A 114036-nucleotide genomic window follows, 5' to 3' on the forward strand; every position below is an offset into this window, starting at 1 on the left:
GCAGAAGGCCTTGGTGGCGCGGTTGCCTTCCAGGCAGAAGCGCGCCTTGAGGCTGCCCGGGGTGTAATAGACGCCGGCGTGGATCACGCCGCTGTTGTGGCCGGTCTGGTGGCGGGCCGGGCCGTCCTCCTTCTCGACCAGCAGCATCTTCCTGTCGGGGTAGGCCCGGATGAGCTGCATGGCGGTGGACAGGCCCAGGATGCCGCCGCCGATGATGATGAAGTCGTACACGTGCGTCCCTCGCAGCATTATTTTTTCTACAATGACGCCGGCCATGGCTGGACGCGACGCCGCTCGACTTAGCCCTTGATGTCATGCCAGCTTACCCTAATCAAGGACATCCGGCTTTTTCGCCCTCCCTTGATGTTGGGTATCATGGCACCCCATCGCATTTCGCCGTTCTGGAGTTCGCCATGTCCTCGCGCGACCCCTCTGCCGACACGTCCGACGCTGCTGGCGTCGATGTGCCCCTCGCCGACCCCGAGCGCACCCGTGCGCCGAGCGTGGCCCCCTACGCCGGTCCGGCCGGTGGCTGGGGCGCGCTGCATAGCGTCGGCCGGCATGTCGCGCACAGCCGCGCACCGCTCAAGGGGGTACGCTCGCTGCTCGCCACCAACCAGCCGCACGGCTTCGACTGCCCGGGCTGCGCGTGGGGCGATGCCAGTGCCGACTCATCGTTCGCGTTCTGCGAGAACGGCGCCAAGGCGGTGGCCTGGGAAGTCACCGCCAAGCGCGTCACCCGTGACTTCTTCGCCCGGCATAGCGTCAGCGAACTGCTTACCTGGGACGATTATCGCCTCGAGGACCAGGGTCGGCTTACCGAGCCGATGCGTTACGATGCCACCCGCGACCGCTACGTACCGATCGGCTGGGATGACGCCTTTGCCTTGATTGCCGAGCACCTGGCGGCGCTCGACGACCCTAACCGGGCGCTGTTCTACACCTCCGGGCGAGCCAGCAACGAGGCGGCCTACCTCTATCAGTTGTTCGTACGCCTGTACGGCACCAACAATTTTCCCGACTGCTCGAACATGTGCCACGAGGCCAGCGGCGTGGGCATGCAGGTTAGCCTGGGAGTCAGCAAGGGCACGGTACGCCTGGAGGACTTCGAGCAGGCCGATGCGATCTTCGTGTTCGGCCAGAATCCCGGCACCAACCACCCACGCATGCTCGGCGACCTGGCGCACGCCGCCAAGCGGGGAGCTGCGATCGTCACCTTCAACCCGCTGAAGGAACGTGGCCTGGAGCGCTTCGCCGATCCGCAGGACAAGCGCGAGATGCTCACCGGTGCCAGCCAGCCGATCTCCTCGCGCTATTTTCAACCAAAGATGGGCGGTGACATGGCGGCGGTACGTGGCATCTCCAAGGCACTGTTCGCGCTGGAAACGGCCGGCCGCTTCACGCCGGATCGGGAATTCATCGCTGCCTATACCCAGGGCCTCGAGGCCTGGCGCACGGCCATTGACGCGACATCCTGGGAAAGCCTCGAGGCGCAGTCGGGCCTGACCCGTGCCGACATGGAAGCCGCCGCCGAGGTCTACGCCGGCGCCGAGCGAGTGATCGCCACCTGGGCGATGGGTATCACCCAGCACCTGCATGCCGTGGGCAGCGTTCGCGAGATCGTCAACTTGCTGCTGTTGGGTGGCCATATCGGACGGCCGGGCGCCGGAGCCTGCCCGGTCCGTGGCCACTCCAACGTGCAGGGCGATCGCACCATGGGCATCGACGAGAGGGCCCCGGCCTGGTTGATCGACGCGCTGGAATCGCGCTACGGCGTACCCATGCCGCGCCAGCCCGGCCACAATACGGTCAACGCCTTGCATGCTCTGGAAGCCGGCCAGGCCGAGGTATTCATCGCCCTGGGCGGCAATTTTACCCGTGCCACGCCGGACAGCCTGCGCACCGAAGCCGCCATGCGCCGCACCCGGCTCAACGTGCAGATCAGTACCAAGCTCAATCGCAGCCATCTGGTGATCGGCGAGGACGCGCTGATCCTGCCCTGCCTTGGGCGCAGCGAGATCGACCGCCAGGGGCCGCAGGCTCTGCCCCAGGCGATCAGCGTCGAGGACTCGATGTCGATGGTGCACGGCAGTGCCGGACGCGTTGAGCCGGCCTCTGCCCACCTGCGCTCCGAGCCGGCAATCGTTGCCGGCATCGCCGAGGCCACCCTGGCCCGCGTATTGCCAAGCCGCGGTATCGACCCCGGCGTGGTCGACTGGCAGGCCATGATCGCTGATTACGACCGCATCCGCGACGAGATCGCGGCGGTCATCCCCGGCTTCGACGACTTCAATGCCCGCCTGCACCGCCCGCGCGGTTTCTGGCTGGCCAATGCCGCCAGTGAGCGTCGCTTCGCGACACTCTCCGGCAGGGCCGAATTCGCCGCCGAGCCGCTGCCCGAGGCAGTGCTTCACCAGCAGTTGGCAGCGCGTCGCGACGACGGCTGGCTGACCCTGCAAAGCCTGCGCAGCCACGACCAGTACAACACCACCGTCTACGGCTATGACGACCGCTATCGCGGAGTGAAGGGCCAGCGCCGGGTGCTGTTCGTCAACCCGCAGGACCTGGCACGGCTGGGACTGGCCGATGGCGAGTGGGTCGATCTCGTCGGGCTGGATCATCAGGGCACGCCGCGTCGCGCCCCGGCCTTCCGCCTGGTCAGTTATGACATCCCCGCCGGCTGTTGTGCGGCCTACTACCCCGAGACCAACGCCCTGGTACCGCTGGAGAGCGCCGGGGCGGATACCGGCACCCCGTCGAGCAAGGCCGTGGCCGTCAGGCTGGAGCGGTCGACTCGCATCGTCTAGGCCAAGTTCAGCCATTCGCCTGGAAGGGCCTGCGTCCACCCGCTGCGCCCCTTGGCCGAGGCACACTCGGAGGCGATGACCGTTGCCACTATCACAACGAAGCTATCGTCACCGGGTTCCAGACCAATGCATTGACAGTGAGGCCAATGACCTAGCTCGTGCGATTTCGAAGTTGCAGTTCTAAACCATGTCTGTAATTCTGGACATATGGACAATACTACTGCAATCGAAGCGTTCGCTGCACTCTCGCAGGCGACTCGCCTGGAGACCTTCCGGCTGCTTGTGCGCCATGAGCCGGCGGGCCTGCCAGCAGGGGAGATCGCACGCCTTCTGGACGTGCCTCACAACACCATGTCGACGCACCTGGGTGTCCTGGCACGTGCGGGGCTGGTCGTCTCTCAACGGCATAGCCGCTCGGTGATCTATCGCGCCAACCTGGAACGTGTCCGGGAAACGGTGAACTTCCTGGTACGCGATTGTTGCGCGGGGCATCCCGACCTGTGCGAGCCCCTCCTGCAGGATTTACGCCCATGCAACCCATCCACAGAGGACGCCCCTTCATGATCAGCGTGATCTATCACAACCCCGATTGCGGCACGTCGCGCAATACCCTGGCGATGATGCGCCAGTCCGGCGAGGAGCCGCATGTCATCGAGTACCTGAAAACGCCACCCTCACGCGAGAAACTGATCGAGATGCTATTTGCCATGGCCATGCCGCCCCGAGAGCTGTTGCGCCGCAAGGGGACGCCCTACGATGAGCTGGGCCTGGACAACCCAGCGCTCAGCGACGATCAACTGATCGATGCCATGCTGGCCCACCCTATCCTGATCAACCGCCCCATCGTGATCACCGAGAAAGGCACGCGTCTATGCCGGCCCTCCGAGACGGTGCTGTCCCTGCTGCCAAAACCAATAGCCGAATTCACCAAGGAAAATGGCGAGGTCGTCCGTCTTGGAGACACCGACTCGTGACTCTGGACCAGTTGCCCAACATCGACCCTGAATGCCTGCACCCCATTGATGTCGACGCCTTGGTCGGCCCCGACCAATCCCGGCATCCGCCACGTATCCTGGTGCTGTATGGCTCACTGCGGGAGCGCTCCTACTCGCGCCTCGTATCGGAAGAAGCCGGCCGTCTACTTCGCTGGTACGGTTGCGACGTCTGCACGTTCAACCCCTCCGGACTGCCGTTGCCAGACGATGCCGAAGCCAGCCACCCGAAGGTGCAGGAGCTGCGCGAACTGGCCGAATGGAGCGAGGGCATGGTGTGGGTCAGTCCCGAACGACACGGCGCCATGACAGGCATCATGAAGACCCAAATCGACTGGATTCCCTTAGCCCTTGGCGGCATGCGTCCGACCCAGGGCAAGACGCTGGCCATAATGCAGGTGTCCGGTGGCAGCCAGAGCTTCAATGCCGTCAACCAGCTGCGCATTCTCGGGCGCTGGATGCGCATGCTGACCATCCCCAACCAGTCCTCGGTGCCAAAAGCCTTCAATGAATTCGATGAAGCCGGGCGAATGCGGCTATCTCCGCTCTATCTGCGTATCGTCGATGTCTGCGAAGAGCTGGTGAAGTTCACTTGGCTGACCCGGGGCCGGGCCGCCTACCTCACCGACCGCTACTCGGAGCGTGTCGAAAGCGCCGAAGCCGTCTCCAGGCGAGTCAACCAGAAAACGCACTGATAGGGAATGTAGACATGCTGGCCTTTGCGATCTTTCTGGTCACGTTGATACTGGTCATTTGGCAGCCCAAGGGGCTCGGGATCGGCTGGAGCGCCCTGGGCGGCGCTGCAGTGGCTTTGTTGACGGGTGTCGTCAATTGGCATGACGTGGATGTGGTCTGGGATATCGTCTGGGATGCCACCTTCACCTTCGTGGCATTGATCATCATTTCCCTGATCCTGGACGAGGCGGGCTTCTTTGCCTGGGCCGCCCTGCATATCGCCCGGTGGGGCAACGGACGGGGGCGGTTGCTGTTTCCGCTGATCGTCATATTGGGCGCACTTATTGCCGCGGTGTTCGCCAACGATGGCGCGGCACTTCTGCTGACCCCCATCGTGGTAGCCATCCTGGCGCGGCTGGAGTTCAGCCCCGGCGCGTCACTGGCCTTCATCATCGCGACGGGGTTCGTGGCCGACTCGACCAGCCTGCCGTTGGTGATCTCGAACCTGGTCAACATCGTCAGCGCCAACTACTTCGAGATTGGCTTCGGTCGTTACGCCCAGGTGATGGTGCCGGTCGACCTGGTGTCGCTGGCCGCCACCCTGCTGGTTCTGGGCGTGTACTTTCGCAAGCAGATTCCACTCTCCTATCAGGTCGAACGGCTAGAGGCGCCGGCAACGGCCATTCGCGATCACCAGGTCTTCCGAGCAGCCTTTCCGCTGTTGACCGTGCTGTTGATTGCCCTGTTCGCGACCGGCCAGTGGGATATTCCTTTCGCCTTCATCATGGGCACCGCGGCGTTCATCCTGATGGCCATCGCCGGACGGTGGTGTTCACCTGGGCACGTGCATGTCGTCTCGCTCACGAAGGTGCTGAAGAACGCCCCGTGGCAGATCGTGCTCTTTTCCGTGGGCATGTACTTGGTGGTATACGGGCTGGGCAATGCCTGGCTCACGGCCTGGGCGGCAGATTTCCTGATATGGCTGAGCCAGCAGGGAGACTTCGTCGCCACCCTCGGCACGGGCTTTGCCTCTGCCATTCTGGCCTCGCTGATGAACAACATGCCGTCGACCCTGGTAGGCGCGCTGGCCATCGACCAGGCGCAGGTATCGAATCAGACCCAGCAACTCATGGTCTATGCCAACGTCATCGGTAACGATCTGGGCCCCAAGTTCACACCCATCGGCAGCCTCGCCACGTTACTCTGGCTGCATGTACTGGCTGGCAAGGGCTACCGGATCAGTTGGGGGCAGTACATGAAGGTCGGGCTGGTGATTACGCCACCGGTGCTGCTGGCCACGCTAGTCGCTCTCGCGCTCTGGCTACCGGCAATAACGCCGCAATGATACTGCCTAAACCAGATTGCGCATCAACAGGGCGAATTCCACCTGCGCCCGTTCGATGGGTTCGCCCGGCACCGGCAGACGCACGACGTGCCCTGAGCCCAGCGCAGCGCTAACGGCCTCGCCGCGCCGGGTTTCCAGAGTCTCGAGCGTAAAGCGCCGGTTGCCGCCGGGTAACATCAGTTCCAGCGTGTCGCCTACGACGAAGCGGTTCTTGACGGCGACTTCCAGCCAGCCGCGTTCGGCATCATAGCTGACCGCCTCGCCGACGAACTGCTGGTGCACGCCAATCGAGTGGCCTCGCTCGTAGTTCTGATACTCATCATGCACATGGCGGCGATAGAAGCCTTCCGTGTAGCCGCGGTTGGCGAGGTTCTCGAGTTCGTCCATCAGGCGCATGTCGAACGGTCGCCCGGCCACGGCATCGTCGATGGCGCGCCGATAGACCTGGGCGGTGCGCGCCACGTAGTAGGCGGACTTGGTGCGCCCCTCGATCTTCAGCGAGGTCACGCCCATCGCCGCCAGGCGCTCCACGTGCTGCACGGCACGCAGGTCCTTGGAGTTCATGATGTAGGTGCCATGCTCATCCTCGTGGATCGGCATCAGCTCGCCGGGGCGCGAGGCGTCCTCGATCAGCGCAGCCCTATCGCCCTGCCCTGCCGTGGCATCCACTGCGATCAGGTCACCGCAGTCATCGCTGGCTGCCGCCAGGGTGTTGTACTGCCAGCGGCAGGCGTTGGTGCAGGTACCCTGGTTGGGATCGCGGCGGTTGAAGTAGCCCGACAGCAGGCAGCGTCCCGAGTAGGCGATGCAAAGCGCGCCATGCACGAAGGTCTCGATCTCGAGGTCGGGGCAGGCGGCGCGGATCTCGCCGATTTCCTCCAGCGACAGTTCGCGCGAGAGGATAATGCGGCGAATGCCCTGCTGCTGCCAGAAGCGCGCAGCGGCATGGTTGACCACGTTGGCCTGCACGGAAAGGTGAATCACCTGCTCCGGCCAGCGCTCGCGCACCATCAGGATCAGGCCGGGGTCCGACATGATCAGCGCATCCGGCCCCGCCTCGATGACCGGCGCCATGTCGCGCAGGTAGGTCTTGAGCTTGGCATTGTGCGGGGCAATGTTGGAGGCCACGTAGAAGGCCTTGCCGCGCGAGTGCGCATAGTCGATGCCGCGGTGCAGATGGTCGAGGTCGAAGTCGTTGTTGCGTACGCGTAGCGAATAGCGTGGCTGGCCGGCATAGACGGCGTCGGCGCCATAGGCGAAGGCATAGCGCATGTGCCGGTAGGTACCGGCGGGCGAGAGCAGTTCGGGAGCGTTGATGGGGCGAGTCATTCCGGGTCGGGCTTGCGTTCTGGAAAGCGCTCCATGATACCGGCGGCCAGGCCGCCGGTATGCCTCAACCTTCTGACCCGAATCAATGAATCACGGATTTCCTGGCCGCTCAGCGGCTGACCTGGACGACGACCTTGCCGCGGACGTGGCCACTCTGGTTGCGCTGGAAGGCCTCCGCCGCGCGCTCCAGCGGAAAGGTCTCGGCCACGTTGACGGTAAGTTCGCCCCGCTCGGCCATCTCGCCCAGCTTCTGCAGGTCGCCCCCACTGGGACGCACCCAGGCCCACAGGCCGCCGGCCTCGGTCACTGACGGGTCGACGATGGAGCCATGACGGCCGCCGTCGCGCAGCACCGCGCGCGTCACGTCGAGCACGCCACCCACGAAGTCCACGACCAGGTCGATGCCCTCGGGCGCCAGCTCGCGAACGCGGTCGACCAGGCCATCGCCGTAGGTCACCGGCTCGGCGCCCAGTTCGCGCAGGTAGTCATGGTTGCCTTCGGAGGCCGTACCGATGACCCGGGCTCCCTGGCTGCGAGCGATCTGCACCGCGAAGCTGCCGACCCCGCCCGCGGCGGCGTGCACCAGCACGGTGTCGTTGGCAGAAAGGTGCAGTCGGTTGAGAAGCTGGTAGGCGGTGAGCCCTGCCAGCGGCAACCCGGCAGCCTGGTCCCAGTCGAGCGCGGCCGGCCTGGGGGCCACGGCGCGAGCAGGGACGGAGGTGAACTCGGCGAACGTGCCACCGTGCACGAAATCCTTGCGCGCGTAGGCGAAGACCTCGTCGCCGGGCTGGAACTCCGGCGTGTCGAAGCCCACCGATTCGACGACCCCGGCCACGTCCCAGCCGGGAATGACGGGAAAGAAGGTTGGCATGGCCTGGTCGAGGTGGCCACCCATGATCTTCCAGTCGACGGGGTTGACCGACACGCTGCGTACACGGATACACACCTCGCCCGGCGGCACCTTGGGCATGGGCTGATCTGTCACATCGAGAATATCGCCTGGCTCGCCGTAGCGGTCATAGGTAATGGCTTTCATGACACCTCCTTGCATTCCTTGCATGGTTACACTGGTTCGCCGGACATGATGTCCGGCTCTCGAGGCCAGTGTAGTCGGCCGAGGCAGTATGCCCCGGTGGCTCATGTATCGGGGCCAACGGATACAGGTCGGTCAGGCCGGGGACAGGGTCAGGTGCGGGCGGCGCTGGAGGCGGTTGCGCAGCAGGACTTCGTCGCTGGCTTCGAGAAAGGTGGCGTAGGCACCCGCCGCTTCGCCGGTGCGCTGATTGTAGACTTCGTAGTACTGGCCTTCGGGTGCGGCAGGATGCCGAACCATCCGGACCCGGTAGGTCGACTTGGGCATGAGCAGACTCCCTTGGCATCTGACTGCATTATCGGCGTCACTGGCGCGATACTTGAGTCAGTCCTCTTCCTTGCTGGTGTTTTCGCCTTCGTTGAGCTTTTCGGCTTCCGCTTCGGCCTCTTCGGCAAAGCTGTGCCGCGTCACGATCCACTCGTCGCTGGGATCGTCATCATAGCGTTCGTCCACCACAAACCACTCGGGCAGCGGTGCATCGGCTTCATAATTCGCCTGGCAGTGGCGTACGACATACTGGGGCATGATTCATCCTTGACTCGCTGTTGCGCCTTCCTGGCCTGAGCCGTTGACACGTCGGAATGCACATCGATGTGAGTGCGGCCACACAAAGATTAGCGCGTTCATGAAGTGTTCGTGTCGGGATTTTGTGTAAAAAAACGTCACAGTACAACCTCCCGTGTCGATTCATTCCGCCACGCCAGGCAGTCTCGACGCGCTTCTTCATGCAGGTAGCCGATCAGCTCACGAGCCGCGGGTGCCAGGGTGTCTCCGCGTCGGCTGACGATGCCGTAGTAGTCGAGCGGTTTACCGATCACTCGGTCCAGGATCACGAACTGCCCCCCTTCCAGCGGACGGCGCAACACCGACCGCGGCAGCACCGCCAGCGAGTCCGAAGTTTGAAGCAGTTGCAGGGTTGCCTGGATGGATGTCGTCTCGACGACATTGGTCGGCGTGGAGACGCTCTCTTCAGCCAGTGCCGCCTCGAACACACCCCGCATGGGACTGCTCAAGGGGTGCAATACCCAGGGCCAACGGCTGAGCTCGGCCAGCCCCGGCACCGTCTCCCCCAACGCCAAGGGGTGGTCCCGCCGCACCACGACCCGCAGGGGCTCATCCAGCAGCGGCTCGAAGTCGAACAGGTTGTGCTGGCTGACATGAGTCAGACGCCCAATGACCAGGTCGAGGCGCTTGTATTCCAGATCGAGCAGCAGCCGGTCGCTGGTCTGCTCCTGCAGGCTGACCGCCAGGCGAGGCCGGCGCTGTTTCAACCGAGCAATGGCGGCCGGCAGAATTTCCGGTGCCGCCGCGGCGATCGCTCCCACCAGCAGGTGCCCATACCCGCCCTCACGCAGGTCGTTGATGTCGTCGACCAGCCGCTCGGTGTCGTTGAGCAGGATCCGGGCATGGCGCACGACCTGCTCGCCCAATTCCGTCGGCTGCATGGCCCGTGGCAAGCGCTCGAACAGGGCAAAGCCGAAATAGTCCTCGAGATCCCTGAGCATCTTGCTGGCCGCCGGCTGGCTGAGATGCATGGCCCGTGCCGCAACATGCATGTTGCGGCTTTCGGCCAGATGCGTGAGCAACAGCAGGTGCTTGAACCGCAACCAGTTGCACAGATGCAACGATGAAAGCTTGTCCATGAGGGATTCCGAAACGCCCGTCGGCTAACGATAACCAAGAAGAATCACAATGCCACAAACTTCGATTGGATTGTAATTGCAGTCCCGCCATAGCCTTGATCCAAGCAGGCTTACTCAGCACTTGCCGAGAAGCCGCAGAACAAAAACACAACGCCCTGACCGGGCGACGGAGTCATGCATGCCAGCCGTTATCAATTACCTGACCAAGATCGTGTTCGGCGAAGGCGCTCTCGACAGCCTTGACGATGAGCTCACCCAGCTGGGCGTCAGCGCCCCTCTGCTCGTGACCGACAAGGGGCTGGTCCAGAGCGGCCTCATTGAACGCGTCAGGCAAGCCATTTCCCGTCCGAGTCCGTTACCCGTCTATGACGAGACCCCACCCAACCCGACCGAGGACGCCGTGGAGGCGGCCCTGGCACTGTTCCACCAGCATGGTTGCGATGGCATCGTGGCAGTGGGCGGCGGATCGAGCATCGACCTGGCCAAGGGAGTATCGCTGCTGGCCTCCCATGCCGCCCCCCTGCGCCAATATGCGCTGATCGAAGGCGGCGCGTCCCGCATCACGGCCGATACGCTACCTCTTGTCGCCATCCCTACCACGGCGGGCACCGGCAGCGAGGTAGGCCGAGGTGCACTGATTTCCATGCGCGACCAGCGCAAGCTCGGCTTCATTTCGCCGCACCTGATTCCCTCGGTCGCCATCTGTGATCCTGGCATGACGCTATCGCTGCCTCCCTGGTTGACCGCAGCGACAGGCATGGATGCGATTGCGCATTGCGTCGAGACCTACCTTAGCCCGCGCATCAATCCCCCTGCCGAGGCCATCGCTCTGGACGGGCTGCGGCGTGCCATGGGCAATCTACACACCGCTTTCCGCCACGGAGATGACCTCCAGGCACGCAGCGAGATGATGATGGCAGCCGTCGAAGGGGCTCTCGCCTTCCAGAAGGGCCTGGGGGCCGTGCATTCCCTGTCGCATGCCCTTGGCGGCTTTCACTCGCTCAAGCTGCACCACGGCACGCTCAATTCGTTGCTGCTGCCAGCCGTACTGCGCTACAACGCGCCCGTCTGTGAGGAGAAATACGTCCAGCTTCGCGCCGCCATGGGACTTGCCCCGGATGCGGATGTCGCCGCTGCCTTCGAAGCCCTTCACCAGGAACTGGAGCTACCGGGCAGCCTGGCCGAATTGGGCGTGACCCGGGAACAGCTCGATCAAGCCGCACAATGGGCCGTCGAGGATCACTCCACTGCGACCAACCCGCGACCTGCAACTCGGGACGATTTCCTGTCCATGCTGCAGGAAGCCTACGAAGCCAGATAGCCCCATTTAGGCATTCTTCACGCAAGACGGCCCGGACAGGACGTAGCGGGCCGAATAACTGCGGCAGGGACGCTGCACCCTTCGTCATTCGGGTGCAGCAAGTCATGTCCCGTGCTGCCTGGCTGTAGACCAATGTCTACCAATAATGAATATTGCGCGCAATATTCATTTTAAACTACGGTGAAAACGCTCACCGCTTCATTTCTACAACAATGAGGAAGCTTCCATGACCGCCAGCAACAAAAAGACCGCACTCAAGGGCACGGCCGCCGCTCTACTTCTGGCACTATCCGGCGCCGCCTTTGCCGAGTACCCCGAAAAACCAATCACCATCATTGTGCCCTGGGCTGCAGGCGGAGGTACCGATGCCACGGCACGCACCATTGCCAGCGCGCTCGAGGAGGAACTCGGCCAGACGATCAACGTCGTCAACCGCACCGGCGGCAGTGGCGTGGTCGGCCACACCGCGATCTCCACGGCCAAGCCCGACGGCTACACCCTCGGCCTGATCACCGGCGAGACCAACATGATGCACTGGCTGGGCCTGACCGACCTGACCTACAAGGATTTCACACCGATCGGCCAGATCAATTTCGACTATTCCGGCGTTCAGGTCGCCGAAGATGCCCCCTTCGATTCGCTGGATCAGTTGCTCAGCTCGATCAAGGAACAGCCGGCCGGCACCTATAACGCTTCCGGTACCGGTCTCGGCGGCGTCTGGCACCTGGCCTTCGCCGGTTTCCTGCTCGATCAAGGCATCGAGCCCAACAAGGTGACATGGATTCCCAGTCAGGGCGCAGCCCCGGCCATGACCGAACTCGTCTCCGGCGGTATCGACATCGTGCCCAGTTCGGTCCCCGAGGCCCGTTCAATGATCGAGGCCGGCAAGGCGCAAAGCCTGGGCATCATGGCGCCTGAACGACTGGATAGCTTCCCCGACGTGCCCACCGTCAAGGAAGCCATCGGCAGCGACTACACCATCGGTGAGTGGCGCGGCATCGCCGGACCCAAGGGGATGGACCAGGCAATCGTCGACAAGCTCGAGAGCGCGCTGGAAGCGGCCTACAACAGCGAGACCTATCAGGGCTTCATGGCCAAGCAGGGCTTCGGCACGGAGTGGCGCAACGCCGAGGACTTCGAAACGATGATGGGCGAGATGGACCAGGAATACGGCAACATCATCGAAAGCATCGGTCTGAAAAAATAATAGGGCTTCCCCATGAAAGACATGATCCTGGGGCTGTGTTTCATGGTGGCAGGCATCGTCACGATCTATGTCGCCCGACAGTATCCCACTATGCCCAGCCTGCAATTCGGCCCGTCTCTGTTTCCCTCCCTCATCGGGGGAGGGTTTTTTCTGGGTGGCCTGGTACTGGCTGCGACGCAATTCCCGACACTGCGCCAGCGCGCCAGTGAAGGCCGCGTCGCCTGGCGTATCGACTATCAGGCCCTTCTGATTGCCCTGCTCCCCTGTGCCCTGATCGTTTTCTACATCCTGGCCAGTGACTATCTGGGCACGGCCATTTGCCTGACCGCGATGATGTTCGTGCTGATGCTGGTGCGAAAAACCCCATGGCTTCTGGCGCTGGGCGTCTCCGTGGCCGCCTCGCTGGTCATCTATTTCGTCTTTTCACGCTACCTGCTGATACCCCTTCCCGAAGGGCTGCTGAGCGTTGGGGGTTAACTCATGGATGCATTGCTCCAAGGGCTTCAGCTCGTCTTCAACGGCCAGACGCTGCTGGTCATCCTCGCCGCGGCGGCGTTCGGCATCTTCGTCGGAGCCGTTCCCGGGCTGACGGCAACCATGGCCGTGGCGCTGCTGGTACCGATCACGTTCTACATGGACCCGACGCCGGCGATCGCAGCCATCGTCACCACCTCGGCCATGGCCATCTTCGCCGGTGACATTCCCGGCACCTATCTGAATATCCCCGGCACTCCGGCATCGGCCGCGTACGTCGGTGAATCCTCGCTGCTGGCCAAGAAAGGTCGCGCCCGGGAAACGCTGGGCACCAACCTGGTCTGCTCGGTCTTCGGCGGCCTGTTCGGCACCATCATCCTGGTCTTCGTCTCGCCGTCACTGGCCGAAGTCGCGCTGAAGTTCAGTTCCTATGAGTACTTCTGGCTGGCGCTGCTGGGGTTGAGCAGCTCGATCTTCATCTCCATCGGCTCGAAGACCAAGGCCTTTCTCTCGCTGATGATCGGCCTGCTGCTGTCCACGGTGGGCCTGGACATGATGAGCGGGGCGCCACGCTTCACCTTCGGGATTCCCGACCTGATGGCGGGCATCAACTTCATCCCGGTAATGATCGGCATGTTCGCGCTCAACGAGATCATGAGCTTCTACGGCTCTCGCGTCGAAGCCAGGACCCCGCCTGCGCTCAGCAAGGACAAGGTGTTCGGGCAGGTGCCCAGCCATGTGAAGCGCTACTGGCGCAATATGCTGCGCGGCAGTTCCCTGGGCACGTTGATCGGCGCGCTGCCCGGTGCCGGTGCGGACATCGCCGCCTGGATCGCCTACGCCGCCGGCAAGAGCCGCTCGAAGGACAAGGCGGCCTACGGCACGGGACACATCGAAGGTATCGTGGATGCCAGCTCCGCCAACAATTCGGGCATCAGCGGCGCCTGGGTACCGGCTCTGGTATTTGGCATTCCCGGCGACTCGATCACCGCCATCGTGATCGGCGTACTGTACATGAAAGGCATGAACCCCGGGCCGACGATCTTCATGGAAGGCAGCGGCCTGGTGTACTCGCTATTCGTGGTGTTCTTCGTCGCCAACCTGATCATGCTCCCCATCGGCTACCTGGCCATCAAGTCATCCAAGGTCTTTATCCTGACACCGCGCAAGATCCTGATGCCGATCATCCTGTGCTTCTGCATCGTCGGCGCCTTCTCGATCAACAACTCGATCACCGATGTCTGGATCATGCTGCTCGTCGGCATCGTGGCCTTCATCCTGGCGCGCTGCGACTTTCCCATGGCGCCGGCGATTCTCGGGCTGGTGCTGGGCACCACCCTGGAAAACAGCTTCATGAGCTCGATGCTCAAGTCTAATGGCGACCTGCTGAGCTTCTTCTCTCGCCCGATCAGTGCCTCACTGGGCGCCCTGGTCATCCTGATCTGGTGCTCACCACTGCTGGTGCGCCTCTATCAGCGCTACAGGGCGCCTCACACCAACCACACGCCGAGGTCATCATGACACGCTACCCCGCCGACCAACTCACTGCGTGGCTGGTCACGCTGTTCGAGGAGAATGGCGCCGCCCGCGACGTGGCCGAGACGACGGCACGCATCCTGGTTGAAGGCGACTTGCTCGGTCACCATACGCATGGCGTGAAGCTGGCCAATGGCTACCTGAGCGACCTCAAGGCCGGCCATGCCAGCGGCGATCCGCAGCGCCTGGTCATCGAACAAGGCAGCCCGGTGGCCGCCCTGTTCGACGGCAACTATGTGCTCGGCCCCTATCTGGTCCAGCGTGCCCTCGATCAGTGCCGCAAAGCAGCCAAGGACTACGGTATAGGGATCGTCAGTCTCAAGCGCTCGCACCACATCGCCTGCCTGGCGTCCTACCTGGCTCCCTTGGTCGAGGACAACCTGGTCCCGATCATCATGACTTCGGACCCGGCCGTGGCCTCGGTCGCCCCGTTCGGCGGCACCGAGCGGGTCTATACGCCCAACCCGCTGGCCATCGGCATCCCTGGACGCGAGCAGCCGATCCTGATCGATGTCAGCATGTCGACCGTCACCAATGGCAGCGTCAACAAGGCGCGTGCAGCAGGACAGAAGCTCGATCATCCTGCGCTGCTCACCGCACAAGGCACGCCCAGCAACGATCCGGAAGCCTTCTTCGCTGCGCCGGGGGGCAGTATCCTTCCCTTGGGAGGCCTTGAGTTCGGCCACAAGGGGTTCGCGCTCGGGCTGATGGTCGAGGCGCTGACCTCCGCGCTCAGCGGCTTCGGTCGCAAGGATGCCCCCAGCGGTTGGGGGGCATCGGTCATGATCATGGTCATCGACCCTGCGCGCTTCGGCGGCACCGAGGCCTTTCTCGACGAAACCGACCATCTCGTGCGCCGCTGCCTGAATGCCGGCCAGATCGACCCGCAGCAGCCGGTTCGCCTGCCTGGCCAGTCGGGCCTGCGCAGACGCGCCACGTACCTGAAGGAAGGCATTCCTCTGCCTGAGGACGTGGTCGCGGAACTGCACAAAGCCATTGGTGATTCGTCCCTGCGAGATAGCGTCTCGCTGGGCTGACGGCGCGACTAATCAGGAGACCGCCCATGACATCCACGCTCACCCTCGGCCTGCTCGGCACCGGCATCATGGGCGCGCCCATGGCCGTCCGGCTCGCCCGTGCCGGCTATTTCGTAAAAGTCTGGAATCGTAGCCGCGACAAGGCGGCCCCGCTCGAGGCTGAAGGCATCACGGTATGCGACAGTCCCGCCCAAGCCGGGCAGGAAGCCGATGCAGTCATCGTCATGCTGAGCTCGGGCCAGGTCTGCGATGACATCCTGCTCGGCGAGGGGGCGCTGCTCGATACCATGCACGAGCAGAGCACGCTGGTCGTGATGAGTTCGATTCCGGTGGAAACGGCGCGCCGCCAGGCCGAAGAGGCAAAGAAGCGCAATGTTCGCTATCTGGACGCGCCGGTCTCGGGGGGCGAGAAAGGCGCCATCGACGGCACACTGGCTATCATGGCCGGGGGCGAGCCGGCCACCTTCGAGGCATTGCGTCCCGTGCTGGCTCACCTGGGCAATCCGGTGCACGTGGGCCCGGCAGGTAGCGGCGAATTGGCCAAGCTCGCCAATCAGATGATCGTCGGTAACACCATCGCCACGGTGGCGGAAGCGCTTCTGCTGGCCGAACGCGGTGGGGCCGACCCTGCCAAGGTCCGCGAGGCCTTGATGGGAGGATTCGCCGACTCGACGATTCTGCGCCTGCATGGCCAACGCATGCTGGACAACGACTTCCGTCCCGGCGGCCCCGCCAAATGGCAATACAAGGACTCTTCCACGGCGGTGGCCCTGCTAGACTCCCTGCAGCTCGACCTACCGGTAACCCGCCTGGTCGATGCGCTGTTCCAGTCCATGGTCGAGCATGGCGATGGCGATCTCGATCACAGTGCTCTTATTCGCGAGCTGCGCCGACGCAACGCCTTGCCAGTGTAAGGCCCGGCATGGCAGGGCGGGACAGCCGTCAATCCTTGTCGTCCCAGCGCAGGTAGGCAGGAAGGTCGACCTGGGCTGTCTCGCGAAACGCTGCCAGCCGCGCCTGGACCTTGCCTTCCGAGCGCACCAGGTGGGCATGCAGTGACCGGGCAGCCTGTTCGGGCCGTCGGGCAAGCAGCTTCTCGAAGACGTCGCGATGCTCGTCGAAGAAGGGGTCCTCCGCGGGCATGTCGAACAGTGCGCCAAGTAGGTGCTTGCTTACCAGCAGGATGGGGCGCGTACGGCTCAGCATACCCAGGATTTCGGGATTGCCACCTCGAGCGATCGCCTCGATATGCAGGTCGTTCTCGAGCGCATCCAGGGTGGTCCCCGGAACGTCGGGATAGTGTCGCGCCGCGTCATCGAGGCGCTCGATGAAACGCGCGATTTCCGGCTCGGTCATGGCCTGGCAGGCCTGGGAAATCATGAACGGTTCGAGCTGCAGGCGCGCTTCGTAGAGATGATGAAGACGCGACTCATCGAGGGGAACCACATTCCAACTGGTGTACTTGGTCTTCTCCACGACGCCCAGCGATTGCAGATGCAGCAGAATGCGGTGCGTCACGCTGCGGCTGACTCCGAGTGTCTTGGCCAATTGCAGCTCGTTGAGTTCTAGCCGCCCCTTCATCGAGCACAGCACGATATCCCGCTCTACCGTTTCCGCCATCTGACGCCAGGCATCCTGTCGCTCGATGGCGGCCCGGCCTCCTACCTTGCGGAAATCCCCCGCTGTCAGCGTGCGCCGCACGATATCCGCAGGGTGTCGCCCGACCAGATAGCCCCGCCCCTCGAAACGACTGATCGTGCCTTCCTCGTACAGACGCCAAAGAGTCTGGCGCACCGGCGAACGGCTCATGCCGAACACCTTGGCGATGTTACCCTCGAGCAATACCAGGCCGGGCTCCAGATGCCCCTGCTCGATGCTGTGCATCATTGCCTGGTAGAGCTGTTCCTGCAAGGTCTTGCCCATGAAACTCCCGTTCGGCTGCTGCTCGGGCTGGAAGGCGTGCTCAGGTCACCGCCCCTACCATCCACGGCACGTACTCGTTGCTGCCGTATCCCAGCGCCTCGCTGGCACTCCTGTCGCCGGATGCCACGGCCAGGATCCGCTCGAAGATGTCGACGCCCATCTGCTCGACGCTGGCCTGGCCGTCGGCGATGAGGCCGCAATTGATATCCATGTCTTCCTGCATCGTCTCGTACATGCGCGTGTTGGTGGCAAGCTTGAGACAAGGTGCTGGCTTGAAGCCGGATACCGAGCCCCGACCGGTGGTGAAGCAGACGACATTGGCGCCCGAGGCGATCTGCCCGGTCACCGACACCGGATCATAGCCCGGGCTGTCCATGAAGTTGAAGCCAGCGACCCGGCGCGGTTCGGCATATTCCAGCACGTCATTGAGGCTGCTGGTTCCCCCCTTGGCCACCGCCCCCAGGGATTTCTCGAGAATCGTGGTCAGCCCACCCGCCTTGTTACCGGGCGAAGGATTGTTGTTCAGTTCGGCGCCATTGATCTCGGTGTAGTGTTTCCACCAAGCAATGCGCTCTAGCAGCTTGGCAGCCACCCGCTCGTCGATGGCCCGGTCGAGCAATAGATGCTCGGCCCCGTAGATTTCGGGGGTCTCGCTGAGAATGACGCTGCCACCATGCCTTACGATCAGGTCGGCCGCATGGCCCAGCGCCGGATTCGCCGTGATGCCCGAATAACCGTCGGACCCACCGCACTGCAGGGCCACACTTAGATGACTCAGGGGGGCCGGCTTGCGCTTCGTGCCGCCATGCTCACGCGCCATGGCCAGTATCCTGTCGCAGGCCAGGCTGACGCTGGCCCGGGTTCCTCCCGCCTCCTGAATGTTGAAATAATAGATCCGCGAGCTGCCAGCGAGGCCTGACTTCTCCACCAGTTGCTTGACCTGATTGGTCTCGCAGCCGAGACCGATGATCAGCACGAAGGCAAAGTTGGGGTGCCGGGCATAGCCGGCGATGACCCGCTCCAGAAAGGCGAAACCCTCTGATTCGGTGTTCATGGCGCACCCCGAGCCATGCGTGGCCGGCACCACGCCATCAAAGCCCAGCCGCTGCAGTTCATCGGAGCCATTGAGCGATTCGGCAGCCATTTTCGCCACGGTAGCGGAACAGTTCACGGTGGAGAGGATGCCGATATAGTTGCGCGTGCCTACCTGGCCATCGGCGCGATGGTAGCCCTCGAAAGTGCTGCCCTTCTCGATCACCGGTGTCGGCGACGCGGGCCGAAAGCCCGCCAGTGAAGTCTCTCGCTCCTGCATCGCCACGTTGTGCGTATGGACGTGCTCGCCGCAGGCGATATCGTGGCTGGCCCGGCCGATGACCTGGCCATACTTGACGATCGTATCGCCGCCGGCAATGTTGACCAGGGCGACCTTGTGGCCGGCATCGATGTTACGTCGGCACACATTGCCTCGATCGTCGATCGGCGTCGCTTCGGCCAAAGCCCGTGTGGCAACCCCTACATTGTCATTGTCATGCAGGCGAAGAACGGCAGGTGTGTGGTGAATGAGCTCCATGGTTACCTCGTCACGGTCAGAGTGCACAGAGCCATATAATGACTTTTGCGTGCAAAGTTCAATAGAGCTCATAACAATAGGCTTTTTAAAATTGATAACCAATTCAAATCGAGACAACAAAATATGGATTGGCAGGTTATCAAAAGGCTCGGCTAGGCTTTCTCTGTTCCTATCATTACGACAAGAGCCATCGGATATGCCCATCATCACTCACCTGGAGGCGCGCGACACGCGCTTTCCCACGTCGCGTCACCTGGACGGCTCGGATGCCATGAATGCCGCGCCGGACTACTCGGCGACCTACGTGATCCTCTCCACCGATGCCGGCGACAGCCTTGCCGGCCACGGCCTGACCTTTACCATCGGGCGCGGCAACGAGGTGTGCGTGGCTGCCGTGGAAGCGCTGGCGTCACGCATCGTGGGGCAGGAACTGGATACCATCACCGCGAATATGGGGCGTTTCTGGCGAGACCTGACCAGCGGCGACAGTCAGTTGCGCTGGCTGGGCCCCGAAAAGGGGGTCATCCACCTGGCGGCGGCAGCGATTATCAATGCGGTCTGGGACCTGTGGGCCAAGCGCGAAGGCAAGCCGGTCTGGAAACTGCTTGCCGACATGTCGCCGGAGGAGTTGGTCAACTGCCTCGATTTCCGCTTCGTCACGGACGTACTTACACCGGAGGAGGCCATCGCCCTGCTGCGGCGACACGCCGATACCCGTGACGAGCGCGAACGGGAGATGCGCGAGGTCGGCTACCCGGGCTATACCACCTCGGCGGGCTGGCTCGGCTACAGCGAAGAGAAGATGCGCCAGTTGGCCCGTGACGCGCTGGCGGAAGGCTGGGAACACTTCAAGCAGAAGGTCGGTGGCGACCTGGAGGAAGACCGGCGCCGCGCCCGGATCCTGCGCGAGGAGATTGGCTGGCAGCGCTCGTTGATGATCGACGCCAATCAGGTCTGGGATGTCGACGAGGCGATTGCCAACGTACGCAACATGGCCGAGTTCGCCCCATTGTGGATCGAGGAGCCCACCAGCCCCGACGATATCCTGGGTCATGCCGAGATTCGTCGTCGCGTCGCGCCGGTCGGGGTGGCCACCGGCGAACACTGCCACAACCGGGTCATGTTCAAGCAGTTGTTCCAGGCCGGGGCCATCGATTACTGCCAACTCGACGCCGCCCGCCTGGGTGGATTGAACGAGGTCCTGCTGGTGGTGCTGATGGCAGCCAAGTTCGGCGTTCCGATCTGCCCACACGGTGGCGGGGTCGGGCTCTGCGAATACACGCAGCATATCTCGCTGTTCGACTATATCTGCGTATCGGCCTCGCTGGAGGGCCGCCTGCTCGAGTACGTCGACCACCTGCACGAGCATTTCGTCGACCCGGTACGTATTCATCGCGGACGCTATCAAGTGCCCGAAGCGCCCGGCTACAGCATCACCATGCACGCCGATTCACTGGAGGCTCATCAGTACCCCCACGGCGACGCTTGGCGCTGATACTGCAAAGTGCGGCGCCTCGACGGCGCCGCTATCGCTTCGCTACACCAATCCTGGCACGCCCCTAGAACGTGCCGGGGTAGCTGCCCCCATCCAGCAGGATGTTCTGTCCGGTCATGTACCCGGCATGCACGCTGCATAGGAATGCACAGAATGCGCCGAACTCGTCGGCACTCCCGAAGCGCTGCGCCGGAATGCCCTGGCGGCGTTGATCACGAATCGCCTCGACATCCTGACCGGAGGCCTGCGCAGCACCTTCCAGCGTCTTGTGCAGGCGTTCGGTATCGAATGGCCCCGGCAACAGATTGTTGATCGTCACGTTGTTGCCGGCCAGTCGCGGCTGGCGGGCCAGCCCGGCAATGAAGCCCGTCAGCCCGCTGCGTGCGCCATTGGACAGTCCCAGCACGTCGATGGGCGCTTTCACCGCACCGGAGGTGATGTTGATGACCCGGCCATAGCCGCGCGAAGCCATGTCATCAACCGTCGCCTTGATCAGCTCGATCGGCGTGATCATATTGGCGTCTACCGCGCTCACCCAGTCGTCGCGCGTCCAGTCCCTGAAATCGCCCGGCGGCGGCCCACCATTGTTGTTGACCAGGATATCGACCTGCGGACAGGCAGCCAGAATATCGGCACGCACCTCAGGCGTACCGATGTCTCCCGCCACGGTGTGAACCACGATACGAGGATTCTCTGCACGCAACTGGTCAGCCGTCGCTTCCAGCGCCTCGACGCCCCGGGCATTGAGCACCAGATTGACGCCCTCCTTTGCCAAGGCACTGGCGCAGCCCTTGCCCAACCCACGGCTAGCCGCCCCGATCACGGCCCAGCGGCCGGCGATACCTAAATCCATGGAACGCTCCTGACTGTGGTTATCGATGGATCAAGTACAGACCCTACCCCGAAACCGTGCTCTGGTCATGGGCGATGGCTCCCCGGATCGCTTCCAGACGCTGACGGGGCCCCGAAAGGCCCCGTCGGCAACACCGGCTCGTTTCACTCGCCGAAGTATTCTTCGTGCAGCGTGTCGTAGGTCCCGTTCGCCTTGACCTTGGCCATCGCTGCATTGAACTCTTCAACCAGCGCCGTATCGCGCTGGCGGAAGGCAGCACCGATACCGGGGCCATAGATCGACTCGGGACCTGTCACGAGCTCGCCGACGCGGGAGACGTTCGGGTCACCGAGTAGCGTTTCCTGGGCCAGCGGAAATGCAGTGAACACCAGATCCAGGCGCTGCGCTTTCATGTCGTTGACCACGGCGCCGGAGTCACCGTAACGGCGAATATCCGCCTGGGGATAGAACTGCGTGACGTACTCGTCCTGGATGGTGCCCTGCTGGACGCCGATTGCCGCGCCAGCCAGGTCGCCTTCGACAGGGTCCCACGACGCTCCTCCCTGACCGACCCATACCGACGGCACCTGAAAATAGGGAGCAGAGAACAGCACCTGCCGGGCCCGGTCTTGGGTAATGTTCATCGAGGACGCAATCAGATCGTACTTGCGCGCCAGCAGGCCGGGGATGATGCCGTCCCAGGCCTGCTCGACCCACTCGCACGGGCGCTGCATCTGCTCGCAGGCCGCACCGACCAGCTCGACCTCGAAACCGGTGATGGTGCCATCAGGCAGTTTGTACTGGTAAGGCGCGTAGGGAATGTCCACGCCGATACGCAAGGGCTCGGCAGCTTGAGCGGTATTACCCAGCAGGGCGGCCAGGGACAGGGTGGTGGTGACCAGTATCTTTCGCATTGTCGTTTCCTCACATCTTGTTGTGGTTCGTGAGCGTGTCGCGGCATCCGTGCGTGGTTCTGGTTATGTCTCCTGCTGTGCCGCCAGTTCGCCGAGGGTGACCGAGTGAACGGGCGGGCGGATATGGTAGTAGCCGATGGCGTCCATAGACTGGGCCGTGCGATGCGCCAGCAGGCGGGCCACGCTCTCTCCGCACTGGCGGCCCTGGCAGGGCCCCATGCCGCAACGCGTGAACGCCTTCAACTGGTTGGGTCCGGCCGCGCCTTGGGTAATGGCACGTTCGACCTCGCCGCGCGAAACGCTTTCGCAGCGGCACACCAGCGTGTCTTCGGGCTGGACCTCGAGCCAGTCACCGGGCAGACGGAACAGGGTTTCCAGCAGGCGACGCGCCTCCAGGTCGCGGCGGCGCGCACGCTGAAGCGCGGCGCGCTCCCGAGCCAATCCGTCCTGTGCCTTGCCAGCCAGCGACTGCAGCACTTCCAGTGCCGCCAGGCGTCCCTCGCGCTCGGCATTGATCGCACCGCCAATACCGCCGCCGTCGCCGGCGACCCACAACCGCTCCTCGACGGCCAGCACCTCACTGCGCTCGGGCAGAAAGGCTTGCTGTCCGGTTTCCCAGCGATGAGGGATGGCCAGGCTGCGGGCCAGTTGCGGCTCGGGGACCACACCGAAGTGAGTCAATAGCAGTGCGGCCGGTAACGTTTTCCAGTGCCCACGATGGCGATAGCGAACACGCTCCACCGCCTCGCGGCCTTCGGCCTGGATTCCGTCGACCCCCAGCAACACGGGGACACCGGCACGCCGGAGCGCGGCAATCATGCGCACTCCCTTGAGCAGATAGTTGCGTCCGTGCCAGGCCCGCCGCGGTTGACGCAGCAAAGCGCGATAACGTGACGCCGACGCCAGGTCGAGCACCAGTGCAGGCGGCTGACCTGCCTGCAGGTACTGCCAGGCCAGCAGGTAGAGCAGCGGGCCGCTGCCGGCCAGTACCGGTGACACGCCGGGCAGGAGTGCTCCCTGCTTGAGCAGAATCTGCGCCGCGCCGGCGGTCATCACGCCGGGCAACTGCCAACCGGGAAACGGCCAGCCACGCTCCATCGCGCCACTGGCCAGGATCAGTCGCTCGGCATGCCAGGATTGCGCCCGATGCTGCACCACGCCCAGGTCGTAACCGGTGCCCTTCCGCCCGATCCACCAGACACGGCTCAGCGGCCGGTAGTCGATATCGGCGCGAGCGAAGGCCTCAACCAGGGAGCGACCGTGCTGGTACTCCTCACCCATCACCCCGGCGCCGACCTGGGGGTTACCAAGCTGTCGGTAAATCTGGCCGCCCGGTGTGGCATTGAGATCGAACAGCACGGGATGCACGCCAGCTTCCGCCAGACGCACGGCGGCAGCCATACCCGCCGGGCCGGCGCCGATAATGGCGATGTCGGCATGGCGTGACTCAATCATGACGCCCGCCTCCCTGGCGCTCGACCTGCATGCCTTCAGCCACCGGCACCAGGCAGCCCTGTCGGTTGGGTTGGCCGTCGACGGTGATCAGACAATCGTGACAGCTCCCCATCAGGCACAACGGGGCACGTGGGCTGCCGTCATGGTGACGCCGATATCCCTGCCAGCCGTGAACCTGAAGCACGGCGGCCGCCACGCTCAGCGTGTCGGGCACCGATACGGCTATGCCATCCACCCGGATTTGTACCTGGCTTGCCGTCTGACAGGCATGTGGGCTACGCCGGAACATGGAAACGCTCCCCTGAGAATTGCGGGAAATCCTGGCTCAGGCAGTCATCGAGAATCGCGCGGGCTAGATCGCCGGCATGGAAGGCAGCCAGGGTAATTCCGCTGTGGCAGTTGATGTTGTAGGCCCCCGGGCAGGCCTTGGAGGCCTCGTAGAGCGGATTGCCATCTGGGGTCATGACGCGTAGCGCCCCCCAGGCACGAACCAGGCGCGCCTGGGACAGGCGCGGAAAGATGCGTACCGCCTTGGCCGCCAGGGCATTCACCATGTTCAAAGTGACGCCCTTGTCGAAGCCGGCATCCTCGTGGGTATCACCGATCAGATAGCCGCCGCTGGCCGTCTGGCGAATCTGCGGGGTAGGTAGCTGGTCGATCAATGGCAGACGTTCGGTGACGATGATCTGGCCGCGTAGCGGGCGAACCGCGCCCGATAGCCCCAGCATGGGCGCCAGCGTTTGTGCGCCAAGGCCGGCCGCAATGACGATGCGCTCCGCCTCGATGTCACCCCGCGGCGTCGTCGCCACGAAGCGGCCTGCACGACGCGCCACGCTCTGGACCGGCGTTGCCGGGTGGAGCGTGACGCCCAGGTCCAGGCTCGCGGCGTAAAGTGCGCGCAGCAGGTAGAGCGGATTGCAATGGCCGTCGTGGGGCGACCAGGTGCCGCCATGGACGCGCTCGCCAAGCCCCGGCAGGTGCTCGAGCAGTTCGTCGCGGTGCAGGTACTGCCACTCGAACTCCCGAGCCAGACGTGGCGAGACGGTTTGCAGCGTTCGGTATTCGGCCTGGCGGGTTTCCGCCTCGTCCGCATCGAGACAAAGATCGACACCGCCACGCCGCTCGTATTGCAGATCGACGCCGGTCCGCGCCTGCAGCTCTTCGGCAAAGGCGGGCCAGGCCTGAACGGCATCCAGGCTCAGTTCGGCGTAGCGCGGCATGCCAATCCCCTTGCCCTGAACCCAGGTCAGGCCGGCATTGCCACGCGAGGCACGCAGCGCGTCATCGCGTTCGTCGAGTACGGTGACACGTTGCCCGGCCCGCGCCAGCCCGTAGGCCACCGCCATGCCGACCACCCCGCCACCTACGATGAGAAAATCCTGCCGCATGCCAAGCCCTGTTCCGTGAAACGTCACTCGACGATACCCAGCCCAGGGCTATAAGCTCCAATACCATTGTTTCGCCACTCGATGCCTTGATGTTATGACTACATCACGACTTAGCGACCGTCAGGTCCAGGCCTTCAAGCACGTCATGGAAAGCGGCACCGTTACTGGCGCCGCCCAGCGGATGCTCACTGCACAGCCCGGCGTCACCCGCTTGCTCAAGCAACTCGAGCACGATGTCGGTTTCGTTCTGTTCGAGCGGGTACGCGGACGTCTGGTGCCCACGCCCGAGGCGCGCATTTTCTACCGCGAGGTGGCCCGGGTGTGGACCGGCATCGATCACCTGCGGGAGACAGCGCGTCGCATCCGCGAACGTGAGATGGGTGGGCTGCGCATCAGTGCCATGCCGCTGCTGGGCATGACCTTTCTTCCCGACCTGCTGGCCGAGTTCGGCGCCGAGCACCCCGATGCCAGTCTGGAGCTGAGCACCTACCGTTCCGCCCAGGTGATCGACGAGGTGATTACCCAGCGCTGCGACGTGGGTTTTGCCATTGGCGTCGAGGGCGATGAGCGGGTTGCGCAGGAGACCTTCCGCCTCGAAAGCCTATGCGTCATGCCGTCCTGGCATCCCATGGCCAGCAAGCCGGTCATCGACTTGCAGGACTTTCATGACCAGACGCTGATTCGCTTCGAGAGGCACGATCCGCTGCGAGCGAGGCTCGACCACATGCTGGAACGTGAAGGCGTGCAGGCCCGACAACGCCTCGAGGTGTCGCTGGCCCTGCAGGCGACGCGCCTGGTGAGACATGGGCTGGGCATCGCCGTGCTCGATCCGATCAATGCCCGCGCCTTTGGCAGCGAGGGACTCGTACTGCGACCGCTGGCTTTCGCGCTCGGCGAGGACGTGGCCTTGCTGACGCCTCGCGATCAGCCGTGCTCGCAACTGACCCAGGATTTCATTGCCCTGTTTCGCCAACGCCTGGGCGAGCACGGCCAGACATCCCATAACATTCCGGCATGACCCGGGCCTGAACCGGCATTATTCCCGTTGGGCAACGCCTGCTAGCGTACGCCTTCCACCATGACGAGGCGTTTCCCATGACCCGACGCTACCTCAAGACCCCCATCATGCACCGTGCCGTCGAAGCCAATGGCCTGGTGTTCTTCGGCGGTATCGCGGCCGACGACATGTCACTGGACATGGCCGGCCAGACGCGCCAGGTGCTGGACAAGCTCGACACCTACTTGGAAGAAGTTGGTCTCGACCGTACCCGGGTCGTCTCGGCGACCGTCTACGTGTCTGACCTGGGCCTCAAGAAGGCGATGAACGACGTATGGACGGCCTGGCTCGGTCCCGAGCACCTGCCTGCGCGCGCTACCGTGGGCGTGGCCGACCTGGGCGAAGGCACCCTGCTGGAAGTCGTCGTCACGGCTGCTAACGTCGTTTCCTGAAGCGCCACGCTACGCGCTGTTTTTCTTCTGCAAGAGCGTCATCGTCCGATAAGATAGGCTGCTATCGAAGATAACACGGCGGCCCCGCCGCCTTGCGGAGGAGTACCATGATGCATCGGGCAGAACAGCGCTGCCGGCTCCCGGGCTGGCGTGATCGGATCATGTCGGCGGACGAGGCCGCGGCGCTGATCCAGGATGGCATGACCGTGGGCATGAGCGGTTTCACCCGTGCCGGCGAGGCCAAGGACGTACCGCTGGCGCTGGCACGACGCGCCGAGAGCGACCCGCTCAAGATCAACCTGATGACCGGGGCTTCGCTGGGCAACGATATCGACAAGCGCCTGACGGAGACGCACGTGCTGGCCCGGCGCATGCCGTTCCAGGTCGATGCCACGCTGCGCCGCGCTATCAATGCCGGCGAAGTCATGTTCATCGACCAGCACCTGTCCGAGACGGTGGAACTGCTGCGCAACAAGCAACTCGGCAAGCTGGACGTGGCGATCATCGAGGCCAGTGCCATCACCGAGGATGGTGGCATCGTGCCGACCTCGTCGGTAGGCAACTCGGCGAGCTTCGCCATCCTCGCCGACAAGGTGATCATCGAGCTTAACCTGGCCACGCCCGAGGCGATGATCGGACTGCACGACATCTATATTCCCCAGATGCGTCCGCGCCGTCAGCCAATCCCGGTGACAGCGCCCGATACGCGTATCGGCACTCACTACATTCCCATCGCCCCGGAAAAGATCGCGGCGATCGTGCTCACCGAGGGCAAGGACAGCCCATCCACCGTTCAGCCGCCCAGCGCGGACACGCAGCGCATTGCCAACCATCTCATCCGCTTCTTCGAGGGCGAGGTCGAGGCCGGGCGTTTGACGTCGTCACTGCTGCCCTTGCAAGCCGGTATCGGTACCGTAGCCAATGCGGTCATGAACGGCCTGATCGAGGGGCCTTTCGAGGACCTGACCATGTACTCGGAAGTGCTGCAGGACAGCACCTTCGACCTGCTCGACAGCGGCAAGATGACCTTCGCTTCGGGCAGCTCGATCACCTTGTCCGAGGCGTGTGGCCAGCGGGTCTGGAACGATCTCGAGCGCTACAAGGAGCGCATCGTGCTGCGTCCGCAGGAAATGTCGAATCACCCGGGCATCGTCCGCCGCCTGGGCATCATCGCCATCAATACCGCGCTCGAAGCCGATATCTATGGCAACGTCAACTCCACCCACGTCAATGGCACGCACATGATGAATGGCATCGGCGGCTCGGGAGACTTCGCCCGCAACGGTCAGCTGTCGATCTTCGTCACCTCATCGACGGCCAAGCGGGGCGATCTGTCGAGCTTCGTGCCCTTTGTCAGTCACGTCGACCATAACGAGCACGACGTCGATATTCTGGTTTCCGAGCACGGCCTGGCGGATCTGCGCGGCCTGGCGCCCCGCGAGCGCGCCGTGGAAATCATCGAGAACTGCGCCGATCCCTACTATCGCCCCGCACTGCGCACCTATTTCGAGGACGCCTGCCGACGCGGCGGACATACCCCTCATTGTCTGGAGAAGGCACTGTCATGGCATCAGGCGGCCATCGAGCATGGTTCGATGCGCTCTGTCGCTCTCTGATATCCCAGTTCCGAGGACGGTAATACCTTCACCCGCTCCGCCGACAGGAGCGGGTTTTTCATCAATAAATGCAGGCTAACAGCAAATTAGACTGAGACTATTTGCACTAATGGCGGTTTCAGCCAATAATTCCTCCACATTGTTAGCAAGCTAAAATTTAGCAAGCTTCAAAGGAGAACGATTGATGAAACAGCGACTCGCACTCAATGCATTTGCAACCGCCACTCTGGCCATCGCTTTGCCGCTGACTGCAAACGCCAACAGCGAGGCTCAGGAACAGGCCTTCGAACGCCTCAACCAGCCGACGACTTCTCAGTCGGCGCAAGCAACCAACGCCGAGACTCTGCAGACTACCGCCAATGTCGGAGGCGGACACAGTGCTGCCATGAGCGATGCACTGAAACGCACCAACGCTACCGATACGTCCGATAGATCCCAGCGCGAGACTGCATCAGCCAATCTGGACTGGTCCGGCGACAGCGAGGCAGCAACCGATGCACTGCGTCGCGTCAACCAGTCGGACGCTTCCTGAGGTAGCCTGACCTGAACGAAGGTCATCGCACGTCCGTAAGCATGACCCACCCGAGCCGGGTGGGTTTTTTCGCTTCCCGCCCGGTCGACGCTTCGCGCTCACACCTGAAAGACCGGTGCGAAGCCGCCACCCGGTGTGCGAAAGTTGGTGGCCTGGCCCTGGTAGACGCGTGCCGCAACCAGCAGTACCTCGTCGGCGTAGGTATACAGGCGAACGTCTACCTTGCGCTCGACGGGTGTGCCGTCGACGTTGATCAGGCGCTCGCTGGGAGGCACATAGGCCTGGGCGATGTATCCCCCCTGTACGATCTGGGAGAACGTGCCCCGGGTCAGCTTGCTGCCTCGGTAGACGCCCTTGCTACCATGCCCCGTGGCCGGCTTGAAGAACAGTTCGCGACGCGCCTGCCACAGACTCTCCGCATTCGCCTCGGTGACGTCCCGAGTCAGCGGCACGGCATGCTCCAATGCCTGGATATCAGGCTCTTCCAGCCCCCAGTCGCGTAGTCGTGCCGCATCGGACAGCAGCGTCAGGTTGCGTTTATCGGCGAACAGGGCATGCACGTGCGGATTGGGCGACACTACTACGGCCCCATCACGATAGGCTTCGCGCAGTGCGGCATGCGCCGGCGCCTCCAGCGCAAAGTCGACCAGCCGGTTATAGACCAGATCGACCGGCGCGCCATTAGAGTACAGTCGCACCTGCGTGTACGTCAGCTCACCGGGGTCGGCAATCAGCGTCTCGATGCCATGGGATTCCAGCAGCGCCTGGGCCAGAAGGAATTCGGGATACAGGTACTGCGACTCGGGGCGATCGTCGACAATGGCCAGGCGTACAGGCCGTCCCCTGCCCCGCTGGTGCTGCCATTCGCGCTCGAACATGCGCACCACGTTGGCATCGAACACTTCGAGCTGTGCCGTGGTGTGCTCTCGCTGGGCCGCCGGCCCGCAGCAAGTTCGCTGGGCGCGTCCCAGCCTGGCGTTGAGGAAAGCGCCTCCGGCGTTGGTGTTGACCTCGATCAGTTGCGGTCCCGCCTCTCCGAGATGGAAGTCGTACCCCATGAATGCCCCCACCGGTCCCGGGTCGATCCCGGCGATCTCCGGGGCCCAGTTCAGGGCAGCGCGACGATAACCCGACAATAGCGCAGCACGATTGATAGCCCGGACCACGCGCTGCATCGCCAGAATGTCTTCACGTGGCACGAATACCGGTGTATCCGAGAACAGGTGAGAGTGCGTGTCGCTTAACAGGCTGGCGGCCTCGGGGATGGCTGAGGCATCGTCGTGCAGTTGCCGGGTGAGGCTGCGCTCGAGCTCATGGCGGTCCAGGGTAAGGCAGAAACATTGCCGATTTAGCCGCTTTGCCGCCTGGCGAGATTGGTCATTGAATGCCGGCATTTCGCATCTCCTTCCTTGGTAGACGTTGCTTGCCAGTGTAGCGTCCTCCGCCTGGGCACAAATCACGCGACACCCAGCCGCATTGACGCCCCCATGCCGCATTGCTAGCTTATGCCCCCCTCAGGTGCCCTGCGTGTCGGCGGGGTTAAACGGGAAGTCGGTGCCACTCCGACGCTGCTCCCGCAACGGTGATCGAGTCAAGGCAGCCATGACGCCACTGTGTCGACGAGACATGGGAAGGCGGCCTGCCCGGAACGCTCCTTGGGTTCGCTCCGCTCGTCAGCCCGGATACCGGCCTGGGATAGCACGCCGGTGTTGCGGAGAGCGCCCGGGCAGGGCCGGATCGCTATTGTTCCTTTCCCTCCCCGCTCATGGTGTCCCTCCTTTCACGGCCCCACCCATCCTCGCCGTGCGGGAGCGCTCGGCAGGCAGGAACACACCATGAAAAGCAAGAACACCACCACGCAGGGGCTGGTCGCCCTGAGTCTTTGCTGGCTACCGCTGGGCGCCAATGCGCAGGACACCTCGACCGAGACCGAAGAATCACTGACCCTCAACCCGCTTACTGTCACTGCCACGCTGACGCCACGCACCGCCAATGAGACCCTCTCTTCGGTAACCGTGATCGAAAAGGAGGAGCTCGAGCGCCAGGCACCGACCAGCCTGACCGAGGTCCTGCGTGGCCAGCCGGGTGTCGATGTCACCACGAACGGTGCCTATGGCAAGGCCAGCAGCGTTTATATCCGGGGCCTGAGCAACGATGCCACCCTGTTGATGATCGATGGCATTCGCCTGCGCTCGGCCACGGCCGGTGGCGCTTCCTGGCAGTACCTTGATCCCAATCTGTTCGAGCGCGCCGAAATCGTGCGCGGCCCGACAAGCAGCCTGTACGGTGCCGACGCCATGGGCGGCGTGGTGCAACTGTTCACGCCCGAAGGCGACACGGGCGGTCCCCAGCCGAGCTTTTCGGTGGGCACCGGTTCCTTTGACACCCAACGCTACTCCGCCAGTCTCTCCGGCAGCCAGGACGGCACCCGCTATAGCGTTGCCGGCAGCCGCTTCACTACCGATGGCACCGCGATCAAGGAAGGCGGCGAAGACAAAGGCTTCGACAACACCACTAGCTTCGCCCGCCTGTCGCATACCTTCGACAATGGAGTCGAGATCGGCGCGCTGGGACTGCGAGCCCGGGGCAACACCGAGTATAGCGGTGGCGACATGGACTTTATCCAGCAGGTCGCCGGCGTGTATGGCGAGATTCCGGTGGCCGGCAACTGGCGCAGCCGGTTGACGCTGAGCGAATCCCGGGATGAACTGGACGACTTTTCCTCGTATGGCGCCACTGCCTTCAACACTCGCACACAGGCTGCACGCTGGCAGAACACTGTCGCTTTGGGCGAGCACGAACTGATCGCCGGTGTCGAACACAGCGAGGACAAGGTCAGTGGCACGACGGACTACGCCGAGGACAGCCGAGACAACACCGCGGTATTCACCCAGGCACTGCTCGATTTCGCACCCTTCGCCATCCAGGCCGGCCTGCGTTACGACGACAACGAAGCCTTCGGCGAAGAGCTGACCGGCAACCTGGCACTGGGCTACGCCCTGGACGATGCCCATACGCTGCGCGCCAGCTACGCCACCGCGTTCAAGGCACCGACGTTCAACGACTTGTATTACCCGCAGGATAGCTGGGGGTATGTCGGCAATCCCGATCTCGAGGCCGAGACGTCCGAGACGCTGGAGATCGGTATCCGCGGGCAGTATTCACGTTACTATTGGGATCTGGCGGCCTACCAGACTGACGTCGATAATCTTATCGCCTGGGCGCCCTCACCGTCAGATACCTCATTGACCATGCCGCAGAACATCGAAAAAGCACGTATCCGTGGCGTCGAACTCGCTTCGGGTACCGAAGTCGGTGACTGGTCCTTGGAACTGGCCCTGACCTATACCGACCCGGAAAGCCGTGGTGGTGACTACGAAGGCAACACCTTGCCACGCCGCGCCACCCAGAGTCTGCGCTTCGACGTCGACCGCGAACTGGGCGACTGGGTGCTGGGCGGCTCGTGGATTGCGCAGAACCATCGTTATGACGATGCGGAAAACGAAGAGCGCCTGGCAGGTTACGGCCAGCTCAACCTGCGCGCCGGCTGGGAGTTCGCCCCGCTGTGGACCGCCCGCCTGACCGTGGACAACGTGTTCGACAAGCAGTACGAGACGGCGGCAAGCTACATCAATGCCGGACGTGCCGCTTTCGTCAGTATCAACTTCAATCAATGAACGACATGCAACGCGACGCCTTAGTCACCGCCAGGGCCTGCCTGGCGGTACTCGGCCTGGTGCTGCCGATGCTAATGTCGGCGCCGGCCCGGGCCGATGTTTGTGCCGCCGATGACAGCGGCCAAAAAGTCTGCCTGGACAAACCCGCCAGGCGCATCGCCGCACTCTCGCCCGGCGCCACCGAGCTGGTCTATGCGGCAGGTGCCGGGGACCAGGTGGTCGCGGTAGTTTCCTACAGCGACTACCCGCCCGAAGCCAGGCAGGTGCCTTCGGTGGGCAGCCATACCCGCCTCGACCTGGAGCGCCTGGTCTCGCTCGCGCCCGACCTGGCCATCGGCTGGTCCACCGGCAATCCTGGCGAACAGCTTACCAAGCTCGACGCGCTGGGCATCCCCGTGTTCATGATCGAACCGCGCAGCGTCGAAGGCGTCTCCAGCGCCATCGAGCGCCTGGCCACCCTGGCCGGTAGCGAGGCCGAGGGTCATGCCGCGGCCCAAGGTTTCCGCGACGGCATGGCCGAGCTGGCCGCACAGTATGCCGATGCCGACCCTATGCCAGTGTTCTATCAGGTATGGGACGAGCCGCTGATGACGGTCAACGATGACCACCTGATCGGCGAAGTCATTGCCCTGTGCGGCGGCAGGAACGTGTTCGGTAAACTGGAGCGACTGGTCCCGCGCATCGGCACCGAGGCCGTGCTGGCCGCCGATCCCGAGGCCATCGTCGCCGGCGGCATGGGCGAGGAGAACCGCGACTGGCTGGACGCCTGGAAGCGCTACCCTGAGCTGCAGGCCGTCGAACGCGACAACCTGTTCTTCGTCCCGCCGTCATTGATCCAGCGCCCCACGCCGCGCTTGCTCGAGGGCAGCCGGATCTTCTGCGAAAAGCTTGACGAGGCACGCTCCCGGCGCTGATTTTCCGCTTGTCCCGCTAACCCGAGGCCACCAATGCGCTCACTCGCCCTGCCCCTGACTGTTCTCGCCTTGCTTGGAGCGCTCGCCCTGGGATTGGCGGTTGCCCTCGGCAGTGCCCCGGTCGGCCCATCGCAGCTCGGAGCGGTACTGGTCGGCCAAGGCGATGACCTGGCGCGCACGCTGGTACTCGAACTGCGCTTGCCGCGCGCCCTGGCGGCCTTCGCCACCGGCGGCCTGCTGGCCGTGGCCGGCGCATTGATGCAGGTACTGCTGCGCAATCCGCTGGCCGACCCCTACGTGCTGGGCCTGTCCGGCGGCGCGGCGGTGGGCGCCCTGCTGGCCATGCTCGCCGGGCTGGGCAGCGTACTGGTCTCGGGCTCGGCGTTTGCCGGGGCGCTGCTGTCGACCCTGCTGGTGTCCGGGCTGGCGCATGGCACCGGTAGCTGGACGCCCTCGCGCCTGTTGCTCACCGGGGTGGTCGTCGCTGCCGGCTGGGGCGCGGTGGTCACGTTGATGCTGGCGATCAGCCCGGCCCGGGCCCTGCCCGGCATGCTTTACTGGCTGATGGGCGATCTCGCCTACGCGCGCAGCCCGCTACCCTCCCTGGTCGTGCTGTCGGCCGCCTGCCTGCTGGCGATTCCGCTGGGCAGAAGCCTCAACGTACTGGCGCGCGGGTCGCTGCAGGCCGCCGCCCTCGGCGTGGCGGTGCGCCCCTTGGAATGGGGCATCTACATTGCCGCCAGCCTGCTTACCGCCATCGCCGTGACCATGGCCGGCAGCATCGGCTTCGTCGGCCTGGTGATCCCGCATATGCTGCGCCTGGTGCTGGGAAACGACCAGCGCCTGATCCTGCCGGCCAGTGCGCTGGCCGGCGGCACGCTGCTGACACTGGCCGACACCTTGGCGCGCACCGTGATCGCCCCCGAGCAACTGCCGGTGGGTGTGATCACTGCGCTGCTCGGCGTGCCCACCTTTCTCTACCTGCTGCACCGGAGCCGCTGATGGGCCGCCTGGCATTGAATGACCTGATCGTCGACGTGCCGGGACGGGGCAGCGGACGACCGCTGGCGCTTGCCATCGAGCCCGGCCAGATCTGGGGCGTGCTCGGGCCCAACGGCGCCGGCAAGACCACACTGCTGCACACGCTGGCCGGCCTGCGCGCACCGCGTGCCGGCCAGGTGCAACTGGCAGGTCGTCCACTGGGCGACCTGGGCCGACGCGAGGTGGCCCGGCGCCTGGGGCTGGTCTTTCAGGAGCGCAGCGACGGCTTTCCCGCCACGGTGCTGGAAACCGCACTGATCGGGCGTCACCCGCATCTCTCGCCCTGGCAGATGGAGCGCGACGATGACATTGCGTTGGCCCGCGACGCCCTGGCCCGGCTCGATGTCGCCCATCTCGAGCAGCGCCTGGTCGGCACGCTATCCGGCGGCGAGCGCCAGCGCGTGGCGATTGCCACGGTGCTCACCCAGGCCCCGCAGCTGTGGCTGGCCGACGAGCCGACCAACCACCTCGACCTGCATCACCAGACGTCGGTCATGGCCCTGCTTGCCGAGCAGGCATGCAGCGGGCGGGCCGTGGTGCTGTGCCTGCATGACCTCAACCTGGCGGCCCAGTGGTGCAGCCACCTGCTACTGCTCTATCCAGGCGGCGAGGCCTGCTGGGGCCCTGCCCGGCAGATGCTGGTGCCAGCGGCACTGGAGCGCCTCTATGGTCAACCACTTTCCACTGCCATGATCGACGGCATCCCCGTTTTCGTGCCGACGAGGTAACGAGACGCAGCGCAATCGACGCTCATCGATTGCGCTCATTGCAGCGCTTGCCTTAGGATGACCCACTTACGGACAGGTGCCCCTGTATTGCAGCCAGGGGATAATCGGGAAGTATGGTAAGGCCTCGGCCAATCCCATCGCTGCCCCCGCAACGGTAAAGAAAGAGTCGCCTGCGACAGCCACTGGCATCCGCCGGGAAGGTGCAGGCAATGGCGCAGTTTCTGTGAAATGCGCCCTCTTCGAGCCCGGAGACCGGCCTGTCATGTCATGCCATCCCTCAATGGTGCGGTGGGCACCGAAAGGATCCAACATGTCTACGACTCCTGTCTCTTCCTCCCGGCGAGCGGCTCGCTCCGCCTCTCGTGTTTCATCGGCCTGGCAACAGGTCGCCGTGGTGCTCTTCGGCGCACTGGTTCTCTATGCCGTCGGCTTTCTGCCGATGAGCGCAGCGCATAACACGGCTCACGATACCCGACACTCCTTCGTGTTTCCCTGCCACTGAAACACCCGAAGGAGACAAGCGATGTTTCGCAAGCTGGTGCTGAGCGCCTGCCTGATAGGCGTTGTCCTGGGCATGGCCATGACGGCCATGCAATCCGCGGGGGTCACTCCGCTTCTACTTGCCGCCGAACGCCATGAGGTCAGCGCTACTCCTCATGCCGCTGCGGTCCCCCATCACGGCCATTCACACGCTGGCCAGGCCGGCCATCACCATGACGATTCGGCCTGGGCTCCAGCCGATGGTGCCGAGCGCCTGGGCTACACTGCCGTCTCCAATACGCTAGCCGGTATCGGTTTCACTGCCCTCCTGCTGGTCGTCATGAACCAGTTGCGCGAGCGCGGCCGGCTGAAGATGACGGCAGGACATGGCCTGATGATGGGCGGGCTCTGCTATCTTGCCGTGTTCGTGGCACCGTCCCTCGGCCTGCCGCCCGAGATCCCCGGAGCAGCAGCGGCGGCCCTCGAGTCACGGCAACTGTGGTGGCTCGCCACTGTCGTCCTGGCCGCGGCCGGCCTGGGGCTGCTTGTCTTGACGCGGGGCTGGAAACGCGGACTCGGTTTGCCCCTGCTCCTGGTACCCCATGCCTGGGTGCCTGCCCACCAAGGGCCGCGCTTCTCGCACCCCGACCCTCAGGCCGTAGCGGCACTGACCGAACTACAGCATGAGTTCATCCTGGCGTCAGGGCTCACCAACCTGGCGTTCTGGCTGTTGGCCGGGCTGCTTTCCATCCTCGCCTTGCGGCGCCTTACCGATACAGCGCATGGCCATGACGACGTTCCCGGCTGAGTTCCCCTTCGTCGCCGTCGTCGGCCAGGAGGCGCTCAAGACCGCCCTGCTGCTCAATGCCATCAATCCGCGTATCGGTGGCGTTCTGATCAGCGGTCCCAAGGGCAGCGCCAAGTCCACCCTGGCGCGGGCCTTGGCGGCGATCCTGCCCGATGATGCCGAGGGCCGGCGGCCACCGTTCGTCACCCTGCCGCTGGGCGCCAGCGAGGAGCGTCTGACCGGCAGCCTGGATCTGCAGCGGGTGCTGACCGAGCGCGAGGCGAGTTTCCAAGAAGGCCTGCTGGCCAAGGCCCATGGTGGCGTGCTGTATGTCGACGAGGTCAACCTGCTGCCGGACCCGCTGGTGGATCTGCTGCTCGATGTCGCGGCCAGCGGCGTCAATGCCGTCGAGCGTGACGGCATCAGCCATTCGCATCCCGCGCGCTTCAGCCTGATCGGCACTATGAACCCGGACGAGGGGGAACTGCGCCCGCAGTTGCTCGATCGTTTCGGGTTGTGTCTCGAACAGGAGGCAGCGTCGAGTGTGCGCGAGCGGGTGGCCATCGTGCAGCAACGCGAGGCCTTCGATCGTGACCCTGGCGGCTTCGTCGCCCGATACCACGCCGATCAGGAGACGCTGACCCGACGCCTTCGCCAGGCGCAGCAACGGCTTCCCGATACCCTCGCCGAGCCCTGGGTCTACGAGCACATTGCGACGCGCTGCGCGGCTGCGGGCGTAGAGGGACTGCGTGCCGATGTGACCTGGCATCGCGCAGCACTGGCACATGCCGCCTGGCGAGGAGAAACGACGGTGGGCCGGCAGGACCTGGATACCGTCGAGCCCTGGGTGCTGGCGCATCGCCGCACGACGCCCCCTTCGACCCGCGGCACGCCGCCTCCCCCACCCTCGGGGCCAGGCGAGACCGGTAGCGGCCAGAGCACGCCGCTGGGCGATGCCGAGCCGTCGCCGCCCCAGGGCCAATGGGGCGCCATGCCGCCGGTATCACAGCCGAGCGTTAGCGTGCCGGTACCCGATTTCCCGACGATCGAACCCGGCACTCGCGCAACAGTCACCGCATCGGCATCATCCACGCGGGTCCGCCGCGGGCAGCAACCTGGCCCGCGCCGTGCGCACGGCGAAGGCCATCGTCCTGACTGGTTCGCCACGCTGGCCGACAGCCGGGGGCAGTGGCCCTGGCGCCGGCTGCGCTACCGTCGGGCGCGTACCGGCCAGCCGGTGCTACATCTCATCCTGCTGGACACCTCGGCCTCGACCCTGGGCCAGCACCTGCTGGGCTGGGCCAAGGGCCTGGTTGACGGCCTGGTGCGCCAGGCCTACGCCGCTCGGGAACAGATTGCGGTCCTGGGCTTTGGCAATGATGACATCACCGTGATCCTGCCACGGCGACGTGCGCCCAAGGAGGCACTCGAGCGGCTCGATGCCACGGGCGCAGGCGGCGGCACCCCGATCCGTGCAGCCATCCTGCGCGCAGCGCAGCTGATTCGCCGCTGGCAGCGCCAGGACGCCGCCCTGCACATCCGCACCTACCTCATCACCGACGGCCGTACCCGGCAATCCCTGGCGGGCCTGCCGCCCCTCGGCGATTGCGTCGTGGTCGATACCGAGCAGGCCGCCGTCAGGCGTGGCCGGGGGCGCCAGCTCGCCGAACAGCTCGGAGCAGTCTACCGCCCGTTGTCCCGCCTGGAGACCACATGAACGAGCCCGCCGCCATTCACGCCCCTCACCGCACCAACCTTCCCGGGGATGGTGAATCGGCGAATGCAGTTTGCCCCGCCGTGTTCATCGCCGCGCCGGCCTCCGGCCAGGGCAAGACCACGGTGACCGCGGCGCTGGCCAGGATGTTGCGCAATCAGGGCAAGGTAGTGCGGGTCTTCAAGACTGGTCCGGACTATCTGGATCCTCAGGTACTGGCCCAGGCCTCGGGCCAGCCGGTCGATCAGCTCGACCTGTGGATGGCCGGCGAGACCTATTGCCGCCAGCGCCTTTACGAGGCGGCACGACAGGCGGATCTCATCCTGGTGGAAGGTGCCATGGGCCTGTTCGATGGCGAACCGTCCAGTGCCGACCTGGCTGCCTTGTTCGATCTGCCGCTGGTCATCGTCATGGACGTGAAAGGCATGGCGCAGACCGCCGCGGCGCTGATGACGGGCCTGGCGGGCTTTCGCGATGACATCCGCATCGCCGGGATGATCGCCAATGCCTGCGGCTCGGCACGCCATCGCGAACTGATCGACGCCGCACTGCCGAAGACCCTTCCGCTGCTGGCGACCATGGCGCGCAATCCCGACCTGGCCCTGCCCGAGCGTCACCTGGGGCTGGTCCAGGCCGAGGAAATTCGCGAGGATCTGGAATGCCGCTTCGAGGCCGGCGCCAAGGTGTTGCTGGCCGAGGAATTGGCGGAGGCCCTGCTGCAACTGCCGCCGGTCACGTTTGTACCACCCCAGCCAGTAGTGGCCGCCCCGTTACCGTCGCTGCAAGACCGCGCTATCGGTGTGGCGCGGGATGCCGCATTCAGCTTCATCTATCAGGCCAACCTGGACCTGCTGGAACGCATGGGGGCGACGCTGCGTTTCTTCTCGCCGCTGACCGACACCCGCCTGCCCGACTGTGACGCGCTATGGCTTCCCGGGGGCTACCCCGAACTGCACGCCGCGCGGCTGGCGGCGAACACCACCATACGGGACGACATTCGCAGTTTCTTTGTCGCCGACAGGCCCATCCTCGCCGAATGCGGCGGCATGCTCTATGCCCTGGAGTCCCTCACGGACCATGCCGGGCAGACCCATGCCATGCTGGGCCTGCTGCCAGGGCATGGCGCCATGCGCGGACGTCGGGGTTGCCAGGGAATGCAGACCGCCGAGCTTCCCGAAGGCGAGGTGCGCGGCCACGCTCATCATCGTTCCCAGGCCAGCGGTACGCCCGAGCCTATCGCCCACGGGCGGCGTCAGCGTCATCCCGCGCCGGGCGAGGCCATCTATCGCCAGCAGCAATTGACCGCCACCTACCTGCACCTGTTTTTCCCCGACAACCCGACTGCCGTGGCCCGCCTGTTCGGACAGGGCGTGGCGCAGACCATCGAGACAAAGGAATCCCAAGGATGCAACTGAACAAGATCCCCGCCACGGTCGTCACCGGCTTTCTGGGCAGCGGAAAAACCACGCTATTGGCCAGCATCCTGCGCCAGGTCACCGGCAAGCGTATCGCCGTCATCGTCAACGAGTTCGGCGAGCAGGACATCGACTCCAGCCTGCTGCGCGGCTGCGCCGTGGGGTGCGAGGAGGACGGCGGGAACGCCCGTCCGCTGGGAGACGAGGACAGCGGCATCTACGAACTGGCGAATGGCTGCATCTGCTGCACGGTGGAAGAGGAGTTCCTGCCGGTGATGAAAACGCTGGTGGCCCGCCGCGACGACATCGACCACATCCTGATCGAGACCAGCGGCCTGGCCCTGCCCAAGCCCCTGGTCCAGGCTTTCAACTGGCCGGAGGTGCGCCAGCATTGCACCGTCGATGCCATCATCACCGTGGTCGACGGGCCCGCCGTCGCTGCAGGCCGCTACGCCAGCGACGTCGACAAGGTCGAGGCCCAGCGCCGGGCCGATGACAGCCTGGACCACGACCCCAGCCTGCGCGAATTGCTGGACGACCAGTTGAGCGCGGCCGACCTGGTGCTGGTCAGCAAGACCGACCTGCTCGCACCGGCCGACAAGGCACGGGTCGAGGCCATGATCCAGGCGCGCGTTCCCGAATCGGTCAAGACCCTGTTCATCGACCAGACCCTGGCCACCGAGACGGCCCAACTGGAGGCCCTCATGGGCATCGGGGCGGCGAGCGAGGAAGGCATCGAGGGCATCGCAAACCACCACGACCGCCACCATGCCGAAGGCGTGCACCACGACCACGCGCACGACCACTTCGATTCCTGCGTGATCCGGTTGGGCGACGTCGATGGCGAGATCCTGGCGGACCGGCTCCAGCACCTGCTGAAAACCCAGGAGATCTATCGGGCCAAGGGCTTCGCGGCCATCCCGGGCAAGCCCATGCGCCGCGTCGTGCAGGCCGTGGGCGAGCGCCTGGATGGCTATTACGACCGGCTATGGGGACAGGACGAGCCGCGCCACACCCAACTCGTCATCATCGGCAAGTCACTGGATAGCGAGGCGTTGCACCAGGCCCTGGCGAGCGCCGAGATCGCGACGACCGCCTGATGCATCTTTTCGCCGCCAAGCCCGGGGGCTTCGTCGACGATGAAGGCATCGTCGACCTGCAGCAGAGCCCTGCCGAGATCGTCATCCTGTCCGCCGCCGACAGCAGCCTGTCGGCACTGGCGCAGGCCGTCGAGCGACTGGCCTCGACGACCGGCAATGCGTACCCGTCGGTACGGCTCGCCAACTGGATGAACCTGGTCAAGCCCGCCGCCTACGATCTCTACGAGGATCGTGTTCTCGAGCGGGCACGCCTGGTGATCGTCTCGCTGCTGGGCGGCAGCGCCTACTGGCGTTATGGTCACGAGCGGTTGCTCGCCTGGGCCACTGCCGGCCAGGGGCGTCATCTGGTGCTGGCGCCGGGCTGCGACGAGCCGGACGACGCCTTGCTGAACGAGTCCAGTGTGCCCTTCGCGTCGGCCCAACGGGTCTGGCGCTATCTCCGCGAGGGCGGCGTGGCCAATGCCGAGCAACTGCTGCGCTTCGTCGCCGCCGATTGTCTGGGAGTGGGCCTCGACTGGCAGGAGCCCAGGGCGGTGCCGGCGGCGCTGCTCCATTCGCCACAGTCAGCGGCGCGTGACGAGGCGGCGCTGAGCGAATGGCAGGCCAGCAGGATCCCCGACCGTCCGGTATGCCTGCTGCTGTTCTATCGCAGCCACCTGCAAGGCGCCAATACCACCGTCGTGGACGGCCTGATCGAGGCGCTGAAGACCCAGGGGCTCGAGCCGCTGGCAGTGGCCGTGACATCGCTCAAGGAGGCCTCATGCATCGACTTCGTCAATCACCTGATCGAGCAGACGGGTGCCATGCTGGTGATCAACACCACCGGCTTTTCCATCAACCGCAACCCGGACGATCTGGGTGCCCTGAGCGACGAGATTCCCGACTGCCTCTTCGTCGGGCGTCCGGTGGTGCTTCAAGCCATTCTGGCGAGCAGCACTGAGGAAGACTGGCAGTCCATGGCCGCAGGGCTGCATAGCCGCGACATGGCCATGCAAGTGGTGCTGCCCGAGATGGACGGCCGCATCATCACGCGGGCGGTGGGTTTCAAGTCGCAGGCCCACTACAACGAACGCTGCCAACTGGCGGTGACCCGGCATACCCTGCATGCGGAACGCGCCGCCTTCGTCGCCCGGCTGGCGTGGCGATTCTGCCGGTTGCGCCAGTTGCCCAACACCGCCAAGCGCCTGGCCCTGGTGCTGGCCAATTATCCCAACCGCGACGGTCGCATCGGCAATGGTGTCGGCCTGGATACCCCGGCATCGACGGTGCGGCTCCTCCAGGCCCTGGCCGCGGCGGGCTACCCGGTAAGCGACGTCCCGGACGACGGCGATGCATTGATCCGACAACTGCAGGGTGCCATCACCAACGATCGCCATGGGCTGCACCAACGCCTGTGCTGGCAGAGCATCAGCCTCGACGAGTACATGGCGGGGTTCCGGCGCCTGCCGGTCTCGCTGCAGGAAGCGGTATGGACGCGCTGGGGTGCCCCGTCGGACGACCCCAAGTGCCGCCAGGGCCGATTGATGATCGCCGGCATCCGCCTGGGGGAGACTTTCGTCGGGATTCAGCCCGAGCGTGACTTCAGCGATGGCCTGACGCAGAGCTACCACGATACCGAGCTGGTGCCGCCCCACAGCTACCTGGCGTTCTATCTCTGGCTGCGCGATCACTACCGCGTGGATGCGGTGGTTCACGTCGGCAAGCACGGCAATCTCGAGTGGCTGCCGGGCAAGAGCACGGCCCTGAGCGCCGACTGCTGGCCGGACGTCGTCCTGGGGCCGCTGCCGCACTTCTATCCGTTCATCGTCAACGACCCGGGCGAAGGCGCCCAGGCCAAGCGCCGCAGCCAGGCCGTGATCATCGATCATCTGATGCCCCCGCTGGCCCGGGCCGAACTCTACGGTGACATGGCGGAACTCGAAGCCCTGACCGATGAGTATTACCAGGCCCTGGGCATGGACCCGCGGCGTGAAGCGTTGTTGCGCGAGCGAATCCTGGCGCACCTGCACCGTACCGGCATTGACCGGGAGCTCTCCCAGGCAGCGGGTGGCGAGGATGACGAACGCCTGCTCAACGAGCTGGATGCCTACCTGTGCGATATCAAGGAAGCCCAGATTCGCCATGGCCTGCACGTGCTGGGCAACCTGCCGCCCCAGGACAAGCTGGCGGGAACCCTGGTCGCCATCCTCAGGCTGCCCCGCGGCGAAGGCCCGGCGCAGCGTGGCTTGCTGCACAACCTGGCGCATGACCTGGGCCTGCAGGTGGGGAGCGAGGGCTTCGACCCATTGACGGCGGGCACCGAGCCATGGACCGGCCCGAGACCGCCGGCCCTGGCCGGGCTGGCGACGTCTACCTGGCGTACCGCCGCCGATACCCGTGAGCGCCTGGAGCAGCTTGCCCATCGACTGATCACCGATTACGTCCTGGCACGGGGATGCTTAAACGAGCTGGCCCGTGACTATCCGGCGACCGCAGAGCAATGCCGCTATGCCCGCGAGCGGCTCTGGGCCGCCATGCAGCGTGGCGCCGAGATGGAGATCCAGTCGCTGCTGGACGGGCTCGGCGGCCACTTCGTGCCCCCGGGACCAAGTGGCGCCCCCAGCCGCGGGCGGCTGGACACGCTGCCCACCGGACGCAATTTCTTCAGTGTCGATAACCGCTCGATTCCGTCACCCGCTGCCTGGGCCCTGGGCGAGAAGTCGGCACAGGCATTCGTCGAGCGCTACCTGCAGGACAACGGGGATTACCCGCGCCGGCTGGGGCTGTCGGTCTGGGGCACCGCGACCATGCGCACCGGAGGCGACGACATCGCCCAGGCGTTCGCGCTGATGGGGGTGCGCCCGGTCTGGTCGCTCGGCTCGCAGCGAGTGATCGACATCGAGGTGATTCCCGCCATGCTGCTGCAACGGCCGCGCGTGGACGTCACCCTGCGCGTGTCCGGCTTCTTCCGCGATGCCTTTCCCAATGTCATGCGCCTGTTCGATGCCGCGGTACAGGCGATCGTCGATTATGAAGAGCCAGGCAACGGCAACACCATCCGCGCGGCGGTCCTCGAGCGCCGCCAGGCCCTCGAACGCCAGGGCCTCTTGCCCGACGCGGCCGCCCGGGAGGCTCGCTATCGCGTGTTCGGCAGCCAGCCCGGCCACTATGGCACCGGCCTGAATCGGCTCATCGACAGCCGCGCCTGGAAAAGCGCGGACGATCTGGCGGAGGCCTACCTGGTTGCCGGCGCCTATGCCTACGGGCAGTTTGCCGAGTCCGGCATCGCCGCGCACCGGGCCTTCGAACGCCAGCTCGAGGGCCTGGAGGCGGTGATGCAGAACCAGGACAACCGCGAGCACGACATTCTCGACTCGAACAGCTACTACGCCTTTCAGGGCGGCATGGCCAACGCCAGCCGCGCCCTGGGCGGTCAGGCACCGGCCATCTACCACGCCGATCACGCCAACCCGGCACAGCCGCGGATTCGTTCCCTCCAGGAGGAGCTGGCCCGCGTGATTCGCTCCCGGGTACTCAACCCCAAATGGATCGAGGCCATGCGCGAGCACGGCTACAAGGGCGCCTTCGAGATGGCCGCCACGGTGGACACCCTGTTTGCCTACGACGCCACCACCGATCTGGTGGCCGATTACCAGTATGCCCAGGTGACCGACGCGCTGGTGCTGGACGAGGCCAACCAGCAGTTTTTACGCGCGCATAACCCCGCTGCATTGGAAGAGATGGCCGAACGGCTGCTGGAAGCCGCCCAGCGGGGCATGTGGCAGAGCCCGGCCGAGCAGGGCGCGGCCCTGCAGGACCTGCTGCTGGAGATCGACGAGTCACGGGAGGCCGGAGGATGACGCATGAGGTGCGCATCAAGGGCTGGTGCCCCGGTGCATGGCATCCCATGGCGACCGGCGATGGCCTGCTGGTTCGGGTGCGCCCGCGCCTGGGGCGACTCTCGCGGGCCCAGGTGCTGGCGCTGTGCGACGCGGCCGAGACCTTCGGTAGCGGCCTGCTCGAACTCACCAGCCGTGCCAATCTGCAGTTGCGTGGCGTGTCCGAGGCTGGCTGGCTCAAGCTGATGGCGTTTCTTGTCGAGCATCGGCTGGTTGCCGCAGAGCCGCACGACGAGCGTCACCCGCCATTGCTGCTGGCACCCGAGTGGCAGGCGGGCGACGCGACCCAGCAGGCGGCCCACCGACTGCAGGCCCGCCTCGCCGAAATGCCGCCGTTGCCTGCCAAGATGGGCTTTGCCCTCGATGCCGGCGACGCACCGGTGCTGGGCGAGGCCTCGGCAGACTTTCGCCTCGAGCGAGCGGCATCGGGCGGCCTGCTCGTCCGGGCCGACGGGCGAGCGCGGGGTACCCCGGTGGCGTCGGTGGATGTCGCCGTTGCCCTTCTGGTTCGCCTGACGCACTGGTTCGTCGACAGCGGAGGCCGAGACGCCGGACGCATGGCTCGTCATGCCGTCGCGTTGCCGGACTGGGCTCCGGCCACGGTGCGCCCTGCCGCACCCGGCGCCTGGCTGGCGTTGGGACAGCATCCGCGGGGTCGGGTGTTCGGCCTGCCATTCGGACGCGTCCCGGCAAGGGTGCTACGTGACGCCATTGCCCCTGCTGGCGTCACTGCGGTGCGGGTAACGCCCTGGCGCCGCCTGCTGGTGGAAGGCGCGGAAAAAGGCGACACGCCCCCGGCCGATGATCTGCCGGACGACGAGCGGGACACGCGCCTGCGCATGGATGCGTGTCCTGGCGCGCCCCATTGCGCTCAGGCCAGCGTGCCGACCCTGGCGCTCGCCGACCGCTTGAGCGGCCTGATCGAGGGCACCGTACATGTGTCCGGCTGCGCCAAGGGCTGCGCCCGACAGCAGCCGGCCACACTCTGCCTCACGGGACGCGCCGGCCGCTATGACCTGATACTGGGCGGACGCGCCGACGACACGCCGGCCGCGACCGGCCTTGGCGAATCCGACCTGTTAGCTTACCTGGAGACCCTGGATGCCTCACGTCTATGAAACGGAAGGACCGGCTATCTACCGCGAGTCCTTTGCCATCATCCGGCGCGAGGCCGAGCTGGAGCGCTTCTCGGAAGAGGAAGAGCCGGTGGCGGTGCGCATGATCCATGCTGCAGGGTTGGTGGAACTTGCCGCGCACATTCATTTCCGTGGCGACGCCGTGAACCGGGCACGAGAGGCGCTGCAGCAGGGCGCGCCGATCCTGTGCGATGCACGCATGGTTTCCGAGGGCATCACCCGCAAGCGCCTGCCGGCAGGCAACGCCATTATCTGTACCCTGCACGATGACCGGGTGCCCGACCTGGCCCGGGACATGGCCAACACGCGCTCGGCGGCGGCCGTGGAACTCTGGCGGCCCTACCTGGACGGCGCGGTGGTGGCGATCGGCAATGCCCCCACGGCGCTGTTTCACCTGCTTAACATGCTGGAGGAGCCCGGCTGCCCCCGGCCGGCGGCTATCGTCGGCTGCCCGGTAGGCTTCGTCGGCGCCGCCGAATCCAAGCAGGCCTTGTGGGAGAGCGCTTCGGTGCCCTCTTGTATCGTGCGTGGCCGACTCGGCGGTAGCGCGGTGACAGTCGCGGCCATCAATGCCATGGCGGACCGCACGGAATGAGTACCATGCAACCGAGAACCATCCATGGGGTCGGCCTCGGGCCCGGCAGCCAGGACCTGATGAGCGTGCGTGCGGATCGACTGATTCGCCAGGCATCGCACGTCGCGTATTTCCGCAAGAAGGGCCGGACCGGGCATGCCCGCAGCATCGTGGACGGCATGCTGGCGCCCGATGTCATCGAACTGCCCATGGAATACCCGGTCACTACCGAGATCCCGTTCCACGATCCCCGCTACAACGCCTTGCTGGCGGATTTCTATGCCACGAGCGTCGCACGGCTGGCCGAGATCGCCGAGACGGGAGGCGATGTGGTGGTGCTGTGCGAGGGCGACCCGTTCTTCTACGGCTCCTTCATGCACCTGTACGCACGCCTGCAAGGGCGAGTGCCGGTCGCGGTGGTGCCCGGCATCACCGGCATGTCGGCGGCCTGGACCGCCACCGGCCAGCCGGTGACCTGGGGCGACGATATCATGACCGTGCTGATGGGCACGCTGCCGGAAGCCACCCTGGCCGAGCACATGACCAAGACCGATGCCCTGGTGGTGATGAAGATCGGCCGCAACCTGGACAAGGTCGGGCGGGCGCTGGCCCGGGCCGGCCGGGTGGACGAGGCCTGGCTGATCGAGTACGCCGCCATGCCGCAGGAGCGTGTGCTGCCGTTCCGCGATGCCGGCGATAGTGCGCCGTACTTTTCCATTTTGCTGGTACATGGCCAGGGGAGGCGCCCATGAGGGATCACGGCAAGGACACGCGCGGCTGGCTGAACGTCGTTGGCCTCGGCCCCGGCGCGGAAGCGATGATCACCCCGGAAGTCTCCGCCGTCCTGGCCGAAGCCACCGATGTGGTGGGGTACGTCCCCTATGTCGAGCGCATACCGCCGCGGCCTGGCTTGACGCGCCACGGCTCGGACAACCGCGAGGAAATCCGGCGGGCTGAACAGGCGCTGCGGATGGCCGCCGACGGTCGCCGGGTGGTGATCGTCTCCTCGGGCGATCCCGGGGTGTTCGCCATGGGCGCGGCCGTCTTCGAGGCCGTGGAGTCAGGAGAGCCGGCATGGCGTGAGCTGGACATTCGAGTCATGCCCGGCATTTCCGCCATGCTGGCCGCCAGTGCACGCCTGGGAGCGCCGCTGGGCCATGATTTCTGCTGTATCAACCTGTCGGACAACCTCAAGACCCGGGCCCTGATCGAGAAACGCCTGCGCCTGGCCGCCGAGGCCGACTTCGCCATGGCCTTCTACAACCCCCGCTCCAGGGCTCGGCCGGACGGCTTCGCGCGCGCCCTGGACGTGCTGCGAGAGACCTGCGGACCGCAGCGCCTGATCATGTTCGCGCGCGCCGTCTCCACCCCGGAGGAGTCCCTTCGGGTCACGACCCTGGCCGACGCCACGCCGGACATGGCCGACATGCGCACCCTGGTGATAGTGGGCTCCAGCCTGACACGGCGTATCGCGCGCAATGGAGCGCCGTGGGTCTATACGCCGCGCTCGACGCCAGGGGCAGCGCCATGAGCCAGCCACGCCAGCACCGCCTCGACGGAGTGCACCTCTCGACGCCGCGGCAGGGCCGGACGCTCGATCATCACCACCGGCAGGCCCAGTTGGCGCGCGGCAGTGAGCTTGGATACCGCCCCCTGGCCACCGGCGTTCTTGGCCACGATGCGCTCGATGCCATGCGCCCGGAGCAGGGCCAGGTCGCCCTCCAGCGTGAAAGGGCCCCGATCGATGGTCAGGCTGTGCTGCGGCAGGGGCGGTGGCGCCTCGGGGCGGTCGACCAGCCGCAGTACGTAATGATGCTGAGGACGTGCCGCGAAGGCGGCCAGGTGCATGCGCCCAATCGCCAGCAGTATCCGCTGCGAGGGGCCGGACAGGGCCGCTACCGCCGCCTCGATACCGGAGACCCGCTGCCAGCGGTCACCGGGTGCCGGGGCCCAGGGCGGCCGGCTCAGGGCAATAATCGCCACACCGCAGCGTTCGGCCGCTGCCAGGGCGTGGCGACTCATCTGCTCGGCAAAGGGGTGTGTGGCATCGACCAGGTGAGTAATGCGCTGTTCCATCAGAAAGGCGGCCAACCCCGCCACGCCACCGAAGCCGCCGACGCGCGTGGGCAGCGGTTGCGGCTTGGGCGCGGCCACCCGTCCGGCATAGCTGAACACGGCCGGCATGTCGTGCTCGGCCAAGGCCTTGGCCAGGGCGCTGGCTTCGCTGGTACCGCCCAGAATCAGGACTTTCATGATGACCGACGTTGACGACGCTCCCTGGCTGACGTTGCTGGGCTGGGGCGAGAGTGGCACAGCAGGGCTGACAGCGGCAAGCCGCGACGCGCTGGAGAATGCCGAGGTGGTCTTCGGCGCGCGCCGCCACCTGCGCCTGTTGCCTCGCTTGCCCGCCGAAGTTCGGGAATGGCCGGTCCCCTTCGCGGACGGCCTGCCACTGCTGTTGGCCGAGCGCGGCCGCCGGGTCGTCATGCTGGTCTCGGGCGACCCTTTCTGGTTCGGGGCCGGTACCACCCTGACGAGCCAGCTGAACGCCGGGGAGTGGCGGGCCGTGCCGAGCCCCTCCACTTTCAGCCTGGCAGCGTCGCGGCTGGGCTGGTCGCTGGAAGGCTGTGTGTGCCTGGGGCTGCATGCCAAGCCACTGACGCGCATGCGTCCCTACCTGCATCAGGGAAGACGCCTGCTGGTGCTGCTGCGCGATGGTGATGCAGTGACCGAACTGGCCGCTCTGCTGGTGCGCTTCGGCTTCGGGGCGACACGGTTGCATGTGCTGGAAGCCTTGGGCGGAGACGACGAGCGGTGTCGTGCCCTGCCGGTCGACGCCGCCCTGCCGGACGATATCGCCCATCCGGTCGCGGTAGGGCTGGAAATCGCCGGAGACGGGCCGGCCCTGCCGCGGGCCCCTGGCCTGCCGGATACGTGGTTCGAGCATGATGGCCAGATCACCAAGCAGGTGGTTCGCGCCATGACCCTCGCGGCCCTGGCGCCGATGCCGGGCGAGCGCTTGTGGGATATCGGCACCGGCTCGGGCTCGATCGCCATCGAGTGGCTGCTGGCCTACCCGGACACCCAGGCCCTGGCCTTCGAGCCCCACCGCGAGCGTGCCGCGCGCGCACGTCGCAATGCTCACCGGCTGGGCGTCGACTGGCTGGAGGTAATCGAGGGAAGCGCCCCCGCTGTGCTCGACGATGCGCCACTGCCCGACGCGGTGTTCATCGGCGGCGGCCTGTCGCAGGCCTTGCTGGAAACGCTGTGGCAGCGTCTGCCGGCAGGCGTGCGCCTCGTGGCCAATGCAGTCACCCTGGAATCCGAAGCGCTGCTGGCACACTGGCAACAACAGATGGGCGGGGAACTGCTGCGTCTCGAGCTGGCGAGTGCCGTTCCCCTCGGTACGCGGCGGGGCTGGCAGGCCAGTTATCCCATCGTGCAGTGGCGGGTCAGGCGGTAATGGCAGGTAACGCATTGACCGTGGCCGGATTCGGCTTTCGCCGGGGCGCACGGCTGGCTTCGCTGGAGGACGCGCTGGCAATGCTCGAGGCATGTCACGGCTCCATCGATCGGCTGGCCGCGACACAATCGATGTGGCCACTGGTTCGTGAGCTGGGATGGGCGCGACGTATCGCGGTGATTACCGTGCCCGACGCCACCCTGCCATCGGCCACCACACTCACCCGTTCCGCACACAGCTTGCGGGCACGAGGCACGGGCAGCGTCGCCGAGGCCGTTGCGCTGCTGGCGGCGGGCCCCGGGGCGACCCTGCTTGGTCCGCGCCTGGTGTCGGCGGACCGTCGGGCGACCGCTGCGCTGGCACGACGCAGGCTAGGAGGCTGCACATGACGATACACTTCATTGGTGCCGGTCCCGGAGCACCGGACCTTTTGACCTTACGCGGGCGCGACCTCATCGCTGCCTGCCCGGTCTGCCTGTACGCAGGGTCGCTGGTGCCTGAGCAAGTCCTCGAGCATTGCCCGGAAGGCGCCCGTATCGTCAACACCGCGCCGCTGTCCCTGGACGACATCATCGACGAGATGCGCCGCGCCCACGCCTCGGGCCTGGATGTGGCCCGCCTGCATTCCGGCGACCTGTCGGTATGGTCCGCCATGGGGGAGCAGTTGCGCCGGCTGCGTGAGCTGGACATTTCCTATGCCATCACCCCCGGCGTGCCCGCTTTCGCCGCCGCCGCGGCGACCCTGGGCCAGGAGCTGACCTTGCCCGGGGTTGCCCAGTCCGTGGTGCTGACGCGGACACCGGGCCGCGCCAGCGCCATGCCGCCCGGCGAAACCCTGGCCAACTTCGCCAGCAGCGGCGCCACCCTGGCAATCCATCTTTCCATCCATAACCTGGCCCAGGTGGTTGACGATCTGATGCCGTTCTACGGTGCCGACTGCCCGGTCGCCATCGTCTGGCGGGCCACTTGGCCCGATGAGCGAGTGGTTCGCGGGCGTCTGGCAACGATCCTCTCCCGAGCGGACGGCGGCATGCAGCGCACGGCCCTGATCCTGGTGGGCCCGGCGCTAGACAACACGGATTTCCAGGAAAGCTGCCTGTACTCGCTCGGCTACGACCGCCGCTTCCGCCCCCAGTCGGCGGACTCGCCTTTTGCCGGCAGCGTGCCCGGTAACGGGAGCAGCGACGCATGATCACGCTATCGCTGATCGGTATCGGCACGGGCAATCCCGACCATGTCACCCTGGCTGCGGTGCGGGCGCTCAACGAGGCAGATCTCATCCTGCTACCACGCAAGGGCGACGCCAAGTCGGACCTCATCGACCTGCGCCGGTTGTTGTGTCGCAACCTTCTAGACGATCCAGACCGGACCCGGGTCGTGGAATTCGACCTGCCCCGTCGCGACGCCCAGGCCGATTACCTGAGTGCAGTGGAGGCCTGGCATGCAGCGATTGCCGATGCCTGGGCGGCACTTATCGAGACCCACCTGCCCCGGGGCGGGCAGGTGGGCATGTTGATCTGGGGCGATCCCTCGCTGTATGACAGCAGCTTGCGCATCGCCAGTCGTCTCGAAACTTGCATGAAAGGCTGCACGAAAGGCACCGCCGGGTACCCGGTCGAGGTGAAGGTGATACCGGGCATCACCAGCTTGCAGGTGCTTACCGCCGAGCACCGGATACCCCTCAATGCCCTCGCCGAGCCGGTCCAGATCACCACGGGGCGGCGCCTGCGCGAACACGGCTGGCCCGACGGGGCAGCCACTATCGCCGTGATGCTCGACAGCGGGGGCGCCTTCGAGTCACTCGTCCCCGAAGGCCTCTATATCTGGTGGGGGGCCTACCTGGGCATGGACAAGCAGTGCCTGCTCGACGGCTGGCTGGCCGACGTGGCGCCGTCGATCCTCGAGCGCCGCGCCGCCCTGCGCGAGCGGCATGGCTGGATCATGGACATCTACCTGCTGGCCCGCTCACCGCTGGGTGTCGGCGTCCGGCACCGCGACGATCAATGAAGTCTTCAGGAGAAAGCCCCATGGCAGAACCGAGCGGGCGTCCCGACCACGCCTTTTCCGACGCGCAGCGGCACGGCGTCTACCGGGCCATCCACGAACGCCGCGATGTGCGTGCCCAGTTCCTGCCGGACCCCATTGCGCCCGAGATACTGGCACGCCTGCTGGACGCCGCCCATCACGCCCCGTCGGTGGGCTTCATGCAGCCCTGGGACTTCCTGCTGATCGACAGCCGGGACGTGCGCGAGCGGGTACACTGGCTCTTCCTGAACGCGAATGCCAAGGCGGCCGAGTGCCATGCCGGCGAGCGCGGGCTGCTCTACCGGCGTCTCAAGCTCGAGGGCATCCTGGAGAGCCCGCTCAACCTGTGCATCACCTGCGACCGGAGCCGAGGCGGCGAGCATGTCCTGGGGCGCCACAGCATCGTCGAGACGGACCTGTTCAGTACCTGCCTGGCGGTGCAGAACCTGTGGCTGGCGGCCCGTGCCGAGGGTATCGGCGTCGGCTGGGTCAGCATCCTCGACCCGACCGAACTGGCCGGCATATTGGGACTGCCGGCATCGGTGTATCCCCTGGCCTATCTGTGCCTGGGCTATGTCAGCGATTTCCCCGACCGGCCGGAGCTCGCACGCGCCGGTTGGCGACAGCGCCTGCCACTGGCCGAGCGGATACATGACAATGGCTGGGGCCAGCTTATGGACTCGCCTGCCCTGATGACGGCACTCGACGCCCTGGAGCCACGCCGATGAACACGCTGATGGTCCAGGGCACCACCTCGGATGCCGGCAAGAGCACCGTGGTCGCCGGCCTGTGCCGCTGGCTGGCCCGCCAGGGTGTGTCGGTGGCCCCGTTCAAGCCGCAGAACATGGCGCTCAACAGTGCCGTCACCGTGGACGGCGGCGAGATCGGTCGATCCACCGCGCTGCAGGCCCTGGCCTGCGGCCTCGCCCCGCATAGCGACATGAATCCGGTGCTGCTCAAGCCGCAGAGTGATCGCGGTGCCCAGGTCATCCTGCGCGGCCGGGTGCATGGCAACATGGACGCACTGGACTATCACGCTTACAAGAGCGAAGCCAGGGCGCACGTGCTGGCCGCCTGGCAGGACCTGAGCCGGCGTCACGACGTGATCATCGCCGAGGGCGCCGGCAGCCCGGCGGAAATCAACCTGCGCGCCAACGACATCGCCAACATGGGCTTTGCCGAAGCCATCGACTGTCCGGTGCTGCTGGTCGGCGACATCGACCGCGGCGGGGTGTTCGCCCAGTTGGTGGGCACGCTGGCCCTGCTCGGCGAGTCCGAGCGGGCACGTACCCGCGGCCTGCTCATCAACCGTTTCCGTGGCGATCGCGCCCTGCTGGCCCCCGGGCTCGACTGGCTCACGGCCCATACCGGCAAGCCGGTGGTCGGCGTGCTGCCCTACCTGCCCGGGCTGCTGCTGGATGCCGAGGACAGCCTGGGCCTGAACGGCGGCCACGAGGCGGGGGCCCTCAAGGTGATCGTCCCCGCCCTGCCACGCATCAGCAACCACAACGACTTCGACCCGTTGCGCCTGCATCCCGACGTGGAGCTGCAGTTCATCGGCCCCGGCCAGGCCATCCCCGCGGCGGACGTGATCATCCTGCCCGGCAGCAAGAGCACGCGACACGACCTGGCCTGGCTGAACCGGCAGGGCTGGCCTGCGGCAATCCGCCGACACCTGCGCTATGGCGGCAAGCTGCTGGGCATCTGCGGCGGCTTCCAGATGCTCGGCGACACCGTGCACGACCCGGATGGCCTGGAGGGCGAGGCCGGCAGCACGCCTGGCCTCGGCCTGCTGCGCATGGAGACGACCATGGTCACCGGCAAGCAGCTGCGCAACGTCAGCGGCCAGCTGATCGTTCAGGGCGGAACGCCCGCTTCACTCGACGGTTACGAGATCCACAACGGCGTGAGCCGCGGTCCCGCCCTGGTACGCCCGCTCATCGACCTGCAGGGCCGCCCCGATGGCGCGGTCAGCGACGATGGCCAGGTCATGGGCACCTACATTCATGGCCTGTTCGATCGCGCCGAGGCCTGCGAGGCACTGCTGGGCCTGTTCGGTCACGCCAGTCGTCGCCCCGTCGCGGATTATCACCAGCACCGCCTGGCCCAGCTCGACCGGCTGGCCGATACCCTCGAGGCCCACCTTGACGGGGCCTGGCTGCATGAGCTGCTACAAACCGATACCCGCGGAGACGACCGATGAGCGACGCTACCTCCCAAGACGCCTATCGCCAGCAGATGGCGCGCAAGAAGCGCCTGATCGATGCCCGGGTGAACAAGGCCGACCGCGACCAGGGCGTGCTGCTGGTCAATACCGGCAACGGCAAGGGCAAGAGTTCGGCCGGGTTCGGGGTGATCGCCCGCGCCCTGGGCCACGACATGCCAGTGGGTGTGGTGCAATTCATCAAGGGCGCATTCAGTACCGGCGAGGAGACCTTCTTCCGGCGCCTTCCCGGCGTGGACTATCACGTGATGGGCGAGGGCTTCACCTGGGAGACCCAGGATCGTGAACGCGATATCGCTGCCGCCCGCCGCGCCTGGGACCAGGCTACACGCATGCTGGGCGACACACGTTATGGGGTCGTGCTGCTCGACGAACTCAACATCGTGCTCGACAAGGCGCTGCTGCCTCTCGACGAGGTACTCGATGCCTTGCGTCGGCGCCCGCGCATGCAGCATGTCATCGTGACTGGCCGGCGTGCGCCGCAGGTGCTCATCGACCTGGCCGATACGGTGACCTGGATGAAGATGGAGAAGCATGCCTTCAAGGCCGGCATACGGGCGCAGAAAGGCATGGAGTTATGAGGAAGTAGCCGGAGGGTTGGCCGGTGCGTGAATGCCACGACCGGCCAGGCGCCGCCTGCCAATCAGGCGGACGTGGAGCGTGATGCCAGGGCCTGGTGTCGTTCCGGGGCATTGAGCCACTCGCCGCACTGCGTGCCGGCACCGGCCCAGTCCTGGCTGACCCGGCTGACGAACAGGGCATCGCCGCCACTGATCAGGGGCATGAGGCGGTCGCGAAGCGCACCGGCTTCCTCGTTAGCCTGGACCAACCACAGGGAATCCATGACATGGACATGCGGAAAGGCTTCGAGGCACTCGTAGAATGCCTGGTACTCCTGAGGCTGGAACAGATCATAGGCGATGGAGTAGATGGCCATGGCGTCATTCCTTGCGTACGTGAATTATAAGCTTCTTATAGAAATGTAAATTATAGTTAGCGAAGCGTGTCATTAAAGATGAGAGTTCTCATGCTAAATGACCGCAATTCTATCGTTTATGTCACTGACCAACGCCAGGTCAACGCAAGTCTTTCACCAGGCCATGCCACACATAGCTGACCCACTCGGCCCGCTCGGAGGCATCCTGGGCCAACCAACCGGCCAGGTCGCGCAGGCGCCGATCAATGGCAGCGATAGGCACGATGCCGCGCCCCATTTCCAGCAGGATCAGCACGACCCGCAGGTCACGCTCCCGTTCGGCGCTGATCAGGGCATCCAGCGTTTCGGTGAAACGTTGACGCAGCCGATCGTCATCCCCGTTGTCGGCGAGCGCCGTTGCCAGCCATTGCTCCCAGCCTTCCAGTACCAGTGTCGTGCCCGGCAACGCCCGTTTCTTCCAGTCTTCCAGCTCGGCGCCGGCATAGGCCGAATGCCAGGCGAGAGCATCGTAGCGCGCCCTGACGGCGTCTCGCTTGCCGGCGTAGGCGCCTCCGATCACGCAATGCATTGCCATGTCCTCTGGTGGATGAAGTGCAGTGTATGGGCCTGGCCCGGTGCGAGGTTGCCCGCCCAGAAATCCAGCCCTTCATGACGCTGGCGCAGCGAACGCACCACGCCGCCGTGCGTGACTACCAGCACACGGCGATGCCCTCCGGCTTCGGCCTGTGCCAGCAAGTCATCCATGGCTGCCGCCACCCGAGAGTGAAAGGCCGCCGCCGATTCGCCCCCCGGTGGTGGCTGCTCGCCCTGGCTGTCGATCCAGGCCCGGTAGCCGGCATCATGCTCGAGATCTGCATAGCACAGGCCTTCGTAGGCGCCGAAATCGAGCTCGCGCCAGCGGGCATCGACCCGCAACTCGCCGGCTCCCTCGGCGATGCCCAGCCTGGCCAGGGTCTGCCGGCAGCGGCGCAGGTCGCTGCAGTGCACGGCGTCGAAGCGCATATCCGCCAGGGTCGCGCGCAGCGTCGCCAGGCCATTCTCGGTGTCGTCGGGCAGCAGTTCGATATCGCGGTGGCCCAGGTAGCGCCGCTCGCGATTCCAGGCGGTCAGCCCGTGGCGAACGAGTACCACAGCCAGACGTTTAGCAGCAGCCATAGCTCTCCTCCCTCGATGGCGGCACCCACGATATCGCCGTTGATGCCGTTGAAGGCGCGTCGCGCCCATAGCCCGTAGCCGATCAGGAACGGAGCCAGGGCGACGAGCAGCCACGGCCAGCCCGGCCATAGCAGGAAGCCGATCAACAGCGGCACCAGTGACCACAACAGGTCACGCTGCCCAAGGTACTGCTTCCAGGCCCAGGCCAGCCCCTCGGACCGGGCCGCCGGCGCCAGCACGAGCAGCGCCACCGCCCCCAGGCGTGCCAGGGCGACGACCAGCGGCAGCCATGCCAGCCCGATACCGGCGTCGAGCAGCGCCAGCAACAGCGCCCCTTTCCATAACAGCAGGAACACCAGCGCCAGAATGCCGAAGCTGCCCACGTGCGGGTCCTTCATGATCGCCCAACGCTTCTCGAGCGGCGCATTGCTGCCCACGGCGTCGGCCACGTCCATCCAGCCGTCCAGGTGCAACCCGCCACTCAATACCACCCACACACTGAGCAGCAGCAGGGCCATCATTGGCGTGGGTAGCGTCTCCTGCAGCAGCACCCCGGCCAGGGCCACGATGCCACCCAGCAGCAGCCCCACCAGCGGGTAGCAACGCACTGCCCAACGGCTGGTGTCGGCGTTCCATGGGCATTCGACCGGCACCGGCAGTCGCGACAGGAACTGCAGCGCCAGCAAAAAGCCGTGCATCACGGCGTGCATGGCCGTTCTCCTTTCCAATAGACGGGCACGCCGGCGATCACCTGAACGACCAGCTCGGCCTCGGTCACCACCAGACGATGCAGACGCTGCAGGAAGGCCACGTAGCGCTGGACCTCGGCATCGTGGTTCGGCAGGCCCTCGTTGACGTCGTTGGATACCACCACCAGACGAAGTTGCCTGGCACGCGCCTCGTGCATGACATGACGCAGCATTGCCACGGCAGCGCCCTCGTCGAGGGGGCTGGCGTACAATACCTGACTGGCCCACAGCGTCAGGCAGTCGAGCAGTACGGTGCCCCGGTCCGCCACCTGCGCCAGGGCGGTATCGATCGCAACGGGTTCCTCCAGGGTCATCCAGTCGTCGCCTCGCTCGCGTCGGTGCCGAGCGATACGCCGGGTCATTTCTGCATCAGCGGTCATGCTCGGGGCCCTGGCGGTCGCCAGGTAATAGAGGCCACCGCCACGCTCGGCCTGCCAGGACCGGGCCAGCGCCTCGGCATGGCGACTCTTGCCCGACCGCGCCCCGCCGCTGACGAAAGCGATCATGGCATACCCGCCCCGTGTTCCTGCCGCCAGGCCGCAAGGGCGGCCAGCAGGCGGTCGTTGTCGTCGACCGAGCGCACCGCCAGACGCAACCAGCGGCCATCCAGCCCAGGGAAATTATGGGTATGCCGGGCGAGGATGCCGGCGCTGGCCAGAAAGCGCAGCAACGCGTCGGTGGCCTGCGGCTGGTAGCGATCGCGCAACAGATAGAAGTTGACCCGGGTCGGTGACACGTCGAATCCCAGGTGTGTCAACGTCGGCGTCAGGCGCTCGAGCTCCTGGCGCAACCAGGCATGGGTGCGAGTCACGAAGTCGCCATCCGCCAGCAAGGGCGCGACCAGCGCGGCGGCCGGCGCATTGACGCTCCAGGGCATCTGCCGCTCGGCAGCGCGAGCGATGGTCTCGGGCGACCCCAGCAGGTAACCGAGCCGCAACCCGGGAATGGCATAGAGCTTGGTCAGCGAGCGTAGTACCACCAGGTGAGGATGCTCGGCGAGCAGCGACACCAGTGACTCGGCGGGCTCGTCGACGAAATCGATGAATGCCTCGTCGACGACTAGACAGGTGCCGTGTGCCCGCCCCGCCTCGAGCAGACGCGCGACCTGTGTACGCGGCACCAGCGTACCGCTGGGATTGTTGGGGCGGCACAGGAACATGACATTAGCCTCGCGCATGGCCTCGCCAGCGCGCCTCTCATCGAGCGAAAAGTCGGAGGCCAGGAACAGCTCGTTGATGGCAAGCCCGTAATGCCGGCAGGCGCGGGCATATTCGGCGAAGGTCGGCTGGACGATGACAGCACGCCGACCGGCATGCAGGGCAGCGGCCAGGAAGATTGCCTCCGCCCCGCCGTTGGTCAGCAGCACCTGGCCGATATCGAGCCCCTCGGCCTCGGCAATGGCCTGGCGCGCCGCGCGATAACTGGGGTCGGGATAACGATCGATGCCTTGCCAAAGCGTGGGCAGCCGTGCGTCCAGCCACGCCGGCGGCCCCAGTGGATTGAGATTGGCACTGAAGTCGCGGATCGGCTGACCGGTGGGCAGTCCGAGCCGTGCCAGCATGTCTCCCGGCTGCCCGCCATGACGCGGCCAGTCGTTCGGCGACGTGTCGCGACTCAAGGCAAGGCCTCCCCCAGCAGGGCGGCGAGCGCCAGCAGCATCACGAAGGCCAGCCAGCCGGCGTGCATATGGCGAATGGCCCGGCACACGTGCGCAACCGTCAGGGCCTCGAGCGGGTCGCCCAGCGTGGCACGCTGCGAGGCCCGCCCCTGGTAGTAATTGGTACCGCCGAGCTGCACGCCAAGCAGCCGGGCCATCATGGCCTCCGGCCAACCGGCATTGGGGCTGGGATGGCGCGGCGCCTCGCGCCAGGTCGCCGCCAGCGCACCGCGCATTCTCGCGCCGGGTACGGCCCAGGCAGCCAGCCACAGGCAAAATGCCGTCAGCCGGGCGGGAATCCAGTTGACGAGGTCGTCGAGTTTCGCCGAGGCGTAACCGAAGTCGGCATGGCGCGGGCTCAGGTAGCCGACCATGGAATCCAGCGTATTGACCGCCTTGTAGGCCAGGGCCAGCGGAGCGCCGCCGATGAAGGCCCAGAACAGCGGCGCGGTGATGCCGTCGACGGTATTTTCGGCCACCGTCTCCACCGTGGCTCGGGTCATCTCGCCCTCGTCGAGTGTTTGCGTGTCACGACCGACGATCATGGCCAGCCTGGCGCGGGCCGTAGCCAGATCGCCACTCGCCAGCGGCCGGGCCACGTCGAGTGCGGCATCGCGCAACCCGCGGATGGCCAGCGAGGTGGCCAGTAGCGCGACCTCGCCAATCACGGCCAGCCAGGGATGCCACCAGGCCAGCATGGCCAGTACCAGCCAGGCCAAGGCATACGTGCCCAGCACGATCACTGCCGTGAGAAGGTATCCCCGAAGCCGCCGCGCCCTGGCCGTACCGTGGTTCCAGGCATGATCAAGACGAGCAATCACGCGGCCGATGAGGACTACCGGATGCGGCAGCCAGCGCGGGTCGCCGATCATCAGGTCGAGGGCGATCGCTAACAACAGCAATCCCAGCCCGGCCAGGCCGAATGGCTCGCTAACCATGTGTTCAGCGCACCTCGCCACCGGCGATGCCTGCCGAGGCAAAGGTTGCCATGTCGGCAAGCATCCGCGTGGCCGAGACCAGCAGCGGGTAGGCTAGCGCCGCCCCGGAGCCTTCCCCCAGGCGCAGGTCCAGGTCGAGCAGTGGACTCGCGTCGAGCGTGTCCAGCGCCACGCCATGGCCCGGCTCCTGGGAGCGATGGCCGAAGATCAGGTAGTCGCGCACCGACGGGCAGAGCCGGCACGCAATCATTGCCGCCACGGTGGCGATGAAACCATCGACGATGACCGGCATCCTCTGAGCCGCCGCACCCAGGTAGGCCCCGCTCATCGCTGCGATCTCCAGCCCACCGAGCTTGCACAACACGTCCAGCGCATCGTCGGCCTTTGCCTGGCGCGCCGCCAGGGCCCGCTCGATCACAGCCGCCTTGTGGGCCAGCCGCGCCTCGGCGATGCCAGTGCCCCGGCCAATCAGGCCGCGCACCTCCTGGCCGGTCAGGGCCGCCAGCACGGCGCTGCTGGCGGTGGTGTTGGCGATGCCCATCTCGCCGACGACCAGGCAGCGACAGCCGGCTACGATCATGCGCTGGGAGGCCCGGATACCGACGTCGATGGCCTGCATGCCCTCGTCGCGGGTCATGGCGTCAGCCTCGACGATATTGCCCGTGCCAGGGCGCACCTTGGCGTGAACAATACCCTCACCACTCAGTTCGCTCGCCACGCCGACGTCCACCACCTCCAGGCGGGCCCCGATCTGGCTGGCAAAGACATTGATCGCCGCGCCCTGATTGACGAAATTGGCCACCATCTGCGCGGTGACTTCCTGGGGAAACGCCGATACACCTTCCGCCGCCACGCCATGATCGGCGGCAAACACCAGCACGCCGGGCGGCGTTATGTCGGGGAAGGCCTCGCCGCGGATTTCTGCCAGCTCGATGGCCAGCGCTTCCAGGCGTCCCAGACTGCCGGGCGGCTTGGTGAGGGTATCGAGGTGGGTACGGACCCGGTCGCCGATATGGCGATCCCGGCCGCGGATACGGGCAAGCGTATGCTCTAGCGTGGACGACATGCGCGGCGGCTTCTCGCTGACGAATCAGCGCGCAAGCTTAACATGCCGTTGCCAGGAGCGCCGTTGCGCTGCCTCACGTTGTCATAGCTGGCGCCGCCAGCGACTCTCGATGGTATCGAGCTCGGCTGGCCCATAGAGCGCCTGCCCGTGGCCCCCGTAGTGAGCCCATAGCTGATCGCCAAAGTCGTAATGCCACCATTCGCTGGGCAGGTTGGTGAAGCCCTGCTCGCGCATGGCATTAAAGAGCAGGCGACGGTTGTCACGCGCCCGGGCCAGGCGTGCATCGTGGGTACCCTGCCCTTCCAGGGCGGCGGTATGCGAGGCCGGCACCGCCTCGTCGAACAGCGTGCCCATGTCCAGCTGCAAGCCGTCCGCATCGCACAGCGTCACGTCGACGGCGCCACCGGTAAGGTGCGGACTCGGCGCCAGGGGATCGCGACTGGGAACGGAGACGAACTCCCGGGTCCGCGTCAGCAGTTCCGTCTCGTCGGCCTCGCCATGGTGGGCACGGATCGCTTCATACAGCGTATCGAACAGGTACTGCTGTACCCGCCACGGGCGCCAGCCGTCCAGCACCACCAGTTGCAGCCCCGCCGGCAGCGAGCGCGCCACGGCCAGCAGCCTGCGATACACGCCTTCGCGCACGTAGCACTCCGGCACGGCACCGGGGATGCCCTGCTTGGCGTAGGCCGGAAACACCTTGATCGGCGGCGGCGCCAGGCTCATGGGCACCAGAGGTTCATCGCTGCCCTGGATAGGCAGGCGCGTGACGCTGGCCCAGGGCGGTTCTTCCAGGCTCGGAATGGACGGCAGCCGGTCGGTCAAAGACGAGTTTCTAGAAGGAGTCGACATCATTGTTCATCCAAGCAGGGTCGGCAGCCAGAGAGTCAAGGGGGGATAGAGAATCAGCAGCACCAGCACCAATATGGCGGTAAGCACGAAGGGCCAGATCGTCTTGAACAGCTCGACGATCTCCAGGCGGCTCACGGCGGCAGCCACGAAGACGCAGGCCCCCATGGGCGGGGTAATCAGCGCGATGGTGATATTCAGGGTAATGATGATCCCCAGATGCACTGGATCAACCCCAGCCATCATGGCGACAGGCGAGAAGATCGGCGTGAGCAACATCAAGGCCGAGACTTCTTCCATGAACATGCCGGTCACGAAGGTGATGGCGCTGATCATCAACAGAATAATGACAGGATTCTGCATGTAAGGGGCCAGCATCTCCACGAACTGCGCCGGGACCTGGGCATAGGAAAGCAACCAACTGATGGTGGCCGACGCTGCCATGATCAGGAAGATTGCGGACGTCAGGCGCACCGTATCGATAATGGCTCGCCACACATCGGCAAGCCCCAGGTTGCCCAGCAGGAAACCGCACAACGCGACGTAGAGCGCCGTCAGTGCGCCGGACTCGGTCGGCGTCACGAACCCCATCACGATGCCGGCCACAATGATGAACGGCGCGACCAGGGCCGGCATGGCCGCCAGGGCAGCCACACCCAGTTCGCGAGCCGCAGGCCAACTGCCCCGCTTGGCCAAGCCCTTGTGCCAGGCATAGCCAGCGTTCATGACCATGAACGCGAGCCCAAGGACCAGCCCCGGCACGACACCGGCCAGAAACAAATCGCCCACCGAGGTGTTGGTCAGCGAAGCGTAGAGGATCATGAAAATGCTGGGCGGAATAATCGGACCGATCAGCGAACTGCCCGCGGTCAAGCCGGCAGCAAACGCGGTGGAATACCCTTCCTTGCGCATCGAGGGCACCAGTAACGACCCCAGCGCGGAGGTATCCGCCACCGCCGAGCCGTTGACGCCGGCGAAGAACACGCTCGATACCACGTTGACATGCCCCATGCCGCCACGCAGATGACCGACCAGAAGGCGCGCCAGCCCCATCAGGCGGTCCGTCAAACTGCTTACGTTCATCAAGTTACCGGCAAGGATGAACAGGGGAATCGCCATCAGGGAGAACGCGTTGATACCGCCGAAGAACTGCTGCGGCATCATTCGCGGAATCATCGAGACATCGACGAACAGAAACCCGACCAGCGCTGTCGTCAGCAGGGCCAGGAACAGGGGCAGCCCCAGCAGCACATGAGCCAGAAAAACCCCCAGCATGGCAAGAATCATGCGGTATCCTCCACCAAGGTGCGCAGCGGCGCCGGGCCATACCAGAGCGCGTGCCAGGACAGCAGAGCGAAGCCTACCGGCAACGACATCATGGGAATGGTCCGGCTGATCCCCAGCCCCGAGCTGGTAAACATGGATACCGATAGGGCGTACTTGTAGCTGATCACCGTACCGGCGATGGCCAGTCCCAGCGTCAGCAACCACTGATAGACATTGAGCAGGCGGCACAGGGCGGGAGGCAACAGCCTCTCGATCAACGCGACTCGCATATGACCACCCTCGACCCATACGGCGCCCGCCGCCAGCAGGACACTACCGATGATTAGGTAGCGAGCCAGCTCGTCGGTCCAGATAGGCGCCCCTCCTGCCAGGTAACGCATGAAGACGCCATAGAGGATGACGGCCAGGTCGATGAACAGCATGCTGCCGGCAATGGTCAACGACACCCACCGGCTGATGGACAGCACTCTTGAACGAAGTGATGACATGGAAAGTTCTATTGGCAGATGACAGGGGCAGGGAGACGTCTCCCTGCCGTGACAGGAGAGGTCGTTACTGCGCCAGCTGCGACATGCCGGCGTCCTCGAGCGCCATATCGATCCAGCGCTGCTCGATCCCTTCGTCCTTCAGCCACTCCAGATAAGCAGGCTGGCCCTGCTTGCGGAAGGCCTCGAGGTCTTCCTGCGCAGGACGAATGATCTCCATCCCCTGCTCCTCGAGATAGGCAATACGCTCGTCCACCTTGGCTTCGTTATACTCACGCGCCTTTTCGTTGGCTTCGGCCACTGCTTCCATGAAGGCCTGGCGGGTATCCTCATCCCAACTGTCCAGCATTTCGCCATTGCCGACCAGGAATTGGTCAGAGTACTGAATGTTGGCCAGGGTCAGATAATCCTGCACTTCGTAGAGGCTGCCCAGGATGATGTACATTGGCGGGTTCATCTGGCCGTCGGCGACACCCGTACGCAGGGCCATGTAGACTTCCGTCCAAGGAATCGGCGTCCCCGAGGCACCGAACGCCTCATAAAGCGCTACCTGGCTGGGATCCATGGCGCGAAAGCGCAGCCCTTCGAAATCCTTTGGCGCTTGGATGGGGCGCTCGTCGTTGGTAAATGCCAGGAACCCGCCCTCCTCGACGACGGCCAGCAGCTCGGCACCGGTGCGTTCACGCAGGGCGTTCTCGACTTCCTTCCAGTACTGCCCTTCGTCGAAGAAGGTGCGTGCCGCCTCGAAATCCTCGAACAGGAAGGGGATCGCGCTGACATAGATTTCAGGAACGACAGGCGACATTCCGGCGAAAGAGGCAATATTCAGGCTGGGCGTGTTCATCACCTGCTCCATACGCGCCTGCTCTTCGCCAAGCATGCTGTTGGGATACAGTTTCAACTGAATCTCGCCATTGGTCTTCTCGGCAACAAGATCCTTCAGGTTGGTGGCAAATACATGGACGGCATTCTTGTCGGGATCAGGAGCCCCGTTATAACTCAGATTGACAGTCGTTTCGGCATGCACGGAACCCGTGAGCATGGCGAGGCTCAGCGAAACGGCCGAAGCCAGAGCTTTCAATGGAAGCCGAGCAGAACATGACATGACTATGTCTCCCTTGTTGTTGTTTCGGAAAGGTATCTAGCGTCAAGCAATGTAATAGCAGCCTATGCATTGTCGTGTTGACAATGCAATCACGTTAGCGTTGCCCTAAACGCAACACTTGGCGTTCAGCAACCTCGGCGCATCGGCATTAAAGAAGCGCAGCCCCTTGCGCAGATGATCAATGCAGGTCTGAGCCGCCACCGTCAGCTCTCGTCCTGCCCGGCTGACGATTTGTGCACGCGCCCCACTCAGGGCTGGATAATCCATGGGCATGACATGAATCTCGCCATGACGAATTTCCTCCATGACGGTCAGCTCGGGCATGAAGGTTATGCCGATTCCCGAGCGCACGAAATTCTTGAGCACGGCTACCGAATTGGTACGCAAACGGGCATGGAGATGAACCCGTTCCTGCTGTTCCACCAGGCTGACCATCTGGCGCATGCCAAAGCAGTTATCCATCAAGCCCAACGGCCACTCGGTCAGGTCTCGCAATGCCAGAGGCCTGCCCTGTTGCGATAGTGGATGTCCCATGGGCACGATCAAGTCCAGCGGTTGCAGTGTTTCCACATGGCAGTGCAACAGGGGGTCCACTGGCGGGGCGTAAAGTAGCGCGAGATCGACTTCCATGTCCTTGACCAGAGCCACCGCTTCGTTGACTCCCGCCATGCGCACTTCCAGTTCGATACCCGAGAAGGCGCCAAGGAAACTCTGCAGAGGGGCCGATACCAGATCGGCGATAAAACCTTCTCCGACAGCGATCCGCACTTCGCCGCGTCGCAGCTCCTGCAACGCCATCAGCCTGGAAAGTACGGCCTCGTCGGCTGCGCGCTGGGCGTGATAGTGCTCGACGAGCAGCTTACCCGCCGGCGTGGCATGCATGCCGTTTCCATGACGCTCGCACAAGGTAATGCCCAAGTCCTCCTCGAGCGATTTAATCTGCCGGCTGACCGCGGAAGCATCTATGTCGAGGTAGGAAGCGGCACGTCGCAATGAGCCACGACGAATGACTTCGTTGAGGTAAGCCAAGGCACGCTGATTCAACATGGGCCCTCCACTATAAAAACATGACACGATCAAACTGACTCATAGAAAGGAGGCTTCGACCAGTCAGGCTATCCTTGACTAGGAAGACGCGAGTTGCGCTGTAACGACACCTTGTTCTTTTGCGCCAATGCAACTCACCCGTCAAGAAGCATTGCAACCGAATAACATGGATTTCAACTCGTAACCAATTGTTTTTATGAAGCTATTCGGAGCGAAGTTTATACATCGATCGCTGCGATACGCTGGCGAACGCGGCTGGCATTTCTTACAGTAATACTGATTTCGCAAGAGATATCGCGACGTACAACGTATTTCGTGGGCTCAAGGAGGATGCCTTTCGATGTCGACACCAGAGACGTACCGCTCGTGTCCTTTGCCTCAGGAAGGCGAGGCTTGGGCCCTGTTTCTCGACTTGGATGGCACGCTGAGCCCCTTGAAGGAAAAGCCGGCAGACGTGGTGCTGGAAACGCGCCTGCTGGACTTGCTGCAACAGTTGCATCGCCGCCTCGATGGTGCGCTGGCCATCATCAGCGGGCGCTCAATCAATGATCTGTCGCGGCTGCTGTCTCCTCTGGAACTCCCCTTGGCTGGGCAGCACGGTGCCGAGCGACACGATGAAGTGAATGGTTACTCGCTGTCCGAACCAGACTATGCCACGCTTCACGAAGCGCGCGAGGAATTGCGTCGTTTCCTCGGCGCGCATCCGGAACTGGAACTGGAGGACAAGGGCGCCAGTCTCGCCCTGCATTATCGCAATGCACCCGACAAGCAGCCGACGATCGAACGTCAGTTGGACAGCTTGCGGGAGCGCTTGGGGGATGCGCTGATCATGCACGTCGGCAAATCCGTGTTCGAATTGCGGACGACGTCCTGCAACAAGGGCGAGGCCATCCATCATTTCATGCAGGCAGCGCCGTTCGCCCAACGCACGCCAGTCTTTCTTGGCGACGACTTGACGGACGAGGACGGTTTCGAGGCCGTCAATGCACTGGGAGGGTATAGCATCAAGGTTGGCCAGGGCGAAACGCGCGCCCGGTATCGCCTGGACGATACGCATGCCGTGGAAGCCTGGCTGAAGACCTGTCTCGAGCAATGGCCATCGAGGTAGGCATACACTGAAGCAAGGTCCGGCAAGATCGCGACAGATTGATTCGGCCAGCCTGGATAGCGGCCGACCGGACGTCATCTCGGGAGAGCGTGGCCAGGAAGGTGCGCGCCCCTCATCAAGCATAGGTGTTCACATGTCCAAGGAACCGGATAACGAGCTGATCGTCGTCTCCAACCGCGTCCCCTCGCCGAAGAGTTCGGGAGGCAGCCAGGGGGGACTGGCAGTTGGTGTCATGAACGCATTGCAGAAGAACGAAGGCCTGTGGGTCGGCTGGAGCGGCGATATCGACGAGAACCGCGACGCCCAACTGAATCACTATGAGTTCGACTCGGTACGCTTTGCGACGTTTCCGCTCACCGAGAACGATCACCAGACGTTCTATGTGGGATTCTCCAACGAGGTGCTCTGGCCCCTATTCCACTATCGCACCGACAAGGTGGAATACACACGCGAGAATCTCGAGGGTTATCTGCGCGTCAGTCAGCGCTATGCCCGCCATGTCTCCACACTGGTCGAACCCCACTCGCGCATCTGGGTGCACGATTACCAGCTGATACCGCTGGGGCACTACCTGCGTCAGGCCGGCATTGACGTGCCCATCGGCCATTTCCTGCACACGCCGTTTCCGCCGTGGGACGTGCTGCGCATCCTGCCCGACTACGAAGACCTGCTGCGCTACTTCAGCGCCTATGATGTGATCGGTTTCCAGACCAAGTGCGACCAGCGCAACTTCGAGGAGTGCATGCGTCACGGCCTCGAGGCCACCTTTTATGACGATGGCACGATCGAGGCCGAGGGTCGGCGCTTCCGCGCCGAGGCCTACCCCATATCGATCGATGTGGAATCGGCCCAGGAGATGGCCCGCCAGGGCGTGGACAGCAATGTCGGCAAGCGCATGGCCCAGTCGCTGGCCGACCGCACGCTGGTGATGGGGGTCGATCGGCTGGATTACAGCAAGGGCATCTTCAAGCGCTTCCAGGCCTTCGAACGCCTGCTGGAGAAGGCCGAACACCAGCATGGCCACGTAGTGTTCGTGCAGATCTCGCCACCCTCACGCACCGACGTACCGGAGTATGTCGAATTGCGCACCGAGCTGGAACGCGTTGCCGGCCACGTCAACGGGCGCTTCGCGGATTACGACTGGACGCCGCTGCGCTATCTCAACCGCGGTTACAGCCGCGAGTCGATCCTCGGCTTCCTGCGTCTGAGCCGGGTCGGATTCCTGACCCCGCTGCGCGACGGCATGAACCTGGTCGCCAAGGAATTCGTCGCCGCCCAGGATCCGGAAGATCCTGGTGTGCTGGTCCTGTCCCACCTGGCCGGGGCTTCCTGGGAGTTGCAGGAAGGTGCGCTGGTCTGCAACCCGTACGATAGCGAAGGCGTTGCCGACATGCTGGACCAGGCGCTGACCATGCCGCTTGAGGAGCGTAAGGCACGCTGGCAGCGCATGATGGACGTGATGCGCGAGAACGATATTCACCACTGGTGCCGCCAGTTCCTCGGCGCACTGGGTGCCGTCAAGCACTGACTCCACTCGCCGAGAGGACACCGGCACTTCATGCGCCGGTGTCTTTCCCGCCTCGGCCTGCCCCTGAATCCTCGCAGGCGGATGCCGGCGAGGATCGGCAGGCACCTAACGCCGTGCCAACTACACTGGAGTCCGTGACTCGACGTTAGCGGCCATGCGCATCGCGTGCTGCACTGGTATACTCCGGCACGTTCGCTGGGGATTGTCGACAAACCCGGACCCACCGAGACCGTTCTAGCGTGGAGGTCCAAGCATTTTCTCGGGCTCGTCACCTCACCGACGAAGCAGGACGGCGTCCCTGCCCAAGGCAGCCCGTCCTGGCATCCCGAGGCATCTTCACCGCCCAGATTCGTGCCATAGCTGTGACAAGAGAGGTCAATGCAGACATGTCCAAAACGCCAAAGATCATCTACACGCTGACTGACGAAGCCCCCGCGCTGGCGACCTACTCGCTGCTGCCGATCATCGATGCCTTCACCGACCCTGCCGGTATCGAAGTCGAGACCCGCGACATCTCGCTGGCCGGCCGCATCATCTCGCAGTTCCCCGATGTGCTGAGCGAAGAGCAGCGTATCGGCGATCACCTGGCCGAACTCGGCGAGCTGGCCAAGACCCCCGAAGCCAACATCATCAAGCTGCCCAATATCAGCGCCTCCACACCGCAGCTCAAGGCCGCCATCAAGGAACTCCAGCAGCAGGGCTACAAGCTGCCGGACTACAGCGAAGAGCCCAGGACCGACGAAGAGAAGGCCATCAAGGCGCGCTACGACAAGGTCAAGGGCAGCGCCGTGAACCCGGTACTGCGTGAAGGCAACTCCGACCGCCGCGCCCCGCTGTCGGTAAAGAATTATGCACGCAAGTACCCGCACCGCATGGGTGAGTGGAGCAGCGAGTCCCAGTCCCACGTCTCGCACATGAGCGAGGGCGACTTCTACGGCAGCGAAAAGTCCGCCACGCTGGGCGCCGCCGGCAGCCTCAAGATCGAATTGGTCGGTCAGGATGGCAGCACGACTGTCCTCAAGGAGAAGACCCCGGTTCTCGACGGTGAAGTCGTCGATGCCGCGGTCATGAGCAGCAACGCCCTGCGCGCCTTTATCGCCGAGGCCATCGAGGACGCCAAGTCCAAGGATGTGCTGTTCTCGCTGCACCTCAAGGCGACCATGATGAAGGTCTCCGACCCGATCATGTTCGGCATGGTGGTGTCCGAGTTCTACAAGGACGTGCTGAGCAAGCACGCCGACGATCTCGCCAAGGTCGGCTTCGATCCCAACAACGGTATCGGTGACCTCTATGCGACCATCACGTCACTGCCCGAGGACAAGCAGGCCGAGATCGAGTCCGATATCCAGGCGCTGTACAACGAGCGCCCGAGCCTGGCGATGGTCAATTCCCACAAGGGCATCACCAACCTGCACGTACCCAGCGACGTGATTATCGATGCCTCCATGCCGGCGATGATCCGCGACTCCGGCAAGATGTGGGGCACCGACGATGCGCTGCACGACGCCAAGGCGGTGATTCCGGACCGTTGCTATGCCGGCATCTACCAGACCGTGATCGAGGACTGCAAGCAGCACGGCGCCTTCGACCCGACCACCATGGGCAGTGTGCCCAACGTCGGCCTGATGGCACAGAAGGCCGAGGAGTACGGCTCCCACGACAAGACCTTCCAGATTCCCGCCGCAGGCACGGTGCGCGTCACCGACGAGCAGGGCAACGTGGTCTTCGAGCACGCCGTCGAGAAGGGCGACATCTGGCGCATGTGCCAGACCAAGGACGCGCCGATCCAGGACTGGGTCAAGCTGGCCGTGACCCGCGCACGTGACAGCGGCGCTCCCGCCGTGTTCTGGCTGGATGCCAACCGCGCCCACGATGCCCAGTTGATCAAGAAGGTCGAGCACTACCTGAAGGATCACGACACCAGCGGCCTCGACATCCATATCATGGCGCCCGAAGAGGCGATGCGCTTCTCGCTGGAACGCATCCGCGCCGGCAAGGACACCATCTCCGTCACCGGTAACGTGCTGCGCGACTACCTGACCGACCTGTTCCCGATCATGGAACTGGGTACCAGCGCCAAGATGCTCTCCATCGTGCCGCTGATGAACGGTGGCGGTCTGTTCGAGACCGGTGCCGGTGGCAGCGCGCCCAAGCACGTCCAGCAGTTCCTGCAGGAAAACCACCTGCGCTGGGATTCCCTGGGTGAGTTCCTGGCCCTGGCCGCCTCACTCGAGCACCTCGGCAATACCTTCGACAACCAGCGTGCCAAGGTACTGGGCAAGACCCTGGACCAGGCCAACGGTCAGTTCCTCGACAGCAACAAGGCGCCGTCGCGCAAGGTCGGCGAAATCGACAATCGCGGCAGCCATTTCTACCTGGCGTTGTACTGGGCCCAGGCCCTGGCCGACCAGGACGAGGATGCCGAGCTGAAGTCGCAGTTCACCGAGCTGGCCAAGACGCTGGAAGCCGAAGAGCAGACCATCGTCAACGAGCTCAACCAGGTGCAGGGCAAGCCGGTCGACATCCAGGGCTACTACCACCCCAACGGCGAGCTGGCCAGCCAGGCCATGCGTCCAAGCGCCACGCTCAACGCCGCGCTGGGCAAGCTGTCCAAGGCCTGAGCCTGACGGAGTGAGCCACCGGCTGGCCCACTAGCCGCCGAACGCGACGCCCCTGCCAAAAGCAGGGGCGTCGTTTTTTTACGCATTCACTTGAGTTGTCGGCGTTTCGATACGCAGCAAATCGTTGAAATAAAAGAAGAGTAGTACTCCTTCCCCTGCCGACGTCGTCAATCGCTGACGCTTTTTTGCCCGGATGCGCTTCCTGTCTCGCAACCGTGGAGAAATATCACAAAACGTTAGAAATAAGATCCTGTTTTTAAAACTATTTATTAAATCTGGCATCAGTCTCGCTACATCAGGATATGACTGACGAGGAAAGCACGTGAAAACGTCGCTACCCCAGAACACTCCTCCGCCAGTCCACGGATGAAACGCCGCGCCTTCGGGCCAGGGATGCCACGGCATCTGGAACGGACTCCCGCAAGGACGCCTTGTTTGGCATGTCTCGCCCGACTGGCGAGACATCACGAACAGAGCCACAGGACGTAACTCGATGGCCGTCCTCTGGCCCTGTGGGGCTCAGCCCCAGCACGACCCTTCAGTTCCCTGCGTACCTTGGACCGCTTTCGCGGTCCATTTTTTTGCCTGTGCATTCACCCTTCGTTAGCTGGCTAATACCGTTAGTAACGGCGTAGAATTCCAGCCCGATCACCGAAGGGATGCCCATGATCAAGCTCACCTCGCCGATTGCCGTCGTGGTCCTGGCCGCCATGGTGGCGATGGGACCGCTGGCCACTTCCATGTACTTGCCGGCCTTTCCCGCCATGGCCGAGACGTTCGGCGTCGGCGCCGATCGTATCCAGATGACCCTTAGCGCCTACATGATCGGCCTGGCGATCGCCCAGTTGCTGTGCGGCCCGCTGGCCGATCGCTTCGGCCGCAAGCCGCTGCTGCTCGGTGGCATGGCACTGTTCTGCCTGGGCAGCGTGGGCTGCATGTTCGCCGATAGCATCACCGTGCTGTTCGGCTACCGTTTCCTGCAGGCATTCGGTGCGGCGTCCGGCATGGTGCTGGCCCAGGCGATGATCCGCGACACCTTTGCCCCAATCGATGCGGCGAAGAAGCTGGCCTACATGGGCAGCACCACAGCCATCGCACCGGCGCTGGCCCCGGTCGCCGGCGGCGCGCTGCTGGTGGCGTTCGGCTGGTCGTCGATCTTTCTGGCTCTGGCGCTCTATGCCGCGCTCACGCTGGCCGTGGTCGGCGTCGGTCTGCCCGAGTCATTGCCCCATGATCGTCGCCAGACGCTGCATCCGCGTACGGTGGCGGGTAACTACCTGGCCGCGCTCGGTAACCGCGCTTTCCTGGCGCATGCCTTGGCAGTCAGCCTGATGTTCGCTGGCCACTACGGCTTCATGTCCGGTGCACCGTTCGTGCTGATCGAACTGTTCGCAGTGCCGGAAGCCCACTTCGGCTGGTACTTCCTGTTCGTGGTGGCGGCATTCATTACAGGCAATCTGCTGGGGGCCAGGCTGACGGCACGCGTGGGCGGCCACCGCCTGATCCTGGCTGGCGGCAGCCTGCTGGTGCTGGCCGGCATCCTGGTGGTGTCGCTGGTGGCCAGCGGGGCCGACACCGTCGCGGCGATCATCGGCCCGCAGGTCATCTATGCCATCGGCTCGGGCATGATGATGCCCCAGCTGATCGCCGGCGCCCTGGCGCCTTTCCACCACATGGCCGGCACCGCAGCATCGTTGCTGGGCTTCATCCAGATGGGCTCGGCGGCGGCCTCCAGCGCCCTGGTCGGTCGGCTCTACGACGGCACGGCACTGCCGATGGTGCTGGTCATCGCCCTGGCCGGGGCAGGTGCTCTGGGAGTCTACCTGTCGCTGGCCCAGCGCCCGGTCATGGTCCCCGAGCCGGATTAGCCCGGGTGCAACATGTTCCATAACGCCAGAGGGCCATCACATGAGTGATGGCCCTCTGGCGTTGGGTGACGATGCAACGATCAGGCGGCGGCGTGCAACGGACGTGACGGCCCGAAGGTCTCGTAGTGGCGCCGTGCCGCTGGGACGCCCAGGTCGTCCAGGTGCGCATCCACACAGCTCATGAAGCCCTGCGGCCCCACGAAGTAGCATTGCGGACGATTGCCGGGCAGGTAGCGGGCCAGCAGGCTGCGGTCGATGCGCCCGGTGTGATCCGGCGTATCCTCGGACCGCGGACGCTCGTAGAGCGTGACGACGCGCATCTGCTGCGGGTAGCGCGCTTCGAGCGCCTTCACTTCGTCGGCGAAGGCATGATGTTCGCCATCCAGCGCCGCATGCAGGTAGGTGACTTCGCGGCCTTCCGCCAGCGCCTGGGCGGCCAGCGAGAGCATCGGGGTCTGGCCGACGCCGCCGCTGAGCAACAGGATCGGAGCGTTGCTTGCGTCGAGAGTCAGCTCGCCGGCGGGTGGCAACAGTTCGAGGCGATCACCGACCTTCAACGTGTCGTGGAAATGCCGGCTGACCTGGCCCTCCCCTTCGCGCTTGATGGAAATCCGGTAACTGCGGCCGTTGGGCGCCGCCGACAGGCTATAGTGGCGATAAGCCGGCGTGCCGTCGATGGTCAGCTTGATGCCGATGAACTGGCCCGGCGCGAAGTCGGCGACCGGTCCACCATCCTCGGGCTCGAGCACGAAGGAGCGGATCACCGCGCTTTCCTGACGCGTGTCGGCAATACGGAAGGTGCGTGTGCCGCGCCAGCCGCCGGGCAATGACGCAAACTGGTGATAACGCTGGTCTTCAAGCTCGATGAGCAGGCCGGCGAGTTCACCGTACAGCGCGCTCCAGGCATCGGCGATCTCGGGTGTCACGGCCTCGCCCAGCACCTCGCCAATGGCAGCCATCAGGCATTCGCCGACGATAGGGTACTGGTCAGGACGGATGCCCAGCGACACGTGCTTGCTGACCACGGTGCCCAGCACCTCCCTGGCGCGCGCAGGGTCCTGGCGCAGCTGGACATAGGCGAGCACCGAACCGGCCAGCGCCCGAGGCTGGCTGCCGCTGGCCTGGTGAGCGGCATTGAACAGGGCCTTCACGTCCGGGTAGCGGTCGAACATCAGCGGATAGAAGCGCTGGGTAATGGCTTCGAGGTGTTCGGCCACGACGGGGGCGGTATCGGCGATGATGCGTTCCTGTTCTTGGGTGAGCATGAAGCGTCTCCTTCAGGGGAAATGATATTGTCGGCCCGTAAGGAGCAACGCTCGTGCCAGACTCCCTCCCGAAAACGCCACTGCGGCACTCTGCCACAGCAACGGCCCGAGGCCCTTGGCCAATGGGCGCCAGGCGTCTCCGGCCTGTGGCGTCCCGGCCCATTGGCCGACACGCCTCATGTAAAATAGACACTGCCTGTCATTGTCACTTGGACACTTCGGCTGCCAGACTATCACTATGACATCGTTTCTGATCACGCTGCGCGACCTGCTGGCCCGCCTGGGCGAAGGCCAGTCTACCGAGACACTGCATGAGCATTGGGCGCGGCTGCTCGAGGCATTGGTCGGGCCCTACCCTGCCGATGCCAGCACCTTGATGGTCGCCACCGACGACGGCCTGCAACCGGTTGCCGTGCTCGGCCTGCCCGACGAGGTCTGCGGGCGACGCTTCACGCTCGCCGCTCACCCACGCCTGGCGGCCATCGCCGCCCACCGTGGCGTGTGCCGTTTCCCGCCGGATAGTCCTCTGCCCGATCCCTTCGATGGGCTGATCGACGAGGACCTCAGCGACGTCCACGATTGCCTGGGCGTGGCCCTGCGCGACGGCGACCGGCTGACCGGGCTGTTGACCCTGGACGCCCTGGAGCAGGGCCGCCTCGCCAGCCTCGACGAGGACGAACTGCTCGCCGCCGCCAGCCTGCTCGGCACCTGCCTGCGTCTGGCGACACAACTCAGCGTAACCCGCTCACGACTCAGCGAAGCGCTCGATGCCGAACGCCAGCCACCGGCACCGGTGCATTGGCACAGCCCTGCCATGCGCCGGCTCGACGAGGCCATCGCGCTGGTCGCGCCGACCGACATGAGTGTACTGCTGCACGGCGAGACCGGTGTCGGCAAGGAGCGCATCGTGCGCCAGTTGCATGGTCGCTCCGCCCGCCACCAGGGGCCACTGGTGCAGGTCAACTGCGCTGCCCTGCCCGAGCAGTTGATCGAAAGCGAACTGTTCGGGCACCGCCGCGGGGCATTTTCAGGGGCAATCAAGGACCATCGCGGCCACTTCGCCATGGCCGATGGCGGCACGCTGATGCTCGACGAGATCGGCGAGTTGCCGCTCGCCCTGCAGCCCAAGCTGCTACGCGTGCTGCAGGAAGGCGAGATCCAGCCGCTGGGCAGCGAACGCGTGCAGCACATCGACGTGCGTATCATCGCCGTCACCAACCGCGACCTGGCCGCCGAAGTCACCGCCGGGCGCTTCCGCGAGGACCTGTACCACCGGCTGAGCGCCTTTCCGCTGGAAGTGCCCGCGCTGCGCGAGCGCCGTGAGGACATCCCGCTGCTGGCCGGGAGTTTTCTCGAGGAGAACCGAATCCGCCTGGGCCTGGCCAACCTGCGCCTGGCCGAGGATGCCGAGCTGGCCCTGCTGGGCTGGCAGTGGCCGGGCAACGTGCGCGAGCTCGAACACACCCTGAGCCGGGCCGCCCTGCGTGCCCTGGGCGATACGCTGGCTGCCCAGCGCGAGCCCGAGGATGGCCAGCGTCAGCGGCTCACCGTGCGCATCACCCGCCAGCATCTCGACCTGCCCGCCACGGACGCCCCATCGATTTCCGCGGCGATACAGCAGCCGACGCCACAAATTCATGCGTTACCGGCACGCGAGGACGAGTGGACCACGCTGCGTGACGCCACCGACGACTTCCAGCGCCGGCACATTCGTCGCGCCCTGGCCAGTCACAGCGACAACTGGGCGGCGACGGCCCGGGCCCTGGGGGTGGATAGCGGTAACCTGCACCGCCTGGGCAAGCGCCTGGGGCTGAAGTGATATGCGGCGCTCTGACGCATGGCAATGGTCACCATAACCATTGGCTATTTCAGGAATTTGCACGGTTTTGGCAAGATAGGCCGCCTTTTCGGGACCGTATAAAAGGAAGCCAATGGTCAAGAGTTACCTGGGCAAGATGAAGGGAGCCCCCATTGAGCGTAGGCCACCGTGCTGGCGCGATGCCCTGTGGTCGTGGTTTGGTGCCTTCGTCGGCATGGCAGGCGTGGGCTGGCTGAGCAGCCTGTCGCTGCAGGCCCACTCGCTGTTGATGGTCGGCTCCTTCGGCGCAACGTCGGTGCTGCTGTATGCCGCACCGGAAAGCCCGTTGGCACAGCCGCGCAACGTGCTCGGCGGCAACGTGCTCTCGGCACTGATTGGCGTGCTCAGCTGGCAATGGCTGGGCGACTCCTGGCTGGCCGCCGCGGTGGCCGTATCGACCGCCATCCTGGCCATGCAGCTTACCCACACCCTGCATCCCCCCGGCGGGGCCACAGCATTGATTGCGGTGATCGGCACCGGTGAACTGCACTCGCTGGGCTGGACCTACGCCTTCATGCCAGTTGCCGCAGGCTGTGCGCTGATGCTCGGCGTGGCGATCCTGGTCAATAACCTGGCCCGCCATCGGCGCTATCCCCAGCATTGGTGGTAGCCAGGGTCACCGCCGGGCCGCTCCGCTCAGGCCCGGCGTCGCTGAAAGGCCTTCAGCAACAGCGGCATTACCATGATCAACACGGTAATGCGCAGCAGGTGGTGAGAGGTCACGAAAGCCGGATCGATGCCCAGCGACAACGCCACCAGGCTAAGCTCGGGTGCCCCGCCCGGCATGTAAGCCAGCAATGCCGCGGCCGCCGAATAGCCGGTGATCGCATGCACCAGCCAGGCGGCGGCGATAGCGATCAGCAGCAGCGCCACCGCCTGAAGCACAGCCATCAGCAGGTTCATCCCCACCGCCGCCAGTGACGTTCCCCCGAAACGCACCCCGACCGAGACGCCGATGATGATCTGCGCCAGCGCGACGATGGTCGGCGGAATGGCCGCCTCGGTCACGCCGGTGATGTGCAGGGCTCCGGACAACAGCACGGGGCCGAACAGCAACGGGTTGGGCAGGTGCAGCCGCCGTCCCAGCCACATGCCGATCACGCCGGCCCCGATCAGCAGCAATGCATCGCCGAACGCCGGAACCGTCAGCCACTCGGCCAGCGTCATGCTGCGCGACTGCAGGCTGACGTGACCGATCAGGTTGAGCGCCGGTGGTATCGCCAGCAGCAGTACCAGGATGCGCACCGCATGGGTCAGCCCTACCACGCGCAGGTCGGCCTGCGAATCCGCCGCCATCAGCGTTACTGCCGACACCCCGCCGGGCACTCCCGAATACATCGCGGTATCCATGGAGTAGCCGGCGATACGCCGACCGAACCACACCGAGAATGCCATCATCACCGCCGTGGTCAGCAGCATCAGCACCAGACTGGTACCCCACAGAGTCACGTCGCCGGCAATATCGGGGGTGAACGCCGCGCCGAGCATCACCCCGATCACCACCAGTACCGCCTTGCGCGAGGTGGTGGGCGCACGCAGCCGCACGCCACCCAGGCTGAGCAGGGTGGTGGCGATCAACGCCCCCAGCAGCCAGGGCAAGGGCACGTCGAGTGCATAGGCGATGCCGCCACCGACGGCACCGATGGCGAGTGTGGGAAGCAATTTGCCGGTCGCGACGCACCGGCCTTTGATCGTGGCAATCAAGGCAACCCCTCTGTCATGTGGTCATGGAATGCACAGGGCCCGGGATCGGCACTACCGATCCCGGGCCCAGCGCCGCCAGAGGATGCGGCAAGCGTCAGGCGCCGTCCAGCGACTTGCGGGTCAGCAGCTTCGGCAGCAGCCATGGCAACACCAGCAGAAGGACCGCGGCGATCCACAACCCCAGCGAGATGCCCGACTGCCACAGGATGCCGACGTCACCGCCGCTGATCGACAGGGCGCGACGCAGGTTGTCCTCCATCAGCCCGCCGAGTACGTAGCCGAGAATCACCGGTGCCAGCGAGAAACCCAGTTTGCGCAGCAGGTAGCCGAACACGCCGATGATCAGCATCAGGTAGATGGCCATCAGGTCGGAGTGCAACTGGTAGACGCCGGCGAAGGCCAGGATCGCGATGCCCGGTACCAGCACCCAGCGCGGGATGGTCAAGACCTTGGCGAACAGCCCCGCCAAGGGCAGGTTGAGCGCCAGCAGTACCACGTTGCCGATGTACAGCGAGGCGATCAGGCCACCGGCCACCTCGGGGCGTTCGGAGAACATCATCGGGCCGGGGGTGATGTTGTAGAGCATCAGTGCACCGAGCAGCACCGCCGTGGTACCCGAACCCGGGATGCCCAGCGTCAGCATGGGTACGAAGGAGCCCGCCGCCGCGGCATTGTTGGCCGCTTCGGGCGCGGCCAGACCGCGCATGTTACCGGTGCCGAAGGTACCTTCCTTGTCGGAGAGGCGCTTTTCGGTGGTATACGAGACCGCACCGGCCACGGAGGCGCCGGTGCCCGGCAACACGCCGACGATGAAGCCGATCAGCCCGCAGCGCAGCATGGTCCACTTGCAGTACAGCACTTCCTTCAAGCTGACCATCACCCGACCCAGCGGCGGCATCTCGTCGCCGGCATCCTGGCGATTGGCATGCTCGAGCATCAAGAGAATCTCGCTAATCGCGAACAGGCCGATGATCATCACCACGAAGTCGATACCGTCGTAGAGTTCGGCCATGCCAAAGGTGTAGCGCAGCACGCCGGTGCCGGAGTCCACGCCCACCATGGCGATCATCACGCCGAGTACCGCACCGATGGCGGTCTTGATCGGATCCTTGCCCATCATTACCGCCATTGACGCGAAGGCGAAAATCATCAGCGCGAAGAACTCAGCGGGGCCGAACATCACGGCTACCTGCGCAAGCAGCGGCGCGAACAGCGTCAGGCCGATGATGGCGATGGTCGCCCCGACGAACGAGCTTACCGCGGACAGGCCCAGCGCCGGCCCGGCCAGGCCCTTCTTGGCCAGCGGGTGGCCGTCGAGCGTGGTCATCACCGCCCCGGCGTCGCCGGGCACGTTGAGCAGAATGCTCGACATGCGCCCACCGTACTCCGCACCGGTGTACACCCCGGCCAACAGGATCAGCGCCGACTCGGCCGGCAGGCCGAGCGTATAGGCCAGCGGCATCAGAATGGCGATGCCGTTGATCGGGCCGATGCCCGGCAGCGCACCGAACAGCGTGCCCAACATCGCCCCCAGAAAGGCGAGCCCCAGATTGAGGGGGCTCAACGCCACACCGAAACCGTCTATCAGAAAATCGAACATGCCGGGCTCCTCAGGTGAAGTCGGGCAGCCAGTAGCCGCCTGGCAAGGAAATTCCCAGCCCTTGGGTGAATAGGTAGAAGCTGCCCAGCGACATCAGTACCGCGGCAATCAGCGCCTTGAGCCAGGTCGCCTCGAACAGCCGGGCCAGGGCCAGCACCGCGAAGAAGGTGGTCACGATGAATCCCAGGCGCGTGAACAGCAGGGCGTAGACCAGCAGCACGCCCAGCACCGCCAGCAGCTTCAGGGCCAGCGCCTTGTCGGGCCAGTGGCCGTTCTCGCCCGGGCGAAACACCAGCACCAGGGACAACGCGGCCAGCACCACCGACAATACGATGGGGAAGGCCTTGGGCCCGACGGGTTCGTAGCTGAAAGGGATCTGCAGGTTGGCGGCCTGGGCGGCGGCAAACGCCGCCAGACCGATCAGGGCGAGTCCCAGGATGCGGTCGGCGGCGAGCTTCATTGTGTCAGACCCACTTCGTCGGCAAGTTGCTTGAACTGGGCGACCTGGTCCTTGACGTAGCTGTCGAAGTCATCGCCGAAGCGCGACATCGGGAACAGTCCGCGCGCCTCACGCAGCTCGGCGAACTTCTCCTTCTCGGACAGTGTCTCGAGCTTGTTCACCCATTCCTGATAGGCCTCGTCGCTGACCTCCGGCCCCATGTAGTAGCCACGCCAGATCGGCCACTGCACATCGTAGCCCTGCTCGGCGGCGGTGGGAATCTCGGCATAAGGCCCGCCCAGACGCTCTTCGGACAGCGAGGCCAGCACGCGCACCTTGCCGCTTTCCAGATGCGGACGCAGTTCCGACATGTCACCGGTGAAGACCTGGATATGGTCACCCAGCAGCGCCGCCAGTGACTCGCCGCCACCCTCGAAGGCCACGTAACGCAGGTCGCGCGGCGAGATGTCCGCCGCCTTGGCGGTCAGCGCCGCTTTCATCCAGTCCTGGCTACCCACGGTACCACCGGCACCGAAGACGATCTTGCCGGGCTGGGTCTTGAGGTCCTTCATGAGTTCATCAAGGGTCTGCCATGGCGCGTCGGCCTTGACCACGATGGCGCCGTAGTCGGCACCCAGCGCGCCCAGCCAGCGCACCTCGTCGGCGTCGTACTGGCCGAACTTGCCCAGCGCCAGGTTGACGGCGGCCCCGGTGCTCGCCGCCACGATCAGGTTGGGATCGTCGCTGCGCACGCCATTGACGTGGTTGTAGGCCACCGCACCGATACCGCCCGGCATGTAGCTGACCATCATCGGCTTGTCGATCAGCCCGGTCTCCTGCAGACCGTTGGCCGCGAGGCGGCAGGTCAGGTCGTAACCACCGCCCGGCTTGGCCGGTGCGATACACTCGGAAGCGTCGGATTGGGCCTGGGCCGTGCCGGTCGCCAGCGCACCGCTGAGCACCAACAGCGAGGACCAGTGGCGGAATGCCGAGTTGAATTTCATGGCGGACTCCTGTTTCTTTGTTGTGAATGCGAGGGGATATCCCTCCCTGCCGTCATCGCGTCGATGACACGGGAGATGCTAGAGGCCCAACCTTTCATCAACCTGTCATCCGCGCTTCATCCCCGTGAGACTTTGGTCCAATGCGCCTGCTTATCGTCGAAGACGACCCGTTGATCGCCCGCTCCCTCGAACAGGCCCTGGGCCCGCTGGGCAATACCGTCGAGACGTTCTCGCGGCTGAGCGAAGCCCGGGCGGCCCTGGCGCATGGCCATTTCGACCTGGTCGTGCTCGACCTGGGATTGCCCGACGGCAACGGCCTGACGCTGCTCGCCGAGCTGCGTGAACGCAGCGACACTACGCCGGTGCTGATCCTCACCGCCCGTGACGGCGTCGACGAGCGCGTTCGCGGACTCGACCTGGGCGCCGATGACTATCTGGCCAAGCCGTTCTCGCTGGCCGAACTCGAGGCCCGGGTACGCGCCCTGCTGCGCCGCAGCCAGCAGCGTACCGACAACCGCCTGCAGTTCGGGCCGCTGTGCTTCGACCCTGCCTCGGGCACCGCCACGCTGCACGGCGAGCCCCTGGCCCTGCCGCGCCGTGAACTTGGCCTGCTGGAAGGCCTGTTGCTGCATGCCGGACGCATCGCGCCGCGAGAGTTGCTGGTCGATCGTCTGTTCGGCTTCGGTGACGTGGGGCCCAATGCCCTGGAGGTGTACATCAGTCGTTTGCGCAAACGCCTCCAGGGTAGCGGGCTGCGTATCCGTACCCTGCGCGGGCTGGGCTACCGGCTGGAGGATGACTCGACGTGATCGTCGTCGACGGCACGCTAAAACGGCGCCTGGGAGCCTGGCTGCTGGCCACCGTCGGCGTGCTGGGCGCGTTCTTGCTGGTCGAGGCCTATACCAGCGCGCAGCGCGCCGCCGACCGCGCCTACGACAGCCAGCTCGAGGCGGCGGGCCTGACCATCGCCGAGGCCATCCAATGGCAGGACAGCCGACCGGTGGTGGAAATGCCGGCGGCGGCCTTCCAGATCCTGGCCACCGACCAGCAGGAGCGGGTGTTCTACGCCATCCTCGACACGACCGGACGCGAGGTCACCGGCAATCTCGACGGGGCCGTGACGCCCGCCTGGCAGCATGCCGCCAAGGCCGGGCCGGTGTGGATGACCGTGCAGCATCACGGCACGCCCATCCGCCTGCACGGCCGTGAGCTGACATCCGCCGGCTGGGAGTCGCTGGACCCGGTACAGATCTGGGTCGGGCATACCCTGTCGGGGCGCGAGGCACTGGCCGGCGACCTGTTCGTACGCACCCTGACGCGCTTTCTGGCCATGGTGCTGGTTGCCGGCCTGCTGATGCTGCTGGCCATTCGTACCGCGCTCGGCCCGGTGCGTCGCCTGCGCCAGTTGCTGCGCCAGCGCGATGCCGACGACGTGCGCCCGCTGCATGCGCACGTTCCCGGAGAGCTCTACGACATGGCGGAAACGCTCAATGCGCTGTTCGCTCGCCAGCGTGAAGGTCGCGATGCGCTGCTGCGCTTTACCGCCGATGCCAGCCATCAGCTCAAGACACCACTGGCCGGGCTGCAGAGCACCAGCGAGCTGGCCCTACAGAGCGAGCAACCCGATGAGTGGCGCCACGCCCTGGAGACCGTCCATGACAGCGCGGCACGCACCAGCCGCCTGGCCGGCCAGTTGCTGAGTCTGGCCCGCTTGCGCCATGCCAGCGAGGGGGGGCGGGATACGGTGGACCTGGCGGCCGTGCTTCGCGATACGCTGATGGAGTGGGCCGAGCGCGATGCCGCCCAGCACCACGATCTGGGCCTGGCGCCGCTCCCCGAGGGGCCGGTGTACATCCAGGGCGAGCCTTGGTCACTGCAGGAAATGATCGGCAACCTGATCGACAATGCCCTGCGCTATACGCCGCCAGGCAGCGTGATTACCCTGGGGCTGGAACGACAGCCCGGCACCGTGACACTCAGCATCGAGGACGACGGCCCCGGCGTGAGCGACGACCTGCTCGGCCGCCTGCACCAGCCCTTCGAGCGAGGTGGACGCCAGGACACCCAGGGTTCCGGCCTAGGCCTGGCCATCGTCGACTCCATCGCCCGACGCCACGATGCCCGCCTGGACGTGCACAATGCCCCCGGGCATGGCCTGAGAATCGACATCCGCTTTCCGGCGTTGCCCAAGGAGACCTGAGATGCTGCACCGCTGGTTGTGCTGCCTGCTGCTGGCCTGCCTGATGCCACTCGCTGCATTGGCCCAAGCCAGGACACCCCTGGTGGTCGAGGCCGCACTGGACCGCCAGGTCATCGCGCCGCTGCTCGCGGCCTTCGAACGCGCCTATCCCGATATTGCGCTGCATTATCACGACCGGTCGACGCTGGAGGTCGATCGACGCGCCCGCGAGGTCCGACCGGCTCCCGACGTGGTGATCAGTTCCGCCATGCCCTGGCAGTTGGCCCGGGTCAACGAGGGCCTGGCCCAGCCGCTGGTCAGCCCCGCGGCCCGCCGCTGGCCGCAGTGGGCCAAGTGGCGCAACGAGGTGTTCGGTTTCACCTTCGAGCCCATCGTCACCGTCTACCGGCTCGATCTGGTACGCCACATGATTCCGCCAACAACGCATGCCGACCTGCACACCATCCTCACCACGCACCAGGATCTTCTTCGCGGACGCGTGACGACCTATTCGCCGGGCCGCAGCGGGGTCGGCTACACCCTGTTCCAGCAGGACGCGCGCTACTCGCCGCGCTTCTGGGACCTGGTCGCTGCCATGGGCGCCGCCGAGGTCAGCCTGGAGGACAACACCCAGGCGATGCTCGATGGCCTGACCGAAGGCAAGTACTGGGTGGGCTACAACCTGCTGGGCTCCTATGCCATGCACTGGGCTCAGACCCATCCGGAAGTGATCGTGCAGGTGCCCCAGGATTATGCGCTGGTGATGATGCGCATGGCCTTCGTGCATCGTGACGCGCCGCATCCGATGGCCGCCAAGGCGTTCGTCGATTTCCTGCTCAGCGTCGAGGGCCAGCGCATCCTCGCCGGCAGCACGCCGCTGTTCAGCGTGCTGCCCGAAGTCATCGGCCCCTATACCGCCCAGCGTCTGCGCGATCAGGTCGGCGAGCGGCTCTACCCGATCCCGATCAATGCCTCGCTGCTGGCGTTCGTCGACCCGCTGCGCCGCGATGCCTTCATGGCCCGCTGGAACCGCGAGATTCGCATTCTCGAACCGTGAGCAGGCTAGCCCCGCTCACGCTTGTTCAGGCGCACCACCTCGGACTGGAAAGGACTTTCCTCTTCATTCGTTTCCCGCCGAAAACTGCGGATCGCGCCGCCCAGGTCCGAGCCGACCGTTCTCAGCCGCTTGGTGCCAAACAGCAGCGCGACGATGAGCAGGACGATAAGAAGCTGCCAGACACTGATGCCCATGGTTTCATTCCTCTTGCCAGATAAGGCGGCCTGCGCTCAGGCCGCCCAGGTTAGTGATGCCCCGCCCCGTGCATGCCCATGGCCTGCTGCAGCATGGCCAGGTCGATCTGTTCGAAGCGCAGCACATGTCCGCCCTGTTCGGCGGCCAGTGTCTGGGCGCTCTCTTCTTCAGAGAATGACGCCAGCACCGCGCCCATCGCGCCTTTCAGGGCCGGGCCGAGCACATAGAACGCCTCGCGAGCATCGATGAGGTGCGCATCGTCAGGCCGGTTCCAGTCGCTGCGACTCATGTCATGCACGTACAGTTTCACATCGAGGCGCTGGTTCTCGGGCTGCAGCCACCAGCCGAGCATCTCGGCCGTGGAGCAGAACTTTCTGACGGCATCCGCGCCGATCGCCTGTCCCTTCGGTCCCGGAAACTCCGTAATGATCATGCCGCAGACGTGGCACTCGTCACTGGCGTGAAAGTCCACCGGCGTCAGTGACCGGGATTGCGCTTCGGGGTCGCTGCACGCCACCAGGAGCAAGCCGAGCAACAATCCGAGCGCGGCAGTACGCGCCTCGACCAGGGTTAGCGTTGTCTTCATGTCTTCCTCACTCACGCCGCACGTCGACGAAACAGGGCATAGGCCAGCAGCAGGGCGCCACCGACCCACAACATCAGGCAGCCCCACAGCATGACGCTCGGCAGCGGTAGCTCGCTGCCCAGGGCCATGACACCCGACACGCCCCCGCTGGCCTCGAAGCCGGACAGGTTGATCAGGCGGTAGATATCGGCCGGGTTGAGCAACAGCAGCCAGGGCAGCAGCTCGGGGCTGAAGCGGCCTTCGCCGAGTACCAGCAGCGCCAGCAGCACCAGGTCGAACACCAGCACGAACCCGAACCACACGCCCAGGGCCAGGCCGGCGGCCCGGGACTTCTCGCTGGCCCGACTGCTCAGCACATAGGCCAGCGCCAGGAAGACCCAGCCCAACAAGGCCGATGACAGCATGAAGCGCCCGAAGGCCCGGAACAGCAGGTCCAGCGCGACGCCATCCACCAGCACGGCAATAGCCAGTGCCGCGGCGCCGAAACCGAGCAACGTGGCCAGAGCCAGGATCAGGCCATGACCGACAAACTTGCCGAGCAGCAATTGGCCGCGCCCTAGCGGGTAGGTCAGCAGCAGCATCAGGGTGCCGCCCTCGTCCTCGCCGACGATGGCGTCGTAGGCCAGCAACAAGGCGATCAGCGGTATCAGGATGGTGGCCAGGCTGGTCAAGCTGGCAATCGTGGCCGGGATCGAGGTAAAGCCCACCTGCCCCGAGGCGGCAGCTCCCAGCCAGGCGATGCCAACCGCAAGCACGGCGAACAGCAGGCCGATGGCGACGATCCAACGGTTGCGCAGGCCATCGCTGAGTTCCTTGCGGGCAATGTTCCAGATCGGATTCATGCCATGGCCTCCTCTGGCTGCGCCTTTTTCTCGGCTGGTGCGTGGTGGGCTCGCTCCATGTAATAGCGATAAAGATCGTCCAACGAGGGCTGGTGGATCTCGATGTCGTCTGGCGCTCCTTCCGCCAATAGCTCGCGCAGCAACCCCAGCTTGTGGGCGCGACGGAGCGTGACCTCAACCCCAGCATCACCCAGCGGCTGTGCCACATGGCCCTCGCCGCGCCAGCGCTGCAGCCAGGCCTCGCGCTGCGCGATGCCCGCTGCGCGCAGCCTCACCGGCAGGTCCGCTGCGTCACGCAGGCTGTCCAGGCTGCCGATGGCCTGCAGGCGCCCGTGGGCCAGGATCGCCGCCCGGCTGATATGCGCCTCGACGCCCGGCAGCACGTGCGAACAGAGGATGATGCTGGTCCCCTGCTGGCGAAGGTGATCCACCAGCCGGTACAGCGCCAGGGTGGCAATGGGATCGAGTCCCACCGTCGGCTCGTCGAGCAACAACAGGCGCGGCGTGCCAAGCAGTGCCTGGGCCAACCCCAGGCGCTGCCGCATGCCCTTGGAGTAAGTCTTGACGCGGCGATTGGCGGCCTCGACAAGCCCCACCTGTTCCAGCAGTTCGTCGACTTGTGCAGCAGGGGCCCCTTTCAGACGGGCGAAGTGCTTCAGCGTCTCGCGGCCGGTGAGCTGGGGATAGAAAACGATATTCTCGGGCAGGTAGCCGAGCTGGCGATGCACTTGCCTGTCGTGCGGCGACTGACCGAGTACGCTCACCCGCCCCTCGCTGGCCTGGAGCAGACCAAGAATCAGCTTCATGGTGGTGGTCTTGCCGGCCCCGTTGTGGCCGAACAGGCCCAGCACTTCGCCCTCGGCGAGCTGCAGGTCCAGGCCATGCAGCACGTTCATGCTGCCGTAGCGCTGACGGACGCCTTCGAGTTCGACGGCATTCATGACGTTGGCTCCTGTAATGGGGCGAGCAGCGCCCGGGTCGGCAGTTGCATCAGTGGATGGCTGTCCTGCACGCCAGGCGATTTGATGACGGGAAACAAGCGCTGCACCCAGCGCAGCAGCTCGATGCCGGGACTGTTCATCAGCAGACGGACCTGCGGATACAGCCAGATCAGGCGGTCGACGTTGTCGTTGGGCTCGTAGGCGACATCGCCCAGGCCGTCGCCGTCGCGGTCCCAGCCGAGGTAGTCACTCCAGTAGTTGCCCCGACCGTCGACCGACCACTCCTGGGTGCGCACGGCGACGTACTTGACCTGCTGCTGGTTGTCGACGAAGGCATTGCCGACGATGCGGTTGTCCTCGGAGCCCGCCGTGAGATGAATGCCCAGCGTGCTGTCAGCGAAGTGATTGTTCTCGATGGCGTTGAACAGCGAGTTGTAGATGAACAGCGCCTTTCCCTCGGCACCCGAGACCATGCCATCCCCACCTGCGCTGCCATGGCGTACGCCGACGACCACGTTGTCCTTGAGCGTGGAGTAGGTGATGTAATTCATCAGGATGCCGTAGTTCTCGTCCTGCTCGGAGCGATTGCCGATCACCGTCAACTGGCGGCTCTGCATCAGCGCATACCCCGTGCGGGTACGGCGGGTGATGTTGCCGATCACCTGGTTGTCGTGGGAGAACATGTAATGCACACCGTAGCGCAGGTCCTCGAGCACATTGCCCTCGAGGCGGTTGCCGTTCGAGGTGTCGATATAGATGCCGTCTCGGGTGTGCCGGGCATGATTGCCGATCACCCGGGCGCCGCTCACGGCATAGAGATGGATGGCATTGCCGCGATCCTGCGAGCGCACGGTGGTATCGCCCTCGATGTCGTTGCCGATCACGCTGACGTCGCGGGTGGCGTCGACCCAGATGCCGAAACCCGGCCCCGCAAGGCGATTGTTGCGCACGACCGCATCGCGGGCGTGCGACGCGATGAAGATGCCCGAGTCCAGGGCGGTCAGGTCACGCCCCCAGTCGCGTAGTGTGCAGCCTTCGACCGCCACATTGGCAGAGGCAATGGTCAGTGCGTTGCCCTGCCCCTGTGCATGGATCACTGCGCCTGGCTCACAGCGCAGTTGCATTGACGTATCGATGGTGAACTGGCCGTGATACTCGCCAGCAGGCAGGCGCCACTGGCCTTCGCCTTCAGCGATCAACGGCAACGTAGTAATGGCGTGCGGTGCCGCCTGGGCAACACCTGTGAAGAGTAAGGCCGTACCCATTATCCAGAGATTGACTCTCAGCCGGCGCAGCCTGTCGATTGCCTGAGCTTTGATCACAGAGGTGTACCTTTTCCAGCGTCTTCCAGCGTCCAGGCAGGGGTGATGTGGCCCGGCACTCCACCGGGCCGTGTCGTCGGTTGCCGGGCCTGAAGCAGGCCCGGCGGATGACTCAGGCCGGCTCGACCAGCATGCGCCCGACCATTTCCATGTGCAGGGCATGGCAGAACCAGTTGCAGTAGTACCAATGCACTCCGGGCTTATCGGCCACGAAGGTAATCGACGAGGTCTGCTGCGGGCTGATTTCCATGCTCACGCCGTGGTTGGTCATGCAGAAGCCGTGCGACACGTCCTCGATCTTGTCGATATTGGTGATGACCACCGTGACTTCGTCGCCCTGCTTGACGGTGAACTCGTTGATGCCGTAGGTAGGCGCCATGGAGGTCATGTAGACGCGCACCTTGTTGCCATCTCGGATTACCTTGTTGTCGGTCTCCAGCGTGACACCATCCTGCTTGGCCATGGCCACGGTGCCGGCGAAGAATGGATCGTCGCGGGTCCAGATCTTCTTGGGCCGGATCTGGTCGCGGCGGGCCATGATGCAGTCATGGGGCTCGGCATAGGTCGGGCCATCGTGGACCAGCGTCATCTCGTCGCCGGAGATGTCGATCAACTGGTCGTTCTCGGGATGCAGCGGTCCCACCGGCAGGAAGCGGTCCTTGGAGAACTTGCTGAGCACCACCAGCCACTTGCCGTCGGCTTCGCGGGTCTCGGTCAGCGAGGCGTGGTTGTGGCCCGGCTGGTACTGCACATCGAGCTTCTGCTTGATGTAGTTGACGTCTTCGCCCTGGTAGGCACGGATGGCATCGTCGATGTTCCACTTGGCCACCTGGCTGTCGATGAACAGCGTGGTGTAGGCATTGCCGCGACCATCGAAGGTGGTATGCAGCGGCCCCAGGCCCAGTTCGGGCTCGGCGGCAACCACGTCGCGCGGTGCAGCGAGCTTGCCGTCGAACAGATCGTCGAGCTTGTCGATGGCGATGACCGTAGCGGTCGGTGACAGCTTGCCGTTGGCGATGAAGTACTTGCCGTCCGGCGAAGTATTCAGGCCGTGCGGGTTCTTGGGCACCGGAATGTAGCGGGTCAGCTCCGAGCCGTCGCGACCGTCGACGACCGGCACCTTGGAATCGCCCAGGGTCGTGAAGTTGCCGGCCTTGATCGCAGCCTCGATACGCGGAATGTTGAACACCACCACCCAGTCGCGCTCGTTGCGCATCTGTCCGGCGAGATCGACGGCTTTCTCCGAGTTGTAGCAGGTCGAGGCGGCGTACTTGCCGGCGTAGTCGGCATCAGTGTTGTCCAGATTGCCGTCGACGATGACCTGGAAGGCAACCTCCATGGTCTCGGCATCGATGGCGTTGAACATGGTGTAGCTGTCACGCGCCTGGAGATCGAATGTCGAGCCATCGTTGGGATGCGGGATGATGAATTCCGCGTTGGCGAACACGTACCTGGTGTGCGGCACCTTCTGCAGGCGCAAGCCGTGGATGGCCTGGACGTTGGGCACGGTGACCATCTTGTCGCACTTCATGATGTCCAGACGGATACGCGCCACGCGGCTGTTGGCCTTGTCGTTGATGAACAGGTACTTGCCATCGTACTTGCCGTCGGTCATCGACAGGTGCGGGTGGTGGGAGTCGCCATTGAGGTACCTGGCGCTGTCGCCCAGCACCTGGCGGCTCTCGTTGGTCAGGCCCCAGCCGGTGGCCGAGTCGACGTTGAACACCGGAATGCGCATCAGCTCGCGCATCGACGGCACCCCCATCACGCGGACTTCGCCGCTGTGCCCGCCGCTCCAGAAGCCGTAGTACTCATCCAGTTCCCCCGGGCCAACCGAGGCCTTGGCGTGCGCGTCCTTGACCGCCGCCGCCCAAGACTCGCGGGTCATCACCGCACCGCCCAGTGCCGACGCGCCCACCAGTGCCGCGCCGCTCATGGCGGTCGCACCCAAAAAGCCACGCCGAGTCAGTCCCTTCTTCTCTTCCACCGGCATGCCGTTCTGCGTTTCTTGATTATTCATGAGTCTTTGCTCCTCTGAGACAACAGCGACTTGGGTCAATCGACCGCTTCCGAGCGCTTCGCCCCCGCGTCGATCGCTCCGGGTTCTTCTATCTGCACGGCAGGAATCCGCTCGGGGCCCGCCGGGGCCTGCTTGGCGCGTCTGTTGCGCTTCTTGTTCTTCACTACCAGCGGCGGACACTTGTTCTCGTTGTGGTAGGTCATCTGGCAATCCAGGCAGTAGTGGCACTCGTTGGCATTGATGCGGCCATCGGGATGGATTGCCTGGATCTCGCATTCCTTGGCGCAGAGCTGGCAGGGGTTGCCGCACTCCTTGCGTCGCTTGAGCCAGTCGAACAGCCGGAATTTGCTGGGCACCGCCAGTGCCGCGCCCAGCGGGCAGAGGTAGCGGCAGTAGACCTTGCGGGTGAACAGGTTGACGACCAGCAGCGCCACGGCGTAGGCCACGAACCACCATTGGCGGTCAAACTTGAGGGTGATGGCGGTCTTGAACGGTTCCACCTCGGCGAAGCGCTCGGCAGCGGACATCGATTCCAGGGAGATGCCGAACAGCACCAGCAGCACGATGTACTTGATTGCCCAGAGCCGCTCATGCACTGCGAAGGGCAGTTCGTACTGCGGCACCTTCAGCTTGCGCGCAGCCTCGTTGATCAGTTCCTGAAGGGCACCGAACGGGCACAACCAGCCGCAGAACACCCCGCGGCCCCACAGCAGCAGGCTGGCCGCCGTGAAGGTCCACAAGATGAAGATCACCGGATCGGACAGGAACAGCGACCAGCGGAAGTCCTCGACCAGGGCATGCAGGAAGGTCAGTACATTGACTACCGACAACTGCCCCAGGGCGTACCAGCCGATGAACACGACAGTGAAGGTCAGGTAGCCACGGCGCAGCCAATGCAGAAACTGTGGATGTCGGGTGAACTTGTCCTGCAGGAACAGGATGACGGTCAGCAGGCCCAGGGCGACGCACAGTACGCCGATCTGGAAACTCTTCTGATACCAGATGTTGACCCATACCGGGCGATTGGCCTCCTCGGTCGCCGCCAGTTCCTCCGCCGTCGGTTGCGGGCGCTCGATGTAGGCCTCGGGAAGCTGATATGGCAACTCGAAGCTGGTGAAGATGCCATCGATGGGCCCGGTCTGACGACGCACCAGCAGTTCCAGGCTCCAGGGCGAGCCAGGATCGAACTGGTGGTGCTCACGGATGATGAAGATCGCCATCTCGGGAAACTCGGGCATCCCTTCGGCGTACACATCGGAGAGCCGCTCGTAATCCAGGTCACGGAAGCTGATGATGTCGCCGAACTGGCGAAGCTGCACCCGATCGAAGATACCTCCGCGTACGTAGCCGGAGCCCTTGAACGAGTACTCGCCACGCCCCAGCACGGCGATGGCGTGCTCACCGGACTCGAGTTCCCCCATGAGGAAGCGGTACTGGTTTTCGCCGAGCAGGTTGCGACCAATGGTCGGCGGGTTGAGGTGGGTAACGTACAGGTCAATGAAGGTCTCGCCAGCCGCCTCGGCATCAGCGTTATCGATACCTTCGGCCTCGGTACCCTTGAAAGCCTCGTCGACCTCGCCGCGGGTCAGGTGAAGCCGACGGATCGCGCCATTGCCGGTCAACTCGCTCCAACTGGCCGGCTCGAACACCTCCTCGCGCACGACGGCCGGTTTTTTTACCGAGCCGGCACTTGCCTCGACCAGGCCCAGCGAAACGCCAACCTCATGGGCTGAGCGCATGATGATCTCGTTGACGACCATCACCGTGACCGTGGCACCGGTCACGGCATCCACCGTCACCGCCTCGGGATCGGAAGAACGCCCGACGATGACACGCTGGTCGGCACTGATTCCCTCATACTTGGCAGTAAATTCGTGCAACCTTTCTTCAGGAATGCCGACAAGGAGAATCGGCTCATGGTGCTCGAGAACGTAGGCATCCTTGATCACGCCTTCGACACTCATCAGGACCTGGATATTGACAGGCTTGCCCGAGTAGGCAGGAATATCCACCACATCCAGGCTCTGGAATGCGTAGCCTAATGTTTCCCCGTTGGAGGAAATGGTTCTTATAGAATAATCACCTTCCGGCTCGGAAACGTTATCGGCATCGGGAAACGCCACCTCGATACGCTGTTGCTCGATATCACCGTAGTTCTTCCTGGCCTCGACCGGCTGGCACAGGAGCAGGACAACGATGACAAGCAAAATTCCGACCTGGAGGTAGCGAAAAATATGGCCCCTTGCGGGTAGTCTAGCGTCCATGGTCGGCCTCGACTCAGGCTACGATGTGTTCCTGAATGGTAACCAGCGCTCGAATGCCATCACTTGATTGAAATCATTATTTTGACCGGACGGACAGAACTAATTATCCCAATATCCTTCGGAAAGACACGTGGAAAACGCTTGAAGACAAATCGGAAATAACCCTACATAACGCAAGGGATCAGTACATGAAAAAAGCGCAGTTACGCTGACGTTATTCCGTCAACATTCGATAATCAGGAAAGGCAATCAGGCAGGAATGCCTGCGACGGCACCAGTCAACCTGGCAATGCCATCGCAGGCGTTGTATCGGATGGCTACTTCTTCTGTTGCAGGATCCATTCAGCCAGGATCTTGGCTTCCTCTTCGGTCACGGCGTTGGGTGACATCGGAATCGGGCCCCACTTGCCCTGACTTCCGTTCATGATGCTGTCCATCAGCGTGGCGACCGCATCGTCCTGACCGGCATATTTCTCGGCGACATCGGTGTAGGCCGGCCCCACCATCTTGGTATCGATAGCGTGACAGGCAGCACAGACCTTGGTCTTGTATAGCGTCTCGCCATCCACAGCCAGGGCAGACGATGCGATCAGCGTGCCACCTAGGGCCAACAGGGGTAGCAGAAATTTTTTCATGGTTATCTCCTCTAAGGCTGATGAGGCGGACCTCGCAGCTGCAGTGTCAGTCAGTGTCGGCCCTGAGTGAGTTTCGCCAGCTCGATCACTGCCGCACGGAATGACTTATTGCAAGCCAGGCTAATCAAGTGAGTCTTTAAATGGCTTGACTGTAATCAATGAGTTTTCGAAAAGGCCACTGCAGCCTGGCCCCCTGTCCCCCAGCCCCCCTGATCACACCAAACATGATCGAACGCAACTCTCGCCTGTACAGGAGTTCGTATAGTGCGGCTCACATTCCTTTCGGATGACAGGATCATGAGTCACTCACAGGCCTTCGACCGTGCCCTGGTCAGCAAATACGACTTCCCCGGGCCGCGCTACACGTCCTACCCGACCGCGCCGCAGTTCCACGAGGCGTTTGCCCTGGATGATTACCGGCAGGCGACAGAGACGAGCAATGGCGCCCCGCTTCCCAAGCCCTTGTCGGTCTACGTGCATATCCCGTTCTGCCAGAGCCTGTGCTACTACTGCGCCTGTAACAAGATCATCACCCAGAAGACCGAGAAGGCCGTCGAATATCTCGACTACCTCAAGCGCGAGATAGCCCTGCAGGCCGAGTTGTTCGATGCCGATCGCCGGCTGACCCAGCTTCACCTGGGTGGCGGCACACCGACTTACTTCACCAATGCGCAGCTTGCCGAGCTGATGTCGGCCCTGCGCCAGGCGTTTCGTTTCGATACCCACAATGCGCACGAATTTTCCGTGGAAGTCGACCCGCGTACGGTGACGCCCAATCGCATCCGTGAGCTGCGGCAACTGGGGTTCAACCGGCTGAGCTTCGGCGTGCAGGATTTCGACCCCGACGTGCAAGCCGCAGTCAACCGCGTGCAGAGCGAGTCCCAGGTACGCGGCCTGGTCGAGGCGGCCCGCGACGCCGATTTCGACTCGGTCAGCGTCGACCTGATCTACGGCCTGCCGCTGCAGACCGTGGAAAGTTTCGATGCCACCCTGGCCAAGGTCATCGCTATCCGCCCGGACCGCATCGCCGCCTACAGCTACGCGCACCTGCCTAGCCTGTTCAAGGCCCAGCGCCTGATCCGCCCCGAGCACATGCCGCCACCGGAGCGCAAGCTGGAACTGCTCGAGCTGACCATCCAACGCCTGACCGAGGCCGGCTACGTGTATATCGGCATGGACCATTTCGCCCTGCCCGACGACGAATTGTCCCTGGCTCGCGAGAACGGTACGCTACAGCGCAATTTTCAGGGTTACTCCACGCATGCCGATTGCGACCTGATCGGTCTTGGCGTGTCCGCGATCGGCAAGGTCGCCGACAGCTACAGCCAGAACGTCAAGGAGCTCTCCCAATATTACGCGCGTCTCGATGCCGGCCTTCTGCCAGTCAAGCGCGGCTACCAACTCAGTGACGATGACCGCCTGCGCCGCGAGGTGATCATGGCGCTGATGTGCCATGGCCACATCGACATGGCACATTTCGAGCGTCGCTACGGTATCGATTTCACTCATTACTTTGCCGACTCGCTGGACCAGCTTGCCGGCCATGTCGCCGATGGCCTGGTGACGATCGACAAGGAGGTGGTGACGCTGCTGCCCCAGGGCCAACTGATGATGCGCAGTGTGGCCATGGCCTTCGACGCCTACCTGGGCGACGGCCAGCGCGGGCTGTTCTCCCGGACCGTATGACGCCATGGAGCATTTCTTTCTGGCCCGGGTCGTGCACGTATTGGCCATCGTGTTGTGGATTGGTGGCGTGGCGATGGTGACTACCGTGCTGTTGCCGGCGGTCAAGCGTTTCCAGAGCGAGGCCGAGCGTGTGGAATTCTTCGAGAAGGTCGAGTCGCGCTTCGCCTGGCAGTCGCGAGTCACCACGCTCCTGGCAGGACTCAGCGGCTTCTATATGTTGCATGTGCTCGGCTGGCAGCGCCTGGCGATGATCGAATTCTGGTGGATTCATGCCATGATTGCGGTGTGGCTGATATTCACACTCATGCTGTTCGTGTTCGAGCCGCTGTTTTTGCACCGCTGGTTCAACGCAAGAGCCCAACGCGCGCCCCGTTCGACGTTTCGTCTCATTCAGGGGCTGCACTGGTTCCTGCTGGTGATCGGCCTGATTACCATTGCGGGAGCAGTGGCCGGTAGCCACGGCTGGTTCTGGATATAAACGTCAGGAGGGTTCATGGCTTCCAACGTGTCGCTGCGCCGCCTGGCCTATCTCGGCCTGGCCTATGGCTGTGTCGGACTCGGCGCGGCCGGCATCGTGCTCCCCCTGCTGCCCACCACTCCGTTCCTGCTGGTCGCCGCCTGGGCAGCGCCCAAGGGATCACCGCGCGTCGAGGCCTGGCTGTACGATCATCCCTATTTCGGCCCCCCCTTGCGGGCCTGGCATGAACAGCGCGCCGTCCCCCGGCGCGCCAAGTGGATCGCCTGCCTGCTGTTGCTGAGCAGTTGGCTGGTGCTGTGGCTATCTACCGACAGCCCGATAGTCCCCGTGATCACGGGGTTACTTTTCATGGGCGTGGCAACCTTTCTCGTTACCCGCCCTGACGCCGCCCCCGAGACGATTCGCGTTAGCGATGACCCGGGCTAGGACACCGCCTAGCCCGGCTTGCCGTCGACACGCTTGCGCAGCAGTACCGGGGCGTAGAGGCTGAGATAGAGGGCGTAGGCCAGGCTCCAGGCAAGAATGGCGAAGCTCAGGGTCAGGTGCGTCACCTGCGGCCACAGCGCCGGCATTACGGCACGCAGCACGGCGGCGGTGACCATCAACCCCAGCGCGATGCCGATACCCTTGGGGGCCGTGATCGGCCGGCCAGTGTGGCCCAATGCCACCCTGGCCATCATGGCCAGCATCATGGTGCCCATGCCGCCCACAGTGAGCGCGTGAATTGCCAGTGACGCGGGCACCCAGCCCAGCGCCGCCACTCCCCACATGGCCAGGCCGAGACACACGAAGGCATAGCTGACATGCAGGCCCCACAACAGCGGGTCGCGCCAGCTCAGCCAGCCCTTCCAGCGCAGCAGGCGAATCGTATTCGCGGCTGAAGCGATCAGTGCCACGCCGGCCCAGACGGCCCCGGGAGCAATCAATCCAGCCAGGCTGGCCAGTTGCAGCAGCGCCAGAGCGGCCACCCCGCCAATGGAGCACCACTCCAGCCAGGCCGGCCGGCTGGCCTGGGGGCGCTGCAGGCGGCGCGAGGTGAAGAAGGGGATGACCCGCCCGCCAAGAATGGTCATCAACAGGGCGATCAGCAGTACGGCGAGGTACATCGCGCCACGTAGCAGCAGCGGGTCGCCTGCGAACAGCGCCACATGCGTCAGGGCATTGGCCAACGCCAGGACCAGCAGCACCGGCACGAACACCAGGTTACGCCACTGGCGGACCCTGATCACCGGCCAAGCCAGCACCCCCGCCGCCAGCGGCAGAAAGATCATGTCCAGACTGGCCAACCATAACGGCGACAGGTCCTGAGGAAAGGCAATCAACCATCGACCGAGCAGCCATGCGCCAGCCAGGGCCAGCAGCGGCGCGCCGCTCAGCCCGGCCTGGCCCGTCCAGTTCTGTACCGCGGTGAGCAGGAACCCGACCACGATTGCCGCGGTGAACCCGAACAGCATCTCATGCTGGTGCCACCAAAGCATGCCGCCATACGGCTGAAGCAGCGACTGGCCGTGCCAGAACGCCCCCCACACCAGCATGGCCAGCAGGCTGAACGCCGCGCCGAGCAGGAAGAAGGGACGAAAGGCCAGCCGCCACAGCGGCATGCTACGGACCAGGCGATCGGATGCGACCATGGCAATTCTCCTGAAGCTATCCAGCAAAGCAGAGAGTCACTCTCTGACTTGTCCAGCAGCAATGGCTGTGCCATGCCCGCCCGGTGCGGCACTCTGTCCCAGCGCATACTGGCAGGCGCCGCCATGCCAAGGTTTCGCGGCATCACGTATTGCCAGGCGGCAGTGCGGTCACAACACTCACACTGTAAAGATGACACTCGCGCCAGGCATCAAAAGGACAGTCCAGCCTAAAACCGTCTTATTGACAGTGACCGATCATTGTCAGGCCATCAAGCTCCTGCCGGCTTACTCCCAGCCTTCGATGCCAGCCATGTTCGGCAACTCATGGGCAATGCCCTTGTGGCAATTGATACAGGTCTTGTCACCCTCGATCAGGTAGCGCTCGTGGGCAGCGGCGGCCCGAGGGCTTTGCCTGGTCAGGTCCATGGCCGCTTCCTCATGACAATTGCGGCACTCCAGCGAGTCGTTGGCCTCGAAACGTCGCCACTCGCGTGCGGCCATTTCAAGACGGTGCTCGAGGAATTTCTCGCGGGTATCGATGGTACCGAAAATCTTGCCCCATACCTCCTTGGAGGCCTGCATCTTGCGGGCGATCTTGTCGGTCCAGTCGTGCGGCACATGGCAATCGGGGCAGGTCGCCCTTACCCCCGACCGGTTGGTGAAGTGAATGGTCGGCTGAATTTCCTGAAAGACGTTGTCGCGCATTTCATGACAGCTGACACAGAATGTCTCCGTGTTGGTCGCTTCCAGGGCGGTATTGAACCCGCCCCAGAACAGCACACCACCGATGAAACCGCCCACGGTCAAAAAGCCCAGGCTGAAATAGACGCTCGGACGACTGAAGATATGCCAGAACGCCTTCAGGAAGCGGATAAGCTTTTGGAACATCAGCCTCCTCCCCCGTTACGCTGTGGCTGACGAAGCAACTCCTCGATATCCACGAATGTGTTGTCGACCTGGGTGGGCGCAGTGGTCTGCGGCACATGGCACTGGTTGCAGAAATAGCGACGTGGCGAAAGCTCGGCGAGGAAATTGCCGTCCCGGTCCATGTAGTGCGTCACGCTAATCATGGGGGCCTGGCTCTGCGCGACGCGGCTCCGGCTATGGCAGGACATGCAGCGGTTGGCATTGAGATCGACCTGATAATTGTCGATCTTGTGGGGAATGGTGGGGGGTTGCATCGGATAGGCCCGCGACCGACGCAGGTCCTGGTTTTCCACCGGGTAGAGCGGTTCCGGCGTGCGTTCCTGAAGTAGCGGGACATTGCCGCGCAGCGCATCCAGATCGCCTTCCGCCGCAAAGACGGCCAGGCTGGCGCAGAGCAGGGCGATGCCGATAAGGATCAGTCGTTGCATCGTCTTTCCCTCCTAGACCGGCTCGATGCGACAGGCGCACTTCTTGAAGTCCGTCTGCTTGGAGATGGGATCGGTCGCATCCAGCGTGACCTTGTTGATCAGCTGGCTGGCATCGAACCAGGGCACGAACACCAGCCCGCGTGGCACGCGATTGCGGCCGCGTGTCTCGACACGACTGTTCATCTCGCCGCGCTGGCTGATGATCCTGACCTCGCTGCCTCGGCGTACCCCCAGCTCACGCGCATCCTCGGGATGCAGATAGACCACCGCCTGCGGAAAGGCCCGGTGCAACTCCGGCACACGCCGGGTCATCGAGCCGGAGTGCCAGTGCTCGAGTACCCTGCCGGTAACCAGCCACAGCGGATACGCCTCGCTGGGCGACTCAGCGGGCGGCTCGTAGGGCACGGCAAAGATCACCGCCTTGCCGTCGGGGTGGCCGTAGAACTGGATATCCCGACCCTCCTCCACGTAGGGGTCGTACTCGCCGTTGTAGCGCCAGCGGGTCTCTTCACCGTCGACCACCGGCCACCGCAGGCCGCGCTCCTGGTGGTAGCGTTCGAACGGCGCGAGGTCATGCCCGTGGTCCCGCCCGAAGCGGGCATACTCTTCGAACAATCCCTTCTGCACGTAGAAGCCGAAGTGACGGGCCTCGTCATTGGGAAACTCACCATCGACCTCTTCCAGTCCGAAGGCATCGACATTGCCGTTACGATAAAGCACGTCGTAAAGCGTCTTGCCGCGGAACTCGGGATTGGCGTCGAGCAACTCCCGCGGCCAGACCTCATCGGTAGTGAAGCGCTTGGAAAACTCCATCAGTTGCCACAGGTCGGAGCGTGATTCGCCCGGCGCCGTGACCATCTGATGCCAGAACTGGGTGCGCCGCTCGGCGTTGCCGTAGGCTCCTTCCTTCTCGACCCACATGGCGGTGGGCAGGATCAGGTCGGCCAGCTCAGTCGTGACAGTAGGGTAGGCATCCGACACCACGATGAAATTGGCCGGATTGCGGTAGCCGGGATAGGTCTCCTCGACCAGATTCGCAGCCGCCTGGACGTTGTTGTTGCATTGCACCCAGTAGGCATTGATCTCGCCATCCTTGAGCATGCGGTTCTGCAGTACCGCATGCGCCCCCGGCTGCGCCTGGATGGTGCCCTTGGGCACGTTCCAGGTTTTTTCGGCAAACTCCCGATGGCCCGGGTTCATGACCACCATGTCGGCCGGAAGGCGGTGCGAGAAGGTGCCCACCTCACGTGCCGTGCCGCAGGCGGAAGGCTGGCCGGTCAGGGAGAAGGGGCTGTTGCCTGGCGTGGAGATCTTGCCGGTGAGCAGGTGGATATTGTAGATCATGTTGTTCGCCCAAACCCCGCGGGTATGCTGGTTGAACCCCATGGTCCAGAACGACATCACCTTGGTATCCGGGTCCGCATACAGCTCGGCCAGCTCGTCCAGGCGGCGTTTCGGCACGCCCGAAAGCTGCGAGACGTAGTCCGCGTCGTACTGCTGGAGAAACTCGCGATAGCGCTCGAAATCGATGTCGTTCGCCCCACCTGGATCGTCGGCATTGTCTGCCATCAATTCCAGACGATGCTCGGGGCGCAGGCCGTAGCCGATGAGGGTCTTGCCTTCCTTGAAGCGCACATGCTTGTTGACGAAGTCCCAGTCGACCCGGCCGTTCTCGATGATGTAGCGGGCAATGTAGTTGAGGATCGCCAGGTCAGCCTGGGGCGTGAAAATCACTGGCATGTCGGCCAGTTCGAAGGAGCGATGCTCGAAGGTGGAGAGCACCGCGACTTTCACGTGGGGCGCCGAGAGCCGGCGATCGGTGACCCGGGTCCAGAGGATGGGGTGCATCTCGGCCATGTTGGAGCCCCACAGCACGAAGGCATCGGCCGCCTCGATATCGTCGTAGCAGCCCATCGGCTCGTCGATGCCGAAGGTACGAATGAAGCCGGCCACGGCCGAGGCCATGCAGTGGCGTGCGTTGGGGTCGATGTTGTTGGAGCGAAAGCCGGCCTTCATTAGCTTGTTGGCGGCATAGCCCTCCCAGACGGTCCACTGGCCGGAGCCGAACATGCCGACAGCTTGTGGCCCTTTCTCGCGCAGCACGGCCTTGTACTTTTCGGCCATGACGTCGAAGGCTTCGTCCCAGCTTACCGGCGTGAACTCGCCGTGCTTGTCGTACTGGCCATTGGTCATGCGCAACAGGGGTTGAGTGAGACGGTCCTCGCCGTACATGATTTTCGACAGGAAGTACCCCTTGACGCAGTTGACCCCGCGGTTGACCGGGGCATTGATGTCGGCATGAGTGGCGACTACCTGGTTGTCCCGGGTCGCCACGTTGACACCGCACCCCACCCCGCAGAAGCGGCAAGGCGCCTTGGCCCACTTCAACTGGGTACGCTCGGCATCGGTGACCAAATTCTGAGCCTGGCCCGGCAAGCTGATACCAGCCGCTGCGGCTGCAGAACTCGCAGCCGATGTCTTGATGAAATCACGTCGCGTCAGTTTCATCGCTCATCCCCCATCTCCCTGTCCAGTGCCTGCGCGCTCTCCACGTGGTGATAGATCAGGCTCACGTCGAGCACGCCGTCCTGCTGCCGAAGCCGATCGATGAAGTCCATGCTCTCGCGCTGCCCCGAGGCCTCGATAACCAGAATCAACGTGCCCCTGGGGTCCGCGGCATGTACCTCGGACTTGTCCCCGGCCTGGCACCAGGCGCGGATCTCCGCCACTCGCTCCGGCCTTGTCTGCACCACCAGGCTGGAAATATGTACTTGTTCGTCCATGCGCTGTTCCTGCTCACTGTGTCAGGGCCCCACTTGCACCGCCTGGACAGGACACCCCTCGACACAGGCCCCGCAACCGGTGCATGACTCGGTATCCACCGTCGGCTCTGGGACACGGTATTGATTGAAGGCAAAGCGAATTGCGCCGGCTTCGCAGCTTTCGCCGCAACTGCGGCAATAGATGCCTGACCTGCCAAGGCAGGCCTCACCGATGGTGGCAACATAAGGCCAAGGTGGTGTCTGGTCGGGATCGCTGAACGCACCGGTGTTACAGGCCTGAACACAGGCAGTGCAGAATGTGCATTCGCCGCGGCTGAAGTCGACCTTCGGGTAACCGCCACCGCCCTTGACCAGGATGCCGGTCTCGCAGGCACTCAGGCAGTCGCCGCATTGCGTACAGCGATTCAGGAAGCGCGCCTCGGGCTCGGCCCAGGGTGGACGCAGAACGTCCTTGCCCCGTCCCGGGCGCCCCTGCAGCAGTGCACGCCGGGAGCGATCCACTGGCATTAGCATGACGGGCCCCTCGCTAGCCTGGAGGCCCCGGCGGGCCGGCGAACATCTGGTATATCCAGACTAGAAAGCCATAACCGGCCACCACGATGACGGAGAGAATCGGGAACAGGATCCCGGCGAGAAAAAGGAACACGGCCAATTCATGTTTTTTTCGTTTCTTGTCGATAGCTTTTTGCATACCCCACCCAACGAAGCGCTACCTCTTGTACTACCGTAGAAAGCAACGCCCGGGGAGGCAAACCTGGTAATCATGTATTCCTAATAAATTGACCTGGGTCATCAAACGCGGAGATTGCCATGCAATATCGCCGACTGATCTGTATTTCAGTGCTATTGGGGGCCTCCCTCGGTCCCGTCTCGGCAGAGACCGGCATGACAAGGCAAGCGCTGCTTGCCACGCTGGATGCGCTTCATCAGCGCCAGGCAGAGATTGCCGCACTGGCTGAGCAACGTGCCGAACGAGCGGAAGTCCGGGATCTGGCCGACGCCCTGCGCCAGGACCATCGCATCCTCGACGAGTGGCTGGATCAGGCTGCCGAGGGCAACACCGACGACGCCACAGCGAACCTCCCCGGCAGTGAGGCCTATCAGCAACTCCAGACGCTCGAGGGGGAAGAGTTCGATGCGGCTTTTCTGCGTTACCAGGCCCAGTTCCATGAGCAGACGCTGACGCTGCTCGAACAGAACCGGCCCGAAGACAGCGCATTGTCCAGCTACACCAACCTTCTCAAGGTGACGCACGAGGCCATGCGAAAGCACCTGGCCCTGATACAGGCCGAACGATAGAGCGACATTTCCATGATCGATATCAACGGCTTGGACAACGGCCTCGCCTAACATCGGGTCGTCCATCTTCGGAGACCCTCATGGAACTCGTCTGTCCCGCAGGTAACCTGCCGGCACTCAAGCGCGCCGTCGACGAAGGGGCGGATGCCGTCTATTTCGGCTTTCGCAACAACACCAACGCCCGTGGATTCGCGGGACTCAACTTCAGCGAGGGACGCGCCGCCGAGGGCATCGACTATGCCCACCGTCGCGGCTGCCGGGTATTTTGCGCCATTAACACCTATCCGCAGCCTGGCGGTTGGGCACAGTGGGCCACGGCGGTGGACCAGGCCGCCGATCTGGGGGTGGACGCGCTGATCCTCGCCGACATGGGCCTGCTCGACTACGCCGCGACCCGTTACCCCGACCTGCCCCGCCACCTGTCGGTGCAAGGCTCGGCGACCAGCTACGAGGCACTGCGCTTCTATCACCGCGAATTCGGTATCCGCCGCGCCGTGTTGCCCCGTGTCCTCTCGCTGAACCAGGTACGCGACGTGGCACGCCACAGCCCGGTGGAACTCGAGGTATTCGCCTTCGGCAGCCTGTGCATCATGGCCGAGGGACGCTGCTATCTGTCGTCGTATCTCACCGGCGAGTCACCCAATACTCGCGGTGTCTGTTCACCGGCCGCGCATGTGCGCTGGGAACAGACCGACGCCGGGCTCGAATCGCGCCTCAACGGCGTGCTGATCGACCGTTATGCCGAGGGCGAGCGTGCCGGCTACCCGACGCTGTGCAAGGGCCGCTTCGAGGTGGCCGGCTCGACCTATCACGCCATCGAGGAGCCGACCAGCCTCAACACCTTGGACCTGCTGCCCGAGCTGACCGAGTTGGGCATCAGCGCGGTAAAAATCGAGGGGCGCCAACGCAGTCCCGCCTATGTAGCCCAGGTCGCCGCCGTATGGCGCCAGGCGCTCGATGCCCTGGCGCACGACCGCAAGCGCTTCGCGCCATCCCCCGCCTGGCAAGCCCAACTAAGTGCGCTATCCGAGGGCGCCACCACCACCCTGGGCGCCTACGAGCGACGCTGGAAGTGACCCGTGACCCGACAAGGAGTAGCCGTCATGCAACTGTCCCTGGGCCCCGTGCCGTTCTACTGGACACGCGAGCGCTATACCGCGTTTTACCGCGACGCCGCCGACTGGCCGCTGGATATCGTCTACCTGGGCGAGACCGTCTGCTCGCGACGCCGCGACATGAAGCTCGACGACTGGCTGGGCATCGGCCGTGAACTGCAAGAGGCGGGCAAGCAGGTCGTGCTGTCGAGCCAGACGCTGATCGAGTCCGAGGCCGACCTGCGTGGCCTGCGCAAGCTGTGCGCCAATGGTGAATACGTCATCGAAGCCAACGATCACAGCGCCCTGCAACTCGCGACCGAGGCCGGCCTGCCCTTCGTCGCCGGCCCGGCACTGAATCTCTATAACCTGGCGTCACTGCAACGCCTGGCCAGGCGAGGGCTGGTCCGCTGGTGCATGCCAGTGGAGCTTTCACGCGAGGGGCTCGCCGCGCTGCTGGCCAACATCGGCGATAGCGGCCTGAAAGCCCCCTGCGAGGTATTCGCCTATGGCCACCTGCCCCTGGCATGGTCGGCACGCTGCTTCACCGCACGTCACCACGCCCTGCCCAAGGATCGCTGCCAGTTCGTCTGCCAGCAGTACCCAGAGGGATTGCCACTGCGCTCGCAGGAGTCTTGTGAGGTATTCACGCTCAACGGCATCCAGACCCTGTCGGGCGCCTGCTACGACCTGCGCCACGAGATCGCGGATATGCGGCGGCTGGGGGTGACGGTGGCGCGGCTGGGGCCTCGTTCGGAGGGCATGGCCGAGGTCGTTGCAGCGTTCGACCGGGCGCGTCGCGATGACCTGCCGCCCCGAGACCCGCTGGCCCTGGTGGAAGCCGATGCCTGTACCGGCTATTGGCACGGAAAGGCGGGAATGGACAGGGTTGCGTCTGGCTAGAAGTACGACAACCCGACCTGGAACAGCCGCTCCACATCGTGCAGGCGGCGCTTGTCGGTGAGAAACAGGATCAGATGGTCATCCGTTTCGACGGTCGCGTCATTCAGTTCCATGATGACCTCGTCGTTACGAATGATGGCTCCGATGGTCACACCGTCGGGCAGCTTGATGTCGCCGGGCCTGCAGCCCACGAGGCGGGATGACTTGGCATCGCCGTGCGCGATCGCCTCGAACGCCTCGGCAGCGCCACGCCGCAGAGAATAGGCGCGGGTCATGTCGCCGCGCCGGATGTAGGCCAGGATGCTGCCGATGGTAATTTGCTGGGGGGACAGGGCGACATCGATGTCGCCGCCCTGGATAAGGTCCACATAAGCCGGGTCGGTAATCAGGGACAGTACCTTGTGGGCCCCGAGCCGCTTGGCCAGCAATGACGACATGATATTGTCCTCGTCGCTGTTGGTCAGGGCACAATAGATGTCGCAGTCCTCGATATTCTCTTCCACCAGCAGGCGCTTGCGGGTCGCCCGGCCATGCAGGACCACGGTGTGCTTCAATCGCTCCGCCAGGTAGCGGCAGCGCTCCTCGTTGGCCTCGATGATCTTGACCTGATGGGTGCTCTCCAGCTTTTCCGCCAGCCGCTCCCCGACATTGCCGCCCCCGGCGATCATGACCCGGCGATAGCCCTGCTCACTCTTGCCCAGCTCATGCATCACGATGCGGATATCCCGACGCGACGCCAGGAAAAACACTTCATCGTCCTTTTCGACCACCGTGCTGCCATGGGGAATGATGGCCCGGTCCTGGCGATAGATGGCGGCAACTCGCGTCGACACCTGCGGCAGGTGGCGCGCGATGGTCGCCAGTTCCTTGCCGATCAGGGGGCCTCCCTCTACCGCCTTGACCGCCACGAGCTGGACCCGGCCATCGGCGAAGTCGAGTACCTGCAGGGCACCGGGGTACTCGAACAGGTGATAGATATTGTCGGTCACCAACTGCTCGGGGCTGATGATCACGTCGACGGGCACCGCCTTTGACGAGAACAGCGCCTCTTGGCACAGATACTCCTTGTCGCGGATTCGGGCGATCTTGGTCGGGGTGTGAAAGATCGCGTTGGCCACCTCGCAGGCCAGCATGTTGATCTCGTCGGAATTGGTCACGGCGATCAGCAGGTCCGCATCCTCGCAGCCGGCATCGCGCAGGATGCTGGGGTGGGACGCCTTGCCCACCACCGTGCGGATATCCAGGCTGACACTGAGTTCGTCCAGTTGCTCGGAAGCGGTATCGACAACCGTGATGTCGTGCCCCTCATGAACGAGATGCTCCGCCAGGTTGCCGCCGATCTGGCCAGCCCCTAGGATCAGGATTTTCATAAATGCGCCCCAGCCGATGTCCGTTCAGCATAGTTGCGGCGCTTTCCTGTCAGCAATGCCCCCGTCGGGTTAGCCGCACTTGGACCAGCCGCAGCCGGTACAGGTCGGGCAGCCATCCATCATCACCAGTTCGCTGCGACACTCGGGGCAGTGACCGACGTTGGCGGACGCTTCCGTCGCGGCCGGGGGGACAGACCCCTTGGCGGCAGGCTCTTCATGCGCCGGCGGCTGCCAGGGGTGACCGTGGGTCATGCGGTGGGCGTAGCGGCGCACCAGCTCGTCGACCGGCACCTGGTGGCCGTCGATGTCGAGAAAGCCGCGCCGGTAGAGGATCTGCTGGATCGACCAGGCGATCGCCGCCACCTCGGAGTCGTGGAACATGGGCTTGCCCCAGCGGTTCATGCCACAGCGTACCAGGCCCTTGTCCCAAGCCACCTTGCGCAGGTCGGCGACCGCCTGGGTCACGTAGCCGCCACGTGCGGCCAGCGACAGGCTGCGCATGGTGGCGGTGATCCACTGATGTTCACTGGAGAGCTGCCCAGAGGGGAAGAAGAACTCCACCGGGCGCTCGATGACCACCCGCTTGCCGTTGATCACGCCCTCCACCGGCATGAACGATACCAGCAGGTAGACCTTGCGCCGCCCCTCGGCCCCCACGTAGGAGATCTTCTCGGAGACCGCTTCCAGCGTGCCCTCGGGGCGCGAGGGAATGCGCACCGTGAGTGGGTCCTCGTCGGGCATCGGCGGCGGTTCGGGAATTGTCTTCTTGACGCTGTAGGCGACGATCTTGGAATTGATTTCGACGGCCATCAGTTGGCTCCTTGAATACAAAACAGAAAATGCTTGGACCGGCGCGCAGTTACCATTTCCCGTAGGTGCCTTCTTTCAAGGCGTCATACAGGTTAGCGGCGTTGTGCTCTTCACCGTCGTAGATCACCGTCTCGTCGCCCTTGAGCTCCAGCGTCTCGCCATTCTCCAGTTCGAACACGTAGGTAGTGTTCTTGAGATCCTCTTCGCGCACCAGCACACCCTGGAAGGCTTCCGGATTGAAGCGGAAGGTGGTGCAGCCCTTGAGCTTGCTGGCATAGGCGTCCAGGTAAAGGTCCTTGAACTGCTCGAAGGGAAACTCGGTGGGCACGTTGACCGTCTTGGAAATCGCCGAATCGACCCACACCTGCGCCGCGGCCTGCACCGCCACGTGCTGCTGCGGCGTCACCGCATCGGCGGTAATGAAGTAATCCGGCAGGTCGCTTTCCACCGCGTCCGCCGCGATGAAATGACGGTAGGCCGCCAGTTCGAAGGACACCACCTCGACCTGCTCCTTGGTCTTGCGCCCCGCCTGGATGACGTTGCGGAAGTAACGGTGCGAGAAAGACGGCTCGATGCCATTGGAAGCGTTGTTGCCCAGCGACAGCGAGATGGTGCCGGTCGGCGCGATCGACGAGTGGTGGGTGAAACGTGCGCCATGCTCGGCCAGGGCGGCGACCAGTTCAGGCTCGACCTCGGCGAGCTTCTGCATGTAGCGGCTGTAGCGCGCATGCAGGATGCGCCCCGGCACCTTGTCGCCGATCTCGTAGCCATCCCGGCCCAGTTCCGGCCGCTCGCGCAGCATCTTGGGGGTGATCTCGAACTCCTCGGCGAGGATCGGCGCCATGCCCTTCTCGCGCGACAGTTCAAGCGCCTGCTTCCAGCCCTCCACGGCCAGCACCCGACTGACCTCCTCGGTGAAGGCCAGCGACTCCGGCGAGCCGTAAGGCATCTTGAGCATGGTCATGGTCGAGCCCAGGCCCAGGAAGCCCATGCCGTGACGGCGCTTGGCCTCGATCTCGCGACGCTGGCCGGGCAACGGCAGGCCGCTGATCTCGACCACGTTGTCGAGCATGCGCGTGAAGATCGTCACCACCTGACGGTAACGCTCCCAGTCGAAGCGAGGATTTTTGCCGAACGGATCGATCACGAAGCGTGTCAGGTTGACCGACCCCAGAAGACATGCTCCTTCTGGCGGCAGTGGTTGCTCACCACATGGGTTGGTGGCGCGGATTTCCTCGCAGAACCAGTTGTTGTTCATGCGGTTGACCTGATCGATCAGGATGAACCCCGGCTCGGCGAAGTCGTAGGTGGAGCGCATGATGGTGTCCCACAGCGCTCGGGCGCGGATGCGCTCGACGATGCGGCAGGCCACACGGCCCTCGGCGTCGACGGTATAGCCTTCCTCGATCACCGGCCAGTCGCGATAGATGATCTCGTCAGGGCCGACATCATCCGCCTCGCCAGGGTGCAGCGGGAAAGCCAGCGGCCACTCGGCGTCGTGCTTGACCGCTTCCATGAACTCGTCGGTGATCAGCAGGCTGAGGTTGAACTGGCGCAGCCGCCCGGCCTCGCGCTTGGCCTCGATGAACTCGCGCACGTCGGGGTGGCCGACATCGAAGGTGCCCATCTGCGCGCCGCGACGCCCCCCCGCCGAGGCCACCGTGAAGCACATCTTGTCGTAGATATCCATGAACGCCAGCGGCCCGTTGGTGCCGGCGCCGGCGCCGAACACGAATGCGCCCTTGTGGCGCAGGGTGGAAAATTCATAGCCGATGCCGCAGCCCGCCTTGAGCGTCATGCCGGCGTCCACCACTGCACCGAGGATATCGTGCATCGAGTCACGGATGGTGCGCGACACCGTGCAGTTGATCAGGCTCACCGCCGGCTTGTAGTCCTCGGCGCCGGCATTGGACATGATTCGCCCGGCGGGGACGGCACCGTTCTCCAGCGCCCAGCGGAACTTGGGCAGCCAGGCATCGCGCTGGTCGCCCTCGACCTCGGCCAGGGCACGCGCCACCCGCTCCCAGGTATCGGCCACGTCCTTGTCCACCGGCGTGCCGTGACGGTCCTTGAGTCGGTACTTGGCGTCCCAGATGGCTTGTGAGGGCGTCTGCATCGGCACCTCGCTGGACGTCTTGACAGCCTCGGTGGGCGAATTCATGGATGGTCCCCCGTAAAAGAAAGATGGTTCATGGTTCAGCGATTGGCCAAGCGTTCGAGCCGTGAAAGCCAGTCGCCCAGGCGCCCCTGGGCGATGCCTTCCTCGAGCCCGTCGAGCAGATTCTTGACCGTCAACCCCAGTTCGGTGTCGCCCTCGATGGCCAGGCGGCGCTGGAAGAACAGCCCATCGGGATCTTCGCGCCGCGTGGCCAGGCACAGGAACTCGCGCCAGCCGCCACGGATGACGACCTCGGGCGTCGCATCGACCAGTACCAGGCGCGAGCGCTCGACCGACAGCACCAGCGCGATGCCCAGGTCGTCGATGGCCAGCCCAACCCGGCGCCCTTCGAGTTCATCGAACTCACCCGCCCTCAATGGCTTGGCATAGGCCCGATTGAGTGGCGGCTCGACCAAGCGGCGCTTGAGCGTCAAGGGCACCTTGGCATCGAGCTTCTTCACTACCGGCAGCGGTGTCGAAAATGGCCATGGCATGGCGGTTCTCCCTGCGATCAAAGCCGCTCATCTTGCCACCGTGAAGATGCCCTGAGGCTGACATATATCAAGGTAGGCGCACTTAACCCCACCTAGCCTATCCACAATATCTAGTACGTCAATCACAAAATACATAGCACATATGGGAATTATCATCCATGCCTCCCGATACTCCTTTCGCTTGCCTGCCCATCGCCGGCCTGACGCCGATGACCACCCTGGATTTTCCCGAGCGGTTGGCCTGCGTGGTATTCACCCAAGGGTGTCCGCTGCGCTGTGGCTACTGCCACAATCCTCACCTGCTCCCGCCTCGGCGGGGCGAGCCCCATGAATGGCAAGACGTCTGCAACTTTCTCGAGCGCCGTCAGGGTCTTCTGGAAGGCGTGGTGATCAGCGGTGGCGAGCCGACCCTGCACCGGGAACTGCCTGCGGCATTGCGTGACATCAAGCAGCGCGGTTTCGCCACCGGCCTACACACGGCAGGCGTGTATCCCGAACGCCTGGCCCAGGCCCTGCCCTGGCTGGACTGGGTAGGGCTCGACATCAAGGGCTGGGGTCCGAATTTCGATAGGATCTGCGGGCGGCGGGGCATGTGGCGACGCAGCGTGCAAAGCCTGGCGCTGCTGCTGGATGCCGGCATCGAGCTGGAATGCCGCACCACCGTGCACTGGCGAGACTTCTCGCTGCGCGATGTGGAGAAGCTGGCCATGTCGCTGGCCGATTGCGGGGTGAAGCGCTACGTGCTGCAGATCGCCCGTGATACGCAATGCCTCGACCCGCGCTACACGTCGCCACTGACCGGCATACCGTCCGGCCATGCCGTGGACTTGCTGGTATCGCGACTTGCGCCACATTTCGAACAGATAACCATACGCCGGTAGCGCCGCGCCTGCTGCCGGGTACTACTTGATCCCCAGCCGGCGTGCCAGCTTGTGCAGGTTGCTGGCATCGACATCGAGCAGGCGCGCCGCTGCCGACCAGTTGCCCTCGGCACTGTCGAGGGCATGCCGAATAGCTTGGCGCTGGGTGCGTGTCACGCTGTCGTGCAATGACTCCCGGGGCTGGCTGCGGGACGGCACGACCGCCACTTCGGGGGCACTGGGCATGGCCAGCGGCAGGTCGAGCAGGCCGGGCTCCAGAGTGACGATGTCCTCGCGGCACGCGCCCTGGCTGAGCGCCTTGATCGCCGCCCGGCTGATGACGTGTTCGAGTTCGCGCACGTTGCCTGGCCAGTCGTAGCTGCACAGGGCGTCTTCGGCCTCCGGCGACAGCCGCAGGCTGCGTAACCCAAGGCGAGTCCGGTTGAGTTCGAGAAAGTGCCCGGCCAGTACCAGTGTGTCGCTGCCCCGCTCGCGCAGTGGCGGAATCGGCACCGGATAGACCGAGAGCCGATGGTAGAGATCGGCCCGGAAGTGTCCGGCACGCACGCTATCATGCAGGTTGCGGTTGGTGGCTGCGACCACGCGTACCTCGACGTGCCGTGGCGTATCCTCGCCCAGGCGTTGGATCTCGCCATTCTGCAGGGTACGCAGCAACTTGGCCTGAATAGCCAACGGCAGCTCGCCGACTTCGTCCAGGAACAGCGTGCCGCCATCGGCGGCCTCGAAGCGCCCGGCCCGTGCATTTCCCGCCCCCGAGAAAGCCCCTTTCACGTGGCCGAACAGCTCGCTCTCGGCCAGCGACTCCGGCAATGCCGCGCAGTTGACCTGAATCAGCGGGCGCCGCCGGCGTCGCGAGCACTGATGCAGGTGACGGGCGAACAGTTCCTTGCCGACACCGGTCTCGCCGGTCAGCAGCACGGGCAGATCGGAATCCGCCACCACCGCGAGTTCATCCAGCAACTGGCGAATGACCGGGCTCTGGCCGATGATCTCACCCTCCCGCGATTCGCCATCTCCCTCGACGGCATCGCTGCGTGACAGGCGCAAGCGGCGCAGGTCCTGCTCCAGCCGTGTCAGGCGCACCGCCGCTTCGACCAGCAAGGTGAAGCGCTGCAGGTCGTCCTGGGCACGCGCGTCGAACGTGCCCGGTGTTAGCGCATCCAGGGTCAGCGCGCCCCACAGGCTGCCCTCGACATGCAAGCTGATACCCATGCAATCGTGCACCGGCAAGGGTTCGCCGACCTGATTGTCGACCAGTCCATCGTAGGGGTCGGGCAGCGTCGAGTCGGGGGGAAAGGCCACCGTCTCGCGGCGGGCCAGGATCGCCGCAAGCCGGGGATGCTGGGCCACCACGAAGCGCCGCCCCAGCGCCTCGCGTGTCAGCCCGTCGACCGCCACGGGACACAGCGCATCGCCATCGAGGCGCAGCAGGCCCACCGCGCCACAGTGAAAATATTCGCGCAAGGTTCTTACCAGGCGCTGCAGGCGCACGGCACTGGGCAACTCGGCAGTGAGATCGGCAAGCACGACGTCTTCCAGCATGACAGGGCTCCTGACGGGCAAGGCAGGCAAACGCTAGGTAAAAGTCACCATGACCCGGTGATTATTACCCTGCTGGCGCCGGGTAGAATTGACCACGATCAAGATTACTCGCGGAGAATCAATCACTTAAAAGTTGGCACGCTATCTGCAAAAGAAGAGGGTGAACGGCTCACCACAGGAGTACGCCATGACCCTTCTCGACCAACCTGTCGGCCAACTGGCCGGCGAGCGCGACTGGCAAACCGCCAGCATCGATGAACTGATCGACCACATCCTGGCCCGCTACCACGCCGTGCATCGCCAGCAGCTACCCGAACTCATCCGCCTGGCACGGCGCGTCGAGCATGTGCATGACGAGCGCAGGGACTGCCCCAGCGGGCTGGCCGAGCATCTCGAGGGCATGCATCAGGAACTGGAGAGCCATATGCAGAAGGAGGAAATGATCCTGTTTCCCCTGCTCAAGCGTGGCCTTGCCCATTCCGCCCACGGCCCCATCGCCGTAATGTGCTTCGAGCACGACGAGCACGGCGAATCCCTGGCCCGGCTGATGGCGTTGACCCACGACATTCAAACGCCCAAGGGCGCCTGTACCACCTGGCGCGCCCTGTATGCCGGATTGCGTGAATTCCGTGAGGATCTGATGCAGCACATCCACCTGGAAAACAACGTGCTGTTCGAGCAGGCCATGGCACAGGAGAATCCACAATGACAAGTTACCGCAAGCTCTGGGGCCTGCTGCTGCTGGTTCTGGGCATCACCTTCGCGCTGCTGGGCTTCTTCGGCAAGGAGGTCTATCGCGAGGCACCGCCGATTCCCGACCGGGTGGTCACGACCGACGGCGAACTGTTGATGACCGAGGAGGGCATTCTCGATGGACAGACCGCCTGGCAGTCTGTCGGCGGCATGCAGCTCGGCTCGATCTGGGGCCACGGCGCCTACCAGGCACCGGACTGGACCGCCGACTGGCTGCACCGCGAGCTGGTAGCCTGGCTGGAACTGGCCGCCGAAGACGTCTATGGCGCGCCCTATGCCTCGTTGAGCCCGGCCGAGCAGAACCGGCTCGAGTTCGAGCTCAAGCAGGAATACCGCACCAATACCCTGGAGGCCGCCAGCGACACGGTGGTGGTGTCCGAGCGCCGCGCCCAGGCCATGGCCCAGACCGCCAACTACTACAGCCGCCTGTTCAGTGACGACCTGGCGCTTCAGGGCACCCGCGAAAGCTATGCCATGAAGGAGAACACCCTGCCGAGTGCCGAGCGCCGCGCACAGATGGCCGATTTCTTCTTCTGGACCGCCTGGGCGGCCGCCACCGAGCGCCCCGGGAAGGAAGCCACGTATACCAATAACTGGCCGCACGAGCCGCTGATCGACAACGTCCCGACCGCGGAGAACATCCTGTGGTCGCTGACCAGCGTGGTGCTGCTGATCGGCGGCGTCGGCCTGCTGATCTGGGCCTGGGCTTTCTTGCGCAGGGAAGACGAAACCGAGCCCGCCGCACCGATCCAGGACCCATTGACCGCGATCCCCCTCACCGCATCCCAGAGGGCGCTAGGCAAGTACCTGCTGCTGGTGGTTGGCCTGTTCACCTTCCAGGTGTTCCTGGGTGGAGCGACTGCGCACTACACCGTGGAAGGCCAGACGTTCTACGGCATCGAACTGTCGAAGTGGTTCCCCTACACCCTGCTGCGTACCTGGCATATCCAGAGCGCGCTGTTCTGGATCGCCACCGGCTTCCTCGCCGCGGGTCTGTTCCTCGCGCCGATCATCAACGGCGGCAAGGACCCGAAGTACCAGAAACTGGGTGTGGATATCTTGTTCTGGGCCCTGATCGTGGTGGTGGCCGGCTCCTTCATTGGCAACTACCTGGCGATTGCCCAGATCATGCCGGCCCATCTCAATTTCTGGCTGGGCCATCAGGGCTACGAATACGTCGACCTGGGCCGCCTGTGGCAGGTCGGCAAGTTCACCGGCATCGCCTTCTGGCTGGTCCTGATGCTGCGCGGCATCGTGCCCGCCCTGCGCCAGCCCGGCGACAAGCACCTGCTGGCCCTGCTCACCGCCTCGGTGGCATGTATCGGCCTGTTCTACGGTGCCGGCTTCTTCTACGGCGAGCGCACTCACCTGTCGGTGATGGAATACTGGCGCTGGTGGATCGTCCACCTGTGGGTGGAAGGCTTCTTCGAAGTATTCGCGACCACCGCGCTGGCCTTCATCTTCTGCAGCATGGGCCTGGTATCCCGGCGTATCGCCACCACCGCCAGCCTGGCCTCGGCCTCGCTGTTCATGCTCGGCGGCATTCCCGGCACCTTCCATCACCTGTACTTCTCCGGCACCACCACGCCGGTCATGGCACTCGGCGCCACCTTCAGCGCCTTGGAAGTCGTGCCGCTGATCGTGCTCGGCTACGAGGCCTGGGAAAACTGGCGCCTCAAGCACCGCGCGCCGTGGATGGAAAATATCAAGTGGCCGCTGCTGTTCTTCGTCGGGGTGGCGTTCTGGAACATGCTCGGCGCCGGGGTGCTCGGCTTCATGATCAACCCGCCGATCGCGCTGTACTACATCCAGGGGCTCAACACCACGCCGACCCACGCGCATGCTGCCCTGTTCGGTGTCTACGGCTTCCTGGCGCTGGGCTTCACTTTGCTGGTGCTGCGTTACATCAAGCCGGGTCTGGTATTCAACGACCGCCTGATGAAGGTCGGCTTCTGGTGGCTCAATGCCGGTCTGGTGCTGATGCTGTTCACCAGCCTGCTACCGGTGGGGGTAATCCAGTTCATTGCCAGCGCCAGCGAGGGCCTGTGGTATGCGCGTAGCGAAGCCTTCATGCAACAGCCGCTGCTGGAAACGCTGCGCTGGGTTCGTACCGTCGGCGACGTGGTATTTATCATCGGCGCCCTGGCAGTGACCTGGCAGGTGGTCTCCGCCCTGCTCGGCCGCACTCAACCGCAGCCGATCGCCAGCGCCGGGAGCGAGGCCAAGGGCAATATCTCGGCCTGACACACCCAGCCCCACCAGGCAATGACCCAAGGATGGCCCTCGCGGCCATCCTTTTGCGTTGCAGACAACAAAGGCTCAGCCGACGCGATCACGCGGCACATGCCTGAGATGGCTCGCCGTCTGTCCGCCCGGCAGCGCCGCAATCAGATCGGCCGCCTCGAGCAGGCGCGGCAATGACACGCCGGTATGGACCTTTCCCCCATGCAACGCATAGAGCAAATCTTCAGTGGCGGTGTTGCCTGTCGCGCCGGGGGCGAAGGGACAGCCCCCCAGCCCCGCCGTGGCGGCATCGATCGCCGTCGCGCCATGATGGATGGCGAACAGGGCGTTGGCCACGCCCATGCCGTAGGTATCGTGACCGTGGAACGCCCACTTCAGCGACTCGTCGCCATGCTGCTCGCGTAGCCGCGTAAAATGTTCCGCCACCTGATAGGGCGTGGCCCGCCCGGTAGTGT

The 114036-nt window shown here is 64.5% G+C and carries 109 protein-coding genes and 2 riboswitches (1 of these 111 only partly in view); of the genes, 55 read left to right on the plus strand and 54 right to left on the minus strand.

Annotation, left to right across the window (positions count from 1 at the left end; all coding sequences use genetic code 11):
* A partial coding sequence (locus BM194_RS13455; RefSeq protein ID WP_143097596.1) for an FAD-dependent oxidoreductase occupies positions 1-231 on the minus strand: 231 nt, incomplete at its 3' end.
* Positions 232-413: 182 nt separating this feature from the next.
* Here BM194_RS13455 and BM194_RS13460 point away from each other — a divergent pair.
* The 5 genes from BM194_RS13460 to BM194_RS13480 all read left to right on the plus strand — a co-directional run bounded on the left by BM194_RS13460 (position 414) and on the right by BM194_RS13480 (position 5819).
* Positions 414-2807, plus strand: a complete 2394-nt coding sequence (locus BM194_RS13460; protein WP_092847569.1) for an FdhF/YdeP family oxidoreductase — start codon at positions 414-416, stop codon at positions 2805-2807.
* Between the two features lie 207 nt (positions 2808-3014).
* Positions 3015-3371 (plus strand): ArsR/SmtB family transcription factor, encoded by a 357-nt coding sequence (locus tag BM194_RS13465; RefSeq protein ID WP_092847571.1) that lies wholly within the window; start codon positions 3015-3017, stop codon positions 3369-3371.
* Positions 3368-3781: an arsenate reductase (glutaredoxin) gene (gene arsC / locus BM194_RS13470; RefSeq protein ID WP_092847573.1), complete on the plus strand. Its 414-nt coding sequence runs from the start codon at positions 3368-3370 to the stop codon at positions 3779-3781. Before BM194_RS13465 ends, arsC begins: the two co-directional genes overlap by 4 nt.
* Complete coding sequence (gene arsH / locus BM194_RS13475; protein ID WP_143097597.1) at positions 3778-4494, plus strand: arsenical resistance protein ArsH; 717 nt, start codon at positions 3778-3780, stop codon at positions 4492-4494. Before arsC ends, arsH begins: the two co-directional genes overlap by 4 nt.
* Before the next feature lie 14 nt (positions 4495-4508).
* Complete coding sequence (locus BM194_RS13480) at positions 4509-5819, plus strand: arsenic transporter (RefSeq protein ID WP_092847577.1); 1311 nt, start codon at positions 4509-4511, stop codon at positions 5817-5819.
* Positions 5820-5825: 6 nt separating this feature from the next.
* Here BM194_RS13480 and trhP read toward each other — a convergent pair whose 3' ends face one another.
* The 5 genes from trhP to BM194_RS13505 all read right to left on the minus strand — a co-directional run bounded on the left by trhP (position 5826) and on the right by BM194_RS13505 (position 9884).
* Positions 5826-7136, minus strand: coding sequence for a prephenate-dependent tRNA uridine(34) hydroxylase TrhP (trhP, locus tag BM194_RS13485; RefSeq protein WP_092847979.1), 1311 nt, complete (start codon positions 7134-7136; stop codon positions 5826-5828).
* Positions 7137-7257: 121 nt separating this feature from the next.
* On the minus strand, positions 7258-8184 hold the full coding sequence (locus BM194_RS13490; protein ID WP_092847580.1) for an NADP-dependent oxidoreductase: 927 nt from the start codon (positions 8182-8184) through the stop codon (positions 7258-7260).
* A gap of 132 nt (positions 8185-8316) precedes the next feature.
* The gene (locus tag BM194_RS13495; RefSeq protein ID WP_092847582.1) at positions 8317-8508 is read right to left on the minus strand and encodes a hypothetical protein; all 192 of its coding nucleotides are present in this window, start codon (positions 8506-8508) and stop codon (positions 8317-8319) included.
* Positions 8509-8565: 57 nt separating this feature from the next.
* Positions 8566-8766 carry a hypothetical protein gene (locus tag BM194_RS13500; protein ID WP_092847584.1) on the minus strand — a complete coding sequence of 67 codons (201 nt, stop codon included), beginning with the start codon at positions 8764-8766 and terminating at the stop codon, positions 8566-8568.
* 137 nt (positions 8767-8903) lie between these two features.
* A complete protein-coding gene (locus BM194_RS13505; protein ID WP_092847587.1) occupies positions 8904-9884 on the minus strand; it encodes a LysR family transcriptional regulator in 981 nt (326 codons plus the stop codon).
* 178 nt (positions 9885-10062) lie between these two features.
* Between BM194_RS13505 and BM194_RS13510 the strand changes: the two genes are divergently transcribed.
* The 6 genes from BM194_RS13510 (at position 10063) to BM194_RS13535 (ending at position 16373) form a co-directional block, all read left to right on the plus strand.
* Complete coding sequence (locus BM194_RS13510) at positions 10063-11205, plus strand: iron-containing alcohol dehydrogenase (protein ID WP_092847590.1); 1143 nt, start codon at positions 10063-10065, stop codon at positions 11203-11205.
* 226 nt (positions 11206-11431) lie between these two features.
* Complete coding sequence (locus tag BM194_RS13515) at positions 11432-12412, plus strand: tripartite tricarboxylate transporter substrate binding protein (protein ID WP_092847593.1); 981 nt, start codon at positions 11432-11434, stop codon at positions 12410-12412.
* A 12-nt stretch (positions 12413-12424) separates the two neighbouring features.
* Entirely contained in the window at positions 12425-12889 is a 465-nt protein-coding gene (locus BM194_RS13520) for a tripartite tricarboxylate transporter TctB family protein (RefSeq protein WP_092847596.1), read from the plus strand.
* Positions 12890-12892: 3 nt separating this feature from the next.
* Positions 12893-14407, plus strand: coding sequence for a tripartite tricarboxylate transporter permease (locus tag BM194_RS13525; protein ID WP_092847599.1), 1515 nt, complete (start codon positions 12893-12895; stop codon positions 14405-14407).
* Entirely contained in the window at positions 14404-15459 is a 1056-nt protein-coding gene (locus BM194_RS13530; protein WP_092847603.1) for an Ldh family oxidoreductase, read from the plus strand. Before BM194_RS13525 ends, BM194_RS13530 begins: the two co-directional genes overlap by 4 nt.
* A gap of 26 nt (positions 15460-15485) precedes the next feature.
* Positions 15486-16373, plus strand: a complete 888-nt coding sequence (locus tag BM194_RS13535; RefSeq protein ID WP_092847606.1) for an NAD(P)-dependent oxidoreductase — start codon at positions 15486-15488, stop codon at positions 16371-16373.
* A gap of 28 nt (positions 16374-16401) precedes the next feature.
* On the opposite strand, the gene BM194_RS13540 is transcribed toward BM194_RS13535, so the two are convergent.
* Together BM194_RS13540 and BM194_RS13545 are read right to left on the minus strand one after the other, a co-directional pair.
* Positions 16402-17382 carry a GntR family transcriptional regulator gene (locus tag BM194_RS13540; protein WP_092847608.1) on the minus strand — a complete coding sequence of 327 codons (981 nt, stop codon included), beginning with the start codon at positions 17380-17382 and terminating at the stop codon, positions 16402-16404.
* 40 nt (positions 17383-17422) lie between these two features.
* Positions 17423-18952: a UxaA family hydrolase gene (locus BM194_RS13545; protein WP_092847610.1), complete on the minus strand. Its 1530-nt coding sequence runs from the start codon at positions 18950-18952 to the stop codon at positions 17423-17425.
* Positions 18953-19148: 196 nt separating this feature from the next.
* On the opposite strand from BM194_RS13545, the gene BM194_RS13550 reads away from it, so the two are divergent.
* Positions 19149-20447 carry an L-fuconate dehydratase gene (locus BM194_RS13550; protein ID WP_092847613.1) on the plus strand — a complete coding sequence of 433 codons (1299 nt, stop codon included), beginning with the start codon at positions 19149-19151 and terminating at the stop codon, positions 20445-20447.
* Positions 20448-20511: 64 nt separating this feature from the next.
* Here the strand turns inward: BM194_RS13550 and BM194_RS13555 are convergent, their stop codons facing one another.
* The 5 genes from BM194_RS13555 to BM194_RS13575 all read right to left on the minus strand — a co-directional run bounded on the left by BM194_RS13555 (position 20512) and on the right by BM194_RS13575 (position 25036).
* Positions 20512-21300, minus strand: coding sequence for an SDR family oxidoreductase (locus BM194_RS13555; RefSeq protein WP_092847615.1), 789 nt, complete (start codon positions 21298-21300; stop codon positions 20512-20514).
* A gap of 143 nt (positions 21301-21443) precedes the next feature.
* Positions 21444-22193, minus strand: coding sequence for a transporter substrate-binding domain-containing protein (locus tag BM194_RS13560; RefSeq protein WP_092847618.1), 750 nt, complete (start codon positions 22191-22193; stop codon positions 21444-21446).
* Between the two features lie 63 nt (positions 22194-22256).
* A complete protein-coding gene (locus tag BM194_RS13565; protein WP_092847621.1) occupies positions 22257-23648 on the minus strand; it encodes an FAD/NAD(P)-dependent oxidoreductase in 1392 nt (463 codons plus the stop codon).
* The gene (locus BM194_RS13570; RefSeq protein WP_092847623.1) at positions 23641-23937 is read right to left on the minus strand and encodes a (2Fe-2S)-binding protein; all 297 of its coding nucleotides are present in this window, start codon (positions 23935-23937) and stop codon (positions 23641-23643) included. The genes BM194_RS13565 and BM194_RS13570 overlap by 8 nt, the downstream gene beginning before the upstream one ends.
* A complete protein-coding gene (locus BM194_RS13575; protein ID WP_092847625.1) occupies positions 23924-25036 on the minus strand; it encodes an NAD(P)/FAD-dependent oxidoreductase in 1113 nt (370 codons plus the stop codon). Before BM194_RS13575 ends, BM194_RS13570 begins: the two co-directional genes overlap by 14 nt.
* A gap of 94 nt (positions 25037-25130) precedes the next feature.
* Between BM194_RS13575 and BM194_RS13580 the strand changes: the two genes are divergently transcribed.
* The 4 genes from BM194_RS13580 to BM194_RS13595 all read left to right on the plus strand — a co-directional run bounded on the left by BM194_RS13580 (position 25131) and on the right by BM194_RS13595 (position 28633).
* Positions 25131-26054, plus strand: a complete 924-nt coding sequence (locus BM194_RS13580; RefSeq protein ID WP_092847628.1) for a LysR substrate-binding domain-containing protein — start codon at positions 25131-25133, stop codon at positions 26052-26054.
* A 77-nt stretch (positions 26055-26131) separates the two neighbouring features.
* On the plus strand, positions 26132-26485 hold the full coding sequence (locus tag BM194_RS13585) for a RidA family protein (RefSeq protein ID WP_092847632.1): 354 nt from the start codon (positions 26132-26134) through the stop codon (positions 26483-26485).
* Between the two features lie 107 nt (positions 26486-26592).
* Positions 26593-28101, plus strand: a complete 1509-nt coding sequence (locus BM194_RS13590) for an acetyl-CoA hydrolase/transferase family protein (RefSeq protein WP_092847635.1) — start codon at positions 26593-26595, stop codon at positions 28099-28101.
* Between the two features lie 184 nt (positions 28102-28285).
* Positions 28286-28633 carry a hypothetical protein gene (locus BM194_RS13595; RefSeq protein WP_092847638.1) on the plus strand — a complete coding sequence of 116 codons (348 nt, stop codon included), beginning with the start codon at positions 28286-28288 and terminating at the stop codon, positions 28631-28633.
* Between the two features lie 98 nt (positions 28634-28731).
* Here the strand turns inward: BM194_RS13595 and BM194_RS13600 are convergent, their stop codons facing one another.
* The gene (locus BM194_RS13600) at positions 28732-30027 is read right to left on the minus strand and encodes an ATP-grasp domain-containing protein (RefSeq protein ID WP_092847642.1); all 1296 of its coding nucleotides are present in this window, start codon (positions 30025-30027) and stop codon (positions 28732-28734) included.
* A gap of 105 nt (positions 30028-30132) precedes the next feature.
* Positions 30133-30341: riboswitch (cobalamin riboswitch) on the plus strand.
* A 127-nt stretch (positions 30342-30468) separates the two neighbouring features.
* Between BM194_RS13600 and BM194_RS13605 the strand changes: the two genes are divergently transcribed.
* The 14 genes from BM194_RS13605 (at position 30469) to cobJ (ending at position 47608) form a co-directional block, all read left to right on the plus strand.
* Positions 30469-32310: a TonB-dependent receptor domain-containing protein gene (locus tag BM194_RS13605; RefSeq protein ID WP_092847644.1), complete on the plus strand. Its 1842-nt coding sequence runs from the start codon at positions 30469-30471 to the stop codon at positions 32308-32310.
* 5 nt (positions 32311-32315) lie between these two features.
* On the plus strand, positions 32316-33224 hold the full coding sequence (locus tag BM194_RS13610) for a cobalamin-binding protein (protein WP_177223415.1): 909 nt from the start codon (positions 32316-32318) through the stop codon (positions 33222-33224).
* Positions 33225-33257: 33 nt separating this feature from the next.
* On the plus strand, positions 33258-34226 hold the full coding sequence (locus BM194_RS13615; protein ID WP_092847646.1) for a FecCD family ABC transporter permease: 969 nt from the start codon (positions 33258-33260) through the stop codon (positions 34224-34226).
* Entirely contained in the window at positions 34226-34993 is a 768-nt protein-coding gene (locus BM194_RS13620; protein WP_092847649.1) for an ABC transporter ATP-binding protein, read from the plus strand. Before BM194_RS13615 ends, BM194_RS13620 begins: the two co-directional genes overlap by 1 nt.
* Before the next feature lie 58 nt (positions 34994-35051).
* A riboswitch (cobalamin riboswitch) is annotated at positions 35052-35268 on the plus strand.
* 35 nt (positions 35269-35303) lie between these two features.
* Entirely contained in the window at positions 35304-35495 is a 192-nt protein-coding gene (locus BM194_RS13625) for a CbtB domain-containing protein (RefSeq protein WP_092847651.1), read from the plus strand.
* Positions 35496-35516: 21 nt separating this feature from the next.
* Complete coding sequence (locus BM194_RS13630; RefSeq protein WP_092847653.1) at positions 35517-36281, plus strand: CbtA family protein; 765 nt, start codon at positions 35517-35519, stop codon at positions 36279-36281.
* Positions 36262-37977 (plus strand): AAA family ATPase, encoded by a 1716-nt coding sequence (locus BM194_RS13635; protein ID WP_092847985.1) that lies wholly within the window; start codon positions 36262-36264, stop codon positions 37975-37977. The genes BM194_RS13630 and BM194_RS13635 overlap by 20 nt, the downstream gene beginning before the upstream one ends.
* On the plus strand, positions 37974-39389 hold the full coding sequence (locus BM194_RS13640) for a cobyrinic acid a,c-diamide synthase CobB (RefSeq protein WP_092847656.1): 1416 nt from the start codon (positions 37974-37976) through the stop codon (positions 39387-39389). Before BM194_RS13635 ends, BM194_RS13640 begins: the two co-directional genes overlap by 4 nt.
* Positions 39380-40489, plus strand: coding sequence for a cobalamin biosynthesis protein CobW (cobW, locus tag BM194_RS13645; RefSeq protein WP_092847658.1), 1110 nt, complete (start codon positions 39380-39382; stop codon positions 40487-40489). Before BM194_RS13640 ends, cobW begins: the two co-directional genes overlap by 10 nt.
* Positions 40489-44328, plus strand: a complete 3840-nt coding sequence (gene cobN / locus BM194_RS13650; RefSeq protein ID WP_092847661.1) for a cobaltochelatase subunit CobN — start codon at positions 40489-40491, stop codon at positions 44326-44328. The genes cobW and cobN overlap by 1 nt, the downstream gene beginning before the upstream one ends.
* Positions 44325-45485, plus strand: a complete 1161-nt coding sequence (locus tag BM194_RS13655) for a cobalamin biosynthesis protein CobG (protein ID WP_092847664.1) — start codon at positions 44325-44327, stop codon at positions 45483-45485. Before cobN ends, BM194_RS13655 begins: the two co-directional genes overlap by 4 nt.
* A complete protein-coding gene (locus BM194_RS13660; RefSeq protein ID WP_092847666.1) occupies positions 45469-46098 on the plus strand; it encodes a precorrin-8X methylmutase in 630 nt (209 codons plus the stop codon). The genes BM194_RS13655 and BM194_RS13660 overlap by 17 nt, the downstream gene beginning before the upstream one ends.
* A 5-nt stretch (positions 46099-46103) precedes the next feature.
* Positions 46104-46829 (plus strand): precorrin-2 C(20)-methyltransferase, encoded by a 726-nt coding sequence (gene cobI / locus BM194_RS13665; RefSeq protein WP_092847669.1) that lies wholly within the window; start codon positions 46104-46106, stop codon positions 46827-46829.
* Positions 46826-47608: a precorrin-3B C(17)-methyltransferase gene (gene cobJ / locus BM194_RS13670; protein ID WP_092847671.1), complete on the plus strand. Its 783-nt coding sequence runs from the start codon at positions 46826-46828 to the stop codon at positions 47606-47608. The genes cobI and cobJ overlap by 4 nt, the downstream gene beginning before the upstream one ends.
* On the opposite strand, the gene BM194_RS13675 is transcribed toward cobJ, so the two are convergent.
* Positions 47572-48330: a cobalt-precorrin-6A reductase gene (locus BM194_RS13675; RefSeq protein ID WP_092847674.1), complete on the minus strand. Its 759-nt coding sequence runs from the start codon at positions 48328-48330 to the stop codon at positions 47572-47574. The genes cobJ and BM194_RS13675 overlap by 37 nt on opposite strands.
* Before the next feature lies 1 nt (position 48331).
* On the opposite strand from BM194_RS13675, the gene cbiE reads away from it, so the two are divergent.
* Genes cbiE through cobO form a run of 7 tightly spaced genes read left to right on the plus strand, consistent with a single transcriptional unit; the run spans position 48332 to position 54370 of the window.
* Positions 48332-49540 carry a precorrin-6y C5,15-methyltransferase (decarboxylating) subunit CbiE gene (gene cbiE, locus BM194_RS13680; protein WP_092847678.1) on the plus strand — a complete coding sequence of 403 codons (1209 nt, stop codon included), beginning with the start codon at positions 48332-48334 and terminating at the stop codon, positions 49538-49540.
* Positions 49540-49929: a cobalamin biosynthesis protein gene (locus BM194_RS13685; RefSeq protein ID WP_092847681.1), complete on the plus strand. Its 390-nt coding sequence runs from the start codon at positions 49540-49542 to the stop codon at positions 49927-49929. The genes cbiE and BM194_RS13685 overlap by 1 nt, the downstream gene beginning before the upstream one ends.
* Positions 49926-50732, plus strand: a complete 807-nt coding sequence (cobM, locus tag BM194_RS13690; protein WP_092847684.1) for a precorrin-4 C(11)-methyltransferase — start codon at positions 49926-49928, stop codon at positions 50730-50732. Before BM194_RS13685 ends, cobM begins: the two co-directional genes overlap by 4 nt.
* The gene (cobF, locus tag BM194_RS13695) at positions 50729-51547 is read left to right on the plus strand and encodes a precorrin-6A synthase (deacetylating) (RefSeq protein ID WP_092847686.1); all 819 of its coding nucleotides are present in this window, start codon (positions 50729-50731) and stop codon (positions 51545-51547) included. The genes cobM and cobF overlap by 4 nt, the downstream gene beginning before the upstream one ends.
* A 20-nt stretch (positions 51548-51567) precedes the next feature.
* A complete protein-coding gene (bluB, locus tag BM194_RS13700) occupies positions 51568-52293 on the plus strand; it encodes a 5,6-dimethylbenzimidazole synthase (protein ID WP_092847688.1) in 726 nt (241 codons plus the stop codon).
* Complete coding sequence (locus BM194_RS13705) at positions 52290-53768, plus strand: cobyric acid synthase (RefSeq protein WP_092847690.1); 1479 nt, start codon at positions 52290-52292, stop codon at positions 53766-53768. Before bluB ends, BM194_RS13705 begins: the two co-directional genes overlap by 4 nt.
* Positions 53765-54370, plus strand: coding sequence for a cob(I)yrinic acid a,c-diamide adenosyltransferase (cobO, locus tag BM194_RS13710; protein WP_092847693.1), 606 nt, complete (start codon positions 53765-53767; stop codon positions 54368-54370). Before BM194_RS13705 ends, cobO begins: the two co-directional genes overlap by 4 nt.
* 62 nt (positions 54371-54432) lie before the next feature.
* On the opposite strand, the gene BM194_RS13715 is transcribed toward cobO, so the two are convergent.
* The 13 genes from BM194_RS13715 to BM194_RS13775 all read right to left on the minus strand — a co-directional run bounded on the left by BM194_RS13715 (position 54433) and on the right by BM194_RS13775 (position 65064).
* Positions 54433-54726: a hypothetical protein gene (locus tag BM194_RS13715; protein ID WP_092847695.1), complete on the minus strand. Its 294-nt coding sequence runs from the start codon at positions 54724-54726 to the stop codon at positions 54433-54435.
* A gap of 139 nt (positions 54727-54865) precedes the next feature.
* Complete coding sequence (locus BM194_RS13720; protein ID WP_092847698.1) at positions 54866-55294, minus strand: bifunctional adenosylcobinamide kinase/adenosylcobinamide-phosphate guanylyltransferase; 429 nt, start codon at positions 55292-55294, stop codon at positions 54866-54868.
* Positions 55282-55881, minus strand: a complete 600-nt coding sequence (locus BM194_RS13725) for a histidine phosphatase family protein (protein ID WP_092847700.1) — start codon at positions 55879-55881, stop codon at positions 55282-55284. Before BM194_RS13725 ends, BM194_RS13720 begins: the two co-directional genes overlap by 13 nt.
* A complete protein-coding gene (gene cobS / locus BM194_RS13730) occupies positions 55833-56591 on the minus strand; it encodes an adenosylcobinamide-GDP ribazoletransferase (RefSeq protein ID WP_092847703.1) in 759 nt (252 codons plus the stop codon). Before cobS ends, BM194_RS13725 begins: the two co-directional genes overlap by 49 nt.
* The gene (locus BM194_RS13735; RefSeq protein WP_092847706.1) at positions 56579-57136 is read right to left on the minus strand and encodes a bifunctional adenosylcobinamide kinase/adenosylcobinamide-phosphate guanylyltransferase; all 558 of its coding nucleotides are present in this window, start codon (positions 57134-57136) and stop codon (positions 56579-56581) included. The genes cobS and BM194_RS13735 overlap by 13 nt, the downstream gene beginning before the upstream one ends.
* On the minus strand, positions 57133-58248 hold the full coding sequence (gene cobD / locus BM194_RS13740) for a threonine-phosphate decarboxylase CobD (RefSeq protein ID WP_092847708.1): 1116 nt from the start codon (positions 58246-58248) through the stop codon (positions 57133-57135). Before cobD ends, BM194_RS13735 begins: the two co-directional genes overlap by 4 nt.
* Positions 58245-59225 carry an adenosylcobinamide-phosphate synthase CbiB gene (cbiB, locus tag BM194_RS13745; RefSeq protein ID WP_092847710.1) on the minus strand — a complete coding sequence of 327 codons (981 nt, stop codon included), beginning with the start codon at positions 59223-59225 and terminating at the stop codon, positions 58245-58247. The genes cobD and cbiB overlap by 4 nt, the downstream gene beginning before the upstream one ends.
* 4 nt (positions 59226-59229) lie before the next feature.
* Positions 59230-60291, minus strand: a complete 1062-nt coding sequence (gene cobT / locus BM194_RS13750) for a nicotinate-nucleotide--dimethylbenzimidazole phosphoribosyltransferase (protein WP_092847712.1) — start codon at positions 60289-60291, stop codon at positions 59230-59232.
* Positions 60292-60372: 81 nt separating this feature from the next.
* Complete coding sequence (locus BM194_RS13755) at positions 60373-61146, minus strand: M15 family metallopeptidase (protein ID WP_092847714.1); 774 nt, start codon at positions 61144-61146, stop codon at positions 60373-60375.
* Positions 61147-61149: 3 nt separating this feature from the next.
* Positions 61150-62427: a TRAP transporter large permease gene (locus BM194_RS13760; protein ID WP_092847717.1), complete on the minus strand. Its 1278-nt coding sequence runs from the start codon at positions 62425-62427 to the stop codon at positions 61150-61152.
* Entirely contained in the window at positions 62424-62915 is a 492-nt protein-coding gene (locus BM194_RS13765) for a TRAP transporter small permease (RefSeq protein ID WP_092847719.1), read from the minus strand. The genes BM194_RS13760 and BM194_RS13765 overlap by 4 nt, the downstream gene beginning before the upstream one ends.
* A 64-nt stretch (positions 62916-62979) precedes the next feature.
* Positions 62980-63954 carry a TRAP transporter substrate-binding protein DctP gene (dctP, locus tag BM194_RS13770; RefSeq protein ID WP_092847988.1) on the minus strand — a complete coding sequence of 325 codons (975 nt, stop codon included), beginning with the start codon at positions 63952-63954 and terminating at the stop codon, positions 62980-62982.
* Between the two features lie 168 nt (positions 63955-64122).
* Positions 64123-65064 carry a LysR family transcriptional regulator gene (locus BM194_RS13775; RefSeq protein ID WP_092847721.1) on the minus strand — a complete coding sequence of 314 codons (942 nt, stop codon included), beginning with the start codon at positions 65062-65064 and terminating at the stop codon, positions 64123-64125.
* Between the two features lie 340 nt (positions 65065-65404).
* Between BM194_RS13775 and otsB the strand changes: the two genes are divergently transcribed.
* The 4 genes from otsB to BM194_RS13795 all read left to right on the plus strand — a co-directional run bounded on the left by otsB (position 65405) and on the right by BM194_RS13795 (position 72189).
* The gene (gene otsB / locus BM194_RS13780) at positions 65405-66172 is read left to right on the plus strand and encodes a trehalose-phosphatase (RefSeq protein ID WP_092847724.1); all 768 of its coding nucleotides are present in this window, start codon (positions 65405-65407) and stop codon (positions 66170-66172) included.
* 133 nt (positions 66173-66305) lie between these two features.
* Positions 66306-67700, plus strand: coding sequence for an alpha,alpha-trehalose-phosphate synthase (UDP-forming) (locus BM194_RS13785; protein WP_092847727.1), 1395 nt, complete (start codon positions 66306-66308; stop codon positions 67698-67700).
* Positions 67701-68086: 386 nt separating this feature from the next.
* Positions 68087-70321: an NADP-dependent isocitrate dehydrogenase gene (locus BM194_RS13790; protein WP_092847730.1), complete on the plus strand. Its 2235-nt coding sequence runs from the start codon at positions 68087-68089 to the stop codon at positions 70319-70321.
* A gap of 665 nt (positions 70322-70986) precedes the next feature.
* Positions 70987-72189 (plus strand): multidrug effflux MFS transporter, encoded by a 1203-nt coding sequence (locus BM194_RS13795; RefSeq protein ID WP_092847734.1) that lies wholly within the window; start codon positions 70987-70989, stop codon positions 72187-72189.
* A gap of 80 nt (positions 72190-72269) precedes the next feature.
* Here the strand turns inward: BM194_RS13795 and hmpA are convergent, their stop codons facing one another.
* Positions 72270-73454, minus strand: coding sequence for an NO-inducible flavohemoprotein (gene hmpA / locus BM194_RS13800; RefSeq protein ID WP_092847736.1), 1185 nt, complete (start codon positions 73452-73454; stop codon positions 72270-72272).
* 238 nt (positions 73455-73692) lie between these two features.
* On the opposite strand from hmpA, the gene norR (BM194_RS13805) reads away from it, so the two are divergent.
* On the plus strand, positions 73693-75273 hold the full coding sequence (gene norR / locus BM194_RS13805; protein WP_092847739.1) for a nitric oxide reductase transcriptional regulator NorR: 1581 nt from the start codon (positions 73693-73695) through the stop codon (positions 75271-75273).
* A gap of 112 nt (positions 75274-75385) precedes the next feature.
* On the plus strand, positions 75386-75922 hold the full coding sequence (locus BM194_RS13810) for an HPP family protein (protein ID WP_092847743.1): 537 nt from the start codon (positions 75386-75388) through the stop codon (positions 75920-75922).
* A 26-nt stretch (positions 75923-75948) separates the two neighbouring features.
* Here the strand turns inward: BM194_RS13810 and BM194_RS13815 are convergent, their stop codons facing one another.
* From BM194_RS13815 to BM194_RS13830, 4 genes are all read right to left on the minus strand, one after another.
* A complete protein-coding gene (locus BM194_RS13815; RefSeq protein WP_092847746.1) occupies positions 75949-77016 on the minus strand; it encodes an AbrB family transcriptional regulator in 1068 nt (355 codons plus the stop codon).
* Positions 77017-77110: 94 nt separating this feature from the next.
* Positions 77111-78616: a tripartite tricarboxylate transporter permease gene (locus tag BM194_RS13820; RefSeq protein WP_092847749.1), complete on the minus strand. Its 1506-nt coding sequence runs from the start codon at positions 78614-78616 to the stop codon at positions 77111-77113.
* A gap of 10 nt (positions 78617-78626) precedes the next feature.
* Entirely contained in the window at positions 78627-79076 is a 450-nt protein-coding gene (locus tag BM194_RS13825; RefSeq protein WP_092847752.1) for a tripartite tricarboxylate transporter TctB family protein, read from the minus strand.
* Positions 79073-80059, minus strand: coding sequence for a Bug family tripartite tricarboxylate transporter substrate binding protein (locus BM194_RS13830; RefSeq protein WP_092847754.1), 987 nt, complete (start codon positions 80057-80059; stop codon positions 79073-79075). The genes BM194_RS13825 and BM194_RS13830 overlap by 4 nt, the downstream gene beginning before the upstream one ends.
* A 140-nt stretch (positions 80060-80199) precedes the next feature.
* Between BM194_RS13830 and BM194_RS13835 the strand changes: the two genes are divergently transcribed.
* Genes BM194_RS13835 through BM194_RS13845 form a run of 3 tightly spaced genes read left to right on the plus strand, consistent with a single transcriptional unit; the run spans position 80200 to position 83295 of the window.
* Complete coding sequence (locus tag BM194_RS13835) at positions 80200-80868, plus strand: response regulator (protein ID WP_092847757.1); 669 nt, start codon at positions 80200-80202, stop codon at positions 80866-80868.
* Complete coding sequence (locus tag BM194_RS13840; RefSeq protein ID WP_092847760.1) at positions 80865-82259, plus strand: sensor histidine kinase; 1395 nt, start codon at positions 80865-80867, stop codon at positions 82257-82259. The genes BM194_RS13835 and BM194_RS13840 overlap by 4 nt, the downstream gene beginning before the upstream one ends.
* A 1-nt stretch (position 82260) precedes the next feature.
* The gene (locus BM194_RS13845; RefSeq protein WP_092847764.1) at positions 82261-83295 is read left to right on the plus strand and encodes an ABC transporter substrate-binding protein; all 1035 of its coding nucleotides are present in this window, start codon (positions 82261-82263) and stop codon (positions 83293-83295) included.
* 5 nt (positions 83296-83300) lie between these two features.
* Here BM194_RS13845 and tatA read toward each other — a convergent pair whose 3' ends face one another.
* The 8 genes from tatA to BM194_RS13885 all read right to left on the minus strand — a co-directional run bounded on the left by tatA (position 83301) and on the right by BM194_RS13885 (position 92100).
* Positions 83301-83489, minus strand: coding sequence for a twin-arginine translocase TatA/TatE family subunit (gene tatA, locus BM194_RS13850; RefSeq protein ID WP_092847769.1), 189 nt, complete (start codon positions 83487-83489; stop codon positions 83301-83303).
* 50 nt (positions 83490-83539) lie between these two features.
* A complete protein-coding gene (locus BM194_RS13855) occupies positions 83540-84076 on the minus strand; it encodes a nitrous oxide reductase accessory protein NosL (protein WP_092847773.1) in 537 nt (178 codons plus the stop codon).
* Between the two features lie 11 nt (positions 84077-84087).
* On the minus strand, positions 84088-84918 hold the full coding sequence (locus tag BM194_RS13860) for an ABC transporter permease (protein WP_092847776.1): 831 nt from the start codon (positions 84916-84918) through the stop codon (positions 84088-84090).
* Complete coding sequence (locus BM194_RS13865) at positions 84915-85859, minus strand: ABC transporter ATP-binding protein (protein ID WP_092847778.1); 945 nt, start codon at positions 85857-85859, stop codon at positions 84915-84917. Before BM194_RS13865 ends, BM194_RS13860 begins: the two co-directional genes overlap by 4 nt.
* On the minus strand, positions 85856-87181 hold the full coding sequence (locus BM194_RS13870) for a nitrous oxide reductase family maturation protein NosD (protein WP_244890974.1): 1326 nt from the start codon (positions 87179-87181) through the stop codon (positions 85856-85858). The genes BM194_RS13865 and BM194_RS13870 overlap by 4 nt, the downstream gene beginning before the upstream one ends.
* 112 nt (positions 87182-87293) lie before the next feature.
* Positions 87294-89201, minus strand: a complete 1908-nt coding sequence (gene nosZ, locus BM194_RS13875; protein ID WP_092847782.1) for a TAT-dependent nitrous-oxide reductase — start codon at positions 89199-89201, stop codon at positions 87294-87296.
* Positions 89202-89236: 35 nt separating this feature from the next.
* Entirely contained in the window at positions 89237-91408 is a 2172-nt protein-coding gene (gene nosR / locus BM194_RS13880; RefSeq protein ID WP_244890975.1) for a transcriptional regulator NosR, read from the minus strand.
* A 374-nt stretch (positions 91409-91782) separates the two neighbouring features.
* On the minus strand, positions 91783-92100 hold the full coding sequence (locus tag BM194_RS13885; RefSeq protein WP_092847787.1) for a c-type cytochrome: 318 nt from the start codon (positions 92098-92100) through the stop codon (positions 91783-91785).
* 297 nt (positions 92101-92397) lie between these two features.
* Here BM194_RS13885 and hemN point away from each other — a divergent pair, with 297 nt between their 5' ends.
* The 3 genes from hemN to BM194_RS13900 are packed head-to-tail and all read left to right on the plus strand — an operon-like array spanning position 92398 to position 94690.
* Positions 92398-93786, plus strand: coding sequence for an oxygen-independent coproporphyrinogen III oxidase (gene hemN, locus BM194_RS13890; RefSeq protein WP_092847789.1), 1389 nt, complete (start codon positions 92398-92400; stop codon positions 93784-93786).
* A 4-nt stretch (positions 93787-93790) separates the two neighbouring features.
* Positions 93791-94264, plus strand: a complete 474-nt coding sequence (locus tag BM194_RS13895) for a hypothetical protein (protein ID WP_092847791.1) — start codon at positions 93791-93793, stop codon at positions 94262-94264.
* A gap of 15 nt (positions 94265-94279) precedes the next feature.
* Positions 94280-94690 carry a YbaN family protein gene (locus tag BM194_RS13900; protein ID WP_092847794.1) on the plus strand — a complete coding sequence of 137 codons (411 nt, stop codon included), beginning with the start codon at positions 94280-94282 and terminating at the stop codon, positions 94688-94690.
* Positions 94691-94698: 8 nt separating this feature from the next.
* Here the strand turns inward: BM194_RS13900 and BM194_RS13905 are convergent, their stop codons facing one another.
* From BM194_RS13905 to napE, 7 genes are all read right to left on the minus strand, one after another.
* Positions 94699-95895 (minus strand): NnrS family protein, encoded by a 1197-nt coding sequence (locus BM194_RS13905; protein ID WP_092847797.1) that lies wholly within the window; start codon positions 95893-95895, stop codon positions 94699-94701.
* A 285-nt stretch (positions 95896-96180) separates the two neighbouring features.
* Positions 96181-96783 carry a cytochrome c3 family protein gene (locus BM194_RS13910; protein WP_092847800.1) on the minus strand — a complete coding sequence of 201 codons (603 nt, stop codon included), beginning with the start codon at positions 96781-96783 and terminating at the stop codon, positions 96181-96183.
* Positions 96783-97250, minus strand: a complete 468-nt coding sequence (locus BM194_RS13915) for a nitrate reductase cytochrome c-type subunit (RefSeq protein WP_092847803.1) — start codon at positions 97248-97250, stop codon at positions 96783-96785. Before BM194_RS13915 ends, BM194_RS13910 begins: the two co-directional genes overlap by 1 nt.
* A 12-nt stretch (positions 97251-97262) precedes the next feature.
* The gene (gene napA / locus BM194_RS13920; protein WP_092847806.1) at positions 97263-99758 is read right to left on the minus strand and encodes a nitrate reductase catalytic subunit NapA; all 2496 of its coding nucleotides are present in this window, start codon (positions 99756-99758) and stop codon (positions 97263-97265) included.
* Positions 99755-100033 (minus strand): chaperone NapD, encoded by a 279-nt coding sequence (locus tag BM194_RS13925; protein WP_092847809.1) that lies wholly within the window; start codon positions 100031-100033, stop codon positions 99755-99757. Before BM194_RS13925 ends, napA begins: the two co-directional genes overlap by 4 nt.
* Positions 100034-100054: 21 nt before the next feature.
* Positions 100055-100546 carry a ferredoxin-type protein NapF gene (gene napF / locus BM194_RS13930; RefSeq protein ID WP_092847812.1) on the minus strand — a complete coding sequence of 164 codons (492 nt, stop codon included), beginning with the start codon at positions 100544-100546 and terminating at the stop codon, positions 100055-100057.
* Positions 100547-100559: 13 nt separating this feature from the next.
* Complete coding sequence (gene napE, locus BM194_RS13935; RefSeq protein WP_092847815.1) at positions 100560-100724, minus strand: periplasmic nitrate reductase, NapE protein; 165 nt, start codon at positions 100722-100724, stop codon at positions 100560-100562.
* A 119-nt stretch (positions 100725-100843) separates the two neighbouring features.
* On the opposite strand from napE, the gene BM194_RS13940 reads away from it, so the two are divergent.
* The 3 genes from BM194_RS13940 to BM194_RS13950 all read left to right on the plus strand — a co-directional run bounded on the left by BM194_RS13940 (position 100844) and on the right by BM194_RS13950 (position 103329).
* A complete protein-coding gene (locus tag BM194_RS13940) occupies positions 100844-101332 on the plus strand; it encodes a DUF4142 domain-containing protein (RefSeq protein WP_092847818.1) in 489 nt (162 codons plus the stop codon).
* Between the two features lie 80 nt (positions 101333-101412).
* Complete coding sequence (gene ubiU, locus BM194_RS13945; RefSeq protein WP_092847821.1) at positions 101413-102408, plus strand: ubiquinone anaerobic biosynthesis protein UbiU; 996 nt, start codon at positions 101413-101415, stop codon at positions 102406-102408.
* A gap of 27 nt (positions 102409-102435) precedes the next feature.
* Positions 102436-103329, plus strand: a complete 894-nt coding sequence (locus BM194_RS13950) for a U32 family peptidase (RefSeq protein WP_092847824.1) — start codon at positions 102436-102438, stop codon at positions 103327-103329.
* On the opposite strand, the gene trkA is transcribed toward BM194_RS13950, so the two are convergent.
* The 4 genes from trkA to ubiT all read right to left on the minus strand — a co-directional run bounded on the left by trkA (position 103326) and on the right by ubiT (position 108161).
* Positions 103326-104699, minus strand: a complete 1374-nt coding sequence (trkA, locus tag BM194_RS13955) for a Trk system potassium transporter TrkA (RefSeq protein ID WP_092847827.1) — start codon at positions 104697-104699, stop codon at positions 103326-103328. The genes BM194_RS13950 and trkA overlap by 4 nt on opposite strands.
* A gap of 69 nt (positions 104700-104768) precedes the next feature.
* Positions 104769-105509 (minus strand): ribonucleoside-diphosphate reductase, encoded by a 741-nt coding sequence (locus BM194_RS13960; protein WP_092847830.1) that lies wholly within the window; start codon positions 105507-105509, stop codon positions 104769-104771.
* A 49-nt stretch (positions 105510-105558) separates the two neighbouring features.
* A complete protein-coding gene (locus BM194_RS13965) occupies positions 105559-107670 on the minus strand; it encodes an adenosylcobalamin-dependent ribonucleoside-diphosphate reductase (RefSeq protein WP_092847833.1) in 2112 nt (703 codons plus the stop codon).
* A gap of 35 nt (positions 107671-107705) precedes the next feature.
* Complete coding sequence (ubiT, locus tag BM194_RS13970) at positions 107706-108161, minus strand: ubiquinone anaerobic biosynthesis accessory factor UbiT (RefSeq protein WP_092847835.1); 456 nt, start codon at positions 108159-108161, stop codon at positions 107706-107708.
* A 158-nt stretch (positions 108162-108319) separates the two neighbouring features.
* Between ubiT and BM194_RS13975 the strand changes: the two genes are divergently transcribed.
* Positions 108320-109042, plus strand: a complete 723-nt coding sequence (locus BM194_RS13975) for an anaerobic ribonucleoside-triphosphate reductase activating protein (protein ID WP_092847837.1) — start codon at positions 108320-108322, stop codon at positions 109040-109042.
* Positions 109043-109063: 21 nt separating this feature from the next.
* Here the strand turns inward: BM194_RS13975 and norR (BM194_RS13980) are convergent, their stop codons facing one another.
* Positions 109064-110584 carry a nitric oxide reductase transcriptional regulator NorR gene (norR, locus tag BM194_RS13980; protein ID WP_092847840.1) on the minus strand — a complete coding sequence of 507 codons (1521 nt, stop codon included), beginning with the start codon at positions 110582-110584 and terminating at the stop codon, positions 109064-109066.
* A 160-nt stretch (positions 110585-110744) separates the two neighbouring features.
* On the opposite strand from norR (BM194_RS13980), the gene ytfE reads away from it, so the two are divergent.
* Together ytfE and BM194_RS13990 are read left to right on the plus strand one after the other, a co-directional pair.
* Entirely contained in the window at positions 110745-111293 is a 549-nt protein-coding gene (gene ytfE, locus BM194_RS13985) for an iron-sulfur cluster repair protein YtfE (RefSeq protein ID WP_340148084.1), read from the plus strand.
* The gene (locus BM194_RS13990; RefSeq protein ID WP_092847844.1) at positions 111290-113581 is read left to right on the plus strand and encodes a nitric-oxide reductase large subunit; all 2292 of its coding nucleotides are present in this window, start codon (positions 111290-111292) and stop codon (positions 113579-113581) included. Before ytfE ends, BM194_RS13990 begins: the two co-directional genes overlap by 4 nt.
* Before the next feature lie 75 nt (positions 113582-113656).
* Here BM194_RS13990 and BM194_RS13995 read toward each other — a convergent pair whose 3' ends face one another.
* On the minus strand, positions 113657-114036 hold the 3' end of the coding sequence (locus BM194_RS13995) for a hydroxymethylglutaryl-CoA lyase (protein ID WP_092847846.1). Its footprint extends 562 nt past the window's final position; only the last 380 of its 942 coding nucleotides appear in the window; its start codon lies off the right edge, out of view — the gene reads right to left on this strand; its stop codon occupies positions 113657-113659.

The organism is Modicisalibacter xianhensis (assembly GCF_900113605.1).
Taxonomy (GTDB): Bacteria; Pseudomonadota; Gammaproteobacteria; order Pseudomonadales; family Halomonadaceae; genus Modicisalibacter; species Modicisalibacter xianhensis.

Coding starts and splice junctions, on each gene's coding strand:
- BM194_RS13460 (WP_092847569.1), top strand. CDS start 414: ATGTCCTCGCGCGACCCCTCTGCCGACACGTCCGACGCTGCTGGCGTC.
- BM194_RS13465 (WP_092847571.1), top strand. CDS start 3,015: ATGGACAATACTACTGCAATCGAAGCGTTCGCTGCACTCTCGCAGGCG.
- arsC (WP_092847573.1), top strand. CDS start 3,368: ATGATCAGCGTGATCTATCACAACCCCGATTGCGGCACGTCGCGCAAT.
- BM194_RS13480 (WP_092847577.1), top strand. CDS start 4,509: ATGCTGGCCTTTGCGATCTTTCTGGTCACGTTGATACTGGTCATTTGG.
- BM194_RS13490 (WP_092847580.1), bottom strand. CDS start 8,184: ATGAAAGCCATTACCTATGACCGCTACGGCGAGCCAGGCGATATTCTC.
- BM194_RS13495 (WP_092847582.1), bottom strand. CDS start 8,508: ATGCCCAAGTCGACCTACCGGGTCCGGATGGTTCGGCATCCTGCCGCA.
- BM194_RS13500 (WP_092847584.1), bottom strand. CDS start 8,766: ATGCCCCAGTATGTCGTACGCCACTGCCAGGCGAATTATGAAGCCGAT.
- BM194_RS13505 (WP_092847587.1), bottom strand. CDS start 9,884: ATGGACAAGCTTTCATCGTTGCATCTGTGCAACTGGTTGCGGTTCAAG.
- BM194_RS13510 (WP_092847590.1), top strand. CDS start 10,063: ATGCCAGCCGTTATCAATTACCTGACCAAGATCGTGTTCGGCGAAGGC.
- BM194_RS13515 (WP_092847593.1), top strand. CDS start 11,432: ATGACCGCCAGCAACAAAAAGACCGCACTCAAGGGCACGGCCGCCGCT.
- BM194_RS13520 (WP_092847596.1), top strand. CDS start 12,425: ATGAAAGACATGATCCTGGGGCTGTGTTTCATGGTGGCAGGCATCGTC.
- BM194_RS13525 (WP_092847599.1), top strand. CDS start 12,893: ATGGATGCATTGCTCCAAGGGCTTCAGCTCGTCTTCAACGGCCAGACG.
- BM194_RS13530 (WP_092847603.1), top strand. CDS start 14,404: ATGACACGCTACCCCGCCGACCAACTCACTGCGTGGCTGGTCACGCTG.
- BM194_RS13535 (WP_092847606.1), top strand. CDS start 15,486: ATGACATCCACGCTCACCCTCGGCCTGCTCGGCACCGGCATCATGGGC.
- BM194_RS13540 (WP_092847608.1), bottom strand. CDS start 17,382: ATGGGCAAGACCTTGCAGGAACAGCTCTACCAGGCAATGATGCACAGC.
- BM194_RS13545 (WP_092847610.1), bottom strand. CDS start 18,952: ATGGAGCTCATTCACCACACACCTGCCGTTCTTCGCCTGCATGACAAT.
- BM194_RS13550 (WP_092847613.1), top strand. CDS start 19,149: ATGCCCATCATCACTCACCTGGAGGCGCGCGACACGCGCTTTCCCACG.
- BM194_RS13555 (WP_092847615.1), bottom strand. CDS start 21,300: ATGGATTTAGGTATCGCCGGCCGCTGGGCCGTGATCGGGGCGGCTAGC.
- BM194_RS13560 (WP_092847618.1), bottom strand. CDS start 22,193: ATGCGAAAGATACTGGTCACCACCACCCTGTCCCTGGCCGCCCTGCTG.
- BM194_RS13565 (WP_092847621.1), bottom strand. CDS start 23,648: ATGATTGAGTCACGCCATGCCGACATCGCCATTATCGGCGCCGGCCCG.
- BM194_RS13570 (WP_092847623.1), bottom strand. CDS start 23,937: ATGTTCCGGCGTAGCCCACATGCCTGTCAGACGGCAAGCCAGGTACAA.
- BM194_RS13575 (WP_092847625.1), bottom strand. CDS start 25,036: ATGCGGCAGGATTTTCTCATCGTAGGTGGCGGGGTGGTCGGCATGGCG.
- BM194_RS13580 (WP_092847628.1), top strand. CDS start 25,131: ATGACTACATCACGACTTAGCGACCGTCAGGTCCAGGCCTTCAAGCAC.
- BM194_RS13585 (WP_092847632.1), top strand. CDS start 26,132: ATGACCCGACGCTACCTCAAGACCCCCATCATGCACCGTGCCGTCGAA.
- BM194_RS13590 (WP_092847635.1), top strand. CDS start 26,593: ATGATGCATCGGGCAGAACAGCGCTGCCGGCTCCCGGGCTGGCGTGAT.
- BM194_RS13595 (WP_092847638.1), top strand. CDS start 28,286: ATGAAACAGCGACTCGCACTCAATGCATTTGCAACCGCCACTCTGGCC.
- BM194_RS13600 (WP_092847642.1), bottom strand. CDS start 30,027: ATGCCGGCATTCAATGACCAATCTCGCCAGGCGGCAAAGCGGCTAAAT.
- BM194_RS13605 (WP_092847644.1), top strand. CDS start 30,469: ATGAAAAGCAAGAACACCACCACGCAGGGGCTGGTCGCCCTGAGTCTT.
- BM194_RS13610 (WP_177223415.1), top strand. CDS start 32,316: ATGCAACGCGACGCCTTAGTCACCGCCAGGGCCTGCCTGGCGGTACTC.
- BM194_RS13615 (WP_092847646.1), top strand. CDS start 33,258: ATGCGCTCACTCGCCCTGCCCCTGACTGTTCTCGCCTTGCTTGGAGCG.
- BM194_RS13620 (WP_092847649.1), top strand. CDS start 34,226: ATGGGCCGCCTGGCATTGAATGACCTGATCGTCGACGTGCCGGGACGG.
- BM194_RS13625 (WP_092847651.1), top strand. CDS start 35,304: ATGTCTACGACTCCTGTCTCTTCCTCCCGGCGAGCGGCTCGCTCCGCC.
- BM194_RS13630 (WP_092847653.1), top strand. CDS start 35,517: ATGTTTCGCAAGCTGGTGCTGAGCGCCTGCCTGATAGGCGTTGTCCTG.
- BM194_RS13635 (WP_092847985.1), top strand. CDS start 36,262: ATGACGACGTTCCCGGCTGAGTTCCCCTTCGTCGCCGTCGTCGGCCAG.
- BM194_RS13640 (WP_092847656.1), top strand. CDS start 37,974: ATGAACGAGCCCGCCGCCATTCACGCCCCTCACCGCACCAACCTTCCC.
- cobW (WP_092847658.1), top strand. CDS start 39,380: ATGCAACTGAACAAGATCCCCGCCACGGTCGTCACCGGCTTTCTGGGC.
- cobN (WP_092847661.1), top strand. CDS start 40,489: ATGCATCTTTTCGCCGCCAAGCCCGGGGGCTTCGTCGACGATGAAGGC.
- BM194_RS13655 (WP_092847664.1), top strand. CDS start 44,325: ATGACGCATGAGGTGCGCATCAAGGGCTGGTGCCCCGGTGCATGGCAT.
- BM194_RS13660 (WP_092847666.1), top strand. CDS start 45,469: ATGCCTCACGTCTATGAAACGGAAGGACCGGCTATCTACCGCGAGTCC.
- cobI (WP_092847669.1), top strand. CDS start 46,104: ATGCAACCGAGAACCATCCATGGGGTCGGCCTCGGGCCCGGCAGCCAG.
- cobJ (WP_092847671.1), top strand. CDS start 46,826: ATGAGGGATCACGGCAAGGACACGCGCGGCTGGCTGAACGTCGTTGGC.
- BM194_RS13675 (WP_092847674.1), bottom strand. CDS start 48,330: ATGAAAGTCCTGATTCTGGGCGGTACCAGCGAAGCCAGCGCCCTGGCC.
- cbiE (WP_092847678.1), top strand. CDS start 48,332: ATGACCGACGTTGACGACGCTCCCTGGCTGACGTTGCTGGGCTGGGGC.
- BM194_RS13685 (WP_092847681.1), top strand. CDS start 49,540: ATGGCAGGTAACGCATTGACCGTGGCCGGATTCGGCTTTCGCCGGGGC.
- cobM (WP_092847684.1), top strand. CDS start 49,926: ATGACGATACACTTCATTGGTGCCGGTCCCGGAGCACCGGACCTTTTG.
- cobF (WP_092847686.1), top strand. CDS start 50,729: ATGATCACGCTATCGCTGATCGGTATCGGCACGGGCAATCCCGACCAT.
- bluB (WP_092847688.1), top strand. CDS start 51,568: ATGGCAGAACCGAGCGGGCGTCCCGACCACGCCTTTTCCGACGCGCAG.
- BM194_RS13705 (WP_092847690.1), top strand. CDS start 52,290: ATGAACACGCTGATGGTCCAGGGCACCACCTCGGATGCCGGCAAGAGC.
- cobO (WP_092847693.1), top strand. CDS start 53,765: ATGAGCGACGCTACCTCCCAAGACGCCTATCGCCAGCAGATGGCGCGC.
- BM194_RS13715 (WP_092847695.1), bottom strand. CDS start 54,726: ATGGCCATCTACTCCATCGCCTATGATCTGTTCCAGCCTCAGGAGTAC.
- BM194_RS13720 (WP_092847698.1), bottom strand. CDS start 55,294: ATGCATTGCGTGATCGGAGGCGCCTACGCCGGCAAGCGAGACGCCGTC.
- BM194_RS13725 (WP_092847700.1), bottom strand. CDS start 55,881: ATGGCTGCTGCTAAACGTCTGGCTGTGGTACTCGTTCGCCACGGGCTG.
- cobS (WP_092847703.1), bottom strand. CDS start 56,591: ATGCACGCCGTGATGCACGGCTTTTTGCTGGCGCTGCAGTTCCTGTCG.
- BM194_RS13735 (WP_092847706.1), bottom strand. CDS start 57,136: ATGATCGCTTTCGTCAGCGGCGGGGCGCGGTCGGGCAAGAGTCGCCAT.
- cbiB (WP_092847710.1), bottom strand. CDS start 59,225: ATGGTTAGCGAGCCATTCGGCCTGGCCGGGCTGGGATTGCTGTTGTTA.
- cobT (WP_092847712.1), bottom strand. CDS start 60,291: ATGTCGTCCACGCTAGAGCATACGCTTGCCCGTATCCGCGGCCGGGAT.
- BM194_RS13755 (WP_092847714.1), bottom strand. CDS start 61,146: ATGATGTCGACTCCTTCTAGAAACTCGTCTTTGACCGACCGGCTGCCG.
- BM194_RS13760 (WP_092847717.1), bottom strand. CDS start 62,427: ATGATTCTTGCCATGCTGGGGGTTTTTCTGGCTCATGTGCTGCTGGGG.
- BM194_RS13765 (WP_092847719.1), bottom strand. CDS start 62,915: ATGTCATCACTTCGTTCAAGAGTGCTGTCCATCAGCCGGTGGGTGTCG.
- dctP (WP_092847988.1), bottom strand. CDS start 63,954: ATGCTCACGGGTTCCGTGCATGCCGAAACGACTGTCAATCTGAGTTAT.
- BM194_RS13775 (WP_092847721.1), bottom strand. CDS start 65,064: ATGTTGAATCAGCGTGCCTTGGCTTACCTCAACGAAGTCATTCGTCGT.
- otsB (WP_092847724.1), top strand. CDS start 65,405: ATGTCGACACCAGAGACGTACCGCTCGTGTCCTTTGCCTCAGGAAGGC.
- BM194_RS13785 (WP_092847727.1), top strand. CDS start 66,306: ATGTCCAAGGAACCGGATAACGAGCTGATCGTCGTCTCCAACCGCGTC.
- BM194_RS13790 (WP_092847730.1), top strand. CDS start 68,087: ATGTCCAAAACGCCAAAGATCATCTACACGCTGACTGACGAAGCCCCC.
- BM194_RS13795 (WP_092847734.1), top strand. CDS start 70,987: ATGATCAAGCTCACCTCGCCGATTGCCGTCGTGGTCCTGGCCGCCATG.
- hmpA (WP_092847736.1), bottom strand. CDS start 73,454: ATGCTCACCCAAGAACAGGAACGCATCATCGCCGATACCGCCCCCGTC.
- norR (WP_092847739.1), top strand. CDS start 73,693: ATGACATCGTTTCTGATCACGCTGCGCGACCTGCTGGCCCGCCTGGGC.
- BM194_RS13810 (WP_092847743.1), top strand. CDS start 75,386: ATGGTCAAGAGTTACCTGGGCAAGATGAAGGGAGCCCCCATTGAGCGT.
- BM194_RS13820 (WP_092847749.1), bottom strand. CDS start 78,616: ATGTTCGATTTTCTGATAGACGGTTTCGGTGTGGCGTTGAGCCCCCTC.
- BM194_RS13825 (WP_092847752.1), bottom strand. CDS start 79,076: ATGAAGCTCGCCGCCGACCGCATCCTGGGACTCGCCCTGATCGGTCTG.
- BM194_RS13830 (WP_092847754.1), bottom strand. CDS start 80,059: ATGAAATTCAACTCGGCATTCCGCCACTGGTCCTCGCTGTTGGTGCTC.
- BM194_RS13835 (WP_092847757.1), top strand. CDS start 80,200: ATGCGCCTGCTTATCGTCGAAGACGACCCGTTGATCGCCCGCTCCCTC.
- BM194_RS13845 (WP_092847764.1), top strand. CDS start 82,261: ATGCTGCACCGCTGGTTGTGCTGCCTGCTGCTGGCCTGCCTGATGCCA.
- tatA (WP_092847769.1), bottom strand. CDS start 83,489: ATGGGCATCAGTGTCTGGCAGCTTCTTATCGTCCTGCTCATCGTCGCG.
- BM194_RS13855 (WP_092847773.1), bottom strand. CDS start 84,076: ATGAAGACAACGCTAACCCTGGTCGAGGCGCGTACTGCCGCGCTCGGA.
- BM194_RS13860 (WP_092847776.1), bottom strand. CDS start 84,918: ATGAATCCGATCTGGAACATTGCCCGCAAGGAACTCAGCGATGGCCTG.
- BM194_RS13865 (WP_092847778.1), bottom strand. CDS start 85,859: ATGAATGCCGTCGAACTCGAAGGCGTCCGTCAGCGCTACGGCAGCATG.
- nosZ (WP_092847782.1), bottom strand. CDS start 89,201: ATGAATAATCAAGAAACGCAGAACGGCATGCCGGTGGAAGAGAAGAAG.
- BM194_RS13885 (WP_092847787.1), bottom strand. CDS start 92,100: ATGAAAAAATTTCTGCTACCCCTGTTGGCCCTAGGTGGCACGCTGATC.
- hemN (WP_092847789.1), top strand. CDS start 92,398: ATGAGTCACTCACAGGCCTTCGACCGTGCCCTGGTCAGCAAATACGAC.
- BM194_RS13895 (WP_092847791.1), top strand. CDS start 93,791: ATGGAGCATTTCTTTCTGGCCCGGGTCGTGCACGTATTGGCCATCGTG.
- BM194_RS13900 (WP_092847794.1), top strand. CDS start 94,280: ATGGCTTCCAACGTGTCGCTGCGCCGCCTGGCCTATCTCGGCCTGGCC.
- BM194_RS13905 (WP_092847797.1), bottom strand. CDS start 95,895: ATGGTCGCATCCGATCGCCTGGTCCGTAGCATGCCGCTGTGGCGGCTG.
- BM194_RS13910 (WP_092847800.1), bottom strand. CDS start 96,783: ATGTTCCAAAAGCTTATCCGCTTCCTGAAGGCGTTCTGGCATATCTTC.
- BM194_RS13915 (WP_092847803.1), bottom strand. CDS start 97,250: ATGCAACGACTGATCCTTATCGGCATCGCCCTGCTCTGCGCCAGCCTG.
- napA (WP_092847806.1), bottom strand. CDS start 99,758: ATGAAACTGACGCGACGTGATTTCATCAAGACATCGGCTGCGAGTTCT.
- BM194_RS13925 (WP_092847809.1), bottom strand. CDS start 100,033: ATGGACGAACAAGTACATATTTCCAGCCTGGTGGTGCAGACAAGGCCG.
- napF (WP_092847812.1), bottom strand. CDS start 100,546: ATGCTAATGCCAGTGGATCGCTCCCGGCGTGCACTGCTGCAGGGGCGC.
- napE (WP_092847815.1), bottom strand. CDS start 100,724: ATGCAAAAAGCTATCGACAAGAAACGAAAAAAACATGAATTGGCCGTG.
- BM194_RS13940 (WP_092847818.1), top strand. CDS start 100,844: ATGCAATATCGCCGACTGATCTGTATTTCAGTGCTATTGGGGGCCTCC.
- ubiU (WP_092847821.1), top strand. CDS start 101,413: ATGGAACTCGTCTGTCCCGCAGGTAACCTGCCGGCACTCAAGCGCGCC.
- BM194_RS13950 (WP_092847824.1), top strand. CDS start 102,436: ATGCAACTGTCCCTGGGCCCCGTGCCGTTCTACTGGACACGCGAGCGC.
- trkA (WP_092847827.1), bottom strand. CDS start 104,699: ATGAAAATCCTGATCCTAGGGGCTGGCCAGATCGGCGGCAACCTGGCG.
- BM194_RS13960 (WP_092847830.1), bottom strand. CDS start 105,509: ATGGCCGTCGAAATCAATTCCAAGATCGTCGCCTACAGCGTCAAGAAG.
- BM194_RS13965 (WP_092847833.1), bottom strand. CDS start 107,670: ATGAATTCGCCCACCGAGGCTGTCAAGACGTCCAGCGAGGTGCCGATG.
- ubiT (WP_092847835.1), bottom strand. CDS start 108,161: ATGCCATGGCCATTTTCGACACCGCTGCCGGTAGTGAAGAAGCTCGAT.
- BM194_RS13975 (WP_092847837.1), top strand. CDS start 108,320: ATGCCTCCCGATACTCCTTTCGCTTGCCTGCCCATCGCCGGCCTGACG.
- norR (WP_092847840.1), bottom strand. CDS start 110,584: ATGCTGGAAGACGTCGTGCTTGCCGATCTCACTGCCGAGTTGCCCAGT.
- BM194_RS13990 (WP_092847844.1), top strand. CDS start 111,290: ATGACAAGTTACCGCAAGCTCTGGGGCCTGCTGCTGCTGGTTCTGGGC.